The following is a 114706-nucleotide window of genomic DNA, read 5'->3' as shown; positions in this document are numbered from 1 at the left end:
ACGCTTTTCGGGGGGCAGTTCCGGCCTGTCGATCGGCCACATCTCCCCCGAGGCGGCGGAAGGCGGCATGATCGGCCTTCTCGAGGAGGGGGACATCATCGAAATCGACATTCCGGCGCGTGTCCTGCGCGCCGCCGTGGGCGATGCGGAAATGGCCGCGCGCCGCGACCGCATGGAAGAACGCGGGGACGCGGCATGGCAGCCAAAGCGTGACCGCGTCGTCTCGACCGCGCTGCAGGCCTATGCCGCGCTGACGACCAGCGCATCGCACGGCGCGGTGCGCGATGTGACCCAGCTGCGCCGCCGGGTCATTCGCTGAACCGGCATGAAAAAACGGGCAGGCCCCGCGGCCTGCCCGTCATCATCAGGATATACTGCAAAAAGACCTCCCGGTTTCCTTGTGCCATGCCCCGGGAAACGGCAGGCGGATGCGGCATCAGCCATGCAGCCGTTTCAACGGCGGGGCCTGGCAGGCAGCATGATGCCCCGCCAATGGGGGCTGCCGGGCCGGGGCCTATGCCTGTCCCTGCGGCCTGAGGCGGGAAAATCCGCCCATTTCCCCATGCGCCATGCGGCGGAATGTCTGGGCCACGCGGTTTTTCAGGGCCGCGATGTCCGGCACCACCATATTGTGCAGCGACCTGACCCGGTCATGCGTGGCATAAAAACGGCGGCTCTGGTTCTGGTCCATCTGGATCGCCGTTCCAACGAAAATTCCGTCTATTTCGATAATCTGTGAATCAAGCATGGATATCCTGCCTTATCATGGCCGGTTAAGCGAAAACCCGTAAACGGGACAGGGATGCCCGCTGTTCCGGCAAGCTTCCGAATTATGGGTTCCGGTTCATCTTTTTCATTGCCGTCACTGGTGTTGGGGCCTGTCGGCCGCGCACCACGTGATGTTCATGTCAACATGCGCGCCGCCCATCCGGGCCGCATGCATACGGACACGTCAACGCATATTGCCTATCACGCGGATGCATTCAATCGGAAAAACAATATTTTGATGTGAATTTTTAAAGTAACACCCCGGATATACTTTTGAAACATGCGTTCAGAAAGCGGGGTATTATGTCTTTTTTATGTCTTTGTTTGCTTTTTACTTAATGACGATTTCGAAACAGATCGTCATTCGAAATCATGCGCGAACCTGCGGGTGGAAATTCCTCCCCACCCGCAGGGCCTGCCTGATTACGGCGCGTCGATATCGACGACGTTGATCAGCTTCTTGTTGACGAACTCGTCGATGCCCAGACCGGAAAGTTCCCGGCCATAGCCCGACTTCTTGATGCCGCCGAACGGCAGTTCCGGGGCCGTCCATGTCGGATGGTTGATGAACACCATGCCGGTGCGCACCTGACGGGCCACTTCCACGCCGCGCTTCTCATCGCGGGTAAAGACGGAACCGCCCAGCCCGAATTCGGAATCATTCGCCAGCGCGATCGCTTCCTCATCGCTGCCCACGCGGAAGACCATGGCCACGGGGCCAAAGAATTCCTGGAAATAGGCCGGGTTGTCACGCGCCACATCCGTCAGGATGGTCGCACGGACGAACGCACCCTTTTTCGGCACCTCCGCCCCGCAATAATGCGGGCGCGCGCCATTGGCGACCGCCTGGCGAACCTGTTCGTTCAGCTCGTCCGCCGCCCCCTGGGAGGACATCGGCGGCAGGGTGGTGGCCGGATCACGCGGATCGCCCGCGACCAGCTTGTCCAGCGCCGCCTTGAACTTGGCGATGAACTCGTCGGCAATGGATTCGGCCACGATAAAGCGCTTGGACGCGACACAGCACTGGCCACCATTGTTGAGGCGTCCCCAGACGGCCCACTTGACCGTCTTGTCGAGGTCGGCGTCGTCCAGCACGATGAACGCGTCGGCCCCGCCGAGTTCCAGCGTCGTCTTCTTCAGGCTCTTGCCCGCGCGCGCGGCGACATGGCCACCCGAACGCTCACCGCCCGTCAGGCACACCGCGGCGATGCGCGGATCCTCGATCAGGTGGTTGAGCTGATCGCGCGTGGCGAACAGGTTGGTATAGGCACCGGCCGGCGCGCCGGCATCATGGAACAGCTTGTCAAACGCCGCCGCGCACTGCGGCACGATGGAGGAATGCTTCACCATGACGGTATTGCCCGCCATCAGCTGCGGCCCGGCAACGCGGGCAAGCTGGTAATACGGGAAATTCCACGGTTCCACCGCCAGCAGGACGCCAATCGGGTCGCTGACGATCATGGGGCGCATATGCTTGTTTTCCGCTTCCTTCAGCGGAACCGGGGCAAGAAAGCGCTCCGCATTGTCGGCGTAGTAGTCAAGGATGTCGGCCGACAGCCTGACCTCGCCCTGTGCTTCGCGTGCCAGCTTGCCCATTTCCAGCGTCAGCAGGGAGGCGTAATGGTCCGCCTGCTCACGCAGCAGGGATGCCGCCTTTTTCATGATGGCGCGACGCTCCGCGAAAGAGGTGCGCGACCACTTCTCAAAAGTGTCGACCGCCTGCGCGAGCAGGACCTCGACCTGGGCATCCTCCAGATCGGGAAAACGGGCGACAACTTCGTTGGTATAGGGGTTTGTGGTAATGTATGCCATGACTTCGCTTTGACACATCAAAACCGCCAAGAAAAGGGCATATGTCCCATGGTGGCGGGCATGACCCCACGGCGGACGGCGCTTTTTTGCAAAAGCCGTGGCACCGGCCGCTCCGCAGGGCTGATTTTACCTTCTGGGTGCTGGATTTTTGGATATGACGTGGCGCAACAATCGGTCACCGGGCGGTGATTCCGGGGAAAGTTTAATAAAAATTTTAATGCGGATTTGCTCGTTTCTGTTCCTATCCGAACATTCGCGGGGGCTGTCGCGGTTCCGATTCGCCACAGGTGGCGCAATCGCGATGGCGGTGGGGCTTACACTGGCGGATGCCCATGCGGCCCCCTATCCCGCGCCAATCCTGCCGCCGAATTCGATGGCGCAGGCGTGGGGCGTCACCGCGCGGATCGAACATGTGCGACAGGGCTGCACCGTGCATGCCACGATCGATCAGGCGCGTTTCATCGCGCAGATGCCCCGGATGATTTCCGCGGGAATCTTCAGCACCCGCCTGACGCCCGAACTGATCCGCAGCACGCCGCATTACCTGATGAACACGCTGCAGACCGATGTCAGCCCCGGCTTTGTCCACGCCCTGTTCACGCAGGCTGGCGCGCCCGCCAGCTGCCGCTTCGTATGGGATTACATCGCCGCCGACCCGTCGGGGGCCATGACGTCCCATCCCATGCTGTCGTTTGAATTCAGCCGGGCCGCCCATGACCACATCGACTGGCCCAACCTGAAATTCGGCGACATGGTATCCAGCGAACAGGCCGTGGCAGCGGACCGCATCTTTGACGCGCAGGTCAATCAGGAAACGCTTGATATCACCATGGCGCTGGCGCGTGAGGACATCCCGGCGAGCGGCCCGTCCTGAGGGCGGGCGCCCCCTGCGCGTTCCTATCGCGTGCCGTGAAACCAGTGTAACAGCATGTCCCCCATCGCCAGGCAGGCCAGAAGAAGCACCACGATCCTGACACCGACCTGCAGCGCGCGCTGAAGCGGGGTCAACGGTTTTTCGCGTCGCCGCATGATGACCCTGTCCGGGTCGGGGGCATGCACATACCGCGTATGCGGGGAGTCAGTCATGTCGTTCACCATCCCTTTTCTGCCGCATCCGTGATTAACAGACATGACAGGATGGCACCACTCGCCCCGCTCCACGGTCCTTGCATGAAAAGCCTTCCCTTTCGTTTCCTGTCGTTCCTGATAGTGGTCTTGGGAACGGCAGGCCCGGCATGGGCGGAACCGTGCGCCTCCATGGGGCCGGGCAATCGCCTGCCGGCCCTGACCAACGAAAAGCTGAGTGCGCAGACGCGTCTGCTGTGCAATAGCGCGTTCGTGGTCCTGTATTCGGGTGTTGCGCGCGACCCGATCTGGTCGGCCGAACACCTGACGGCCAGTGTCATACGACAGGCACAGGCCACGCCCCGGCGCGGGGAATTCCAGCCCGATGAGCGCCTGCCCGCCAATGCGCGCGCCGAACTGTCGGATTATGTCCATTCGGGATATGACCGCGGGCATATGTCCCCCTCTGGCGACATGCCGGATGACGCCACGCAGGAAGAAAGCTTTCGCCTGTCGAACGTCGTGCCGCAGACGGCCGCGCTCAACCGTGGACGGTGGGAAGAAATCGAAAGCGCCGTGCGCCGCCTGACCCTGCGCGATGGCGAAGTTTATGTCGTGACCGGCCCGGCATTCCATACGCGCCGCCTTTCCACCATCGGAAGCGACCGGGTTCTGGTTCCGACATCGACGTGGAAAGCGGTCTATGACCCGCGCCAGCAGGTGGCGGGCGTTTATGTCTGCCGCAACGCAGTGCGCACGCCCGCCTGCCATCGCGTCACGATCGCGACCCTGATCGAAACGGTGGGGGTTGATCCGTTCCCGGCACTGCCACCCGCGCTGAAACAGACCTATATCACCCTGCCCATACGGACCGTCTGGCATGGATCATCGCGGCGATCATCACGACGCCATGCGCATCGTCGCCGGACCCGGCATTACCGTCATATATGAGAAACTGTTTGAGAAAGAATGTTCCGTAATAGCCTGAAGCCATAAAAATCCCTGGCGAAGCCTGTTGCAGATGGTGTCATGAGGACATCGCCTTTTTGAAAAAAGGCGACACCCAGAAACTTCTGTCATTTTCATCAACAGAGTATTTTCAGGCAGCTTTTATGGTTCTGACACCCGAGCGTGGAGATTGCAGACATGAAACAGGCCTCACATCCGGCCATCGTTCCCTTTGCCGATGACAGCGCGTCATGCACACTTGACGGGATCACCATTGAAAACGGCACCGACAGCATCGCCTTTTATGGACAGACGGACCTGACCCGCGACAAGGCCGGGCTACGCCGGGCGCAGGACCTGCTGACGTTCCTGCAGTCCGTCGTGGACAGGCTGCAATCCACGCCGGACCTGCCCACCGCCATCAAGCCGGCGCCACGCAAGGCAGGCAAGGTGGACAACCCGTTCATGTAAAAGGCTGCCTGAACCCCGACAACACCCAAAAATCATAAAAGTTTTTGGTAAAGCTTTTTTCAAAAAGCTTTGAACACCGCTGCCACTTTAAAAAATCCCCCGGAAACTTCTGTTGTTTTTTATCAGCAGAGTGTTTTCAGACAACATCCCAAGCTGCATGCACAAGGGGCACGAACAACCTGTTCATGAAAGCCCGGCAAAGGGCCGATGCGGCAGGAGGGTATGCGTTTTCACAACTACCCGGATACCGGGTCTGGAAAATGGCCGGAAAACACGAACGGGGCGGACCGCATGCGGCCCACCCCGTCGTGATAATCGCCTGACCTTTGGCATCTTCCCGACATGTGCCGGAAAAGATGCCGCAGGATATGCAATCAGCGCTTGCTGAACTGGAAGGAACGACGTGCCTTGGCGCGGCCGTACTTCTTGCGTTCGACAACACGCGGATCGCGCGTCAGGAAGCCCGCGGCCTTCAGGATGCCACGCAGGGCCGGTTCGTAATGCGTCAGCGCACGGCTGATGCCGTGACGGACCGCACCCGCCTGACCCGACAGGCCACCGCCGGTCACGGTGCAGTAAACGTCGAACTGGTTATAGCGATCGGCAACCAGGAACGGCTGCGTGATCAGCATGCGCAGGACGGGACGGGCGAAATAGGTGCCGACCGGACGGCCGTTGACGATGATGTCGCCCTTGCCCGGCTTGATCCACACGCGTGCCGCGGCGTCCTTGCGACGACCCGTGGCATAGGAACGGCCCTGCGCGTCGCGCTTGGCTTCGTAAACGGGGGCCGCGTTCTCGGTAGATTCGATCTGACCCGACGCGACTGCTCCCTGCAGATCGGCCAGCGTGCCTGTACGTTCTTGGGTTTCAGACATGGAGATCAGGCCCCGTTCTTGTTGCTGGAAACGGAATTCTTGCGGTTCAGCGCCGCAACGTCGAGAACCTGCGGCTTCTGCCCTTCGTGGGGATGCTCGCTGCCTGCATAGACATACAGGTGCTTCATCTGCGCGCGCTGCAGCGGACCGCGGGTGATCATGCGCTCGACAGCCTTGCGCACGACATGGCCGGGGTTCTTGCCTTCGAGGCGCTGGGTGATCGTGCGCTGCTTGATACCGCCGGGATAGCCCGTGTGGTAATGGAACAGCTTCTGCGCCACCTTGTTGCCGGTCAGGCGGACCTTCTCGGCGTTGATGATGACGATGTTGTCGCCACAATCAACATGGGGGGTGAACTGCGGCTTGTGCTTGCCGCGCAGGCGCTGTGCGACGATGGCCGCCAGCCGGCCCAGGACCAGACCTTCGGCGTCGATCAGGGTCCAGCCCCGTGTCACCTCGGCAGGTTTCAGGGAAAGTGTGGTCTTCATGGATTCAGTGTTCCGTCTTGATATGAGCGGTAACGGGTGGCGCGTTATCATCCGGACGCAACACGAACGTCAAGAGGACAATGCGATTTTCCGGCGCTTTTCCGCAGAAAATCGTCATGTGGTAACATGATACCACAATATTTGACGCCAGAAGATTGCCCCGCCCCCTGTGAATGATATAGCTGACATGCAAGAGATCACTGTGGACACCGCGCTCGTGAAGAAAATATTTCCCGCCTTACCGATGGTCGCACTTGTCCTTGTGGTGGGCAGCTGGGGCCTCCATCACTTCGCCCAGCGCAGGCTGGAGGCCGGCATCGCGGACTTCCGCGCCGCCATCGGGCCGAACGCCAGCTTCAGCTACGCGACTGCGAAACCCCGCACCCTTGCGCGCGGCGCCCGCTTTACCTCCGTCACCTATCATAATCCCGTCATGACGCTGACGGCCGCCAACGTGCGGCTGGGTGGCATGAAGGGAAACAACGTCCAGGGGGAAAAGATCGGCAGCCTAATCCTGCAGAAGGTGCAGGTCATGGCATGGGGCAATACCTTCTCCCTCGACGAGGTGGACCTGTCTGACCTGACCCTGCCCAATGGCGCGCGGCCCGTCGATAACGCGCCCCAGTCGCTGGGCTTCGATTCGCTGGTGCTGGGTGAAGGGGTCTTCACCAACTTCCACCTCGCCGCCCCCGCCACGCAGACCGACATGACCGTGGCCCACATGCGCGTGGACCATTACGGGCTGGGACAGGCATCGCACCTCGACCTCGACCATCTGGCAACGCAGATCAACCTTACGCCCACGCGCCGCATCACGGTGGACCATCTTGAGCTTGATGGCCCGGATTTCGCCGGACAGGTCGCAAGCCTGATCCAGTCGGGCCATCTGGTGCATGAGACGCACCCCTACAGGGTGGACCTGAAAAAGGGCGTGATCGAAAGCTCCCACCCGCTGCTGCAGGTGGACCGCCTTGTCTCGTCGCGCACTTCGACCGAGGTCGAGGACAAGATGGATTCGCGCCTGACCAATCTTGCGATCTGGTCCACGGGAACGGACAGCATCTCGCTCCTCAATGCTTTCGGCTATGACCATTTCATGGGGAACGTGCATGTGGTGAGCGCGGGCGACCGCAGCGCGGGGCACCTGCGGCTGGAACCCATGACGGTGGAGTCGCCGGACATGGGCAACCTGACGGTGATCGCGGAACTGGACCAGATTCCCTTTGACGACATGCTGGTGGTGCCCGAAACCGCGCGCGTCGTCTCGGCGGCCATCACGTGGGAAGATCGCTCGCTGGCCAGCCATGTGATCGAAGCCCTTGCCCGCAGCCGCGAGACGCCGGTGGATGCCTACCGCCAGACGCTGCTCGCCAGCCTGTCTGCTTCCGATGACGCCTCGATGCGCGCGCTGGGCCGTTTCCTGCAATCCCCTGCGGATCATCCGCTTCAGCTGGCGCTGCGCCCGATGAAGCCGGTCAACCTGATGATGATCGGCGTCGCCCTGTCGATGGCCAGCGACCCGTCCATCGCCGCCCCGCTGGGTCTTACGATTTCAACGCCCTGATTCAACGCCCTGAGGCTTTCACATCATGATGGCGCCCTGATGTCCGTGTCCCCCGTCCCTGCCATGCAGGGGCCGGTGCATGTCATCGGGGCGTCAGGCCGCTCGGGCCGGGCGCTGTGCATGGCGCTGCATCAGGATGGCATTGCGTTTGTCCCACTGGTGCGTGATCTCGGCCGGTGGCGTGCGACGGGCCTGCCGGGACAGGCACGGCGAATCGAGCTTACCTCCACCGACGGCACGCTGGCTGCGGCACTGCGCGACGCGCGACGGATCGTTTCCACCGCGCATGCCCGTCATGTCGCGGCCATCGTGGCGGCCGCCCCGCCCGGGGCCTCGCTGGTCTGTCTGGGCAGCACGCGGATGTTCACCCGCTGGCCCGATGCGCATGGGCGTGACGTGGCGCAGGGACAGCAGGCGCTGCTGTCGTCGGGTCGCAACGGCGTCATGCTCCACCCGACCATGATTTACGGCGCGCAGGGGGAAAACAACATCCAGCGCCTGCTGGGCCTGATCCGGCGCCTGCCTGTCCTGCCGCTGCCTTCGGGCGGGCGGGCGCTGGTGCAGCCAATCTTTCAGGGGGATGTCGCGCGCGCGATCATGGCGGCGCTGGCGCGCGAATGGCGCGGGGGACATACGCTGGTGATTGCGGGCGGGCAGGCCGTTCCCTATCGCGTGCTTGCCACCCTTGTCGCGCGTCATGCCGGGCTGCGTCCGCGCCCGGTCGTCAACGTGCCGGCGCCGCTGCTGATGGGGCTGAGCCGCCTGATGCCGCCCCTGCCTGGCCTGCCCCGCGTCACCCCGGCGGAAATCCGCCGTCTGGGAGAGGACAAGGCCTTCGACATTGCCCCGATGCGCGCGGCACTCGGCTTTACGCCCCTTACGCCCGATGAAGGACTCGGCAGGTTCCTGACCGCATTGCGCGCAGAGACGCAACCCGCGCGGACATGACGGCGCGGCACCTGATTTCGATTGGGAAATTTCAGAGGGAAATGATGGGGCGAATGACGGGGCTCGAACCCGCGACATCCAAGACCACAACCTGGCGCTCTACCAACTGAGCTACATCCGCCGCAACGAGGGGTGATTTAGAGGCTCTGATGCACGACGTCAATAACCCTTTTCCCGCCGCGCGGCGTTTGGTGTCCCGCCCCCGTCCTCATCCCCTCAGATCATCCACGCGGGCCAGTCGGCTGACCGCCTCGGCAATGACTTCGGGCCGCTTGCAAAACGCAAAGCGCACGAGGGTACGCGGGCCGGGGCCGCCGTCAGGGTCATAGAAGGCGGAGACGGGAATGGCCGTCACCCGCAGCCGGCGCGTCATCGCCTCGCAGAACGCGACATCGTCGCCCGCGAATCCCAGCCCCGCGAAATCGGCAATGACGAAATAGCTGCCATCGCAGGGCAGGACCTCGAAGCCGGCACTGCGAAGCCCCCGGGTCAGCATGTCACGCGACTGCCGCATGCTTTCGGAAAGCTGGAGGAAATAGTCGCTGTCCTTTTCCAGCCCGATGGCGACGGCGCGCTGCAGGTTTGGCGCGACCGTAAAGGTCAAAAGCTGGTGCGCCTTTGCCACCAGTGCCGCCAGCGGCGCGGGCGCGGTGACATAGCCGACCTTCCAGCCCGTCATCGAAAAACTCTTTCCCGCGCTGCCGATGCGGATGGTGCGCGCCTTCATGCCCGGCAGGGACATCAGCGCGACATGGCGCACCGGGGCGAATGTCAGGTGCTCGTACACCTCGTCGCAGACGGCATAGACATCATGGCGGACCATCAGATCGGCGATGAATTCCAGTTCCGCGCGGGTAAAGACCTTGCCGGTGGGATTCATGGGGGTGTTGAGCAGGATCGCCTTGGTCTTCGGGCCGACCGCCGCCGCCAGTTCCGCGCGCGGCAGCGACCAGTGCGGCGGCAGCAGGCGCACCGGGCGCGCGACCGCGCCCAGCATGCGCAGCACCGGCAGGTAGGTGTCGTAAAGCGGTTCGAACACGACCACCTCATCCCCCGGATTGACCAGGGCCATCAGCGAGGCCGTGATCGCCTCGGTCGCGCCGCAGGTCACCACGACCTCCGTCGCGGGGTCGACCTCTATCCCGCAGAACCGCGCGTTGGCCGACGCCACCGCCATGCGCAGTTCCGGCACGCCCGTCAGCGGCGGGTACTGGTTGCGCCCGTCACGCAGGGCCGCGGCCGCCGCGTCGATCAGGTCGGCCGGCCCTTCGGTATCGGGAAATCCCTGTCCCAGATTGACGGCGTCATATTCCACCGCCAGCGCCGACATTACGGAAAAAATGGTCGTCGGCAGGGCCGACAGCATCGCATTCGCGGGTTTCATACCTGACATCCTGTCCAGGGGCGCCAATAACGCCGGGCTTGCGATTTTTGGCATATCATCCGATTGCCTGAAATCCCAACCCGTGCAAACCTGTAGCGGAAAAGAAGCTGAAACGGCATCTGCGTCCGTTCCCGCAGGAATACGATCCGGTACCGGAATGCCGCCGGTCCGCCAGACTGGAGATTGACGACGCGGCATGAAAAAGATCGAGGCCATCATCAAACCCTTCAAGCTTGATGAAGTGAAGGAAGCCCTTCATGAAATCGGCCTGATGGGCATTACCGTGACCGAAGCCAAGGGGTTCGGCCGGCAGAAGGGTCATACCGAGCTGTATCGTGGCGCCGAATACATCGTCGATTTCCTTCCCAAGGTGAAGCTTGAAATCGTGTGTTCGAACGATCTGGCCGACCGCGCGATCGAGGCCATCATCGCCGCCGCCCGCACGGGCCGCATCGGCGATGGCAAGATCTTCGTCTCCCCGGTGGAAGACGTAATCCGTATCCGTACCGGCGAACATGGCGAGGATGCCGTCTGACATGGCCTGTCCCGTCCAGCGGGACGGTACGGTCCCCTCGACACGGCCATTCCTTTTCCGTAACCGTTTCGGTATCCGCATCATCCTTGCGGGACCGTTCACCACAGGCAGGTAGAGAACAATGCCAAAAAAAGCATCGGGTACCCCTTCTTCCCCGACATCAGGGGTGTCTGCTGAAGCCATCGCCAAGGTCTTCAGCCTGATCAAGGAAAACGCCGTGGAGATGGTGGACCTGCGTTTCACCGACCCGCGCGGCAAGTGGCATCACACGACGCAGTATGTCTCCACCATCGAGGAAGACACCTTCCGCGAGGGATTCATGTTCGACGGTTCGTCCATCGCCGGGTGGAAGGCCATCAACGAAAGCGACATGATCCTGCTGCCCGACCCCGCCACGGCGGTCATGGACCCGTTCTCGGCCAAGCCGCAGCTCATCCTGATCTGCGACATCGTCGAACCCTCCACCGGGCAGTTCTACAACCGTGACCCCCGCGCCACGGCGAAGCTGGCGGAACATTACCTGAAGTCCACCGGCCTGGGCGATACGGCGTTCTTTGGCCCGGAAGCCGAATTCTTCATCTTCGACAGCGTGCGTTTCGGCACGGGTCCGAACTTCGGCAAGTACGAACTTGAAAGCATGGAAGGCCCCGGCGCCTCGCTCAAGGACTATCCCGAAGGCAACATGGGCCATCGCCCGGGCGTCAAGGGTGGCTATTTCCCGGTCCCCCCCGTCGACAGCGAAAGCGACCTGCGCGCCGAAATGCTGACCACGATGGGCGAGATGGGCCTGCCGATCGAAAAGCACCACCACGAGGTCGCGCAGTCGCAGCATGAGCTGGGCACCAAGTTCGCCACCCTGGTGCAGTCCGCCGATTTCATGCAGATTTACAAGTACTGCGTGCACAACGTCGCCCATTCCTATGGCAAGACGGCGACCTTCATGCCCAAGCCGATCTATGGCGACAACGGATCGGGCATGCATGTCCACCAGTCGATCTGGAAGGCGGGCAAGCCGACCTTTGCCGGCAATGGCTATGCCGACCTGTCGGACGAGGCGCTGTACTACATCGGCGGCATCATCAAGCACGCCAAGGCGCTGAACGCGTTCACCAACCCGTCCACCAACTCCTACAAGCGCCTGATCCCCGGATTCGAAGCGCCCGTGCTGCTCGCCTATTCCGCGCGCAACCGTTCGGCGTCGTGTCGCATCCCCTACGCCACCAGCCCGAAGGCCAAGCGCGTCGAAGTCCGCTTCCCCGACCCGACCGCGAACCCCTACCTTGCGTTCTCGGCCATGCTGATGGCGGGTCTGGACGGCATCAAGAACAAGATCCATCCGGGCGACGCGATGGACAAGGATCTGTACGACCTTCCCCCCGAAGAGCTGAAGCAGATCCCGACCGTGTGCGGATCGCTGCGTGAAGCGCTGACGGCGCTGGAAGCGGACCACGAGTTCCTGCTGGCCGGTGGCGTGTTCACCAAGGACCAGATCGAAAGCTACTGCGCGATCAAGTGGGAAGAAGTGTTCAAGTTCGAACACACCCCGCATCCCGCCGAGTTCGAGATGTACTACTCGGTCTGAGGACCGCGCGTTCCGCATTCCCTGCGGCACGACATGGCAAGGCATCGGGATCATGCGATCCCGGTGCCTTTTTTGATCTTCCGATTTTCATGCGCCGATGCCCGAACCCCGCTTCGGGCGCGACGTTGCTCAGGACGGCACCGCACGCCATGCACGCAGACATGTCATCGGGACGCCGCATGATCGGGGCATGATATTACGCCACGATGTGTTATCGACGGGGTTACGCCACCTTGCCCGGAATACCGACGAAAGGATGATCATGAACCCCACCCTGCCGGTCATGATGCAGGCCGTCACCTATGCCGATCCCGGCACCCCCGATGTCATGACCCTCAGCGACGTGCCCGTTCCCGCCCCGAAGGAGGGGGAAGTGCTGGTGCGCGTGATGGCGGCGGGCGTCAACCGCCCCGACATCATGCAGCGCCAGGGGCTGTATCCCTCGCCACCGGGGGCAAGCCCGATCCTGGGGCTGGAAATCGCGGGCGCGGTCGTCGCCCGTGGCCCCGGCATCCCTGATGATGCCTTCCCCGCCCTGGGCGCGCGTGTCTGCGCCCTGTCCAATGGCGGGGGATATGCCCAGTACTGCACCGTTCCCGCCGGGCAGTGCCTGCCGTGGCCGACGGGGTTCGATGCCCTGCACGCGGCCGCCCTGCCAGAGACGTTCTTTACTGTCTGGTCCAACATCTTCATGACCGCGTCCATGCGCGCGGGGGATCGTGTCCTGATCCATGGCGGCAGCAGCGGCATCGGCACGGTCGCGATCCAGCTGGTGCGCCAGATGGGCGGCATTGCCTATGTCACCGCCGGCACCCCCGAAAAGACCGAGCTCTGCACCGCCATCGGCGCGGACGCGGCGATCAATTACCGGACGGAGGATTTCGTCGCCCGCATTGCCGAACTGACCGATGGCAAGGGGGTGAACATCATCCTTGACATGATCGGCGGTTCCTATCTGGAGCGCAACCTGAAGTGCCTTGCGCCGGAAGGGCGGCTGGTGATCATCGCGCTGCAGGGTGGCGCGCGGGCTGAAAATGTCGGTCTGGCGCGGATCATGACGCGACGCCTGGTGGTGACCGGCACGACGCTGCGCCCACGCAGCAGCGCCTACAAGGCGGAAATCGCAAGACAGCTGGAACAGCATGTATGGCCACTTCTGGAAAAAAAGGCCGTCCGTCCGCTCATCCATGCCACCTTCCCCCTTGCGCGGGTCGTGGATGCCCATAAGCTGATGGAAAATGGGACGCATTCGGGGAAAATCCTCCTGAATCTCCAGACATCTTGAATCCAGGGACAAGGTAATCGCGGTGCTGCTGAATGTGATTGAACGGGGGCCGGAGGAAGCATCCACGCGGGATGCGGGCCGACCACCGGTTGTCCTGCTGCACGGGCTGTTCGGACGGGCACGCAACCTTGGCTTTTTCCAGCGGCGCCTGGCGCGCACGCGCCGCACGCTGGCGATCGACCTGCGCAATCATGGTGCAAGCCCGCACGGGCTGATGGATTACAACGTGATGTCCGCCGACCTTCTGGAAACGCTGGGCCATCACGACGCCCTGCCCGCGACGCTGGTGGGACATTCCATGGGCGGCAAGGTCGCGATGACGCTGGCGCTGATGCATCCGGGCATGGTGCACAGCCTGCTGGTCGCGGACATTCCGCCCGCACGTACCGGCCACGGGCAGTTCGGGCTGGGCGAACAGATGCTCCACGTGCCCTTTCCCCCTTTCCTCAACCGGGCGGGGGCCGACCTGCTGCTGCAGCATTACATTCCCAATGCCGACGTGCGCGCGCTGATGCTGCAGAACATCCGGGTGGGGGAAAACCCCGACTGGTGCATCGGCCTGCGCGAAATCGTGGAATCGATGCCCAATGTCGAAAGCTGGCCCTACATCCCCGAGGGCTACAGCTATCCGGGGCCGACGCTGTTCCTTGCGGGGGAGAATTCCCCCTATATCCGGGCGGAACATTTCACGACGATGCGCCGCCTGTTTCCCAACCACCGGCTTGAACTGATCGAAAAGGCCGGGCACTGGCTGCATGTCGAAAACCCCGACCGCTTCGCCGAACTTCTGGAACGCTTCGTCGAACGCTACTGACACAACGCTACCGACACGGGAAAAGACACGCGGCCACATGTTGTATCGCTCTTGACATCGTGACCCGTCCCCGCAGTTATGCTGGCAAGCCGGGACAGGTAATGGCACGATAGTGGCGGCAACCTGTCTTGCGATCACAGCAGCCACCCCAAGGCGGAGAAACGCGCCCTTTCATGTCGGTGACACTCAGTCCTTCTTCCCGGTACCGCCATGCCGTGGAACCCGTACTGATCCCGCGCGGGGACGAGCCGGTCCGCCCCGCGCCGCCTGTCACGCCATCGCGGTCCCATACCCGTCAGGACGAACGGCTTGAATCGCCCGACCTTGTTCCCCGTCCCCCCGGCTATCGCGGGCTGCGTCCCGTTACCTCGGGACTGATCCGTCCCGACACGCTGGAGGAACCGGGGGCCGGCAAGGCCGCCGCCATCTCCATCGCGCTGCATACCGCGCTGCTGTGCGCCATCCTCATCAGTTCCGCGCACCACAATCCCCACGGCGATCCGTCCTCCTCTTCCGAATCCCCGCAGGTGGAGATGGTATTCTCCCCCCCGTCATCCAGCGGGATGCAGGGACAGTCCTCCCCCGACATGGCCGGGGGTGCCGACGCGCCGCGCAAGGAAAGCCAGCACAGCACGACGGAAAGCACCCCGACCCCCAAGGAACAGAGCGAGGATTCCTCCCCCTCGCCCAACGTCCCGACGCCGGAAACCCCGTCATCGCCGCCGCTGACGCAGGCCCCCTCCGACCTGTCGGTGCCGCAGTCGACGGAACAGAAGCAGTTCAATCCGGGCATGCAGAGCCCCGGCCATTCGACGCATGCGGCGCAGCAGCCGCGCCATCATGCCTCCAGCCAGTCGCATTCGTCGCTGCAGTCGCCGATGGACCTGTCATTCGCGCCATCGCCGCTGCCGCACCGCAGCCGCCATGGCCGCGCGGGCGGTTCCGGCTCGCCCATCGATCTGTCCGTCGGGCCGCTGGTCAGCAACGGGAAGATCAATTCCCCCTATTCCACCAACACGCAGATTCATGGCGTCAGCGACGATTACGCCTCCGAACTGGATCAGTGGATCCGCAGCCACATGTACTACCCCGAAGAGGCCGCCCGCGCGGGCGAGGAAGGGCCGTCATCGGTGCATGTCGTGCTGGACCGCAATGGACAGGTGGCGAAGGTGCGCCTGACGGGGCAGTCGGGATCGTACTACCTTGACGCCGCGACGGTGGGGATGTTCCGCAATGCGCAGCTGCCGCCCGTGCCGCCGGACATGGCCGGGGACCATTTCGATATCGACCTTACGATCAACTATATCCTGATCCGCCACTGACCGGCCTGCCGCGCCGGTAAGGAAATCCCGGACGGGCGCGGCAGCCCCGTGCCGTGTTAGTTGATTGTTTTTTCCGCCCTCTTCATAGTTTCCCCACCAGAGCAAGGGGAAGCGCCATGACACCGACGACAAAGCGCCTGCTGGAAGAGGTCGGGACGGATTTCGAATCCTTTGACGACGCCGATGCGGCGGTGGCACGGATTACCGACCTGTACGACACGGCGGCACACCTGCTGCGCAAGGCCTTTGCGACACGCGATACGCGCCATCTGGCACAGGGGGTGTATCCCTACCTCGCGTTCGTTCAGGAAAGCGGGCTGCCTGCCGACATGCCGCGCCCCCCTTTCGACATTGTCCTTGAATCCGGATTTTACGGCACGACCCTGACGCACCCGGCGCTGTTTCGCGAGTACTGGCGCGAACAGATCGATATCCTGCTGCGCCATTACCGCCAGCCCGTGCTGGTGGGACGGTCGCGGCGGCCCATTCCGCTGTCCTATGTGATGGAAGATGCCGTCACCTCCCTGACGGAGGCGGACATGGCATGGCTGCAGCAGCATTTCGCGCTGCCGGACCTGTGGATGACCGACGATTCCATCGCCAACTGCGAACAGGTGCCACGTCCCGGCACGCCGCGCCCGCTGGCGCTGTTCACGGCGGAACGCACCGATTATTCGCTGGCGCGGCTGCATCATTACACGGGCACGGCCCCGGGGCATTTCCAGCGTTTCATCCTGCTGACGAATTACCAGCGCTATGTCGATGCCTTTCGCGAATATGGCCATGCGCAGGTCGACAAAGGCGACGAATACGATGCCTTTGTCGAACCGGGAAGCACGATCCACCGCAGGGGGGCATCCCCCCGCCCGCAGGGCAGCGCGGGCAGCCTGCCGCAGATGCCGGCCTATCACCTGTGCCGCCCGGACGGGGATGGCATCACGCTGGTCAATATCGGGGTGGGACCGGCCAACGCCAAGACGATTACCGACCACCTCGCCGTCCTGCGGCCGCACTGCTGGCTGATGGTGGGACACTGTGCCGGGCTGCGCCGGACGCAGCGGCTGGGCGATTATGTGCTGGCCCACGGGTATCTGCGCGATGACAACGTCCTGGACGAGGACCTGCCGCCATGGGTCCCGGTTCCCCCCATCGCGGAGGTGCAGACAGCCCTGCAGGAGGTGGCCGAACGGGTGACGGGACTGCATGATGCGGAGCTCAAGACCCGGCTGCGCACCGGCACGGTCATGACCACCGACAACCGCAACTGGGAACTGCGGCTGGAGGCACTGTTCACCCGCATCAACATGACCCGCGCCATCGCGGTAGACATGGAATCGGCCACCATCGCGGCCAACGGTTTCCGTTTCCGCGTCCCCTACGGCACGCTGCTGTGCGTTTCGGACAAGCCCCTGCATGGGGAGGTGAAGCTGCGTGGCATGGCCAACGCCTTTTATCGCGAACGCGTGCGCCAGCATCTGATTGTCGGGATCGAGACCATGCGCCAGCTGCGGGCGCAGGGCGTGGGCCGGCTGCATTCGCGCAAGCTGCGGGGTTTTTACGAACCGGCCTTTCGCTGATGGACGTGTCCGCAATCACCATCCGCCGTCTGGACGGGCGGAACGCCGCGTGCTTTCGCGTCCTGCGGCTGACGGCGTTTCGCACCCAGCCCCCGCGAATTCCGCTACAATGTGGATGACGAAGCCCGGCAGGACATCACCCATGTCGCCCCTGCCTGCCGCGCGCAGGGGATGGCGGACGGCTGACATCCGCGCGACAGGGCTGTCCCCACGCCATCAGAAATCGGGACGCGTCTGCGCCAGATGCCCACCCAGCCGCAACGGGGCCATGCGCATGGCAAGGCCGGTCGCGTCATCGGTTTCCACCATCATGCCCGCGATGCTGGCATCGCCTTCCGCCGGTTGCAGGCGTTCGCCCGGCATCTTGCGCACGAACCGCGCGATGGCGGCATCCTTGCCCATGCCGATCACGCTGTCATAATCGCCGCACATCCCCGCATCGGTCTGAAACGCCGTTCCATTGGGGAAGATGCGATGATCGGCGGTTGGCGTGTGGGTATGCGTCCCGATCACCAGCGACACGCGACCGTCGCAGATGTGGCCCATGGCCCATTTCTCGCTCGTCGCCTCAGCATGGATATCGACCACGATGGCCTGCACCGTCACCCCCAGCCGATGGCGCGACAGGATGTCCGACACCGCGCGGAACGGATCGTCCATCGCATCCATGAACTGCCGCCCCATGACGCTGATGACCAGCGCCCTGCGCCCGTTGACCAGTTCCACCACCACGCTGCCCTGTCCGGGCGTGCCGGGGGGATAGTTCGCGGGACGGATGATGCGGGGTTCGGCATCGATATGCCCGATCATGTCGCGCCGGTCCCAGCTGTGATTGCCCAGCGTGATGACATCGGCGCCCGCCGCGAACAGGTCACGGCCGATGGCCGGGGACAGGCCAAAGCCGTGGCTGGCATTTTCCCCGTTCACCACCACCAGATCCAGCGACAGCTCGTTACGCAATCCCGGCAGGCGGTCAATCACCGCCTCGCGGCCGACGCGGCCGACAATGTCGCCCAGAAACAGTATCCTCAAAAAACCCGACCTTCCTCTTTACCCGCGCAGGGGCGCATCACCATGACACGCGATCCGTTCGCGCTCCGTCACAACGCCCGACAGCGGCACGTCATGCGGGCCCATGGGAATGTGCGCGACCTCCTGCGTGGCGAGACCATAGCCGATCGCAATCGCATGGGGCAGCCGCGCAAGCGTGCGATCGTAATATCCCCCCCCGTATCCCAGCCGGCCGCCCCGCCTGTCAAAGGCCAGCAGCGGCACGAACACCATGTCGGGCCGGTGGGCATGCCCGTCGGGATGCCATGTCGCGAATCGGCCGTTGCACATCGTCACGTCAGGGTGCCAGTGATGGAACGACAGCGGCTGCCCCCGTGGCGGCGTAAAGGGCAGCAGGACGCGATAGCCACGGTGGTGAAGGGGCATGAAAACCGGCCGCAGGTCGATTTCCCCCGGCAATGGCCAGACCAGGGCGATCGCACTGCCAACCGGGACCTGATCCACACAGGCAAGGATGCCCGCGCGCAGGGCATGTTCCCCGGCCGCCGTGAGCGGGGTATTTTCCCGTCGTGCCCGGCATTGCCGCCGCAGTTCGGCCTTGGCCCGCGCCAGAGCGGGCGAATCGGAATCAGGGGATATCGTCATGAATTACGGAGCCACCATGACCGTTGGTCTTATCAGCCCTCCCGGACCTGCAGGTGCAGGTGGGCGCCAGGTAACGTGACCACGGTCACGACAGTGCCAGCTCCCTTAGGAAGTGCTTATCGGCCCAGGGGTTGAATGTTGCCTGACGCGTCCGGCAGCCCCGCACCTGTTATCTAGTCACGTTCGAGGGCGGCTGCAATGTTTTCCGCACGTTCCACCAGATGCGCCAGCTGATCGCGACGCCGCTCGTTCTCGACGCGGGCCTGACGGCCCTGCGCCAGCTGGTGGGCGGTGTCGGCGGACATCTTTTCCGCCGTCAGGTCATGGATCTCGTCCGCCATCAGCAGCGCCGCCAGCGCCAGCAGCCGTCCCTCGCCGCTGTGACCGCCCAGCGCGCGGATACGGTCGATTCGCCGCTCCACTTCCTGCGCCATCGCCTGCAGGTGCTGTTCCTGCCCTTCCTCGCATCCGACGGTATAGGAATATCCGTTGATGCGTACCGTCACCTGTCCCATCGTCATTCGCCCCTTACATCCGCGATCACGGCTGCCGGTTCCCCGTCATCCAGAAGATCGCGCACCCTGGCGATCAGGACATCAATATTTGCCGCCAGCGCCTGAAGGTCCACCTCCGGCGTGGAAGAAGACGGCGGCAGCGACGGCCACGTTCCCTGTTCGCGGCATTCGATGGCAAAGGCGATACGCGTCAGCGCCTGTTCCAGCCGGTCCGCCGGGTCAATCGTCCCCTCATGCGCGGATGCTTCCTGCCCCGTCTGCGTTGTGTCAGTATTGGACACGTTCATCCTTATTTCCTGCCATGGTCCCTTGCAAACTGATCGCCCGGTGGCGTCTGAACGTCAAGCATGATCGATAATCATGACATTTTTGCGCTTCCGCGTCATTTCGTCGTCATTTCCACCCCGGCGGAGATGGAAATGGTATGCACCGCGCTGAAGGCCCGGCCCGGCAGTTCCTGCGCACTGGTATCAGAACCCGATGCCGGCTGCTTCATGGGGGTCGCATGGTGGAAGGCGCTGACGGCGCGGACCGGCATGCCCGCCTTCCTTGATTGCGGCATGGCGGCGGCCCGCGCGGCCGAAGGGCTTCGTGCGGGGCTGGGGGGCGTCATTGTCGAACCCGCCTGCACACAGCACGACGCGCTGGTCCGGCTGGCACGGATGACCGGGGCGACATGCCTGCGGGGCCGTCCGGACGCGCATGTCATCGCGGGTCCCAACCCGGCAGATGCGTTGCAGCGATACCTGCGATCCCACCCCGCAGGCTGAACGGCGCATCGTCATCGTCTTCAAATGCAGGGCCTGCCACGACCGAACGCCTGCACAACATAATCCGGCCTCCCCTGCCCAAGGTCCCGGTCCTGCCGGGCACGATCATTGATGTTCCCAGATCGCCTGCGAAAAAGGGCGTTTGAAAACCACTGACTGATGAAAATTAACAAAAGTCTTCGGGTGCCGTCCCGTTCCAAAAGGCGGCGTCCGGCAAGGCTTTTATGCAGAAAACTTCGCCAGAAACTTTCCCATGACACGCACCACGGTTCGGTGACGAACTGTGAAACAGTCCCGACCCATGCGCCATGGGGACTGTTTCCGATGATGGATGTGCGTCATATGATCGACTTACCATGACCGATTGCCAGCTTTATCTTGTCACGCCCGAGTCGCTCGATCCCGACGCATTCGCGCCCCTGCTGGCGCGCGCGCTTGACGCCGGGCCGGTGGCGGCGGTGCAACTGCGGCTCAAGAACGTCCCCGACGATACGATCCGCCGCGCCATCGACGCGCTGCGTCCGGTCGCGCATGAACGCGACGTCGCCTTCATCCTCAATGACCGTCCCGACCTTGCCCGCTCCACCGGCTGCGATGGCGCGCATGTCGGCATGGATGACATGACGGTGGAAGAGGCACGGCGCATCCTTGGCGACGACCTGCAGCTTGGCGTCTCATGCTATGACAGCCGCGACATGGCGATGCGCGCGGGCGAAGGCGGAGCGGATTACGTGGCGTTCGGCGCATTCTTCCCTTCCGTATCAAAGGAAACATCCGTCCGGGCGGGAACCGACCTGCTGACATGGTGGAGCGGCATGATGGAGCTGCCGGTCGTCGCGATCGGGGGAATCACGCCAGACAACTGCGCGCCGCTGGTCCGTGCGGGGGCTGATTTCCTGGCGGTCATCAGCGCGGTATGGTCACATCCCGATGGCCCCGACGCGGGCGTGCGGGCGATGAACGCCGCGATGGACGCCGCAGCCGATTCGGTTGGCTGAACCCGGCAGGCAGCCTTTTTTCATTCCATTGGGCCCTGGAGACTGTTTGAAAAAGCAGGCCGGGTAATGCCCTGATAATTAGTAAGAGTTTTTGGTGAAGCTTTTTGCAAAAGCTTCTGATGACGTCGCCTTTTTGAAAAAAGGCGACACCCAAAAACTTTTATCAACATTTTCCAACCTTCTATTTTCAAACAATTCCTTTCATTCCGGCAGCCACAATATATCGCTGATGCGCCGTGTTCCGGCCGCCAGCATCACCAGACGGTCAAGGCCAAGCGCGATCCCCGCGCAGGGCGGCAGGGCATCCAGCGCCGCGAGAAACGCATGGTCCATCGGCCATGCCGCATCCGGGTCGTTTGCATACAGCTCCGCACGGCGGGCACGATCGGCGACGAAACGCGCCTCCTGCTCCGCCCGATCGGTCAGTTCCTCGAACGCGTTGGCCAGTTCTATCCCGTCAGCATACAGTTCGAAGCGCAATGCCACGCGCGGATCATGTGGATCACGACGGGCAAGGGCCGCCTGACTGGCGGGCCAGTGCGTCAGGAAGGTGGGACGCCGACGCCCGATATGCGGCTCGACCCGTTCCATCAGCAGGCGAAAGAACAGGTCCTCCCAGCTTTCACCCGGTCGCAGGTCACACCCGGCGGCATGCGCCAGCGCGGCCGCGTCATCGCCCGTCGCCAGCAGGTCAACGCCTGCGTACCGCCCGAATGCCTCCGCCATCGTCAGGCGCTCGAATGGCGGGGCGATTTCGACCTGCGTCCCCTGCACCACAGGCGGCAGCGTCGCGCGCAGCAGGGCCTCCGTCTCGTCCATCAGATCCGAAAGGCGGCTTCCCGGACGGTACCATTCCAGCATCGTGAATTCATGCGCGTGCAGGCGGCTGCCCTCCGCATTGCGCCACACGCGCGCCATCTGGAACACCGGCAGTCCCGTCGCCGCGACGATGCGCTTCATCGCGAATTCAGGGCTTGTGTGCAAAAACAGCGGACGCGTCTGACCATCGGGGCTGTGCTGCTCGGTGCGGAACACCTTCAGGTGCACTTCCTCCCCCGGCGTGGGCACGGCATAGGGGGTTTCGACCTCCAGATAGCCACGCGCCTCGAAAAACGCGCGTATGGCGCGGATGACCAGCCCACGCCGCCGCAACAACGCAAGGCGTTCGGCAATGCAGGCGGGGTCGTGGCCCGCATGTGCCGGTGCCGGGCCGGAAGATTCGTTTCCGGAAGATTCGTTCATGGACGCGCAACTCCGGTTGCAGGGAAAACCGGCGCGCAGTACAGCGCGGCAGGAGGATCGCAGGTCAACCCCTGCGACCCGCCGACTTCCCTTTTTGCCGTCCTGCTTCATCCCCGCGTCACGGAGGTCCCGTCATGCCAGATACCCCACGTCCCGCCGCCCGCACGCTGCGCACTGTCGGCGACCTGGTTGACGCAGGCCTGGTGCCAGAGGACGCGCGATCCGCGCTGGAGGAGGTGGCGCGACATTATGCCACCGCGATCCCACCGGCCTTTGCCGACCTGATCGAACATCCCGACGACCCGATCGGGCGGCAGGTCATCCCCGATCCGGCGGAACTCAAGGTCACGGCGGAGGAGCGTTCGGACCCGATCGGCGATGACGCGCTGTCGCCTGTGCCGGGAATTGTCCACCGCTATGCCGACCGCGCGCTGCTCAAGCCGCTGCTGGTCTGCCCGCTTTACTGCCGGTTCTGTTTCCGGCGCGAACATGTCGGTCCCGATGGCGGCGTGCTGGACGAGGCCGCCCTGGAACGCGCGCTGGACTGGCTGCGGGACCACCCGGCCATTGGCGAGGTGATCCTGACGGGCGGCGATCCGATGATGCTGTCGCCACGGCGGATGTCGCGCATCATCCGCGCGCTGGAGGCGATGCCCCACGTCCACACCATCCGCATCCACACCCGCGTGCCCGTGGCCGATCCCGCGCGCATCACCGAAGAGATGGTCGCGGCACTGGACACCACATGCAGCATGTGGGTGGTGGCGCACGTCAATCACGCCCGTGAACTGACCCCGCAGGCACGCGACGCCATCCGCCGGATACAGGCGCGCGCCATTCCCGTCATCGGGCAGTCGGTGCTGCTGCGCGGGGTCAATGACACGCCCGAAACGCTGGAGGCCCTGCTGCGCGCGCTGGTTTCGGCGCGGGTCAGGCCCTATTACCTGCATCAGCTGGACCCCGCCCCCGGCACGTCACGCTTTCGCGTGCCCATCGCGCAGGGGCAGCGCCTGCTGGCGGCGCTGCGCGGGCGGGTGACGGGGCTGGCATGGCCGACCTATGTCCTCGATATCCCCGGCGGCCATGGCAAGGTGCCGATCGGCCCCGCCTATCTGGAGACGATGGAAAACACCGTGGTCAGGGTGCGCGATCCGCAGGGCAGGACCCATCGGGTGGAAGAAGGCGGGAGCGCAAAACTTGCCCTTCCGCGCCGGGGGAGGTAGAAGCCCATCCTTCAAGACATTCCCACAAGTTCAGACAGAGACCCCTATGAAACAGCAGGCGAACCTGATCCGTGCCGGACAGGTCATCGAGCATGACGGCCGTCGCTGGACGGTCCTGAAGCAGCAGATCATCACTCCGGGCAAGGGCGGCGCCTTCATCCAGGTGGAGATGCGCGACCTCAAGACCGGCAACAAGACGAACGAACGCTGGCGCACGGCGGATACCGTCGAACGCCTGATGACCGAGGAAAAGGAATATACCTATTCCTACATGGATGGTGACAACATCGTCCTGATGGACCCGGAAACGTTTGAACAGCTGCTGCTTCCGCTGGACCTGCTGGGCGATCAGGCCCCGTTCCTGCAGGACAACATGACGCTGGTCCTCAACCTTGTCGAAGGTGACCCGGTCGGTGTCGTGCTGCCCAGCCAGGTGACGCTCGAGGTCGTGGAGGCCGATCCCGTCGTCAAGGGACAGACCGCCAGTTCGTCGTACAAGCCCGCCCGCCTGTCCAATGGCGTCAAGACCATGGTTCCCCCCTTCATCGAAGCGGGCGAAAGCATCGTGGTCCGTACCGAGGACGGCAGCTATGTCGAGCGCGCCAAGTCCTGAATGACCGACCCGCGCGGCGCCCGTCCGGGCGTCCGCGGTCATTGCGTTTTTCCATCCCGCTTCCATTCCCGTTTCACCGCCGAACCAGACAGGACCGATCACCGTGGCAATGCGACTTTCCCCTCATATGACGGTGATGCAGAACGCCGCGCAGAAAGCGGCGCGCCGTCTGCTGCGTGATTTCAATGAGGTCGAACAGCTTCAGGTCAGCATCAAGGGACCGGGCGATTTCGTGTCGCAGGCGGACCTGCGCGCCGAGACGACCCTGCGCGAGGAGCTTGGCCGCGCGCGTCCCGGCTATGCCTTCCTGATGGAGGAAAGCGGCGCGTCGGGTGGCGACGGCTGGACATGGCGCTGGATTGTCGATCCGCTGGACGGGACGACCAACTTCCTCCACGGCATCCCGCACTGGGCCATTTCCATCGGCCTGCAGCGCCGCCTGCCCGATGGCGCGATCGAAATGGTCGCCGCCCTCGTCTATAACCCCGCCGCGAACGAGATGTTCTGGGCCGAAAAGGGCATTGGCGCGTTCCTCAACGAACGCCGCCTGCGCGTCTCGGCCCGGCGCAACATGGACGAATCGCTGTTCGCGACGGGCATCCCCTTCGCCAAGGTCTCGGCCAAGAACCGCCTGTCCTTTGCCCGCACGCTGGGCGCGCTGATGCCGCAGGTCGCGGGAATCCGGCGCTTCGGGGCTGCGGCACTCGACCTCGCATGGGTGGCGGCCGGCCGTTACGAAGGATACTGGGAACTGGGCATCCGCCCGTGGGACTGTGCTGCCGGCGTGCTGCTGGTGCGCGAGGCCGGGGGCTATGCCACCGATCCGCAGGGCGTCGACCTCAACGACTTCCCGGATTCGGTGGACGCGGTGGCTGGCAACCCGCACCTGCATGGCGTCCTGCGTGAACTGGTCGCCAACAGCCTGATGCCGCGTTCCTGAGGCATTCTTCCATTGGTCCGGGCATTTCCCCGGGCCTGAGCGGGGACGGCCATCGCGGAACGCCGCTGACGGGGCCGCGATTTCGCGCCCCATGCGCACGATCATGTTGAGTGCGCCCCGCCCGTCGTCTAGCGTGTCGGTCATCATGTCACATGAACCGACCTTCACGCGCCCTTCCCTGATGTTTTCCCGGATATCGCCTGTCCCCCGCCTGTCCGCCGCCCGCCCCGTGACGGCATCCTGCGCGGGCGCGAAACTGGTGCCGGGCCTTGCGCTGGGCCTGTTCCTCGGCCTCGCGCCGTGGGGACACGATGTCCTCCATGCGCAGGTGGTCACCCATCCCGACGTGCTCAATACGCTTGGCGCGCCACCGCCCGCCCATGCGGAGGCGAAACCATCCCCCCACGCCGCCGCCAGCAATGAAATGGGGCCCCATGCCCCGGCCTCTGCCCCATCCGCCACGGACGGGACCAGCCCGGCTGCCATCGCGGCGGTACCGCAGGTTGCGACGACCCCGCCGGCCAATCCCGTCCTGCGTCCGCCCGAAGTGCATGTCCCGCTGCATCCAGCCCCGCCGCCGCCGGAGGTCAAGCCCGATCCGGCGGCCAAGGGCCACGCAATGCGCATTCCGGGCGGCACGCGGCTGTTTTTCGGAAACCAGAGCGCGGACATGAACCCGCGCATGATCGCGGCCCTGCAGACGCTGGCGGGCGTCATGCAGCACCTGCCGGACCAGCGCATCAGCATCGCGGCCTATGGCGAGGGTAATGGCGACGATGCCTCCACCCCGCGTCGCATCGCGCTGTCGCGCGGGCTTGCCGCGCGGTCCGTCCTGATTCACGCCGGGGTCGCATCGACCCGCATCTATGTCCGCGCCATCGGGCTGCCGCCTGAAAATCAGATCGGAATAACTCCGGACTGTATTGACGTGACCCGCTCTGGTGTGGTGGCGTCGAATCCTTCTCCTTCCTGAGCGAGCAGCTGCGTGACGCGACCTACGACCTATATCCTCCGGATTGTCCTGTTTCTTCTGGCCGTAGGCATTGTTGCCTCCATGCTGGGGACTACGCTGTATCAGGCGTTTTTCAACAACCCCTATCTCGACGGGCTGATCCTCGGGATCCTGATGCTGGGGATCGCATGGAACGTCTCCATGGTCCTGCGCCTGATCCCCGAGGTACGGTGGGTGGACACCATCCGCCACCCGCGCGAAGGGCTGACCACGCCGCAGCCGCCGCGCCTGCTGGCGCCCATGGCCTCCATGCTGGCGACGCGCGAACGCGGCACCCGCCTGACGCTGTCGGCCCCCGTGGCGCAGTCGCTGCTCGACAGCATTTCCTCGCGGCTTGACGAAGGGCGCGAACTTTCGCGTTACCTGACGGGGCTGCTGATTTTCCTGGGTCTGCTGGGCACGTTCTACGGGCTGCTGCTGACGGTGGGGTCCATCGCGGATGTCATCGGCGGCATGACCGTCGGATCGGGCGACATGACGGCGATGTTCGATCAGCTCAAGACCGGGCTGGCCGGGCCGCTGCACGGGATGGGCACGGCATTTTCGGGCTCCATGTTCGGTCTGGCGGGCGCGCTGGTCCTGGGGTTCCTGGACCTGACCGCCGGACAGGCGCAGAACCGCTTTTTCAACGAACTCGAGGAATGGCTGGCCAGCATCACGCGCCTGTCGGGCGGTGGCGTCGCCGCTTCGGGCGAGGAAGGGACCCTGCCGGCCTATGTGGAGGCGCTGCTGGAACATACGGCGGAAAACCTTGAAAAGCTCCAGACGCTTCTGGCCCGCAACGAGGAACATCGCGCGCAGGAACAGCACATGCTGTCCACCCTGAATGACCGTCTTGCCCATCTGGTGGATCCGCGCGGTGGGGAACATCTGCAGAATATCGAGGCCCTGCTGGCCCGTCTGGTGCAGGAATCCGAAGCGGGACGTACGCAGATTTCCAGCGAGATCCGTGGCGACCTGCGTCTTCTGGCCCGCACCATCGCCGCGGCCGCCCCGGGCGCGGGACGCCCTGCCTCCTGATTCATAGAAAGTTCCCGCCATGGCCCGCCGTTCCCGCCGCCAGTCCCGCTCCTCCGAACTGAATGCATGGCCGGGATATGTGGACGCGCTGTCCACCCTCCTGATGGTCATCATCTTCGTGCTGCTTGTTTTCGTGCTGGGACAGGCATTCCTGTCCGTGGCGCTGAACAAGCGCCAGCAGGTCCTTGACCAGCTCCAGCGCGAAGTCGCGCATCTGGGCCAGATGCTGTCGCTGGAAGAGGGACATAACCGTTCCCTGCAGCAGTCGGTCGCAACGCTCCAGAAAGAACACGCCGCCGATCAGGCCACCGCCGCGTCGCTGACGGCACAGGTCAGCCAGCAGGCTGCCGAACGCGACAGCGCGCGCCACCAGGCCGATGACCTGAACACGCAGGTCGCGCAGCTCAGCGCGCAGCTGGCAGCCGTCAGTACCGCGCTGGAGATCAGCGAAAACGAGGTCCAGGACCGCGATCGCAAGATCGACAACCTTGGCATGCAGCTTAATGTCGCGCTGGCACGCAAGGTGGAACAACTGCAGCGTTACCGCTCGGAATTCTTTGGCCGCCTGCGCGACGTGCTGAAGGATACCAAGGGCATCCAGGTGGTGGGCGACCGCTTCGTCTTCCAGAGCGAGGTCCTTTTCCCCGTTGGCAGCGCCGACCTGTCGCCCGAAGGCGTAAAGGAAATCAAGGTGCTGGGCCGTACCCTCAAACAGGTGGCGCAGCAGATCCCGCCCTCGATCCCGTGGATCCTGCGCGTGGATGGCCATGCCGACCGCCTGCCGATCCACACAGCCTTCCCCAGCAACTGGGAACTATCTTCCGCGCGTGCGATCACGGTGGTCAAGATGCTGATTTCCGACGGGATCGACCCACGCCATCTGGCGGCAACCGGCTTTGCCGATTTCCAGCCGCTGGATAACGGCACGACGGCGGAAGCCTATGCCCGTAACCGTCGCATCGAATTCCGCCTGACCGACCGGTAAGAGAAGGCAGGCTCAAAGAATACCCTGAAATCATAAAAGTTTCCGGGTGTCGCCTTTTTTCAAAAAGGCGACACCTTTCGAAGCTTTTGCAAAAAGCTTCACCAAAAACTTCTGTTATTTTTATCAGCCGGTTGTTTTCAGACAATCTTCAAGCGAATGCACACGCCGGTTGGGGCAGCCCGGCAATGGGTCACCCGATGGCTGCCTGACCGCGCAGCCGACGTCAGGAGATCATTGACGACTGTCGGTCACGCGCAGGGAAATCAGGTGGGGCGTCCGAACGCCTTGAGGCGCAGGTCCTCGGTCTGGTGGGCGGCACCGGGGAACATGGGATAGAGCGACAGGACGTGCTGCCACGCCTTCCACGCAGCGCCCCAGTCGCCACGCACGCCCTCCGCATCGCTCAGGATCTGCCATGCCAGCACGTCGCGCGGGTCATGGTGCAGCGCCACGCCAAGGTCGGCCACCGCCCCGTCGGCATTCGCCCCTGCAAGGCGCGCCTGCGCGCGCGTGCGCCACAGGATTTCCAGATCCGGCTGCAGGACCAGCGCATCATTCAGGTCGGTCTGCGCATCGCCCACGCGGTCTTCGCCAAGGTCATCCTGCGCACGACGCACCAGCAGGCGGGTCGTGGGCGAAATCTCTTTCTGGCGCAGCTGTTCGATCCGGTCCAGCAGGTCGCCCGCCGCCTGCCGTGACTTCGCATGCGCCAGTTCGTCCTGAAGCTCGGGCAGTGTCGGTTCCTTCTCCGCCCTGTCCTTGTCCTTCTGCGCCGTGGCATCCGGTTTGGCCACGGGGGCGGAATGATGGCCCGGCGGGGGCGCCGCCGGACTGCCTGCGGCGGGCGCTGCCATGGCGGCAGGCCCCGCCATTACAGGGCACAGGGACGCCAGAAGGCACAAAAGGCCGCGCAAGCGGGCAGTCTCCTGCCGGCTCACGCGACCCTGTGTCGCATCAATATGGAACCTGACGGTCAAATCCGTCCGGCAATCAGCCCTGACGGGCCTTCATGCGCGGGTTCTTCTTGTTGATGACATAGACCTTGCCACGACGACGGACCACACGGCAGTCCTTGTCACGAACCTTGGCCGACTTCAGGCTGTTTCTGATTTTCATGATCCGACCCTCACTGGCGGCTGAAACCGCAAAGAGGCGCCCGAATACCCCTGACCGCGCGATGAGTCAACTGCAACGACGCCTCCTTCCTACTTTTTATCTCCGGAAAACGGCGCCCGCGACGCCTTTCCTTCCCTTGCGGACAGATGCGGGGGAATGAAAAACGGGGCCAGCGTCCGGAAATCCCCCATCCGTGGGGAACGCGGACGCCACGCCAGCCCGATCGTGCGCCATGCCTGTCCCCCCGTCACGGGACGCGCCACGACCGCCTGATCACGCAGCAGCCCCGCCTCGACCGCCATCTGCGGCAGCAGGGCGACCCCGAGTCCCGCCGACACCATTTCCACCATGGTATGCAGGGACGTGACGGTGAACTCCTCCCCCCCTTCGGCGCGGGACCATCCGCGCACCTGGCGACACAGCGCCAGCGTCTGATCCCGCAGGCAGTGCCCGTCCTCCAGCATGATCATACGTTCGGAGACGATCCGTTCAACCGGCACCGCCGAGAGTTTCGACAGGGGATGGTTTTCGGGCATCGCCAGCATGAAGGCATCGCGCCACAGGGGCCATGTCTCGCTGTCGGCGCAGTCGCACGGCATCGCCAGCAGCACGAGGTCGAGCCGCCCCAGCGACAGCTTTTCCAGCACATGATGGGTCAGGTCCTCGTTCAGCGACAGCCGCATGCGCGCAAATCCCTGCCGCAGCCGGCGGATCAGGTCGGGCACGACAAACGGGCCGATCGTGGGGATGACCCCGATGCGCAGCAGGCCGCTCATCGGTTCATGCGACGCCGCCGCCACGTCAAGGACCGACTGCAATGCCTCCAGCGCCAGCCGGGCACGGGCGACCACCTCGTTCCCCAGCGGCGTGAACACCACCTTCTTGCCGACATTGCGGTCAAGGAGCTGCACGTTCATCTGCCGCTCAAGGGCAAGGATTCCTGCCGAAAGGGTGGACTGCGTGACGGCGCAGCTTCTGGCGGCGCGGCCGAAATGACGCAGCTCCGCCAGTGTGACGAGATAGCGGAGCTGCTGTGCGGAAGGCATGGGAAGCATCGATCAATTCGATCATGAATATATAAATTATTCACTGGTCTGATAGCAGCATCAGGGTCATAGATATAGCCCATCGGACGCGCCCATCCGGGTGGACTGCCTGACCCTCAACCGAATCAAGGGAGATTCTTCAAATGCTTACAGTCGGTGACAAGTTCCCGAGCTTCAACCTGCAGGCCGTTCCCGGCGGCCCCGAAGGACTGAAGGGCGAGTTCGTCCAGATTTCGGATGAAACCAATGAAGGCAAGTGGAAGATCGTTTTCTTCTGGCCGCTGGACTTCACGTTCGTCTGCCCCACGGAAATCGTGGCGTTCGGCAAGCTGGCCGGTGAATTCAAGGACCGCGACGCGGTGGTGTATGGCGTGTCGATCGACAGCGCGTTCGTGCACCTGAACTGGCGCCTGCATAACGAGGACCTCAAGAACCTCGAAATCCCCATGCTGTCCGACATCAAGCGGGAGCTGATCGAAGGCGTCGGCGTGATGTCGCAGGGTGCGGGCGCTGCCTATCGCGCCACGTTCATCATCGATCCGCACGGCATCATCCGCCACGTCAGCGTCAATGACCTGTCGGTCGGCCGCAACCCGCAGGAAATCCTGCGTATCCTCGACGGCCTGCAGAGCGACGAGCTGTGCCCGTGCAACTGGAAGAAGGGCGATGCCTTCATCAAGGCCTGATCGCACGATCAGACCCTGACCGGTGCAGGCGATATCCCGCGCGGCGCGTCACCGCGCGGGATGGCGTCCGCATCCCCGGCTCCCGCGCCCGCCGCCATGTTGCCCGCCGCCATGTTGCCCGCAGCCCTGTTTTCCGTTGCTCCGGCTTCCGTGGTTCCGGTTCTTATTTTCTAGCGCGCCCGCGGCATCCCGGCATGTGGACCCCGATATCCCCTTCCGCCACGGCATCCGATGACGTCCGCATGGGGCATGACATGCTTCTTCGCGGGCGGGACGCCGCATTCCCGTTTTCCTGACCTTTTCCTGATCCGCATCTGCGCGAGGCACGTCTTTCATGTCGCTCGATACGCTCAAATCCCTCCTGCCTGATTATGCCAAGGACCTGAAGCTCAACCTTGGCTCCCTCTCCCACGACGTTACCCTCACGCCGCAGCAACTGGCCGGGACGTTCGTGGCGTCGGCCATCGCGTCACGCAACCCGCTGGTCACGGACCTGCTGAGCGCGCATTTCGCCGAATCCCTGTCCGGCGCGGCACTTGACGCCGCGCGCGCCGCCGCCGCCATCATGGGCATGAACAATGTCTATTACCGTTTCGTGCATCTGGTCGGTGGCGATTACGCCAAGATGCCGGCACAGCTGCGGATGAACGTCATCGCACGCCCGGGCGTGGAAAAGGTCGATTTCGAACTCTGGTCCCTTGCGGTATCGGCCATCAACGGATGCGGCATGTGCATGGAAAGCCATGAACACCAGCTCCGCAAGGCGGGCCTCGGCGCCGAGCAGATCCAGACCGCCGTGCGCATCGCCGCGACCGTGCATGGCGTGGCCGTGACCCTTGACGGGGCCTGCCTGCCGAAAGCAGGCTGATCGGGACGGGCGGATTTTCGGCAAAAAACGGCATCACCATGAAAAAGATGCCGTTTTTTTTTCGACAGGCCGTTGCCAGAGCAGCCGAAGCCTGTTATTTGCCCATCCACCGAATGGTTCCGGGGTTTCTTCCACCCCGGCAGCCCACGCGGGTGTAGCTCAGTTGGTTAGAGCGCCGGCCTGTCACGCCGGAGGTCGCGGGTTCGAGCCCCGTCACTCGCGCCATTTCTTGGCATCTCATTTTCAGAAAATCATTTCCTGCCCGGATGATGGGATCGTTATCCCCGTCCCGCATGGGTGGCTTTCGTTGCATCGGTTTTCCATTGGCGGCAGGATGACTTCCTATTTTTCAGAGTCGCCAGAGGACCAGATGCCTGACCTCTTTACGCCCTATACCCTCAAGGGATGCACCCTTCGCAATCGCATCGCCGTGTCACCGATGTGCCAGTATGTAGCCGTCGATGGTGTCGCGGGCGCATGGCATGACGTCCATTACGCCTCCCTCGCCCGTGGGGGCAGCGGACTGGTGGTGGTGGAGGCCACGGCCGTCTCCCCCGAAGGACGCATCACGCCCGGCTGCCTGGGTCTGTGGAACGATGCGCAGGCCGATGCCCTGCGCCCGATCGCGCGCGCCATCCGCGATGCCGGGGCCGTGCCGGGCATCCAGATCGCGCATGCCGGACGCAAGGCCAGCGCGAACCGCCCGTGGGAAGGCGACGACCACATGGCGGCCGACGACCCGCGCGGGTGGGAAACCATCTCCCCCTCCGCCATCGCGTTTGGCGCCAACCTGCCCAAGGTGCCACGGGCCATGACGGGCGATGACATCACGCGGGTGCGTCAGGACTTCGTCGCCAGCGCCATCCGCGCACGCGACGCCGGATTCGGATGGCTGATGCTGCATTTCGCCCATGGCTATCTGGGGCAGAGCTTCCTTTCCCCCTACGCCAACCAGCGTACCGACCTGTATGGGGGCACCCTTGAAAACCGGGCGCGGTTCCTGCTGGAAACGCTGAGCGAGGTGCGCGCCGTCTGGCCGGAGGATCGCCCGCTCAGCGCGCGTCTGGGCGTGGTCGAGTTCGACGGCCATGATGAACAGACGCTGGAGGAGGCGATCACCCTGACGCGTCATTTCCGCACGCTGGGCCTCGACTTCCTTGACGTCAGCATCGGCTTTTCCACGCCGGAAGCGAAAATCCCGTGGGGTCCGGCCTTCATGGCGCCCATCGCCGCACGCGTGCGCAGGGAAAGCAGCCTGCCGGTCGCGACAAGCTGGTACATCAGCAGGCCGGAACAGGCCAATACGCTGATTCAGGATGAAAATCTGGATCTTGTCATGATGGGGCGGCCATTCCTTGAAAACCCGCACTGGCCCTATGCCGCGGCGCGCGCGCTGGGACGGCCGGATGCGGCGCAGGTGCTGCCCGAACCCTATGCCCACTGGCTGGCGCGCTATCGTTCGGAATGAGCATCAGGTGGGATCGCCACACAGGCCGCCCATGAAATATCCAGAAAATCGTGAAAAAGTTTTTGGTGAAGCTTTTTCCAAAAAGCTTTGAAAGACGTCGCCTTTTTGAAAAAAGGCGACACCCAAAAACTCTCATTACTTTGATCGGCAGGCGTTTTTCAGCAGACTTTCTGCTTCAGGTGCAGCGCAAGGGCTTCCGCCCCTTCGCTGACATCGCGCCATGTGATCGTGAAATCATGGGCCGTGCCGTAATAGGGATCGACCACCGCCTGTCCCTCCCGCTGCGCCACATGATCAAGCAGAAGCGCCAGTTCCGCCGTTGCGTCCTCGGGCCTCAGCAGCTTCAGATGTTCCAGATTGGCGTGATCGAGGGCAATGACATGGCTGAATTCGTGGAAATCACGCTCGGTCACGACCCGGGCGCGGTAATGGTCGATATCGATGCCATTCTGACGGGCCACGGCGCGGGCACGCCGGTCCGGCGGATCGCCCACATGCCAGTTGCCCGTCCCGGCCGAATCAATATGCACATCCAGCTCATGACGCGCCGCCGCCGCGCGAAACGCGGCCTCCGCCAGTGGGGAGCGGCAGATATTGCCCATGCACACAAACAGGACCGACAGTTTACGCGCCATGTTTCCCGATTCCTGCAGGTCCGGCGCGTCCATGAAACGCGTCATGGACGCCCGATCCGGATAAAATATCAATACTGGCGGGATTACGGATCTGGCCGGGAAAAAGACCTGCCACCACATCACACCCCCAGCTGCCTTCCCGACGGGCTGCCAGATACCCTGTTACGGCCCCGGCGTCCCGTCCGGGTTTTCCCCGGCTATCCCATCACCCTGCTCAAGGTGGGCGGGGTTATTCGGGGTAGCGTTCCTGCAATATGCCGATGGTCTTCGCGATCATGTCCGCAGGCGTTTCCTCCAGCGTGACGACCACCGGATGCTCGTCAGGGGTGGGGGGTTCCAGCGTCGCAAGCTGACTGGGCAGCAGGCTGGGGGGCATGTAGTGCCCACGGCGCCGTTCCAGCCGCGCCTTGAGGATATCGGGCGGGATTTCCAGATAGACGAACACGATCCCCGGCGCGTCCGCGCGCAGGATGTCGCGATAGGACCGTTTCAGCGCCGAGCAGGTGAGTATCCCCCCCTGCCCCGATTCCACGCGCTGTTTCAGCCAGTCATGACAGCGTTCCAGCCACGGCATGCGATCCGCGTCGGTCAGGGGGATGCCCGCCGCCATCTTTTCAACATTCGCCTTGGGATGCAGCAGGTCCCCTTCCTGATAGGGCCAGCCCAGAAGGTTGTGCAGGCCGGAGGCCAGCGTGGTCTTGCCACATCCCGATACCCCCATGATCACCAGGACAAGTGGACGGATACCCTGATCCTGAAGAACGGCAGAGGTCATGATGGCTCCAGATGTTTCAGGCCGTCATGCGCGGCCACGATGACTTCGGATGTGCGGCCGATGAACAGGCCGGTTTCAATGACGCCGACAATGGCGCGCAACCTGCGCGACAATGCCACGGAATCGGCAATCGGGCCAAAATGGCAATCAAGGATCATGTTGCCGCCGTCGGTGACAAAGACGTTCCCGCTGCGGTCCATGCGCTGCGTTATGCGCGCGCCCAGCGCCTCCAGCTGGCGGGCGGTGCTTTCCCAGCCAAAGGTCGTGACCTCCACCGGGACGGGCACATGATGGCCCAGACGTTCCACCAGTTTGCTTTCATCCACCACCACGACGAACCGGCGCGACGCGGCGGCGACGATCTTTTCACGGAACAGCGCGCCGCCCAGCCCCTTGATGAGGTTGAGCGTGCCCAGTTCCACCTCGTCCGCGCCATCGATATCTAGGTCGATCTGCGGATGGGTGGCAAACGTCACCAGCTTTATGCCATGGGCGCGTGCCTGTTCCGCCGAATGTTCGGACGTGGGAATGGCGCAGAACCGCAGTCCCTCGGCCCAGCGGCGGCCCAGCTCCTCGATCATGTAGGCCGACGTGGTACCAGATCCCAGCCCGACCACCATGCCGTCCTGCACCATGGAGGCCGCCTCGATCGCCGCCTGACGCTTGAGTTTCGCCCTGGGATCGCCACTCTGGCTTGACATACCCTATTTTCCTTCCCCGCGCGGGCCGTTTCCGCGTCCGCGCGGTGGCCCATCGTTATTGTTCTGTTCTGCGGTCACACCCGCCTGACACGCTGGATTATTGCCCGGCGGCCGCCTTGTCCAGAAGCCAGATGAGTTCACCTTCGGTGGTGATATGGCTTGCCGGTTCCGCCGGGTCGCCGGCACGCACCTTGGCAAAGGCCTCCTTCTTTCCCGCGCCCGCCAGCATGAACACGACATGGCGGCTGGAATGGATGGCGGGATAGGTCAGGGTCAGGCGCGTATGCGGCGCATCGTCCGGAACACAGGTCGAAACCCACAGCCTGCGTTCCTTCAGGACGGGCTGACGCGGGAACAGCGACGCGGTATGGCCGTTATCCCCCAGCCCCAGCATCACGACATCGAACAGGGGCCGCCCCGGCTGGAGGGTATCGGCGCCATAGACCTTCTGCAGTTCTGCCTGATACTGCGCCGCCGCCTGCACCGGATCGCCCGATGTGGGCATGCGGTGGATGTTCTGCAGGGGCACCGGCACGTGCTCAAGCATCTCCGTCTCGACCATGTTGTAATTGCTGGCCGGGTCATCGGCGGGAACAAAGCGTTCATCGCCAAAGAAAAACTGCGTGTTCGCCCACGGAAAGCGCCCGGCATATTCATCGGACGCAAGGATCTGGTACAGCCGCTTGGGCGTCGATCCGCCCGACAGGGACAGCACGAACGGCCCGTCCTTTTTCGCCAGCGCCTGCTGCGTCAGCCATTTTGCCATGTACTGGGCAATTGCTTCCCCATCGGCAAGGACGATCATCTCGCCCGTCCTGACATCATGCCCGCCCGTCATGTCATGCATCTCCCAGCACGTATTTCTCGATCCCGTTGGCGAATCCCTCCTCCTCGCACGAGGTGGAGACATAGGTCGCCTGCTTCTGGACTTCCGGGCTGGCCTGCCCCATGGCGATGGACATCCCGCTCTTGCGGAACATCAGCACGTCATTGGGCTGATCGCCCAGCGTCACCATCTGCGACGCGGGAATGCCCAGCAGCCGTTCCAGTGTCATGACCACGCCGCCCTTGTTGGCGTCGCGGTTGGTGACGTCCACGTAATAAGGCTGCGACAGCGCGGCGGAGGCGGTATCGCCAAGCGCCTGCTGCAGGTCATGTTCCAGCCGCTTCATCAGGTCGAGGTCATCGCTGACGCCGGTAATCTTGACCACCTGATCCAGTTCGTCACCGATGACACCGACCTTGGGGGGGAATTTGACCGTCCACTGTTCACGCGCGACGTGCGGCGCGTCGATTCTGGAGACGATCCAGTCATTGCCGTTATAGACCCACGGATCCGCCTTGTGATCGCGGATGATGCCGATCACCTTGCGCGCGGTATCCGCCGTCAGGGTGCGCGCCTCGATCACGGAAAAATCGGGCCGGACCATCATGCCACCGTTGAAACCCGCGATGGGCTGGTCGATCTTCAGGGGATCGATCACCATCTTCATGCCCTTGGGCGGGCGTCCGCTGGTGATGGTGAACAGGATTCCGCGTTCACGCAGGCGTTCGACCGCGCGAATCGCGCGCGGCGTCAGGATCTTGTCCTTCGTGACCAGCGTGCCATCGACGTCGGCAAGGACCAGCCGTATCTTCCCCGCCGGCGTCGCCGGCGCGGCTGTCTGTGTCCCGACTGGTTGCATAACCTTCTCCTTCTGCGTCATCTGACGTCAGGCCCGGGGCAGGACAAAGCGTTCCATCGCCCGTGCCCATCCGTCCTGCGTGTTGGTGTCCGTCACGAAATGGGCATGTCCCTGCACCTCGGCCGGGGCATTGCCCATCGCGATGGCCACCCCGGCCACATCGAGCATCGGAATATCATTATTCATGTCGCCGATGCAGGCCACTTCGTGAATATCAATGTCCATCAGGTGTGCCAGCTCGCGCGCGGCATGCCCCTTGTTCGCCAGGGGATGGGTGACATCGACCAGGCATTCCGACGAACGGTGCACGTTCGCCCGTCCCGCCAGCTGCACGCTGAGTTCGCGTTCCACCGTGCGCAGCCGTGCCTCGTCGGTGGAAACGCCCATGATCTTGCCCACGCCCTCGTAATGGCGCGACAGGTCGGGGGCCACGACGGGGGTGGTCTTCACCACCTCCTCCTCATGACGGACCAGCGGCGTGTCGCCACGGCGCACCAGCCACGCGTAATCAATGAACAGCCACGGCTCCACCTCCCGCGACAGCAGTTCCTCCACCGCTTCGCGCGTGGTCGCGGGGTCCAGCGAATGACGCGACATGATCTCTCCCCCCGCCGTGCAGATCAGCCCGCCGTTGAGGGCCGCGATCGGCTGGTCAATGCGCAGCGGCGCAAGGAAGGGCCGCATGCCCACCGGCCCACGGCTGCTGACCAGGCACAGCGCGATTCCCGCCCGGCGCAGATCCTCCGCCGCCGCCAGCGCGGCCGGGGTCAGCCGCTTGTCCGGGGTGACAAGGGTGCCATCGATATCCGAGACCACCATACGTATCCTGGCCGAAGGCGGGCGCCGAGCTGTCATGTCCGTATCATCCTGTGTGTCATGAACCTATCTTGAGCCAGTGCCGGTGATCGCGCGCCAGCAGGTCGTCGGCGGCCTTCGGTCCCTCTGACCCGGCGGGGTAGAAATGCAGGAAACCGGGATCACGTTCCCATTCCAGAACGGGCTGGACCACGCGCCATCCGGCCTCGATATTGTCGGCGCGCTGGAACAGGGTGGCATCGCCGATCATGCAGTCATAGATCAGCGTTTCATAGCCGGTGCTCGGCCCTTCCTTGAACCATTCGGAATAGTCGAATTTCATCCGCACCCCGCCCAGATGCACCGTGGGGCCGGGGATTTTCGCCGAAAACTGCATCGTCACACCCTCGGTGGGCTGGATATGCAGCAGCATGATGTTGGGGGTCAGCTTTTCGACCGGCGTATCGCGGAACAGCGCATAGGGGGCGGATTTGAAATGGATGGCGATTTCGGTCTTGCGCGCCGCCAGCCGCTTGCCCGTGCGCACGTAGAACGGCACCCCGGCCCAGCGCCAGTTATCAATCCGCAGCTTCATCGCGACATAGGTTTCGGTGCGGGACTGCGGATTGATGCCCGGCTCTTCGCGATATCCGACGACGGGCTCGCCCTTGATGGTGCCCGCGCCGTACTGGCCCCGGACCACGTCCTCGCGCCCGACGGCATGGATCGCCTTGAGCACCTTCGTCTTTTCATCACGCACCGCGTCGGCGTCGAAGGAGGTCGGGGCCTCCATCGCCGTCATCGCCAGCAGCTGCATCACATGGTTGGACACCATGTCGCGCACCGCGCCCGTGCCCTCGTAAAACTTGGCGCGCTGTTCGACGCCAACCGTCTCCGCTGCCGTGATCTGGACATGGTCGATATTGTCGCGGTTCCACAGCGGTTCAAAGAAACCGTTGGAAAACCGCAGCGCCAGGATGTTCTGGACCGTTTCCTTGCCCAAGTAATGGTCGATGCGATAGATCTGGCGTTCCCGCAGGCTTTTGAGCAGGCGGGCATTCAGCGCCACGGCAGAGGCAAGGTCGCTGCCGAAGGGCTTTTCGATGATGACGCGACGGAACATGCCGTCGGTTTCATGCGCAAGGCCGCTATGGCCCAGCTGATCGACAATCGCGCCAAAGAACCGCGCCGCCACGGCAAGGTAGAAGATGCAGTTCGTCTCACCCACTTCGTGCGCAAGCTGGGTATAGGTCGCCTCATCCTCGAACGAGCCACGGACGTAGCGGATGCGCGACTGCATCCATTCCCACACGTCCTCGCGCAGGGGGACGGATTCCGTGCCCCGGCTGCTCGTGAAATTCTTCAGCGCGTCGTGGAAATTCTGCTTCAGCTGGCCGGTGGACATATCGGTCCAGTCAACGGCCACGATAGAGAAATGGTCATCCAGCAGGTCCGCGCACGCAAGGTTGTAAATCGCGGGGATCAGCAGGCGGCGCGTCAGGTCGCCGCCGCCGCCAAAGATGACAAATGTGCCAGGGGGACTGCGACGCGGGGCATTTTCATGTCCCACGTCGCCAATCTGTGATGATGCCGATGCGACAATACTTTCCATCAGGCTGCTCCATGAAATGTTTCCATCCGGTAGAAACCCGGCCGCCAGCCTGCGGTCGTTGTGTTGCCGTCGTGATCATGGCAGCCGGGCGTGCGATCAGACGCGGCGTGCGTCAGTTGTTCGTCCCTTCGATATGACCGCCAAAGCCGAAGCGCATCGCCGACAGCAGCTTTTCGGCGTAATTGTTGCCGGTGCGCGAACGGAACCGCGTGAACAGGGCGGCGGTGATGACGGGCACGGGCACCGCTTCCTCGATCGCGGCGTCGATGGTCCAGCGTCCCTCGCCCGAATCCGCGACATCGCCCTTGTAGTTCGACAGGTCGGGGTTCGCCGCCAGCGCCTGCGCCGACAGATCCAGCAGCCACGACGAAACGACGCTGCCACGACGCCAGACCTCGGCAATGTCGGGCATGTTCAGCTCGAAACGCTGCTCGGGGGGCAGTTCGGTGGAATTCTTCGACTTCATGACGTCAAAGCCTTCGGCGAAGGCCTGCATGATCCCGTATTCGATGCCGTTATGGACCATCTTGACGAAATGGCCCGACCCGGCGGGACCGCAATGCAGGTAGCCAAGTTCCGCGCGCGGATCGAGGCCCGGCTTGTCACGGCCCGGGGTGCGCGGCACGTCGCCAAGTCCCGGCGCCAGCGCGCGCAGGATCGGGTCGATGTGGTCGGTGGCATCCTTGGTGCCGCCGTACATCATGCAGTATCCGCGCTCCAGCCCCCAGACGCCGCCGGACGTGCCGACATCGACGTAATGGATCCCCTTTTCCGCCAGCACGCCGGCGCGACGGATGTCATCCTTGTAAAAGGAGTTGCCGCCATCGATCAGGATGTCGCCCTTGCCCAGGATGCCACCAAGTTCCTCAACCGCGGCTTCGGTCACGGCACCGGCGGGCAGCATCAGCCAGATGATCTTGCGATCGGCCGTCAGCTTTGACGCCATGTCCTTCAGACCGGTGGCGGGCTTCGTCTTTCCCGCCTCCGCACGCTCGCTTACCTTGGAAATCACGGCCGGATCACGGTCGTAAAGGACCACGTCATGGCCATGACGCGTCAGGCGGACGGAGATGTTCCCCCCCATCTTACCCAGGCCGACGATACCGATTTGCATGATTGTTGATACTCCTGATGTGGAATTCCCGCTGCCCCCGCCTGCCGGGCATACGCACGTCCATCGGGCACGGGCGTCCCGGCAGGGAAAGGCAGGGCCAATGACCCCGCCATTGATCCATCAATGGCGGGGCGGCGCATTGCGGTGGATCAGACCGCGGCCTTTATGATCTGTCCCAGTTTTTCAAGCCCGGCCTTCAGCCCGCCATGAATGTGCACCCGCAGGGCACGGCGGCCGCGTTCGCCAAGGACCTCCAGGTCGCCGCGCGCCTGCGCTTCCTTGACGATGCCAAAGGTGTATTTTTCCCCCGGAACCGGCAGGTTGATCGCATCGTCGCAGGTGATCTGCAGGAACACGCCCGTGTCGGGACCGCCCTTGTAGGCCTGGCCGGTGGAATGCTGGAAACGCGGGCCGAATTCGGCCGCCGTCGCCAGCTTCAGCGCATCGCGGATCGACAGGCGCACCGTCTGGATCCATTCGCGCGTCGCCGTGTCACGTTCGATATAGGCCAGCAGGGCGACATAATCCCCGGCCTTGCCACGGGCGAAATGCGCCTTGAGGATTTCCTCCGCCGTCTTGCCGCCCTTCAGCGCGGCCGCGTTCTTCGGATCGGCATAGAACGCGAACGTTCCGTCCTTGGCGAAGGGTTCGTACGGCGGCAGCTTGCCGGTTTCGTTATAGGCGGTGGTGATCTTCTTGGTCTCGATCTTCGAGGCCTCGACATCCGGCTGGTCAAAGGCGTTGATGCCGATGATCGAGCCCGCGACCGCCGTCGCGAATTCCCAGCGGAAGAATTCCTCGACGATCTGGCGCTTTTCATGCAGCTCGATGGTCACGACCGGCTCACCCGCCGCGATCAGGGCCTTGAACGCCGCGTCCTGCTTCTCGCACGGCTTTTCCGCCAGACGCAGGTAGATGAACACGCGATCCTTGCCATAGACGGAGGCCGGACCCGCCGTTTCGTCGTCAATAGGGATCAGCCCGCGACCGTTCTTGCCCGTCGATTCCGCAAGCAGCTGCTCCAGCCACGCGCCCATGTCGTAAATCGCGGGGGAGGCAAGGATCGTCACCTTGTCACGCCCGAACGACTTTGCCGCGACCCCCAGCACGCTGCCGAGGATGACGCCGGGATTCTGCGCCGGCGGGACCGAGGCCGCGCACGACTTTTCACCCCGCAGCGCCGATTCCAGCAGAAGCCGCAGCGGCAGGCCCGCGACGGCGGCAGGCACGATGCCGAAATCGGACAGGACGGAATAACGTCCGCCGATCTGCTTTTCGCCATAGAAGGTCTTCCAGAACCCGTCGCGCTTTGCCACGGCTTCCATGTGCGACCCCGGATCGGTCACGGCGATGAAATGCGAACCGACCTTGTCGCCCAGCACCTTCTTCGCCTGGTCATAGAAATAGGCCTTCAGGATATTGGGCTCCAGCGTACCGCCCGACTTGGACGAAACGATGAACAGCGTCTTGGAAATGTCGATCTTGTCCTCGAACGCCTTGACCTGCTGCGGATCGGTGCTGTCGAGGACATACAGGTGGGGGAAGCCCTCGTGCTTGCCGAACGTCACGGACAGGACTTCCGGCCCGAGGCTCGATCCCCCCATGCCCAGCAGCAGCGCATCGCGGAAGCCGCGCGCCTTCACCTCGGCCTGGAATTCCTCGAACTTCGACAGGGCAGCCAGCTGGTCGTCAACGATCGACAGCCATTTCAGCCAGCTTGCCTCGTCCTTGCCGGTCCACAGGGTGGCGTCCCCATTCCACAGGCGGCGGACCTTGCCATCCTTGCGCCATTCCTCAAGCTCCGCCTTGACGGCCGCATCAAGCTCGGCCGGCAGGTTCAGCGTGGTGGTCGTGATCTTCTTGCCCACGAACGCCGCCTGCTTCGCCGCGACCGAACCCAGCAGTTCGTCAAACGCGTCCGCGAACGACTGCACGCCCTCGTCCACCAGCACGGTGGTCACGCCGTCAAGGTCGAGGCCAAGGCGCTTTGCCTCCGCCAGGACATGATGCGCGCCCTTGATGTCATGGGTCAGGGTCGGGGCCACCTTGCCATGGTCGCGGAAGGCGTCGAACGTCTTGGGCGGGATGGTGTTGACCGTTTCCTCGCCAATCAGGGCATCGACATACAGCACGTCGCTGAAGGACTTGTCCTTCGTGCCCGTGCTGGCCCACAGCAGGCGCTGCGGACGCGCGCCCGCCGCCGCCAGCTTCTGCCAGCGCGCGCTCTTGACCACGCCCTGCCAGTATTCATAGGCGGCCTTGGCGTTCGCGATGGCAACCTTGCCACGCAGCGCCTTCAGCGCGGCGGCATCCTTGTCGCCCGCGGCGACGCGGCGGTCGATTTCGCCATCGATCTTCACGTCAATGCGGCTGACGAAGAAGGAGGCGACGCTGGCGAGGCCGGAAATGCTCTCTCCTTTCGCCAGACGGTCCTCAAGCCCCGCGATATAGGCCTCGAGGACCTTCTTGTACGCCTCGATGGAGAAGAGGAGCGTGACGTTGACGTTGATCCCTTCGGAAATCGCGGTGCGCACGGCGGGCGCGCCCTGATCGGTGCCGGGGATCTTGATCATCAGGTTGGCGGCATCCACCGCCTTCCACAGGCGCCGGGCCTCGTTGATGGTGCCCTGCGTGTCGCGGGCAAGGTAGGGAGAGACCTCGAGGCTGACATAGCCATCGACGCCCCTGGTCTCTTCATAGACGGGGTACAGGACCTTGGCGGCGTTGCAGATATCCTCGATCGCCAGCAGTTCGTACAGCGTGCCCGCGTCAACGATCTTGTGTTCAAGGATGGAGCGGATCTGCGGATCGTAATCCGTGCCCTGCCCCATCGCCTTCTGGAAGATGGAGGGGTTGGAGGTCACGCCCTTCAGCCCGTCCTCGTCCACCAGTTTCTTCAGGCTGCCGTCGGCGGTATAGGAACGCTGGATGAAGTCCAGCCATGGCGACTGTCCATACTTCGCCAGCTGCTTTAACGGATTTTCCGCGCCGTCCCGGCCTGTTTCGTGCACACTCATCTCTGTGCATTCCCTTCTTTTCATGGGCGGGTCGATCGCGCGGCCTGTGCCGCGACAATCACCCGCCTGATCCTGACAAAACCAGAACAGGGCCACATCAGGGCCCTGTTCCGTTGTAAATGACAGTCTATGACGCCCTGGTGGCGAGCTGTTTGCGGGCTTCGGCCACCACCGCATCAACGGTAAAGCCGAACTTCACCTCCAGCTGTTCCGCCGGGGCGGAAGCGCCGAACGTGTGCATGACGATGGTCGCGCCCGTCAGCCCGACATAACGGTCCCATCCCAGCTGGGCCGCCTGCTCCACCGCCACGCGGGCCGTGACGTCGGGCGGCAGCACGCTGTCGCGATAGGATTTGGGCTGGGCCTCGAACAGGTCCCACGACGGCATCGAGACGACGCGCGCCTTTACCCCTTCGGCCTTGAGCTGTTCGTACGCCTTTACCACCAGACCGACCTCGCTGCCTGTTGCCATAAGAATGACATCGGGCTTCCCGTCGGCATCCGCAAGGACATAGGCCCCTTTTGCCAGCCCCGACGCAGGCGCATAGGTCTTGCGGCAGATGGTCGGCAGGTTCTGGCGGCTCAGCACCAGCACGGACGGGCGGTCCATCATCGGAACCAGGGTGCGCCATGCCTCGGCCACCTCGTTCGCGTCGGACGGACGGATCAGGGTGACGCCCGGCGTCGCCCGCAGCTGCGCCAGCTGCTCGATCGGCTGATGGGTCGGTCCATCCTCGCCCACGCCAATGGAGTCATGGGTGAAGATATAGACGACCGGAAGCTTCATCAGCGCCGACAGGCGGATCGGCGGCTTCATGTAGTCGGAGAAGATCAGGAAGCCCGAGCAGTAGGGCCGCAGCCCCGCCAGCGCGATGCCGTTGCAGATCGATCCCATCGCGTGTTCGCGCACACCGAAATGCAGGTTGCGTCCGCCATAGGTCGCCCCCCATTCCGGCGGCTGGAAATCGCCCGCGCCCTCGAACGTCAGGTGCGTCTTGGTGGAGGGCGAAAGGTCCGCCGACCCGCCGATCATCCACGGATAGTTGAGGGCCACCTGGTTGAGCACCTTGGCCGAGCTTGCGCGCGAGGCGATGCCCTTCGCATCGGCGGGGAAGGTCGCGATGTCCTTGTCCCACCCTTCGGGCAGGCTGCCCGCGAAGATGCTGTCGAGCTGGGCCGCGAGTTCGGGATATTCCTTGCGATAGCCCGCGAACAGTTCGTACCACGCCTTGCTCGCCGCGGCGCCGCGCGTGGCGATCCCCTGGCGGAAATGTTCCGGCACGCCGTCGGGGACATAGAAGTTCTTGTCTTCCGGCCAGCCATAGAATTTCTTGGTCTCGCGCACTTCCTCGACACCCAGCGGCGAACCGTGGGCCTCCGCCGTGCCGGCCTTGTGCGGCGAACCCCAGCCAATGATCGAATGCACGATGATCAGCGTCGGGCGCGACGTCTCGGCCTTGGCCTCTTCCAGCAGGCGGCGGAAATCGCCCGTGTCGTTGGCGTCGCGCAGTTCGAGCACGTGCCAACCATAGGCCTCGAAACGCTTGTGCACGTTCTCGGTAAAGGCGATGTGGGTGTCACCCTCGATGGAAATGCGGTTGCTGTCGTAGATCCATGTCAGGTTCCCCAGCTTGAGGTGACCGGCTACGGATGCCGCCTCGCTGGAGATGCCTTCCATGTTGTCGCCATCACCGCAGAACGTATAGATGTGATAGTCGAACAGCTTGAATTCCGGCTTGTTGAAGCGCGTCGCCAGCCATTTTTCCGCGATCGCCATGCCGACGGAATTGCCGCAGCCCTGGCCCAGCGGGCCGGTCGTGGTTTCCACGCCGCTGGTATGGCCATGTTCGGGATGGCCCGGCGTGCGGGAATCAAGCTGACGGAACTGCTCGATATCCTTGATCGTCAGCGACGGCGCGTCGATCACCTTGCCGTCCTTCAGGTCGCGGACCCCCGCGAGGTAGATCAGCGAATACAGCAGCATCGACGCGTGGCCGATCGACAGGACGAAACGGTCGCGGTTCGGCCACAGCGGGTTGGCCGGGTCATAGTTCAGGACATCGCGCCACAGGGTATAGGCCGGCGGCGCAAGCGCCATGGCCGTGCCCGGATGGCCCGAATTGGCCTTCTGCACCGCATCCATGGACAGCGTGCGGATCGTGTTGATGCACAGCGTGTCAATGTTGGCGGGCATGCTGCCGCCACCTTCTGGTGCCCTTGCGGGACAGGGAAACAATGAATGCATAAAACCACTCTCCTTCATCCTGACTGCCCCGATCCGCAACATGCCTGATGAAATCGGGACCGGCGGCAGATCCACCGGCATCCTGACACTTCGACAAAACGCACATCACGTAACAGGCGCCGGCGTCCCGGCACGCGCCCATCAGGGGCGCGGCATGGGCGCGATATGCCGGGGCCTGTCCGAAACGGTTGATGGGGCAACCGTTTTACGCACAATCTCATGACCACCTTATGGGAACAAGCCACCACATCCGGCACGACAGCCCCCGTATTGAAGGCCCGAACCGCGCGCGATGCCAGCCTTGCTGAATCACGACTGCTCGACCCCCTGATGCCTGATCGTAACGACCGCCATGGCGCAAGGCTCCCGTCACGAAGCCATGGCGCGTTCCGGGGGCCACGAAAATGACATGACCCCGTGGTCTGGACACAAAAGGAGGGCGGCCCGCTTCTTGCGAAGGGTCCCGGCATTGCGTAATCATCATGCGACGCCGCACGCACCCATGCAGGCGCGACGCGACCCGCGCGTCGCAACGGCGGCTCCGCCCCATGTTTCAACCCCGCACGCGAGGCAGGCCCATGACCAAGACAATCGCCAGCGGCGACCCCGCCGCGACCGCATCGGAACAGACCTTCACGACCACCCAGATCGCGGATCTGTTCCTGTCGGCGGCGCGTGACGGGGAAACGGACCTGGTCAGGGAATTCCTGCGGGCGGGAATCGACCCCGATGTCCGTAATGACAAGGGATATACCGCGCTGATCCTGGCCGGTTACAACGGACATGCCGATACGGTGCGCGCCCTGCTCGAAGGGGGGGCGGCGCCCGACCTTCAGGACCAGAAGGGTGCCACGGCCCTGGCGGGCGTGGCGTTCAAGGGCGACCTGCCCAGCGCGCGCACCCTGATCGCGCACGGGGCGAAAATCGACATCCCCAACGGGGTCGGCCGCACGCCGCTGATCTTCGCGGTCATGTTCAACCGCGACCCGATGGTCGCCCTGCTGCTGGAACACGGGGCCGATCCCGACCTGCGCGATGGCGAAGGGGTCAGCGCGCGCATGCTCGCCACCCGGCAGGGCAATACCGAACTGCTCGCACTGATGGGGGCCAAGGCGGCAGAGGGCTGATCCGTCCGTCCGTTTTTTCGGGTCTTTTTCCCCTTTTCATTTTCCTGTCATCCGTCAGCATGCGCCTGCATGCCGGCCCCGCATGCCGACACAGTTCGCGTTTCAGTGGAACCCCAATGCAATGAGCCGTTTCTGGAGTCCCGTCGTCCATCGCCTGACCCCCTACGTGCCGGGGGAACAGCCGCGAATGACCAACCTCATCAAGCTCAACACCAACGAATCCCCCTATGGTCCGTCCCCCCGGGCGCTGGCGGCCATCCGGGCGGCGACGGACGACACGCTGCGCCTGTATCCCGACCCGTCCGCGCTGGCCCTGCGCCAGGCGATCGGGCGCGCGCATGACGTCCCGGCTGAGCATGTCTTTGTCGGCAATGGCTCGGACGAGGTGCTGGCCCATACGTTCCAGGCGCTGCTCAGGCATGAGCGGCCGCTGCTGTTCCCCGACATTTCCTACAGCTTCTATCCCGTCTATTGCGGCCTGTATGAGATTACGGCCCAGACCGTGCCGCTGGATGACGGGATGCGCGTCAATGTGGCGGATTACATGCGCCCGTGCGGCGGCATCATCCTGCCCAACCCGAACGCCCCCACCGGCATGGCGCTGGGGCTGGCGGATATCGAGGCCCTGCTGACCCACCATCGCGACCAGGTGATCGTGGTGGACGAGGCGTATGTCGATTTCGGGGGGGAAAGCGCGATCGGCCTGACGGCGCGCCACGACAACCTGCTGGTGGTGCGCACCCTGTCCAAATCCAGCGCGCTGGCGGGGCTGCGTGTCGGTTACGCCGTGGGGCATCCCGACCTGATCGAGGCGCTGAACCGGGTCAAGGACAGTTTCAATTCCTATCCCCTCGACCGGCTGGCGCAGGCCGGGGCGATCGCCGCCATTGAAGATCGGGAATGGCTTGCCAATATACGTGCACGGGTCATAAGATCGCGCGACAGGCTGACAGACAGCCTGGGAAAGATGGGGTTCGAGGTTCTGCCCTCATGCGCGAATTTCGTATTCGCGCGCCATCCTGACCATGACGCGCTGGCTCTGGCCCAGAACCTGCGGGAACGGGCGATCATCGTGCGTCATTTCAGGACGCCCCGAATCGCCCAATGGCTCCGTATCACCATCGGGACCGAGGCCGAATGTCAGGCGCTGTGTGACGCGCTGGCTGACATCACGGCCACACACCGCGCCTGAGCCGCCCATACGCGCCATCAGGTCCGGCTGAACGGTTATCGCTGTCATGGCCCACGGGGGATGTCCCTTTGTGGGCATGGGGGCGTGCGTGCCCTTTCCATCCTGCCTGAACAGACGTCTTGTTTTCCATTCGAATGGATTATCATCATGCGTGCATTCCACGGACAGATGTCCGACAACCAGCCCATCCGCCGTTCGCTGGCGGAAAAGCAGAAGCAGCTGCGCGATCTGCGCGAAACCCTTGCGAACATGAAATCGCATACGGCGGCCTCCCTGCGCGAAAGTGTGCAGAAACGCATCCGCCAGCTTGAGGCCGAACTGGCCGCCGCCCCGGCGATGAAGGCACCCGCCAAGGGGCGTGACGCCGGCGATCGCGCGCCTTCACGTTCCCCCCGCCGTCGCCCCGAACGGGGCTGAACGGGGGGCCAGGGTCCAGAAACGTTTTCCAAGGATCCTGTTGCCATCAAATGCCGGCGGCAAACCTCAGGGCTCTGCCCTGAAACCCGCCAAAGGTCACAGACCTTTGGAAACCACCATACATCAACGAACCTGGGCGCAGGGGCCTGTCAGGTCCGGGTAGAATCCGAAACCTCCCCGTCCCTTTGAAGGGGCACATTTCAACGACTAAAGACTGCCTGAAACGACAGGCCTGATAATATCCTGAAATCATAAAAGTTTTTGGTGAAGCTTTTTTCAAAAAGCTTCAGGAAACGTCGCCTTTTTGAAAAAAGGCGACACCCAAAAACTTTTGTTGTTTTCAAGCCGTTCCCAACGCTCACCCTCACCCAACGCCATCCCATATAAAAAAGCGCGGACCTGCCAGGCGGGTCCGCGCTTTTTTATGGTCAGGACCTTCCCCGCACCGGCTGGCGCGGGGAAACCCCGGATACCTTTTAGTGATGGTCGGCGGCAGCCAGTTCCTCGGCAATGTCGCCACGGGCTGCGGCTTCGTCCATGTAACGACGCGCCTCAGGCGAAATCGTCAGCGTGATGGTCAGCAGCGCGGACAGCAGATACAGGCCGGAGAAGATCCAGATGATCCCCTCGATCCCATGCCAGGATTCGAACCACGTGACCACGGCCGGGCCAACCCATGTGCTGGCACCCGCGCCAAGGCCCAGCGCGGACAGCGCCGCCGCCTTTTCCTTGGGGCAGATCTGCGGCATCAGGCCCGACAGCGGGACGAAAGCCGCAACCGTCGCGCCATACAGCGCGCCCATGGCCGCCGCGATGGCAAAGTTGCCGGGGAACATCAGCGGCACATAGTAGAACAGCAGCACCGTGATGGCGGCACCGACACCGCCACCGATGGCGACGACCGAACGATGGCCAAGACGGTCAGCCATCATGCCCGAGACAAGGTTCACCAGGATGTTCGCCAGGAAGATGATCGACAGCAGCTGCAGCCACTGCGATAGCGAGAAGCCGATGACCTTGGTGAAGAACGCCGGCATGATGACCAGGAACGCATATTCCGACGCCGTGTCGATGATGCGCACGATCATGGCGATGAACGTCTTGGGTTCACGCCACAGGATGCTGACGGAGCTGAAGAAGATCGTGCCCGCCGCCGTGCCCGGGGGGGCAAGGCGCTTGCTGCCCGTCGGCTCACGCGTCATCAGCAGCGCAAGCAGGCCGCCGAACAGCACCAGCACCAGCGAACTCCAGAACGTCATCATTTCCCCGATCACGGGGATGGCGAAACTGGCAAACAGCGACCCCAGCGTGGGCAGCCCGCCGGAGAAGGCGAACCAGAACCAGCCTGCGGCCGAACCCAGCTGATGGCGCGGCGTGGCCGCGGCGATCCAGACAAGGAAGCCATACGTGAACAGCGGATAGCCGAAGCCACGCATCGTATAGGCCGCCAGCATGATGGAATAGCTGTTGGTCGCGACACCCATCGACAGGAACGCAACCTCGAACACGGCCCAGATCGCAAGGCCGATCCACATGACCCGCTTGGGTCCCCACAGGTCGGACAGCGGGCCCGACACCCATGAGGAGATGGAAACAGTCACTCCATAAATCGTGAAGAGCAGCGCGGTGTCACGCGACGATATGCCCTGCCCTTCAAGATACGGCGCAAGATAGCCTGCCTCCACGCCGTCACCGATCATGAAGAACAGCAGGCCGACGAACCCCCAGAACAGGGGCGTGGGTATGCCGAGCTTGTCAGCAAACGAAGTTCGTTGGGACAGAACGTCTGTCTGTTTCAAGGGGAGATACTCCTCTTTCACAGGCAGCCAACATCAGATTGAGGGGCTCCGCCTCATTGCGGAGCATCGATGCGGACTGCGTCCACGATGCCCCGGCATGCCGGGTTTCGATCGTGGAACCTCAGGTAAAAAAAGCGCGGTTACGCAAGATGCGCCCGCACGCACGGGCGGAAGAACGCCGCAAGCCGAAAGCCCCGCCACACGGATGCACCATGTCCGGGCGATTTGCGGTTCATTGCCAGCCGTTGTCATGTCGTCCATCACGGCCTGAAATACGGGTCACGATATCGGCATCAGACATGATATGTGACAGTCATCGTATTCGTCCTCACCTGTATCAGGGGCGAAAATTCGCCTTCATGAAGGGACGGATGGACCATAAATTTTTAAGATGTGCAAAATCATTACGATACCGAACGATTCTGCAGGGCCATATGTCTGTGCACCTCCCGGTTTCAGGCAACGCAATATATCGAGTGGCTGATTTTATACTCAAAAGAACATCAGAATGTAAGCAAATTTCAAATTTTTGGCGCAATTGTTATTTGTTGCTGATTCCACAAGGATTTTTTTGACATACATTGAGACATCGACACATCTTTTCCCCGTCATGCCTTGCTGGCATACTCTGGCCGCGCCCATTTCGCCGTGCCGACAGGCCGCATGCCACGGCGAAAGTCCCGTTTTTTCGAATGTCGCCACCACCCAAGGGGGCACCAGGTCATGGAACATTCCAAAGTGAGCCTCTTCACCCGTCTCGTTTTCCCCACGGTTTCCGTTCTTGCCCTCCTGCCTGCGTACCTGTCCGCGCCGGCAATGGCGGAGACGCTTGCCACCCAGAAGGTGCAGCGCGCGATGGACGTGCTGCAGTTCAAGCCGGACGCCGCAAGCAAGAGCTGCATCGAAAAACTCGAGGAACTGCACAAGATGCAGGCCGTCATCCAGAAATCGAGCGAGAGCAACACCCGCGACCCGGACATGTCACTGGCCCATGATGTGATGGAATCGGATTACGAGGACGCAACCGAAAGCTGCGTTCCCGATGCCGCAAAGCTGTGCGGTGGCAAACAGTTCCAGTCCAATGCGCGTTTTTCACAGTCATGTGAGAGTCTGGACGCCCTGATGTCCATCGACGGATCATCGGAAGGCGAGGAAATGGTCACCGCGCCAGTAGGAAACTCCCCTTCCGACGGGTCCTGATCCCCGCGCGGTTTCCCTTTCCCCCGGAAACCGCGTGAGAGACGTCCTGTGATCATAAGAAAGTTTTTGGTGAAGCTTTTTTCTTCAAAAAAGCTTCAGGGGAACGTCGCCTTTTTGAAAAAAGGCGACACCCGGAAACTTCTGTTGTTTTATCGGCAGGCTGTTTTCCGGCAGCCCTGACACGGCGTCAGCCCGTCGCCGGCAGTGCCTCAAGCAGGCGCAGTCCCTCCGCATTGCCCAGGACGGCGGCCTTTTCGCGGGGACTCAGCACGGCGCGGGCCGACTGAAGGTCGGGGGCCTCCTGCAGCTTGACCAGCCCGACCAGAAGGTTGGCGTCGATCGGATCCCCCCTGTGCCGCGGCGGCGGCAGCATGGCGCAATGCAGCGCCAGCAGCGCCGGGTGCGACCGCAACGTCGCCAGCGCGTCGGCAATGGGATGCCCAGCCATGTCACGCAGGTTGCGCACCGCGCGCACCAGCACGTCGGGGGGTGATGTCTCCTCCGGGATCAGCAGCAGTCCCATGCGGCGCAGTTCCTGACCGGCGGCGCGGTTCCCCGTCAGGATCGCCAGCGGAATGGCAAGCACCAGCCCCAGCAGCACCGGCAGCATCCACAGGAACAGCGACAGCGACACGCTCCACGCCGCAATCCCCAGCACGACGCCGAACGCGGTATAGCCCGCGTACAGGCGGGCATTCTGCATGACGGGCACGCCCCCGTCATCGCGACGCTGCGCATTCCATCCCGAATCGCGTCCCATCAGGATCGAAATGACGCCCATCGTCTGGATCAGCATCGCCACGGGCGCGACCAGACCACCCAGCACCGTTTCGACGACCATCGACAGGGCGGCGCGGACCGCGCCACCGCATCCCCGCCGCAACCGTCCGTCAAACAGCAGCGCGACATAGGCCAGCATTTTCGGCGCAAGCAGGATGCCCATCGTGCACAGGAACATGAAACGCGCCTGCACCGGATCGACATGGGGCCAGTGGGGATACAGGATCTTGGTGTCGCCAAAATATTCCGGCCGCGAAAAACGGTTCTGCAGCGACACGAGGATGCCCGCCAGTAGGAACACGAGCCACAGCGGCGACGTCACATACGACCCGATCCCCATCAGCATGTGCAGGCGGCTGATCCAGTGCAGCCCCCGGGCCGACAGGACCTTGGCATGCTGCAGGTTGCCCTGGCACCAGCGCCGGTCGCGGATGGCGATATCGGTCAGCGAGGGGGGGCTTTCCTCATACGATCCCATCAGGGCGGGCACCATGTGGATGGCCCATCCCCCACGGCGCATCAGCGCGGCCTCGACGAAATCATGGCTCATGATCGCGCCGCCAAACGGCTTGCGCCCCGGCAGGTGCGGCAGGGCGGCCTGTTCGGCAAAGGCACGGGTGCGGATGACCGCGTTATGGCCCCAGTAATTCCCCTCCGACCCATGCCACCATGCGATGCCGTGGGCGATCAGCGGGCCGTACACCCTGCCGGCGAACTGCTGCATGCGGGCAAACAGGGTCGTGCCATTGACGATCACCGGCAGGGACTGGATCAGCCCGACGCCCGGATTGGCCTCCATCGCGGCGGTCAGGCGCACGATGGTGTCGCCCGCCATCACGCTGTCGGCATCAAGCGTGATCATCTGTTCGTACGCCGCGCCGAAACGGCGGACCCATTCGGCGACATTTCCGGCCTTGCGGTCGATATTCTGCGCCCGCCGACGGTAATAGATGCGTATGCCATCGCCTGTCGCGCGGCGCAGGGCCATATACGCCCCTTCCTCCGCCACCCAGACATCGGGGTCCGTGGTGTCCGACAGGATGAACAGGTCGAACGCCGCCGCCTGACCCGTCGCGACCAGACTGTCGCAGACCGCGCGCAGGCCCGCCATCACACGGCCCGGATCCTCGTTATAGGTCGGCATCAAAAGTGCGGTGCGCGTGCGCAGCGTGGGCAATGGCCCGTCACGATGGATCCCCAGCCCCAGCCCCCCCTTCGTCATCAGGGAGCCAAACCCCGCCAGCGCCGAGGTAAAGGCCAGCGCGATCCACAGGAACAGCACCACGAACAGCACCAGCATGACGATACCGGCGATGGAGACGCTGATGGCGTTGAACACGAGGTTCATTTCATAGGTGGCCCACCCCGTCAGCGCCAGCGCGCCGCCAAGGACAAGGCACCGGCGCACCACGATACCCGACCACTGCGTAACGGGCGTGCCGGCATGTCCGCCCGGCGGCAGTTGCGACAGCGGATGGACCGGCATGTCCAGCGGGGCCGGCAGCGGCAGGGTGGCATAGGTATCCGCCGACGCGGCGGCCTGTGGCTGCGGGGTGGGCTGCACCCCGGAATGCCCCGCAGCCGCCCCGCGCGTCACGGCGTCCATCGATAGACCCAGTCCTCTGACACCGTCCCCTGATCATTCGCCAGGGAGCAGTCGAGTTCGGCGATACGGGCATCCTTCGGGTCGAATTCGAACGTGGCGCGCCAGCCATGGATGTCGGGATTGGGCTCGACCACCACGTTGCGGATCTCCCCGGCCGAAGTGCGGTTCTGCAGGTGGAATTTCGCATTTGGCGGCAGGTGTTCAAAGGGCGCGCCATCGAAATCTATGTCGAAGAAGCGGGTATGCGACCCATCGGTGGACGCCCCCACGCGCGTTGCGGCGACCCGCGCCATATGGGTGGGCCATGGCGTGTCCCATCCCCAGTACATGCGATAGGTAAAGGCATATTCATGCCCCGCCGTCATCGTATCGCGCGGCCGCCAGAACGCGACGATATTGTCGTTGACCTCGTTGGGGGTCGGAATTTCCACAAGGTCCACGCTGCCCGCGCCCCAGTCGCCGATCGGCTCGATCCACAGCGAGGGACGCTTTTCGTAGCTGAGGGACAGATCCTCGAAATCGGTAAAGGCGCGCTTGCGCTGCATCAGGCCAAAGCCATGGGGCCGGACATCGGCGAACGCCGAAAACTGCAGGTCCTGCGGATTGCGCAACGGACGCCACAGCTGCTGGCCGCCGCCGGTCCACATCGACAGTGCCTCGCTATCATGGGCGGCTGGCCGCCAGTCATCGACATGGTTGCGGTCGTTCGCATCGAAATAGAACATCCCCGTCAGCGGCGCGATGCCGGACTGGGCGATTTCCTTGCGCGGATAGAGATAGGTCTGCACATCGAAGACCGTCGTCTCGCCCGGGCGGATGGTGAACCGGAACGCCCCCGTCAGCGACGGACTGTCAAGCAGCGCATGCACGACCACGCTGTCCACGCCAGAGCGCGGCTTTTCCAGCCAGTAGGCGCGGAACAGGGCAAATTCCTCGCCCTTCGGGTCGCCCGTGCCATCGGCGAATCCCCGCGCCGACAGGCCATAATTCTGTCCCTTGGCGACGGCACGGAAATAGGACGCGCCAAGGAAGACGCAGAATTCCTCCATCACGCCGGGCGTATTGATCGGCGCGCGGATACGCAGCCCGGAAAAGCCGAGGCTGTCCTCCACCCGCAGCGCCGGGTTGCCATAGGTAAACAGGTCCGGGGAATAGGGCACCGGCGCGGCCTTGCCGTCGATGACCTCATACATCTCGATCCGGGGACGGTAGAGATAGCCGCGCGGGAAGAATTCCACGTCGAAGCCCAGGTCCTCCCCATGCCACAGCGCCTGTTCGGGGCGATAGGCGATGGAGGTGAACTGATCGAAATTCATGTCCCGTATGGCGGCGGGCAATGTTTCCTCAGGCGCGTGATAGGCCTGCTGCGACAGGCGATGCGCAAGCTGCCTTACGGTGGTGTCATCGAAAACCGTCGTGCCCGCGGGATCCGCCGCCCGTGCGCCGCGAAGCGTGCCAACGCCCCCGAACATGGAAAGAACCGACAGGCTTGCCCCGGCTTTTACAATATCACGTCGCAACACTGAAAATATTCCCCGATCATTATCATTATCGGTCCGCCGCGGGCAAATGCCGCGATGGACATCTTTATCAATCGAACCCGCGTCATTTCAGCGCGGTGGCAGTATGGTCATTCTTTCCTACACATCACGGCATGGCTTTTTCACGGCACCTCGCACATCGCCGCCATTTCCGCCAGCGGCGCCTCGACCGCCTGACGGGAAAGCCGTTCAATTTCCCTGTAAAGTGCCAGAACCCTGTGCCCGTCCTCGGACAGGCCCGCGCCGCCGCCGCCGCCCGGACGCGCAGCGACAAGCGGCCGGACGAAAACGCCATTCATCGATTCCACCAGAAGCCACGCCCGACGATAGGACATGCCCATGGCCCGCGCCGCCGCCGAGATGGAGCCTGTTTCCTCGATCTGTTCCAGCAGGCGGATCTTGCCGTGTCCCAGAAGGGGCTTGCCATTGGCATCAATACGTAACGTAAGACGCAGATCCGTCATTCTGTCATGTGCTCCTGCACCGTGGGATAGGATGGCCATTCCGGACAGAAATAACCGGTATATGACTATATCGTCCAATAAAGCCGGGAAATGTTTTATTATATGTCCCGTCTATACGCACAGTGGTGAAAATGACAGCACAATGGCGCCCCATGTACCGTTCCGACCTGTCACGGATTCAGGCGCTGGCTGGCACGATCCACCCTGCCTATCCCGAAGATGACGCCGTTTTTGCCCAGCGCCTGTGCTTATGTCCCGCGGGCTGCCTTGTGCTTGCGACGCCAGACGCGACGGCGGGGTATTTACTGAGCCACCCGTGGCGACGCGGCGCGCCACCGCGCCTGAACACCCTGCTGGACGGCCTGCCGCCACGACCGGACTGCTGGTACGTGCATGACCTTGCCATCGCGCCTGCCTGGCGGGGACAGGGTGCTGCCGGCACGGCGCTGGATCTGGTGGAACGGATCGCGCGGCAGGCGGGATTCAGGCACATGGAACTGGTCGCGACATCCGGGGCCGTACCGTTCTGGACACACCGTGGCTTCACACCCGCACCGGACGGCGCCACCCTTGCGGCTTCTTACGGGAACGGAGCACGCCTGATGGAACGCCCCGTCACATGACCGACATGACAGGGCTTAAAGTCCGGAATGGTCAATAACACCCTGAATCATAATAAAAGTTTTTGGTGAAGCTTTTTTCAAAAAGCTTCAGGGGAACGTCACCTTTTTGAAAAAAGGCGACACCCAAAAACTTCTGTCACTTTCTCAGCCGGGCTGTTTTCAGGCACTCTCCCTTGCGCCGCACCCACCAGAAGGGGATGCGGCGCAGGAACGGTCCGCTCAGTCGGGAAGGCTGGCGCGCACGCCACGGCTGCGGATGGCCTGACGCGCCGCCACGATCGCCTGCGTCAGCTGCGGCGTCTGGATATCGCGCCACCCATCGAACGCCGGCAGCGCAAGGGCGGCGGCAAGGTCAGGGTCACGGGCCAGCGCCACCTCCCCTTCGGTCAGGGTCGGCTCCAGCGGGGTATAGGTCCCCCCCTTTTCATCGACGCCACGCAGCATTTCCAGATAGGCGGCAAGGCCGAAGGCGATGCGGGACAGATCATGCCCGGACTGCAGCGACCGGCGCACCGTATCGGTCCAGAAAACCTGTGACTTCGACGCGCCATCGCTGCAGATACGCAGCAGGGTGTCCGCCACGGCGCGGTTGGAAAAGCGGCTGATGACCTTGCGGCGATAGGCGTCGGGATCCAGCCCTGCCGGCGCCTCGATCTGCGGCATGACATCCTTTTGCAGATAGGCATTGATGAAACGACGCAGGTCTTCATCCGCGATGGCGTCATGGACGTAACGATACCCCAGCAGCAGGCCCAGCGCCCCCAGCGTCACGTGCGAGGCGTTGAGCATGCGCACCTTCACCTGCTCGTATCCGGTCACGTCCCGCACGAATTCCACCCCGGCCTTTTCCAGCGGGGGGCGACCGGCGCAGAAACTGTCTTCGAGGACCCACTGGCTGAAATCCTCCGCCAGTACCGGCAGCGCGTCATCCAGCCCGCTTTCGCGGTTCAGGTTCGTGCGCGTCTGCGCATCCACGCTGGGGGTAATGCGATCGACCATGCTGCATGGAAAGGTCACGTTGGCCTCGATCCACCGCGCCAGTTCGGGATCGCGGGCGCGCGCGTATCCGACAAAGGCGGTACGGGCCACGCGGCCATTATGGCGCAAGTTGTCGCAGGACATGACCGTAAACGGTCCCGTTCCCGCCGCGCGACGCCGGCGCAGGGCCTCCACCACGAACCCGAACACGGTGGATGGGACCTCCGGATCGGCAAGGTCGGCCTGCACGCGGGGGTTATCGACGCGGAATTCGCCGGTCTCCTCGTCAATGTTGTAACCACCTTCGGTGATGGTCATACTGACGATACGGGTCGCGGGATCACATAGCCGCGCCAGCACCGCCTGCGGATCGGCCGGGGCCAGCAGGTAATCACGCAGCACACCGATCACCCTGACACTGCGTCCCCCGTCGGCATCCACCTCCGTCAGGGAATACAGCCCGTCCTGCGCGCGAAAGGTTTCGGCCTTCTTCTCGCTGCGCGCACCCGACGTCAGGCCAACGCCCACGATGCCCCATGGACCCGGATTGCCCGCATCAAGGCAGCGTTCGACGTACCATGCCTCATGAGCGCGAAAAAAATTGCCCACGCCGAAATGCACGATTCCTGGCGCAAGGGTTGCCGGATCATAGGCCGGGCCACGCACACCTTTGGGAAGATTTCCAAGAATCGCTTTATTCAGCATAATGTTTTCCAAACTCCTGACTGGCATGAACAGGCTCCCGCCATCATGCGATGACAGGGGCACGCCGTATCAACGCGCGAAAACGCCATTGGTGGCATGAAATGTGACATGAAATGTCACACCGGGCAGGGCATCGGGGCGGCCTTACGCCATCCGGCGGCCCGTGTCAGGTGGAAGTAGGGACCGTGGCGTGGGCTTCACCAAGGGTCGAGGCCCCCTCGTCCGTGCGCCCGTCGGCCCAGACATTGCGGATGACGACCGTCAGATCGGTATGCAGCAGTCCCAGGGCGAAATGCATCACCGGGGTCCAGTGCGTCCCCGGCTGGGGCAGCTGCGCCAGCACGTCTTCCACCCCATCGTCGGGAAGCGGGTGACGACGGCTGCGGCTTGCGGCCTGATCGCAGCGATCGGCAATCAGCCCCAGGACGTGCTGCAGCACTTCGCGCTCGCTGCGCAGGGGATGGCCGGTGCTCGCGGCCTCCCCTTCCACGGCGGCGCGCGCGATGAAGATCGCATCCGCGCGCAACCGGCGCAGAAGCCCCGGCAGGCGCAGCACCAGCGGGTCATGCCGCGCGAGGGACCCGGGATGCTCGACCTCCGCCTCCTTCACGCCGTCATTGAGGTCCTGCAGCAGCGCGCGGCACGCATCGTCAATCGCGGAAACCGCGTCATTGTCCGGATGCTGGTGCAGCGCCAGCTGCAAAAGGTCCGACAGTTGCCGCAGCAAAGCCGCCGAATTGCGCAGCACCTCGCGCCGCGCCCCGTTGCGCAGCACGAAGAACGACACCACGAACGACACCACCACGCCGATCATGATCGAGGCGATACGGTCAAACGGACGGGCGAACGGCGCGCCATTGCCGGGGAACAGCAGGACCACCATCAGCGTGATGACCGCCACGCGCATCTTGGGCCGCGCCGCCGCCAGAACCGCCACGGGCATCAGCATGACCCAGAACACGACATCCGTCGGCCAGTAGAGCCACTGTTCCATCGCGATGGCCGAAATCCCGGCGCTGGCCCCGATCAGGGTGCCCACCACCTGATCCTGCCCGGTCGACAGGGTCTGTGTCATGCGGCTTTGCGTAATCACGACCACGGACGTGATCAACGCCCAGACAGGTTCCTGCAGATGGACCAGATGCGCGACAATGCCCGACCCGATCAGCGAAACCAGCATGCGCACGACCTGCCGCCACGTTCCCCCGGCCAGCAGGAAGGAATCCTTGAGCGAAAGGGACGAAAGACCCGCCATCAATCGGAATGCGCACCTGCTTCGGTCAGGGGGAACGGCACCCAGCGCAGGCCGTCGCTGTTCTGCACCAGGAACAGCACGGTCCGGCGGTGCTGCCCGCGCACAAGGTCGATCTGGTGTTTCAGCTCCGCCGGAGTATTGACGGCCGTCTGCTGCACTTCGGTAATGACATCGCCATTGCGCAGCCCGCGTTCTGCGGCGGGACTGTCATCGGTGACGCCCGTCACGACAACGCCTTTCTGCCCCTCGGCCATGTTGTATTTCTGGCGCGCGATATCGTCGATCGCACCGACGGTGAAGCCAAGGCCCGCGACCGCCATGCTGCCGGTGGCGGGGGCCTTCTGGGCGGGCTTGCCATCCGCCTTGTCGGTTTTTTCCTCAGGCAGGGCGCCGATGGTGATCGTGACGTTCATCGGGTGGTCATGGCGCAGGATGCCCAGATGCGCGACGCTTCCCGCCGGAAGCTGCGCTACGAGACGGGGCAGAGCGCGCCCGTCGATATCCTTGCCATCAAGGGTCAGGATCACGTCGCCGGTCTGCAGGTGGGCGACCGCCGCCGGTCCCTTTGCCTCCACCCCGGCAATCAGGGCGCCATGCGCGCTTTTCAGGCCAAGCCCGTCGGCAATATCCTGCGTCACGTCCTGAATCCGCACGCCGATCCACCCGCGCGACACCTTACCATGCTTGCGCAGCTGTTCGATGATTCCCTGCGCCTCGGCCGAGGGAATGGCGAACCCGATCCCGATCGACCCGCCCGAAGGGGAGAAGATAGCCGTGTTGATCCCGATCACGTCGCCATGCAGGTTGAACAGCGGTCCGCCGGAATTGCCCTTGTTGATCGGGGCGTCCGTCTGGATGAAATCGTCGTACGGCCCCTGTTCGATATTACGCCCGCGCGAGGAGATGATGCCCGCCGTGACGGTGCCCGACAGGCCGAAGGGATTGCCGATCGCCAGCACCCAGTCCCCCACGCGCGCATGGTCGCTGTCGCCAAAGGGCACGGCCGGCAGCGGTTTGGGGCTGTCCACCTTCAGCACCGCAAGGTCCGTGCGGTCGTCATGGCCCAGCAGGTGCGCCTTGAGCACCGTGTTGTCCTGCAGCGTCACGGTAATCTGCTCGGCATTGCGCACGACGTGGTTGTTGGTCACGACGATGCCGGCGGGATCGATGATGAAGCCCGACCCCAGCGCCTGCATCTTGCGCGGCGGCGCGTTGGGGGAGTTCTGGCGGTTCATGAAGTCGTGGAAGAACTTCTCGAACGGGGAGCCTTCGGGGAAATTGGGGATCTGCGGGCTGCTGTCGCCCTCGTCCCCGTCGTCGTCCTCTTCGCCGGGACGGACCATCTCGGTGGTGGAGACATTGACCACCGCGGGCAGCAGCCGCGCGGCAAGGTCGGCGAAGCTGTCGGGCGTGTCATGGCCCGGCGCGGGCAGGCGCACGGGGTCGCTGACGGGGGTGACATGCGGGGCGCCCGCCGACGGGACGAAGGCTGGTGGCGCGGCAGGCGGCAGCGCATATGCCCGCGCCGTTACCATCGCCAGGAACGCGGCCCCCATCCCCATGACGGCGCTGGATCGGGAAAAAGCGGAAACGTGATCGGGCATGTGGCAGGTTGCTTCCTGATCTGGACGGGGCCTGAGGATCTACACCATTGCGGCGGACAGGGCGAATGTCACGCCCCGCCTCCCTGATAACATGACGCGACACCTCCCGGCAGCCCCGTCAGTTCAATAAGCCACGCCGCCAGCGCCTCGCCCAGCAGACGGTACCCGTGATCGTTCAGATGCAGCCCGTCTGGCGACAGATCCAGCGGGCTCAGACCCAGTTCCGTGCACCATGACTTCATCCGGACGTACCGCGTGAACAGCGGGACATGATCCTGCGCCGCGACATGATGCACCGCGTCGCGGAACGCGGGAAACGCCGGACAGGTTTCAAGGACCGGGCAATATTGCTGGTCCATCAGCACGACGTCCGCGCCCGACGCACGCATCGTCGCCAGGTCGTCGCGGGTGCGCGCGACAAAGGCCGCGACATCATCACCCTTGAGCGGATCGTTGCTGCCGGTCTGCCAGACGATCAGATCGGGACGGTCCGCCAGCATGGCGCCGACGCGCGCGTGCATCGCCTCCGCATCATCACCGCCCACCCCATGGGCCACGACCTGCACCCCGCCGGACGCAAACGGGGCCAGCACCTTTTGCATGATGGCGGGCAGGGCATGCGCGGGCGTGCTCGCCCCCACCCCTTCGATCGTGGAAGACCCGAACAGGACGATGCGCACGTCCTGCCCCCCGCGCAGCATGCGCGTCAGGCGCGGCAGCACGTCCGCCGTAATATTGTCCGTCATGACCGTTCCTCCCTCATGAACCCTGCGCGCGTGAACACGGCGCGCCTGCCCCCTGCGCATCGGCAGGGGACAGGCGGCCATTTCCATGCCCGTCCGAACGTATTTGCGATATGACGGACGTCAATCGGAAACCGTTTCGAAATCACGCGACGCCGGCAGGTTGCCTGAAAATGGCTTTGCGATGAACCGGCCACGCCCCTTCACGCCCGCCGCGCGGCCCGGGCCAGCGCACGCCTGCGGTCCAGTTCGCGCGTCATGCCCCACAGCAGCACGAACCCCACCACGTTGATCGTGACCTGCATGCCCCAGCCAACGCCAAAGTTGGTGAAGATCAGCCGCCCGTACAGGTCAAGGATGGTCCCCAGCGTGAATACCTCCAGCGAATGGCGGCCGAACATCGCCATCAGCTGCCCCGCCCGCCCCTGCGACCAGCGCGTCGCCAGCGTGGAGGACTGCACGAGGTAAAACAGGCACAGCACATCAAGCAGCCGCAATGGGGAAAGCACCATCTTGTCCGTCCATGGCGTGGCCATGGGGCGCATGTCCGGCAGGCCCCATCCCGTCCATGGGAACGATTCCACCGCCGAAAACGCAAGATAGGTCCAGCACACCACCGCCAGCGGCCGCGATAGCGGCAGGCTGCCGCCATGACGCCCGGCAAGGATGGCAGCGCATGCCCCCAGCACGAACAGGAACTGCCACGCCAGCGGGTCGAAATACCACCCGTCCGGGTCCAGCCAGTTGGGAAAATTCAGCGACGGGTCGAAATTGACCACCGCCCACAGCGCGCCACTCGCCCCCAGGACCGGCCACGGCCCCACCCGGCGCAGCACCCAGCACAGCGGCGCGAACGCCAGAAGCAGCACGATGTAGAGCGGCAGGATATTGAGGTTGCCCGGCAGCGCCTGCAGCAGCATCACCCGCCACAGCGAATCCAGCCCGTGGGCCAGTTCGGGTTCAAGGAAATCGACCGGCACGGGCCAGTAATGCCGCCATGTCCGGATGGTGAAGATCGTCACGACCGCCATCAGCGTCTGGAACACATACAGCCGCCCGCAACGCCGCAGCAGGCGTTCGACAACCTGCATCCATGGCTGGCGCGAAAAAGCCCGGCCATAGGCCAGCCACGACGCATATCCCGCCAGCAGGACGAACACCTCCGCCGCGTCGGCAAAACCGACATTGCGCATGGTAAAGCGGTTCAGCACGTCCTGGGGGATATGATCGATGCACATCATCAGCAGCGCGACCCCACGCAGGGCGTCGACGCGATGGTCACGTACCCGGGGCGCGGCCTTTCCCGCCGTCACGCCGGAACCCGCCTCCACCGCGGCGGCGCCTGTGCCCCCCACGCTGGTCGCGGGCACGACGGACCCGCATGCCTGTGCATATGATGTCATGGCAACGCACCATTTCTTCTTTTCCGGCATGTCCCCGTCCCCCCCCCGCCGGCGGCAGATGGGGGAACAGCGGATTTCACATTCCCGATACGATATGGATAAAACCCCCGCCAAGGCCAATTTATGGCGCCGGCCATTCGCATTTTGCACAAGGCGGCCTGTCCGGCCCCCTTCCGTCATTGCGCCACGCCCCCTATATCCCGGCTGCATCATTTTTTTTCAGCGCGACAGGGGCAGCATGGCACAGATAACGCAGGCGGCAATCGAACGGGTGCTGCGCGACGTCCGCGATCCTGACACGGGGGCGTGCGCGCTGGACCTCGGCACACTGGATGCCGCGACCGTGCGCGACGGCGTGGTGCATGTGGCCATCGCTACCGACCGCGACCGCGCCGAACGGATCCGCCCGCTGATCGCCGGGATCGAGGCCCGGCTGACGCGCGACCTCGACGGGGCGAAGGGCGCATCCGTCATCCTGACCTCCCACCGCGCGGCCGCCGCGCCACCGCCCCCCGCGAACGCGCCCGGCGGCGGGGGGCACCGTCCGCTGAACCTTGGCGCGAAAGCTGGCGGCGCACAGCCTGCCGGGCCCCTGCCCCCCAACGTGGGACTGGTCATCGCCGTGGCGTCGGGCAAGGGCGGGGTCGGGAAATCCACCACGGCGGTCAATCTTGCCGTAGGCCTAGGGCTGGAGGGGCTGCGTGTCGGCCTGCTGGACGCGGACGTGCATGGCCCGTCGCTGCCACGCATGATGGGCATGACCAGCCAGCCCGAAGTCCGCGAAGGCCGCCTGCAGCCCCTGCATGGCCATGGCATCACCGCGATGTCGATCGGCATGCTGGTGGAGGAAAGCAAGGCGATGATCTGGCGCGGCCCCATGGTCATGGGCGCGATCGGGCAGCTGCTGGCGGACGTGGACTGGGGCGAACTTGACGTGCTGGTGGTGGACATGCCGCCGGGCACGGGCGACGCACAACTGACGCTGGCGCAGAAGACGGCGCTGGCCGGGGCGGTCATCGTTTCCACGCCGCAGGACATCGCCCTGCTCGATGCGCGGCGCGGTGTCGCGATGTTCGAACGGATGCGGGTTCCCGTTCTGGGCATCGTGGAAAACATGTCCTATTTCTGCTGCCCCAACTGCAACCACCGCACCGAACTGTTCGGGCATGGCGGCGCGCGGGCCGAGGCGGAAAAGACCGGCGTGCCCTTCCTTGGCGAAATCCCGCTGCTGGCGGATATCCGCGCCAGCGGCGACAATGGCGCGCCCATCGTCATTTCCGCCCCCGACAGCGCGGCGGGCAAGGCGTACCGCGCGCTGGCGCATACGGTGGGCGGCGCATTGCGCAGGCTGCTGGACAAGAAACGCGGCAGTTGAACACCCCCTGCCCCACAATGGTGGGGCAGGGAATGCGTAACAGATCGCCCGAAACCAACCTATGATTTAAAAGTTTTTGGGTGCCGCCTTTTTTCAAAAAGGCGGCGTCTTCATGAAGCTTTTTTGAAAAAAGCTTCACCAAAAACCTGTTCGAGATTTGCGGGACAGGTGGTCGGGTCTTCTTTCCCCCGGAACGATCCGACAAGCGAAGACCGACCTGCACGGTGCACAACGCGAATGTGGAAACATTGCGTGCATTTCTGGAAAATCCGAAACGAAAACCCCTGACCGCGCACGGCATCAGGGCAGCAGACCGCGCCCCCTAGATCCGGCGATCGCGCTTGATGCGGTCCCATGCAGCGTTGATCTGCGCGATGCGGGCCACGGCCTGCGCCATCTGCGCCTCCGTCGCGCCACGGGCGGCAAGGATGTCGGGATGGTGTTCGCGCACCAGACGCCGCCACATGGCCCGCACCTCGTCATTGCTGGCGGTGCGCGACAGGCCCAGCACGGCATAGGCATCGACCTCGCTCACGCCGGGGCGGGCGCGTCCTTCGCTCGCGCGTTCCCACGCGCCGGGGCTCAGGCCGAACGCGCGATGCACACGACGGAGGAATTCTTCCTCCTGCGCGTTGATTTCCCCCGACGGACCGGCATCGGCACGCGCGATGACGAACAGGGAGGCAAGCCCTTCCTCCAGCATTTCGGTGCGGTTGGAAAATGCCTTGCCCAGTTCGCGGGCAAAGGCCTCGTAATCGTCGGTGCGCTGCCGGGCCATGTCGAACAGGCGCCCGACCTCCTTCATGTTTTCGGCGGGCACGTTGAACCGGCGCTTGAACGCGTCGATTTCCGCACGGTTGACCGCCCCGTCACACTTCGCCAGCTTGGCCGACAGGATGATGATGACCAGCCCGTACATCTGGTCGCGCTTGCCCATCGCGGCGGCAAGCTTGGCCGCCATGAACGTGGCCGCGCCATTGGGATCGGCATTGGGGCGGCCGCCCCAGCGATCGGTCCAGCCCCCGGCGGGCGTTTCCAGCAATGATCCGTTATCGGCGGCGTGCCCAAGGGCCGTCCCCACAAGGGCGCCAACGGGACCGCCAACCGCGAACCCCGCGACACCGCCAAACAGTTTTCCCCATATCGCCATGCGCCGAACCTAGCACGACGCGCGTGGCAACCCAACTATTCTTGCCTGTTTCCGTTCCCTGCTGGCGGCAGGGCAGGCATCCATTCCGAAAGGGCCGCGACCCGCAATGCCGAGGCCAGCGTGCGTGCCGGATCGCGACTGGCGTCGATGCGCGCGATCAGGATCGTAAGGCCGATCCCCCGCGTGCGGGCCATGCGTTCCAGGGCGTCCCAGAACTCGGGCTCCAGCGCGACGCTGGTGCGATGGCCCGACAGCATCATGCTGCGCTTGCACAGCATCGGGGTGGCCGGATCGGGGCGCGGTCCCCTCATGCAGGCAGGCGTTCCGTCGCCCAGCGCGCGGCGTCGGCCACGACGGGGGCCGCGTCGTCACACAGCCCCTGCGCTACGGGACGCAGTTCGGCGCGTCCGCTGTTGCCGATGGCGATCAGGACATTGCGCACGAAACGCGCCCGCCCGATCCGCTTGACGGGCGATCCGGAAAACAGGCGCCGGAATCCCGCATCGTCCAGCATCGCAAGGTCACGCAGCGCGGGCGCGACCAGATCCGGCCGCGCCTGCAGCTTCATCTGCCGCGTCGCGCGGGCAAAGCGGTTCCACGGGCACACGGCAAGGCAGTCGTCGCAGCCATAGATGCGGTTGCCCATCAGGGGGCGCAGTTCGTGGGGGATGGGATCGGGGTTTTCAATCGTCTGGTAGGAAATGCACCGCCGCGCGTCGATCCGTCCCGGCGCGGGAAAGGCAGCGGTCGGACAGATATCGAGACAGCGCGTGCAGGTCCCGCATCCCCCCCCCGACGGCGCGGAAGGCGGCAGGTCCAGCGTGGTATAGATTTCGCCAAGGAACAGCCAGCTGCCATGCTGGCGGGAGACGAGGTTGGTATGCTTTCCCTGCCATCCCAGCCCCGCACTGGCCGCCAACGGCTTTTCCATGACGGGGGCCGTATCGACAAACACCTTCACGCCGGGGGGCGGCATGTCGCCGCCGGCCTGCCTGCGTCCCTCGGCCACGATGAACTGCGCCACCTGCTTGAGCATCCCCTTGACCACGTCATGATAGTCGCGATGCCGGGCATAGACCGAGATATTGCCCGCCGTGGGATCGCGCAGCGTCGCCAGCGCATCGCCATCGGGGGCATAGGACAGGCCCAGCGAAATCACGCTGCGGACCTCCGGCCACAGGGCACGCGGGTCGCCCCGCCATGACATGCGCTGCGCCATCCAGTCCATCGCGCCATGGCGTCCCGTCTCCACGAACTCATGCAGGCGCAGGCGCGTGGCGTCATCCAGCGTGGCGGGCGCAAATCCCACCGCGTCGAACCCCACCGCCAGCGCGCGCTCGCAAATCAGGCGCGCGAGGGTCCCCTGCGCGCCGGGGGGATGGGTCACGGGCCGCACGCGCGCCATCGTTCAGGGCACGGGCGGGATGTCGGGAAAGGGCATCTCGTCAGGGGACCAGTCCTCCATCGCCCATTGCGCGCGCAGGTGGGCGGCATGTTCGGGCAGCGTGCCATCAACGATCGCAGCACGGATCCCGCGCATCAGCCGCTGGTAATAGGACAGGTTGTGCCATGTCAGCAGCATGGGGCCCAGGATTTCGTTCGTGCGGAACAGGTGATGCAGATAGGCGCGGCTGTGGCGCGAACAGGCGGGACAGTCGCAGTGGGGCGAGATCGGGCGGCTGTCGGTGGCATGGCGCGCGTTACGCATGTTCAGCGTCCCGCGTTCGGTATAGGCACGCGCCGTGCGCCCCGCCCGCGTGGGCATGACGCAGTCGAACATGTCCACACCGCGTTCCACGGCACCCAGCAGGTCGTCGGGCGTGCCCACCCCCATCAGGTAGCGCGGCGCGTCGTCGGGGATCAGACCGACCGTGACATCGAGGGTGGAGAACATGAGTTCCTGCCCCTCCCCCACCGCGAGGCCGCCGATGGCATATCCCTCGAACCCAATATCCGTCAGGGCGCGCACGCTTTCGGCGCGCAGCTCAGGCTCCGTCCCGCCCTGGATGATGCCGTACTGGGCATAGCCGGGACGCGGGACGAACGCCGCGCGACACCGCTCCGCCCAGCGCATGGACATGCGCATGGACCGGGCGATCGCCTCCGCCGGGGCCGGCAGAGCAGGACATTCGTCGAAACACATGCTGATGGTCGCATCCAGCGCATGCTGGATATCGGTGGAACGTTCGGGCGTCAGCCGGTGTTCCGAACCGTCGATATGCGAACGGAACGTCACGCCATCGGCGTCGAGCCTGCGCAGCGGACCCAGCGACATGACCTGGAACCCGCCCGAATCCGTCAGGATCGGCCCCGGCCAGTCCATGAACCGGTGCAGCCCGCCCAGTGCGCGGACGCGCTCCGCCCCCGGACGCAGCATCAGGTGATAGGTATTGCCCAGCACGATGCCCGCCCCGGTGGAGCGCACCGCGTCCATCGTCATCGCCTTGACCGTGCCCACGGTGCCGACCGGCATGAAGGTGGGGGTTGCGACCGTGCCATGGGCGGTGTCGAGGTATCCCGCCCGCGCGTGACCCGAACGGGCCTGCGCCCGCCAGCGAAAAGCGGTCATGCCGCACCTCCGTCATTACGATGCAGCAGACATGCGTCGCCATAGGAATAGAAGCGGTAGCCCGTGGCCATCGCATGTTCATACGCCGCGCGCATCCGGGCCCGGCCGGAAAATGCGCTGACCAGCATGAACAGGGTGGAGCGCGGGAGGTGGAAATTCGTCAGCAGCATGTCCACCGCGCGGAAACGGTATCCGGGGCGGATGAAAATCGACGTTTCCCCATGAAAGGGCCGCACGATCCCGTCCTCCCCCGTCGCGCTTTCCAGAAGGCGCAGCGACGTGGTGCCGACCGCCACCACGCGTCCCCCCGCCGCGCGCGCGTCATTGATGCGTTGCGCCGCATGGGGGGAAATCGTGCCGCGTTCGGCATGCATGCGGTGTTCGGAAATCTGTTCGCTGCGCATCGGCAGGAAGGTGCCCGCCCCCACATGCAGCGTCAGCGTCTGGCGCAGGACGCCTGCCTTCTCCAGCCCTGACAGCAGGGCGGGCGTGAAATGCAGGCCCGCCGTGGGGGCCGCCACCGCGCCGCGATGCTGGGCAAAGATGGTGCTGTAATCCCTGCGATCCTCCTCCGTCGGACCATCGGGGCGCGCGATATAGGGCGGCAGGGCAAGGTGGCCGGTGTCATGGAGGAACTGGTCGAATGCCTCGCCTTCCACGTCAAAGCGCAGGACGACACCCCCCGCCTCCTCGCACACCACGACTTCCGCCGTGACGGGACTGGGCGCGAAGGTCAGGGTATCGCCCGGACGAAGGCGGCGGGCGTTGCGCGCCAGCGCATGCCACGTGCCATCAGGCAGGATCCGGTCCAGCGTGATCCCGATACGCGCCGCCCCGCGCATGGCCGAAAGCTGCGCCGGGATGACGGCGGTGTCGTTGGCCACAAGGATATCGCCCGCCCGCAGGCATCCGGGCAGGTCGCGCACATGGCGGTCGATGAACGCGCCGTGGGCCAGGACCTCCAGCATGCGGGCGCTGTCGCGGGGACGCGCCGGGTGATCGGCGATGAGGTCCGGCGGCAGGTCGAAGTCGAAATCAGAAACGAGATCCGTCATGAGCATCCCTTTACGGAATCCATGACGGCGTTGCCAGCGCGAAGGTGCGCGACGCGGCCATTACGCGGCCCGACAGGGCCCAATGGCAAACCCGGAGGGCGCGGAATCATTCCCGGCCATGCGTGATGCGTGGACAGGAGGCTGTCATGCATGACGCGCCGGCATATGACGCACGGGCAAAGGTCGGGCAATGATTGGACACACACCGACAAGGCAGTAAAGAATACGGCCCGTGATTCGCGCGTGGGCCGGTCCCGCGCGTGCAACCTTACGCAGACATAAGGAAACTCCCGATCATGTCCTATGCCGCACTGGATGCCGCCCGCCTGGCCAAGGCCTGCAAGGCCGCGCTGATAGCGCTTGACGAAGTCACCGGCGAAAAGTCGGAGGCCCATCAGCGCAAGACCCTGATGATCCAGCGCATCGGCGCGCTGGCGCTGGCTGCCGCGGAATGCAAGCATGGAACCCCCGTCGTCACCCTGACGTCAGAGGAATTCTGGCTCATCAGCAACAACTGGTAGGATGCCACGGCGTCCGCGCAGGCAACGCGGACGGGGCGGCCACGGCAGGCCGCCTGCCCCTTTCTTTCATTCGCATGGCGCCACCCGCGATGGCGGCGCCGGCTGCAGGAAACCGGTATCATGACCTTTACACTGACCAGTCGCGCCTTTCATGAGGGCGACCGCCTGCCAGAGGCGCAGGTCTTCGACGGCATGGGCTATTGCGGGGGAAACATCTCCCCCCCGCTGGCATGGTCGGGCGCGCCCGAAGGCACCAAAAGCTTCGCCATCACGATGTACGATCCCGACGCCCCGACCGGATCGGGATGGTGGCACTGGGTCGTCATCAACATCCCCGCCAACGTGACCTCGCTGCCTGCGGGCGCGGGATCGGGGGATGCCAACCTGCCGGAACATGCCGTGATGACGCGCACCGATTTCGGGGGCAATGTCTATGGTGGCGCAGCCCCCCCGCCCGGGGCCGAGCATCATTACATCTTCACCATCCATGCCCTCGATATCGAACGCATCGACCTGCCGACCGACGCCAGCGGGGCAATGGTCGGCTTTGTCGTGGGCAAGCATAGCCTTGGCTCCGCCACGCTGACGGCCGTGTACGGCAAGAAGTAAGAGACCGCCTAAAAAGGCAGACCCAATAACACCCTGAAATAATGAAGTTTTTGGTGAAGCTTTTTTCAAAAAGCTTCAGGGGAACGCCGCCTTGCAAGAAATAAAGGCGGCGCCCAAAAACTTCGTTTCCACCAGCGGTTTATTGCCAGTCAGGTCCCAAGCCCCCGCCCGCGTCCCCTGCACAGGGGACGCAAAGGCGGGACGGATATCCCTTCGCTCAGCCCTGATAGGAAGCGATTTCGATCAGGTTTCCGTCCGGGTCCTCGCAGTAAACCGAGGTCACCGGACCCAGCGCGCCAAGGCGGGCCACCGGCCCTTCCGTCACATGCACGCCGCATTGCTGCAGGTGTTCCACCACGTCGGCGCTGCTGACGGCGGTGATGAAGCACATGTCGTTCGTGCCGGGCAGGGCGTCCTGCGCCGTGGTCCAGCCCTGCGCCCCGTGGGGACGCAGGTTTATCTTCTGTCCCCCGAATTTCAGGGCCGTGCGGTTGTTGCGGCCATACTCCTCCCGTTCCATGCCCAGGACGCGCTGATACCATGAAGACGAGATCTCCAGATCCCGCACGGTGACAACAAGATGGTCCAGTCGATCGACGGTAAAACGCATGGCGCGCAGTCTCCGGTTGTCAGCCCCAAAACGGGGCCGACGGACCGATTCCTCAGCCCGTCAGCCCATCGTAGAAATCATTACCCTTGTCGTCGATAACGATAAAGGCGGGAAAATTCTCCACCTCGATCTTCCATACCGCTTCCATGCCCAGTTCGGGATATTCCAGCACCTCGACCTTGCGGATGCAGTCCTGCGCCAGACGCGCCGCCGGGCCACCCACGGAACCGAGGTAGAAACCGCCATACTCCTTGCACGCGTCGCGCACGGTCTTGGACCGGTTGCCCTTGGCCAGCATCACGTACGATCCGCCCGCCTTCTGCAGCATGGCGACATAGCTGTCCATGCGGCCCGCCGTGGTGGGGCCGAACGACCCGGTGGGCATCCCCTCGGGCGTCTTGGCCGGCCCTGCGTAATAGACGGGATGGTCCCTGAGGTACTGGGGCAGGCCCTCGCCCTTTTCCAGCCGTTCGCGGAATTTGGCATGCGCGATGTCGCGCGCCACCACCATCGTGCCCGTCAGCGACAGGCGGGTGCGCACCGGATACTGCGACAGTTTCTTGCGGATTTCGTCCATCGGCTGGTTCAGGTCGATGGCGACTTCCTCCCCACCCAGATGCTCGTCCGTCATTTCGGGCAGGAAGCGCGCGGGATCGGTCTCCAGCTGTTCGAGGAAGACCCCGTCGGCGGTGATGCGGGCCTTCACCTGACGGTCGGCGGAGCATGATACCCCGATCCCCACAGGCAGGGACGCGCCGTGACGCGGCAGGCGCACCACGCGCACGTCATGACAGAAATACTTGCCCCCGAACTGCGCGCCGATGCCCAGACGCTGCGTCAGCTTGTGGATCTTTTCTTCCATTTCCAGATCGCGGAAGGCATGGCCCTGCGGGCTGCCCTCGGTCGGCAGGCTGTCGAGCCACTTGGTGGAGGCAAGCTTCACCGTCTCCAGCGTCTGTTCGGCCGACATGCCACCGATCACCACCGCAAGGTGATAGGGCGGACAGGCCGACGTCCCCAGCGAACGGATCTTGCCATCCAGCCACTTCAGCAGGTTTTCCTCGGTCGACAGCAGGGCGCGGGTTTCCTGGAACAGGAACGTCTTGTTGGCCGACCCGCCGCCCTTTGCGATGAACATCAGGTCCATCTGTTCGGCATGGTAATCGCCCGGCGTTGCCGAGATATGGAACTGCACCGGCAGGTTGGTGCCCGTGTTGACTTCCTGGAACATCGACAGCGGCGCCATCTGCGAATACCGCAGGCTGGTGCGGGTATAGGTATCGTACACCCCGTGGGAGAACGCCTCTTCCTCGTTCCCGTCGACCCAGACGCGCTGGCCCTTCTTGCCATAGACAATGGCGGTGCCGGTATCCTGGCACATCGGCAGCACGCCGCCCGCCGCGATGCAGGCGTTCTTCAGCAGGTCGAGCGCCACGAAACGGTCATTATCCGATGCCTCGGGATCCTTGAGGATCTTGGCCAGCTGCGCCAGATGGCCCGGACGCAGCAGGTGGGCCACGTCGTTGAAGGCACGCGCGGCAAGTTCACGCAGCGCCTCGGGACGGACATGCACGACGGTGCGTCCGCCCAGGACGGATGTGGTGATCCCCTCGATCTCCAGCTTCTTCCATGGCGTGTCATCGTCATGAAGCGGGAAAAGCGGCCCATAGACAAAGGGCTTGAGGGCCGGTTTCGCGGCCTTGGTCGATGTAACGGTGTTCAACGGACGGTCTCCTGCCTTAATGGATGCCCCCAGATTGATTCCAGGTGACTGTTTTATGGCAAAGGCGCCCGGTCCCACCCGGGCGCCCGGATGAAATCAGGGCTCAGCCCGGCTCTGTGCCCCGCTTGCGAAAGGCGGCCAGGCTTACGACCTGCGGCGAGGACGCCGGCGCGTCTTCGCCGGCGGGCACATCACCCTCGCCGGCATGGCCGTCCCCGGCGTCCTTTTCGGAATCGCGGGCGCGGGTTGCATGCACCTGCGGAACGACGCTGTGGATTTCGGCCGACGGGGCGGGCTGCGGCGGCTGTTCGGGCACATGGAACGCAAGGTGCAGCTTGATATGCGGATCGGCGAACGCGGATATCGCCGCCACCGGGATCACGAGGGTCGCGGGAATGCCGCCAAAAGCAAGCTGGACCGAAATCGTTCCCGCCGCGCGATCGACCTTCAGCCCATGGAACTGGTGCTGCAGGACGATGGTGATTTCATGCGGGTACTGCGCACGCAGCCGGGCCGGCATTTCAACGCCCGGCCAGTCGGTCCGGAATGTCAGATAGAAATGATGACCACCCGGCAGCCCGCCTGCGGCCACGACGTGTTCAAAGGCACGCAGCATGACGTCGCGATATGCCTCCTGAAGCCAGGTATCATAGGGCAGGAGACTGTCGGGGATACTGGCGTCAAAACCATTTTCCTCGTCGTGATCATCGGACATTTCGGGCTTCTCCGTAACGGCGGCACCGGATTCGCGGGCCGACCTTATCAGACATGCGGGTTCAGACCACGCCGTGCCACAGCATGAAGCTGTGCGTCAAACCCTGCCGCAAGACAAGGGAACATCCGGCCTGCCCGCCTTCACGAAGCAGATAGGCAGGACGACGGAACCGATATCACGGGGATCTGGGCAAGTGAGGGGGCTTCTGTTGCCCGGTGCCCCCTCGAACCGCGCTTATCGCTTATGCAGCGACAGCGAGCACCTCAGAGTTATCGTTGGCACTTGTAAGTTTAGCCCGATAACGGCGGTACAATGCCGGGCAAAAGGCGGGTCTTTACCATGCGTGTCGAGCCTGTTTCGTTCCCATCTTTCGGATGTGGCGGAAGCCTGTTCCGTCCATCGCGAAAAAACTGGTGGAAACGCCGGGTACCGCCCCCGGGTCCACAACACTTATTCCACGCGCCGTTTATCGCCATAGCCAAGGGGCAGAGCCCCTCCGGCACCAACAGATATAGGGACGATGGATGACGGGCGCAAGGTGATGCGGATGATCCGGCCATGATGAAATCCGAAACTGGCACGAATGGTGCCGGGCATGGTATTGCGCGGCAACGCTCGAACCCCCAACACGAATGGTGGCCCATGTTTTCCAACGACCAGAAATCGGCAATCGACGCGGCGCGCGCCGCATGGACCCCAACCCGCCGCATGGTCGTCCCCGCAGTGGAAGAGGCGATGTACGAGCCCATTCCCGTACTCGACACGGGATTCGTGCGGCTGGTCGATTACATGGGGGGCGACGATGGCATCGTGCAGGGCGCGCGCGTGTCATATGGCAAGGGCACGAAAAGCACGTCGGACGACCGTGGCCTGATCCGCTACCTGATGCGCAACCGCCATACCAGCCCGTTCGAACTGGCGGTCATCAAGCTGCATGTCCGCGCGCCGATTTTCGTCACCCGGCAGTGGTTCCGCCACCGCACCGCCAGCATCAACGAATATTCGGCCCGTTATTCCGTGCTGGAGAAAGAATTCTATTTCCCCCGCCCCGAGGACATCGCTATCCAGTCCGCCAGCAACAAGCAGGGACGTGGCACCACCCTCCCGCCCGAGCAGGCGCAGCAGGTGCTCGATATCCTGCGCGACGACGCGGCGCGGTGCTATGACCATTATCTCGACCTGCTCAACGAGGACGCGACCGGCGCGCCGGTTGACCCCGCCCGCCCGTCGATCGCGCGCGAACTGGCGCGCATGAACCTGCCGGTCAACATCATGACCCAGTTCTACTGGCAGATTAACCTGTGGAACCTGCTGCATTTCCTGCGCCTGCGCGCCGACAGCCACGCCCAGTACGAAATCCGCGCCTATGCCGATGCCATCCTGGGACTCGTGGAAAAATGGGTGCCGCTGACGTTCGGGGCCTTCCGTGATTACATGCGCGACGCGGTGCTGCTGTCGGGACCGGCGCTGCGGGTGTTGCGCGCCGTCATGGCGGGACAGCAGGTCGATCCGAAGGCGGAAGGCCTGTCGCGGCGTGAAATCACGGAACTGGCGAACATGTTCCCCGAAATCGCGCCCCGCATCACCGCGGGCTGACATCGGGGCCTCAACATCGCGTGACCCGGATTCCCGTCCCCGCCCCGATCGGCGTGCCAGAGGCGGCGGACGGCCCGGATCGGGTGAAAGATGTGGATTCCCCGCCACACCTGAGGCATCAATCACATGATATGATGTCATTGCATGTCGATGTGAAAACCCGGTTTACTCCCATGCCGTCATTGCAATGCAGGCACAATATCCGTCCGATCCCCCGCTTGCGGATTGCACAACGGTCATCCCATGCTAGAGAGGGACGCAAGCGGGCATGGCCCATACAAGGTTTTATAAATACATAGCCTCCGGCGTTCTTCCGCCGGAACCTAGAAGACAGAGGGAAGCGGAAACGAGCATGCGCGCAGAGACAGGATCGAATTCTTCGTCGCCCCGCCCGTCCCCGCTTTCCTGTCGTCCGGCGCTGCGTCTGGCTGGTGCGTTCATGGGGCTGCTGGCGCTGGCGGGCTGTGCGACGCCGCCGCCCAAGGATCCCGACGCGCTGGCGGAATACAAGGAAGCCAACGACCGGTACGAAAAGCTGAACCGCAAGGCGTTCGGCATTACCATGTGGGCCAACAAATATACGCTGCGTCCCGTCGCAAAGGCCTATATCTGGGCCGTGCCGCGCCCGCTGCGCAATTCGTTCGGCAGCCTGTACCAGACGATGAACGAACCCGTCGTCTTCTTCAACGATGTCGGGGCGGGCAAGCCGCGCCGCGCTGGCGATGCGTTCGTGCGGTGGTGCATCAACATGACGGTCGGGCTTGGCGGCCTGATCGATGTGGCCAACTACGCAGGTTACAAGCATCATGACAATGATGCCGGCCTGACGCTGGCGACATGGGGCGTCCCGTCGGGCCCCTACCTGTTCCTGCCGGCGCTGGGTCCGTCATCCTTCCGCGATGGCCTCGGCTATGGCATCGATGTGGGCCTGTCGCCGTGGAACTACGTGCCGCGCGGCTATGGCCTGCTGACATTCAACTGGGCCTACAACATCATGGGCACCATCAACGGGATGGCGACCAATGTCGATGCGCTCGATCAGGTGATGAAGGATTCGCTTGATCCCTACGCGACGATCCGCAGTGCCTACCAGCAGCAGCGCAAGGCACAGGCCGCGGCCATCAAGGCGGACCACCGGGCTACGGTTCCGGACTGGTACAGCAACAGATAAGAACAAACAGGGACACAGCGATGCAGACATCCTTCACCCGTCGCCATGCACTGGGTCTTCTCACCATAGTCGGCACCCTGTCGGTGACAGCCCCCGTCCACGCCGTCGACAGCGGTGCGCAGGCCCGTACGTTCGTGCATGAATTCGGGAACAAGCTGGTCGCGATCGTCAACAACGATATCTCCCTCTCCCAGAAGAAGCAGCAGATCGAACCGCTGCTTGACCAGAACGTGGATGTCGATGCCATCGGCCGGTACTGCATCGGACGGTACTGGCGCGTCGCCACCCCCGAACAGCAGACCCATTACCTGCAGCTGTTCCATCAGGTGCTGGTCAACGCCATTACCGACAAGATCGGGGATTATCGTGGCGTTTCCTTCACCGTGGGGCAGAGCGCGCCGTCGGGCGACGATATCGCGGTGTCCACCGTCATCAACCGTCCGGGACAGCCGCCCGCCAATACGGAATGGGTCATCAGCAATTCCACCGGATCGCCCAAGGTCGTCGATGTCGTGGGCGAGGGCGCGAGCCTGCGCCTGACGCAGCGACAGGATTACAGCTCCTACATCGCGCGCAATGGCGGCAATGTCGATGCGCTGCTCCACGCCCTGACGCGGCAGCTTGCCAACCATCACTGATGGTGGCTGTCTGAAAAACAGGGAAAAGTTTTCAGGCGTCGCCTTTTTCCACAAAGGCGACGTCTTTCAAAGATTCACCAGAAGCTTTCATGGTTTCAGGGCATTAACTGGACCTGCCTTTTCAGGCGGTCCCAGAACCGGCGACACAATATCTGCGGGCGGGACCAAAAGGGTCCCGCCTTTTTTATCGCCAGCTCCCGCCCCTCAGTGCAGGGTGCCTGCCGGCACTCCGCCGGGCACCCGCACGCTGTGATAAAGCAGCATCGACCGCCCGTCTGGCGCGGCATAACGCTGGCAGACGGCCATGCCACTGCCGCCGATGATCTTGCGCCCGACGATATCCGCGTCCTGCACATGGGCGACAATGCGCCGTACCCCGACATCATGGGCGAACGCCAGCGCGGCGCCCGCCGCCTCCCGCGTCAGGCCGCGACCGGCGCGGGAGGGGAAAAGGGCATAGTCGAATTCGTATGTCCCATCCTTCCCCACGGGCCAGACGCCCGCCATGCCGACAAAGCGCCCCCCCTCGCGCACCGCGAAGATGCCGACGCCGTCGCGACCCCAGCTGAAGATGTGCGCGGCCATGTCCGCCTCGCTCTGCCCGCGGGAGCGTACGCCCCCACCACGCAGGCCCATCGCGCCTGCATTGGCCTTCAGCCGCGCGACATCGTCGATGTCCCGCCAGGACACGGGCTCCAGTTCCAGCCGTCCAGTGCGAATACGATGTTCCATACGTAACCTCACCTCTGCCAGGCATCCCGTTGTGACCGCTTCCGCGTGGGTATCCATGATGACGCGATCCCCGCCGGACCGGTTCCCGAAGACGCAGGTCGATCCGGTTTGATGATATCTGTTATGGAAACGGTTTGTCCCATTTTTTCATCATGCCATGAAAATCCGGATGATATCAGGCAACTGGCGTCATGGCTCCGACAAACGCACCATGCGCATCGGCATGCCGCATGGGTCGTATGTGCACAGGCCCGGCGCCACGCCGATATTCCATTTGACACGTCGGCGAAGGATGGTCGATTTTACTGCATATCATGACCGGCCCAATAATCTCTGACGATCAGCAGGCTACGGTTCATATGTTCCCCCTCAAGCGCATGCTTTCGATGCCTGAGGCCGCTGAACATATCGGAATCACTCCCTTTCGCCTGCGCTGTCTGCGTCTGGTGCGGGCCGGACCCCATGTCGCCGTGAAGAATGCGCGCGAACTCCTCTACCGAATCGAGGATCTGGATTCCTACGTCCTGTCCCTGTACGAACGGGTCAACATCTCCACCACCGAACAGCTGCGCCACCGCAATGAATGGCGTGGACGGATCGCGGGCCTGCCGGATACGCAGCGCGGCCGGATATCCGATCCCTTCATGCAGGTCCTGACGCGCGACGAACTGCTGGAGGCCGGGGCCAATCGCGGGTTCCGCGTCGCGTTCCTCGGGGGACTGTTCCTGATTTTCCTTTCGCATACCCCCCTGCTGTGGCGCCTGTGACACGGCCGTGACGGGTCGGTCGCGCCCGACAGGGCCCGCCTGTTCCTGCCGGTGTGGCCACAGGTTTCGCCGGACAGGTTTTTTATGGGGGCGGGGCTGTTAATTCGCCATATGATCCGCTACCCAAAGACATTCGATGGCGGAACAATCATGGAAATGGATTATGACAGCTAAGCGCAATGCCGGGCTTGCCCCGACCCGTCAGCGGGCCGGGTTCGGACGATGGGTCACGCTGGCGCTGGCGATGACCCTGACGCCGGTCGCGGCAATGGCGCAAGGTGCTGCCACTGGCGCCGCACCGCAGCAGCCCCCGGTCCTGCCGATGCCGGCGGTGCCGGAATTCAAGCCGCTTCCCCCCGGCACACGTCCCGCAGCCCCGGTGATCGGCGTGTTCAACACGCAGATGATCATGTCGCAGTCGGTGGCGGTACAGAAAATCGAAAAGGAACTCGGCACCCGCCGGGAGGCCCTGGTCAGCGACGTGCGGGCCGAGGAAACGCAGCTGCAGGGCATCCGCCAGACCATCCTCAAGAGCGGCAAGGCCCCCACCCCCGCGCAGCAGCAGGACCTTCAGAAGCGGGTGATGGCGGACCGGACCAAGTTCGGAAACCGCAGCCGCATCCTTGAGGAAGACGCGCAGGTCGGGCTGAATCAGGTCCAGCGCGAAATCCAGCAGATCGTCTCCGCCATTGCGCGGGCGCGTGGCATGACGATGGTCCTTCAGGCCGGGACCGCGGCCCTGCATGACAATACGCTCGATATCAGCAGCGAAGTGGTCACCCACCTCAATTCGACGCTGCCGTCGGTCTATATCCCCGGACCGAACGAAGATCCGGAAGAAATCGCCAAGACGGGCAAATATCCTGTCGCGCCGTTCCAGATGAACGATCAGGGCGGCGATCAGTAAGTCGCCTTTCCTTCTCTTTCCCCCGCCCCTCCTGACGGATGGCGCGGGGAAGAATCCCGATCAGGACAGCAGATCGGCGGGGAACGCCCCCGACGCCTGCATGGCATCCGCAGGCGTCAGGCGCACCAGCAGGCCACGCCTGCCCCCGTTGATGACCATATAGGGTTCGGCCTGTGCTTCCTGCGCCATGGCGGTGGGGACCTTTTTCTTCTGCCCGAAGGGGCTGATGCCCCCCACCCTGAACCCCGTGGCGCGTTCGGCATTGGTCGGCTTCATCATCTGCGCCGATTTCCCGCCAAAGGCCGCCGCGACCTTCTTCATGCTGATATTGCGCGCGACCGGCACCACGACACAGGCCGGGCGACCGTCAACCTCCACCATCAGGGTCTTGAAAACCCGTTCCGGCGGCTCCCCGATCGCCTCGGCAGCATGATTGCCGACCTGCTCGGCCGTGGAATCATATTCGTACGTAACAACGGTATAGGCGACGCCAGCCCCGTCGAGGGCAATCGTCGCGGGCGTGCTCTTGCTCATGCCGCGCAGTATATGTCCAGACATGGCTGAATGCGAAACCGTAATGCGGTTTCATGCCAGCGATCCGTCGACAGCATGCCGGATTCAGGTCGCCGGCTGCACGATCGGCCGAGCAACGATACGCTGCCCCTGCCGGTTTTCATCGGGCAGGCACAAAGGCAGGATCTGCCGCGCCACCTGATCGGGACGCGGCAGGGGTGCGAAATCCTCGCCCGGCATGGCCTGCCGCCGCATCCGCGTGGCCGCCACACCCGGATCGAACAGGTTGACACGCAGGACGCATCGAGCAGGAATCTCGCTGGCCCATGTCAGGACAAGCGCATCCTGCGCCGCGCGCGACGCCGCGACCATCCCCCAGAACGGGGCCGGTATCCGGGCATGCGGATCACTGAGGAACACGGCACGCCCATGCGGCGCCTGTTCCAGCAGGGGCGCCGCCGTGCGGATCAGGCGCCATGCCGCCGTGGTGTTCAGCGCAAGGCAGTCCTGCCACGCATCGGGGCGCATGTGGGTCACGGGGGTCAGCACGCCAAGGGTCGCGGCACAGTGGACAAGGATGTCCAGACGGCCGAAACGCGCCATGATGGAAGGGCCGAGCATATCGACTGCGGCCCCGTCCGTCAGATCCATCGGCAGCAGCGTCGCCCGCCCCGGCCCGTCATGGCGGACTGCGATCAGATCATCCGTCCGTTCCAGTCCCCCCACCGTCCGCGCCACCAGGATGCAGTGCGCCCCGGCCCCGGCCAGGGCGCAGGCCACGGCCTGCCCGATCCCCCGGCTTGCGCCGGTCACCAGTGCCACCGATCCTTCAGGCAGGCGGCGTGGCGGTTGCGGGGTCACGCCGGGGTGGTGGGATTTTCAGCGTTGTAATCGACCAGTTCGATGGGATAGTCGCCGGTGAAGCACGCATCGCAATAGCGGTTGCATGCCCCCTGCCGGTCCTTGTAGCCCAGCGCGCGGTACAGCCCGTCAAAGGAAATGAACGCCAGCGAATCCACGCCGATCAGTTCGGCCATTTCCTCAAGGTTATGCTGCGCCGCCAGCAGTTTGCTGCGTTCGGGCGTATCAATGCCATAGAAGCAGGAATGCATGGTGGGGGGCGAGGAAATGCGCATGTGCACTTCCTTCGCGCCCGCCGCGCGCACCATGTCCACGATCTTGCGCGAGGTGGTGCCACGCACGATCGAATCGTCCACCAGAACGACCCGCTTGCCATCCAGCACCGGACGGTTGGTGGAATGCTTGAGCTTTACGCCAAGGTTGCGGATCTGGTCCGTGGGTTCGATGAAGGTACGGCCCACATAATGGTTGCGGATGATCCCCAGTTCGAAAGGAATGCCGCTGGCGACGGAATACCCCATGGCCGACGGCACGCCGGAATCGGGCACCGGCACGATCACGTCGGCCTCCACCGCGCTTTCGCGGGCCAGTTCGACGCCGATCTGCTTGCGCGTGTCATACACAGCCTTGCCATCCATGACGGAATCGGGTCGCGCGAAATAGATGTACTCAAATACGCAGAACCGCGACTGCTTGGAATCAAAGGGACGGATCGAACGGATGCCCTCGTCATTGATGACGACGATCTCGCCCGGTTCGACATCGCGCACGAACTCGGCGCCGACGATATCAAGGGCGCAGGTCTCGCTCGCCAGCACCCATGTCGGGCCTTCGCCTTCCTCGCCGGGGATCTGGCCCAGGATCAGCGGACGCACGCCCAGCGGGTCGCGCACGCCCATCAGCGCATCGCGCGACAGGGCCACCAGCGAATACGCGCCCAGTACCTGCTTGAGCGCATCGATCAGACGGTCCTCCACGCTCGCATACAGCGAAATGGCGATCAGGTGGATGAACACCTCGCTGTCGGTCGTGGACTGGAAGATGCAGCCCCGGCGCACAAGCGCCTTGCGCAGGGTTTCGGCATTGGTCAGGTTGCCGTTATGCGCCACCGCAAGGCCGCCGAATTCGAAATCGGCGAACAGGGGCTGCACATTGCGGATCAGGGTCGCGCCGGTGGTGGCGTAACGGTTGTGCCCCACGGCGCTGTGGCCCGGCAGGGTCGCCATCACGTTCGCATCGCCAAAGACATCGCCCACCAGGCCCAGCCCCTTGTGCGTATGGAAACGTTCCCCGTCATAGGACACGATGCCGGTGGCTTCCTGCCCGCGATGCTGCAGCGCATGCAGCCCCAGCGCGGTCAGCGCGGACGCCCCCTTGGTGTTCCATACGCCAAAGACGCCGCATTCCTCATGCGGCTTGTCATCGTCATGCCACTGGGCGGGGACATCGTCGTTCGGCGCGCATGCCCCCGTGGGAGAACCGGACGAGGCGGAGAAGCGGATACGGGACATGGATCAGCAATCTTTCCTTGACGGACAGCGGCGGCGGAGACCGATGGAAGGTTCAGACTGGCGCGTCATGACGTGTTCGCGCCGGTTGCGCAAGGTGTGGCGTGACGGAATCGGAGGTAAAATGTGACAGGTAGGTCGTGCTGTCGCCAATGACCGGGACAATCCGGCTGTCATTCATGGCGTCGGGCCACGTGTCGCGCGGCATGAGGAAACACACCGCCAGATACAGCACAAGCAGGCAGACATACCCCCGCAGCACGCCGAACAGCAGCCCCAGCATCCTGTCGATTCCACCCAGGATGGAGCCACGCACGGCCTGACCCGACAGATGGGCGGTGGTGGTAAAGACGACAAGGAGCGCGATGAACATTATTCCCAGCGCCGCCCCCCGCGCCAGCAGCGGCGTATGGATCCACTGCGCCGCATAGGGGATGAGGAAGCCATGCCAGCTGAAGGACAGGATGCCGGCCATGAGCCACGCGGCAACGCCCAGCACCTCACGCGAGAAGCCGCGAACGGCCCCCACGACTGCCGACAGCCCGACAATGGACAGGCATGCAATGTCGATCCAGCTCATCTTTGGCCCGACACCCCGCGGGGGACCGGCCGATGCGGGATCATGCGTGCCGGGAATGTCTGCACGCTGCGGGCATGGACCCGATCCATGGATCGTGCTGTTCCTTCTGCTCCGGTGGGCGGCAGGGGCACCAGGTCACGACGACGCCCCGTCGCCGGGCCTGCTTATGCCATCTGCCCGTCATGGTTCATAGGGGGAAAACCATCAATCCCGGCCCCCGGCGTCCACATGGCACCTGCCGCATGGATCACGGCAGCTTGGTCGTGCGGATCTTCCACGGACGCCGCCGCAGCGCGGGCGCGACGCTGGCGCGTTCGGCCGTGTTCAGCGCCAGCAGCAGGTTGCCCATGCGCGTGCGGCGGTCCAGTTCGATCCAGATATCCTCCGGCTCGACACCGCAGACCACCCATGTACGCATCAGTTCCGACAGGACATCGGCGCTCTGCATCACAAGCTGGTCGTGATCCTCGCTCATCAGGGCAATCAGGCACTGTTCGGCATGGATGGTGAAACGGCGGGCGGCGGCGCGGATATGCGCCATCGCCTGCGCATCTGGCGGCTGGCCGGGATCAGGGAGGCCCCGGTTGCCCAGCCGCGCCAGCAGGCGTTCGTACAGGCGCGTCATGATCTCCGCCGCCTGCGGGCGCGGCGTCGGATCGGCACTCTCATCGGCACTGTCGCAGGGGGGTGGCTGGCGCATGACACGATGATGGGGGGCATCGCGCACCGGGTCAACAACACGCGCGGGGACCTTGCCCCGCGCGTGGCCGATCAGATGGAGAAATATTTCGCGTGGGGATTAAGGATCACCAGCGCGGAGGTCGACTGCTCCGGATGGAGCTGGAAGCCATCCGTCAGCGTCACGCCGATCTTCTCGGCATCCAGCAGCTTGAGGATCGGCTCCTGATCCTCAAGCCGAGGACAGGCGGGATAGCCGAAGGAATAGCGCGAGCCGCGATATCCCTGCTGCAGCAGCTTATTCATGTCGCGCGCATCTTCCGCCGCGAAGCCGAGTTCGGCGCGAATGCGCTTGTGGGTATATTCGGCCATCGCCTCGGCCATCTCCACCGACAGGCCATGAAGGTAGAGATAGTCCTTGTAACGGTCGGCCTCGAACCACTGGCGCGCGATATCGGACGCCTTCTGCCCCACGGTGACGACCTGCATGCCGATGACATCGCGCTGCGCATCATCGATGTCGCGCACGAAATCGGCGATGCACTCCCCATCCTCGCGCGGCTGGCGCGGCAGGGTGAAACGGGCAAGCTGGGTCGTGCCGTCGGTGTCGAAGATGACGAGGTCATTGCCCTCCCCCGCCGCCTTCCAGTAGCCATAGGACGCCTGCGGACGCAGGATGTCGTCCTGCGCGCACATCGCCAGCATGCGGCGCATGACCGGGCGCAGTTCCTGTCGCGCCCATCCCATGAAATCCTCCAGCGAGCGGCCCTGCTTTCGAAATCCCCACTGGAACTGGTACAGCGAGCGTTCATTGAGGAACGGCACCACGGCCTCCGGCGTGGCCTCCAGCACGCGCGGCCCCCAGAAGGGCGGGGTTACCGCCGGCTCGTCCCGGGTCAGGCGTTCGCGGCGCGCCCGCGCGGCGGCAATGTCCGGCGGGGCAAAGCCACGGTTTTCCGCCTGTTCCAGATCGCGCGGCCTGGCGCGCGTCGCCTTGGTGGCGCGGCGGGCCTGAATCGCGGCGAGGTAGGTGTCGAATTCCCCCTTCACCACCCTGTCCATCAGCGACAGCCCGTCGAACGCGTCGCGGGCATAGGCGACGCGCCCGTCAGTGCCATAGGCGGCGGCGCAGTCCTCCTCCACGTAATTGCGGGTCAGCGCAGCCCCCCCCAGAAGCACCGGCGTTTCGATCCCCTGCCGGTTCATTTCCTCCAGGTTTTCACGCATGATGACGGTCGATTTCACCAGCAGGCCAGACATGCCGATCGCATCGGCGGCATGTTCGCGCACGGCGGTGATCATGTCCGCCACCGGCACCTTGATGCCCAGGTTGATGACGCGATAGCCATTGTTGGTCAGGATGATATCCACAAGGTTCTTGCCGATGTCATGCACGTCGCCCTTGACCGTCGCCAGCACCATGGTGCCGCGCGTCTGTCCTTCCTTGCGCTCCATGTGCGGCTCCAGCCACGCGACGGCGGCCTTCATCGTCTCGGCGGACTGCAGCACGAAGGGCAGCTGCATCTTGCCTGCGCCGAACAGTTCGCCCACCACCTTCATCCCGTCCAGCAGGACGGTATTGATGATGTCCAGTGGCGGCATGTCGCGCATCGCCTCGGCCAGGTCATCCTCCAGCCCCTTGCGGTCGCCATCGACGATGCGGTCCTTCAGGCGTTCCGCCGCCGTTTCGGCGCGCACCTTCTTGACCGCGTCGGCGGCCTTGCGGTCGGCGAACAGTTCCAGCATGCGCTGCAGCGGGTCATAGCCTTCGGCGCGGCGGTCGAAGATCAGGTCCTCGGCCACCTTCACCTCTTCCTCGGCGATCAGGTGGAGCGGACGGATCTTGGACACATGGACGATCGCCGCCGTCATGCCCGCGCGTACCGCATGGTCAAGGAAAACGGAATTGAGCACCGCGCGCGCCGCCGGGTTCAGCCCGAAGGAAATGTTGGACAGGCCCAGCACGATCTGGATGTCGGGGAATTTCTCGTGGATCAGGCGAATGCCCTCAAGCGTCCACAGCCCCAGCTTGCGATCGTCCTCCACCCCCGTACCGATGGTGAAGGTCAGCGGGTCGATCATCAGGTCGGACTGCGGCAGGCCATGGTGGTTGCAGGCATAATCCACCAGCCGTTCGGCGATCCGCAGCTTGTCCTCGGCCGTCTTGGCCATGCCGGTTTCGTCGATCGTCAGCGCGATGACCGCAGCACCGAACTTGCGCGCCAGTTTCAGGCGGTCGTTGGCTGCGCCCTCGCCATCCTCGAAATTGATCGAATTGATGATCGGCTTGCCGCCATGCAGCTTCAGCGCGGATTCGATGACCGGGGTTTCGGTGGAATCGATCACCAGCGGCGCATTGACCGACGAGGTGAAGCGGGTGATGACCTCGTCCATCTCGCGCATTTCGTCGCGCCCGACGAAGGCGGTGCAGATATCCAGCGCGTTCGACCCTTCGGCCGCCTGTTCGCGCCCGACGGCAACGCAGCCGTCCCAGTCGCCGGCTTCCTGCAGCTGGCGCCATTTCTTCGACCCGTTGGCGTTGCAGCGTTCCCCGATGGAGAAGTAGCTGTTTTCCTGCCGCAGCGGGACCTGCGAATACAGGCTCGCGACCGAGGGGATCCACACGGGCCTGCGCGGCACGGGGGCGGGGCGGATGTTGCGCCCCGTCTCCTGCGCGCGGCGGCGCAGCATCGCGTCAAGCGCCTCGGTATGCGGGGTGGAGGTGCCGCAGCATCCGCCGATCAGGTTCAGCCCGTCCTCGACAATGAAGCGTTCCACCCATGTGGCCATGTCCTGCGGCGTCAGGGGGTAATGCGTCTTGCCATTGACCAGTTCAGGCAGGCCGGCATTGGGCTGCACCGAAATCATGCCCGGCCAGTTTTCCGACAGCCAGCGCACGTGTTCGGCCATTTCCTGCGGCCCCGTGGCACAGTTCAGCCCCATGACCGGCACATCGAGCGCATTGATCACAGTTGCCGCCGCCCCGATGTCGGGACCAACCAGCAGCGTGCCGGTGGTTTCCACCGTGACCTGCACGAAAATCGGCGTATCGGTGCCCAGTTCGGCGCGCGCGATCTTGCCCGCGTTGACCGCCGCCTTGATCTGCAGCGTATCCTGGCACGTCTCGATCAGCAGGCAGTCCACGCCCCCTTCGATCAGGCCCCGGCACTGTTCCGCAAGACCGGCCTCAAGCGTGTCGTAATCGATATTGCCCAGTGACGGCAGCTTGGTCCCCGGACCCACGGACCCCACGACATAGCGGTGCCGCCCGTCCGAAAACTGCTCCGCCGCCTCGCGGGCGAGGTGGGCGGCCGTGCGGTTGATTTCACGCGCACGATCGGCCAGCCCGAATTCGCCCAGCGTGATGGGGGAGCCGCCAAAACTGTTGGTCTCCACCATGTCGGCCCCGGCCTCGAAATAGCCGCGATGGATTTCACGCACCAGTTCTGGACGCGACAGGTTCAGGATTTCGGTACAGTTTTCCTGTCCCCAGTAATCGCGTTCCACCTCCAGATCGAGAAGCTGGACACGCGATCCCATTCCACCATCACACAGCAGAACCTGGTCACGAAGGGCGTCAAGAAGTAGCGGACGAGTGGTCATGGATATCCTGATCTGTCATATGCGCGAAACGCGTAACCGCACCGGAACCGGCCGGCATGCGAAGATGGTCCCGCCCCGGGGCATCGCAAACATGCCGGTTCATGCCCACTTAATTCCTTACCCGCACGTGCCTGTCCAGTTCCGGCTTGCGGGCGTAACGCATTTCGCGGCCATAGGTCGCCACACAGTATGACACCATGACGATCCGAAGGACCACCGCGCATGCATGAACCTGCACGACATGATGACGGACGCATCGCCCTGGAACTGTGCGCCCGCGGCACCGCGCCCGTCGCGGACGCGGACACCGTACTCGTCACCGTCGGCCAGGACATGGGGGACATCGACACGCACGCGCATTGGGGCGCCGTCGTGCCGTTCACTCCCCCGACCGGCCTCTTTTCCCATGGCGGGGGATGCGCCTGCTGCACCGGGCGCGGCCAGGGACTGGCCGGCCTGCTGGGCGATCTGTTCCGCAGGCGCGCGACAGGCGCCCTGCCGTGGTTCGGGCGGGTGGTCGTCGTGGCGGATGCAGCACGCCTTGCCACCCTGCGACAGGAAATGACGGCGGACCTTGTGGTGCGCGCCCGCTATCGCATGGATGCGTCCACGGGGATGAACACGGGGAATGAAAAGGAATAGGCGTTAAGAAACATTTTGCTTTCTGGACCTAGGTTACAGCCTTCATCTGGCCAAAGTCTTGCAAGCAGGGGATCGCCGTGGGCTATCTGGACCCGAAGACAGATCCCGCCCTTCCCCCACCGGAGGATACACGTCCCTCACCCGTTACGATACGGCTGCAGGCGGTGGTGCGGGCGGCGAAATTTCATGGGATTGACCTCGACCCGCACGATTACCGCGCGGAACCGGGCGAGGATGTTCCCTCCGTCGCGGCCCTTGCCCGCTGGCTGGAGGAAAACGGGCTGGATGCGCGTGGCATGCGCCTGCAATGGTCGACACTGGTCCACATGCGCGACGTGCCGCCCATCGTCCTGATGTTCAGTGACGGATCGGCCGGGCTGATGGTCGGGGCGGATGATGTTGACGGGGTCGTCTGGCTGATCGATCCGTTCGCCCCCGATGGCGCCCCCCCGGTCGCGGTGGACGAACTGCGCATGCAGCAGGCATGGACGGGCGATGTCCTGCTGGTGCGCGCCCATGCCGGGCGCAACCGCGGCGAACCGCCCATCGACGCCACGTGGCTGTGGAACCTCGTGCGGGGGGAACGTTCCCTGCTGCGTAACATCATCCTGGGTTCGCTGGTCATCAGCGTGCTTGCGATTTTTCCGCCCCTGATCGTCATGCAGGTGATCGACCGGGTGGTGAATTACCATTCGATGGCGACGCTGGTGTCGATCACCGGCCTGCTCATCGTCATGAGCTTCTATGAAATCGTGCTGACCTATGCGCGGCGGGAACTGACGCTGGTCATCAGCACGCGCCTCGATACCCGCATCTCGCTTGCGGTGTTCGACCGGCTCCTCGCCCTGCCGCTGGAATTCTTCGAGCGCGAGCAGACGGGCAGCGTCATCGGCCGCGTTTCCGCCATCTACAAGGTGCGGCAGTTCATGACGGGGCGGCTGCTGTCCACCTTTCTGGACCTTTTCACGCTGGTGGTGGTCATGCCGCTGCTGTTCTGGCTCAGTCCGGCGCTGGCATGGATGACGATCGCGGCGGCGGGCGCGATCGGGCTGGTCGTCGTGATCGGCATGGCGCCGATGGGGCGGCTGCTGACACGCCAGATCAATGCGGAGATGACGCGCAGTTCGACCATGTATGAAACGGTAGCGGGCATCCGGACCATCAAGACGCTGGCGCTGGAGCCCACCCGCCGCCACCTGTGGGACGAACGCACCGCCGAAGTGGTGCGTGCCACCCTGGCATCGGGACGGATGAGCAACTGGATCAGCATGATGGTAATGCCGCTGGACATGTTCATCAATCGCGGCGTCATCCTGATCGGGGCCTATCTTGCGATCACCTCGACCTCCTCGGGGCTGGAGGCGGGCGCCCTGATGGCGTTCACCATGCTGGGCGGGCGCGTGGCCGCCCCGCTGGTGGGCATGGCGCGCCTGATCGACGACATCAACGATGTCCGTGCCTCGCTGGGCGAGGCCGGATCCGTCCTGAACCGCCCGACCGAAACGCAGGCCCTGACATCGGGCATGCGGCCGCCGATCCACGGCGCGCTGTCATTCGTCGATGTTTCCTTCACCTATCCCGGCGCGCCATCGCCCGCCCTGTCGGACATCACGTTCGATGTCCCGGCCGGCACCATGCTGGGGCTGGTCGGGCGCAGCGGATCGGGCAAGTCGACGATCACCCGCCTGCTTCAGGGGGTCAGCCGTTCCTATACCGGGTTCCTGCGGCTGGACGGCATCGACCTGCGCGAAATCAACCTGACATACCTGCGCCGTTCCTGCGGCGTGGTGCTGCAGGACAATTTCCTGTTCCGTGGCACCATCCGCGACAACATCGTCGCGGGACGTCCCGGCCTTACGATGGAGGCCGTGGTCCGCGCCGCCCGCCTTGCCGGCGCGGAAGAGTTCATCGAACGCATGCCCGCAGGCTATGAAACATGGATCGAGGAAGGCTCGACCAACATTTCCGGCGGCCAGCGCCAGCGCCTGGCCATCGCGCGCGCGGTGATTTCCGACCCGCGCCTGATGATCCTCGACGAAGCCACCTCCGCCCTTGATCCCGAAAGCGAGGCACTGGTCAACGCCAACCTCCAGCGCCTCGCACACGGGCGCACGATGGTCATCGTCTCCCACCGGCTGTCGTCACTGGTGGAGTGCGACCAGATCTGCGTGATGGATCATGGGCACGTGGTCGATATCGCCCCGCACGCGATCCTGCTGGAACGCTGCGAGATCTATCGCACCCTGTGGACGCAGCAGAACCGCAACCCCTCCGCCTCCGGCAATCCCGACGCGCCGGCCGACGGCATGCTGACATCCATCGAGGAGCCCGAGGCATGAGCGAGCGCGACGTGAACCCCCATGATGGCCCCCATGATGGCAACGACAGCGGCACCCCGTCCGGCGAAACGGGCGGGAACGCGCGGCGTCAGCTCGCCCGGCTGCTTCCCTCCACCGACGGGCCGCAAACGCCCGCGCCCATGCCGCCCGGCCTGCTGGAATTCTACTCCCCCAGCGCGGCCCTGATCGACATGCCGCCACAGGACGCGGCACTGTATGTCACGTGGCTGATCGGCGGGCTTGCCCTGGCGGGGCTGCTGGTCATGATCTTCCTGCCGCTGGACCGGGTGGTGACGACGAACGGGCGGCTGGTCGCGGCCGATGGCACCATCGTGGTGCAGCCGCTGGAAACCTCGATCATCCGTTCGATCAACGTGCATGAGGGCGACGTCGTCCACAAGGGCGACATCCTGGCACAGCTCGACCCCACGATCAGCGACGCCGATGTGGAAAACATGCGTAGGCAGGCCGCCGCCTACCGCGCGGAAATCGCCCGCCTGACGGCGGAGGCCGCGGGCCATGACTACGCCCCCGACATGTCCGATCCCGCCTCGGTACAGGAGGCGGCGGATTTCATGCGGCGCAAATCCGAATATTCCGCCAAGGTCGCCAATTACGACCGCCAGATCGCGGGCCTGCAGAGCGACCTGCAGGGATATGAGGCCAGCACGGCCATGTATGCCGCCCGTGCGAAGGTCGCCACCGACGTGCGCGACATGCGCGTGCGCCTGCAGCACGAACAGGTCGGCAGCCGCCTGTCCACCCTCGCCTCGCAGGACAGCCTGATGGAAATCGTGCGCTCCCAGATCACCGCCCGTCACGACGCCGACGCGACGCGGGCGCGGCTGGACGCGATGAAGGCGCAGCGCGACGGCTATATCGGCAACTGGCAGGCGACGGTGTACCAGGACCTCAGCGCGGCGCAGCATCACCTTGCCGATGCCGACAGCAGTTACCGCAAGGCGCTCCTGCACCATACGCTGGTGCAGATGCGCGCGCCCCAGGACGCCGTGGTGCTGAGCATCGCGCGCCTGTCCACCGGATCGGTGCTTCAGGTGGCTTCCCCCCTCATGACGCTCATCCCCGTTGATGGCCGGCTGGAGGTGGAGGCGATGATGCGCGGGCTGGATGTCGGCTATGTCCGTCCGGGCGACAGGGCGCTGCTGAAATTCGCGGCCTTTCCCTACACCCAGTATGGCGGCGCGGATGCAACCGTGCGCGTCATCAGCGCGGATTCCTTTGCCGAAGGCAATGGCGGCAATAACGGCGGCATGCTGGCGCAGCAGGGCGCCAGCGCCTCGGGCGATCCGCAGGCGGCCTATTACCGGGTGCGGCTGGTGATCGACCGTTATACCCTGCATGGGGTGCCCTCCTTCTTCCACCCGCAGCCCGGCATGCCGGTCGAGGCGGATATCCATGTCGGACGGCGCACCATGATGCAGTACCTGCTCAACCGGCTGATCCCGGCGATGACAGATGGCATGCGCGAACCCTGATCCGCTGACACCATGAAAATCTCACGCCTTTTCGACCGCTTTTTCACGGGCATCGCGCCAGAGGCCGCCTATGCCCGCGCCTGCCACCTGCTGGAACGCGGCGAACACGCGCGCGGGTTCGCCATGCTGGGGCAGATGGCGCGCGATGGCATGCCACAGGCGCAGTTCCGCGTGGCCCAGGCCTATCTGGATGGCACGGGGACGCCGCTGAGCGTATCCGAAGGCGCGCGCTGGCTGCAACACGCGGCCGAGGCGGGACATGCACAGTCATGCTTCACCCTTGGCGTGCTGATGCTGCTGGACATTCCCTGCGCCGACGACCCGGCGGCGGCGGTCCTGCCGGGCGCGAACGGGCCGGGCGCAGCCCCCGCGCGCGATCCCGTCACGGCCACACGATGGGTGGGACGCGCGGCGGAAGAAGGCATGGTCGAGGCGCAGGCGCTGTATGGCTACCTGCTGGCCAATGGTCCCGAAGAGGTGCGCGACGGCGCGGCGGCCCAGCACTGGAGCAGCATGGCCGCCGGGGCGGGATGCGCGCAGGGATATCTGGGGCTGGGCCTTGCCCGGCTGGAAACGGACGCGGCGGCCGCGATGACCGCCCTGCGCCACGCGGCGCAGGAAGGGCTGGGCAGCGCGTGCTACGTGCTGGGAATGCTGCATGAAAGCGGGCGCGGCGGGGAGGTCGACCTCGTGGCGGCGGCGCGGATGTATGCCATCGCCGCCGAACAGGACATCCGCCCGGCCTGCGCGCGTTATGGCATGGCGCTGCTGCGCGGGCGCGGGGTGGCACGCGACATCATGCGCGCCGAGACATGGCTGCGCCGCGCGGGACTACGGGGAGATCTGGAAGCCGCCCTTGTGGTGGGGGACCTGCATGCCCGGGGCCTTGCCGAAATGGCAAGCGACCATGAAGCCGTGTCATGGTACCGGCGCGCGGCGATGGGGGGGCATGCCGATGGCTGCCGCATGATGGCGCTGATGTGCATGGCGGGGCGGGGCATCCCAGCGCCCGACCCGCACGCGGCGGCACACTGGCTGCGGCAGGCCGCGGCATGCGGCGACGACGCGGCGCTGACCGACCTTGCCGCCATACTGAGCCGCAACGCGGAACCCCCTGCCCCTGATGACGATGCACGGGCAGGAACGGAACAGCGCGCCCTGGCAGACGGGTTCGCCCACGCCGCCCGCAATGGCGATCCTGTCGGCGCGTTCAATTACGCCAAATGCCTTCTCGACGGATTTGGCCGCACGCCCGATCCCGCCCAGGCCGCACGATGGATGCACGAGGCAGCACGGGCGGGGGTCGTCAACGCGCAGTACTGGTACGGGCGCATGCTGTTGCGGGGACAGGGCATTCCCGCCGATCCCGCCACGGCGCGGCAGTGGATCGATGACGCCGCAAGAAGCGGAATGGCGGATGCGCAGGTCGCGGCGGCCCAGATGCGGATAACCGGACTGGGCGGACCGCGCGATCATGCGGGGGCCCTGTCGCTCTATCACCTCGCGGCGCGTCAGGACCATGTGGATGCCATGTTTTCCCTTGGCGCGATGTATGGCGGCGGCCATGACGTCCCGCCCGACCGGCAGCAGGCGCAGCAGTGGTTTGAAAAGGCCGCGGGACGGGACAACGCGCTGGCGCAACTGATGATGGGCCGCTACCTCGGCCGGGGGCTGGCTGGCGTGACCGACATCGCGGCGGCGCGCGCATGGCTGCACCGGGCGCAGGCGCAGGGCGTGACACAGGCCGGCGAAGAACTCGCCCGCCTGCCACCGGACCCAGTCGGGGCGGAAGGCATGCATGCCGCCAGATGATCCCCCCGCCGTTACGGAGGGGGATGCACATGCCGCCCTGCGCCATGCCCAGGACCTGATCGCACGCGCAGAGGACGCGATCGCACAGCCTTGGCTGGAACGGGCATGGCGCATGGCGCCACATGACGCGGACATCCAGTTCGCGCTGGCGATGGGTCGCATGGGCACCGGCGATCACGAAGGGGCCATCGACCTGCTGGCGCCATTGACCCGACGCCACGATTTCCGCGAAGGCTGGACGCTGCTTGCCCTGGCGCATATCGCCCTTGCACGGTGGGAGGCGGCGCGCGACGCCACGGCCCACGTCCTGTCCCGGCATGGCTTCGACCCCGCCATCGCCACCTGCGCCGCGCAGGTCTGCCGTGCGCTGGACCTGCCCGGATGGGTGGGGATGACGGGCGATGGCGTCCTGCACTGGGGGGGGCTTCGCGCCGGGACCCATCCGCGCGTCCTTGTGGGAAAACGGGCGCTGGACCTGCGCCGCCATCGCCTGACGGACACGACATGCGCCCTGCCGCCCGCCGCGCGACGGGCCGGAACCCTTATGGTCGCTAACGCGCATGGCGATGACCTGCTGGGCAGTCCCCTGCAGCCCGCCATCATCTGCCGCACCGTCGGGGCCGTCCGCCTTGATGACAGCGGGGTCGAGGGATGGGCATGGCATCCCGCCGACCCGCAGCATGAACCGCGCATTTTCGTCCGCGATGCGCAGGCGCGCCTGATCCTGCCCCCCGTCAGGGCGACGCAACAGCTGTTTTCCTGTCCCGGCCTGCCGCCACTGGCGCGGCCACGCCGCTTTCACATCCCACGCGCCCGCCTGCCATCGACCGGCGCCATTCACGTGCGGACATCCGACGGGCGCGACCTTGCGGGCAGTCCGCTTCCACTCGGCCCGCTGCCCGCACCACGCGCGGCGGGCACGATGCGCGCGGGGCGGCCGCGCCGTCGCATCCCGCAACGCAGCGGAACCATCCATGTCATCATTCCGGTTTATGGCGGTCGCGACCTGACGCTTGCATGTATCGAAAGTGTCCTTGGCGCCACGCCACCCGCCGCAGCCGGCCCGGCGATGTCGGTTGTCGTGGTGGATGATGCGACCCCCGATCCCCTGCTGGCGGGTGATCTGGACCATCTGGCGCGAAAGGGCGCGATCACGCTGCTGCGCCACGCAACGAACATGGGCTTTCCCCACGCGGTCAATACGGGGCTGGAACATGCGGGGGACGGCGATGTCATCCTGCTCAACAGCGATACGCTCGTCGCGCCGGGATGGCTGGAGGAACTGGCAGATGTGGCCTATGGCCGGCCCGACACCGGCACCGTCACGCCCCTGTCCAACGATGCCACCATCCTGACATGGCCCGATCCGCACGCGCATGACAGCGCCGCGTCCCCCCCGGATGCGCGGCAGGTGCGCATGCTGATGGATGCGGCCCGCACCGCCAATGCCGGACGGGCGGTGGATATCCCGACCGCGCACGGTTTTTGCATGTTCATCCGCCATGACTGCCTGAAACGGACCGGAAGGCTGCGTACCGACCTGTTCGCGCAGGGATATGGCGAGGAAAATGATTTCTGCATGCGGGCCACCCGTCTGGGATGGCGGCACATGGCCGCTCCCGGCGCGTTTGTCGGCCATGTGGGGGGCGCGTCGTTCGGGCTGGCGCGCCATACGCTGACGCAGCGCAACCTGTGGATGATCAACCGGCTTTATCCCGGTTATGACGCGTTGATCGCAGATCATGTAACGCGCGATCCACTCGCCTCCGCGCGACGGCGCATGGGGGTCGTGCTCTGGCGGCGCATGGCGCGCGCGCGGGGATTTTCACGCGCGGTCCTCCTTGCCACCCATGCCATGACCGGCGGGGTGGAACGCGTGATCGCGCAACGCGCGCGCATGTGGCGGACGCGCGGGGTGCGTCCGCTGATCCTGCGCCCCGCCCGCACGGGCACGGGCTTCCGGATCGAGGATGACAGTCCCGACCCCGATGACCCGGACCTGAAAGTTCCGCCACTGGAATTCCAGTGGCCCGTGGAACGCGGAGCGCTGGTAGCATTCCTGCACGCGGAGGGCGTGCGGAACATGGAATGGCATCATGCGCTGGGCCACGGGACGCGGCTGCGCGAACTGTGCGACGCACTTGGCATCCCTTACGACATGTTCGTGCATGATTATGCCGGGATATGCCCGCGCATCGCGCTGGTCGGGCCATCCGGCCGGTATTGCGGCGAACCCGGCCCGCAGGGCTGCGCCACCTGTGTCGCGACACTGGGCAGCCTGCTGGATCATGATGACACGACCGTAGCAGGGCTGCGCCAGCGTTTCGGGGATGACATGGCGACGGCGCGGCAGGTCATGGCGCCCTCGTCCGACGTGACGCGCCGGCTGGCGCGATATTTCCCCGCCCAGAAGCTGCATGTCCACCCGCCCGAGGATGATCGTCCCGCGCTTTCCCTGCGAAACCTGGTGGCGGCCACGCCCCTGCCCCCCGGCATTCACGTCCCGCCCCGCCCACGCACGCATCGGGTCCGGGTTCTGGTGGCCGGGGCGATCGGCCCCGAAAAGGGGTTCGACATCATTCGCGACGCCGCACGCGACGCACAGGCGCATGACCTGCCGGTGGAATATGTCATCGCGGGATACAGCAGCGATGACGCGGAACTGCTGCGCACGGGCCATGTGTTCATCACCGGGCGTTACGATGACGCGGACGCGCTGGCCCTTGTCCGCGCGCAGCAGGCGGATGTGGGGTTCGTCCCGTCCGTCTGCCCCGAAACATGGTGCTTCACGCTGGGGCTGATCTGGCGGGCGGGGCTGGCCTGCGTGTCGTTCGACATCGGGGCCGTGGCACAACGCATCCAGGCCACGCAACGCGGCGTCACCGTTCCGCTGTCGATGGGCGTTCACCAATTGAACATGTTTTTCATGTCTTATGCCCCGGTCACGCCCCCGTCCCGACCGGCGGACGTGGCCGCACGAGTACGAGACGCGACACAGCCAAGAGGGGAAATCCGGCCTTGATCCGTAATGCGGCATATGCCCGACCTTCGACATGCCCCATGGGCGACAGCCCCGCACCGCACCCCCGCCAGCGGGATCTCCACGCATGAGCGGACAGGCGGACCGGATCGTCAATGTCAGCGTCGCGGCGCACCTGATGCTGCTGGAGCCGGGAACATTCTGCGTCTTTCACGCCCCCGGCCCCGCGCATCGGAAAACCGCCGGCGGGACGGGGCTGTCGGGGGTGCGCGTCACGCGCGCGCCATCCGATCCCGACGCCGCCGTGATGATCCGCGCTCTTGATGACGATGGCTGGCTGGGTCCCGATCGCGGCGCGGCGCTGATCCGGGTGGACGGGCGGCCGGCGCGCGTGCTGGTCACGACCTATCACGATCCCGCCTGTCCCGAAACGCGGCCCAACCTGCAGGTCGCGCGGTTGTACACGCCGGCGAAACCGGCAGCCCCCTCCTTTACCGCCCCCGCGCCGGTGCCCCCGGCCGCAACCGCCGCCATCACCCCGGCCCCCGCCGCCGGCGGCGTGATCGCCCATATCCAGCGTCGGGGCGACGTGCACGTGCCCTGTGGCGCATGGATGGGCAAGGTTGGCAGCCGGGCATGGATCGAGGGATTTTCCATCCTGCCCGATGACATGATCCCCGCGGACGAGATCGAATATCAGGCCGTTCTGGGTCAGGGATGGTTTTCCCCGTGGGTGGAGGGCGGTTCCTATTGCGGCAGCCGGGGCATGGCGCTTCCGCTGCTGGGGCTGCGGGTGCACCTGCGGGGGGAAGCGGCGGAAAAATTCACCTGCCGCCTGACCGCCACCTTCGTCGATGGCAGCCGCGTGGGCCCGGTGGAAGACATCGCCGCCATGTCCGATGACCTTGCGCCGCTGGAGGCCTTCGTGGTGGAGATCACGCCGCGCGCGTCACAGCCGGAAGACACGGCCGAGGCCGTCGCGGACACGCGCGAGGTGCTGGAACTGCTGGATGCCACGGATGCCCCCGCCACGGCGAAGCCGCCGGTGGCCGAACGCCCCCGTCGCGCCCGCCGCCCCACCCGCAAGAAAACCCCGCCGCAGGCGACGGCTGCGCCAGCCACAGCGCCGGTTGACATGCCCCTCGACACGCCGCGCGAAGCCAGGGCGGCCCCACGCGGAAAAGCCGCCGCGAAGGACGGCACGCGCAAACGGGATGCCCGCGGGAACGCCGCCGCAACCGAAACGGACCCCGCGTCCCTCACGCCCGATGAAATCCATCCCGGCCGTGGCCGCAAGGCCCCCGGGTCGCGGGTGGCGCTGCTGAAGGCCCGCAGGAAGGCCACCGCCCGACGCCGGAACTAGAAAGCACGCCGTCATGCCGTTCCATCAGGCGCCGACAGGCCCGTGGCCGCGCCGCGCGGGACCATGGGCCATCCCGTGGGCCATCCGGGGGCGCGACAGGTGAAATACCTGTTCGTTCACCAGAATTTCCCCGGGCAGTTCCTTCATCTGCTGCGCCACCTGCATGCGCAGGGCGGCAATGAAATTGTCTTCATCAGCGAAACGGGACACGGCGCGATGCCGGGCGTGCGGCGCGTGGGATACCGCATGCCCCCGGCCGTGCCCATTGGCGGCCCGCCCCCCGTGGGGGAAATCGCCCGCGCGACGGAACGCGCGGCACAGGTGGCGCGGGCCGCGCGCGCGCTGCGGGATCTGGGGTTCACGCCCGATATCATTATCGGCCATCATGGCTGGGGCGAACTGCTGGATCTGGGCGATGTCTATCCGGACGTGCCGATGCTGGGATATTTCGAATTCTTCTATCACCCCTGCGGGCTGGATGTCGGATTCGACCCTGAATTCCCTTTTTCCCCGACATCCGCGCCGATGGTACGGCTTCGCAATACCCTCAACCTGCAGGCGCTTGCACTACCGGGGTGGGGACATTCCCCCACACGTTTCCAGCGCGATACCTATCCCCCATGGGCGCGCGAACGCATCACCCTGCTGCGCGAAGGGGTGGACCTGACACGCTGCCGTCCCGATCCACAGGCCAAGGGCCGTCCGTTTACGCTGGGCGATGTCCATGTTTCCGCGGATGAGAAACTGGTGACGTACGTGGCGCGCGACCTTGAACCCTATCGCGGGTTTCACGTCTTCATGCGCGCCCTGCCCCATATCCTGGCCGGCCGGCCGGATGCGCGGGTGATCGTGGTGGGTGGCGACGGCGTCAGTTACGGCACGCCCCCCGCCCATGGCTGCTGGCGCGAGCACATGCTTGGGGAGCTGGGAACATGGATCGACCCCGCCCGTGTCCATTTTGTCGGTCGGCTGCCGTATGACCTGTTCTGCGCCCTGCTGCAGCGATCGGATGCGCATGTCTATCTGACATATCCGTTCGTGGTGTCATGGTCCCTGCGTGAGGCCATGGCATGCGGGTGCGCCATTGTCGGCAGCGATACCCCGCCGGTGACGGAATTCCTCAGGGATGGAAAAACCGGCCGCCTTGTCCCCTTTCTCGAACCCCGGCGTGTCGCGCAGGGCGTTCTGGAACTGCTGGAGGACCGGAAGCTGGCGCGGCGGCTGCGCACCAATGTCCGGGCGCAGGCCGTGCGCACGCTGGACATGGGGGATTACATGACGCGCTACATGACGCTGGTGGCGCGCCTGACCGGACGGGAAATACGCGCGCGCGACATGGGCCGCGATATGGGCCGCGATATGGGCTGAGCCATGGCGCGCACGAACGGATGGGCCACGGGGCGGCGCGGGACATGCCGCGCCACCCCGTCCGGCCTCATTTCTTCTTGATGGCTTCGACGGAGTCCATGATGACCTTGCCGGCTTCTTCCTTGCCGGCCCATCCGGACACCTTCACCCACTTGCCCTTTTCAAGGTCCTTGTAGCGGGTGAAGAAATGCTCGATCTCCTTCAGGGTGATCTCGGGCAGGTCCTCAAGCTTCTCGACCTTGGAATAGTACGGATGCACCTTGTCATGGGGGACGCAGACGATCTTTTCGTCCTGACCGCTTTCGTCTTCCATCTTCAGCATGCCGATGGGACGCGCGCGCACGACGCAGCCGGGCACCACGGCGGCAGGCAGCAGCACCAGCGCGTCGGTCGGGTCGCCATCAGCGGCCAGCGTGTTGGGGATGAAACCGTATGCCGCGGGATACACCATGGGCGTGAACAGGATACGGTCCACGACGATCGCACCGCTGTCCTTGTCGATTTCGTATTTCACGCCGGATCCCTGCGGGATCTCGATGACAACGTTGATGTCGTTGGGCACGTCCTTGCCCGGGGAAATCTTGGATACGTCCACTTTATGGCTCCTGCCATGCAAAGGATTGTTCTGTTACACTCAACATCCACGCGTGCAGCGGCGGGGTATCATCCCCGCTGTTGCGCGCGTCCTGCCCTGCCCGATACCGTCAATGCGGCCCCCCGGACATGAGGCAGATCATGGACGTTACACATATGTCATCTTTGCCGTGAGGGGGTTTTGCATGAAAAAAGATGTAAATTCGGCATAACCGATGTTCGTGGCATCTTGCAAAAAGATCGCACATGCGCGAATCAGGGCCTGCCTGCGCGCCCGTAGCTCAATTGGTTAGAGCGGGCCGCTCATAACGGCTTGGTTGCGGGTTCAAGTCCTGCCGGGCGCAGGCCCATGTTGCACGAACGCGGCCCTTTGCCGTAGGGGCCATCAACCATGTTCCTTGCACATTCCTATATCCTTCAGCTTTCGGGAGCCTGACCGTCATGGCCGCCACGCAATATGTCTATGTGATGAAGGACCTGACCAAGGCGTATCCGGGTGGGCGCGAGGTCTTCAAGGGCATCACCCTGTCCTTCCTGCCCGGCGCCAAGATCGGTGTCCTTGGTGTCAACGGCGCGGGCAAGTCCACGCTGCTGAAAATCATGGCGGGCATCGAAAAGGAATTCGGTGGCGAGGCCTGGGCCGCCGAGGGCGCGACCATCGGCTATCTCGAGCAGGAACCCAAGCTCGACGAGAAGCTGACGGTGGGCGAGAACGTCGCCCAGGGCTTCGGGGAGCTGAAAAAGGCGGTTGACCGCTTCAACGAGATTTCGATGAAGTTCGCCGAGCCCATGTCCGACGAGGAGATGAACACCCTGCTCGCCGAACAGGCGGAACTGCAGGAAGTCATCGATGCGGGCGACGGGTGGGAACTCGACCGCAAGCTTGAAATCGCGCTCGAGGCGCTGCGCTGCCCGCCGGCGGACAGCCCGGTGGACAAGCTGTCGGGCGGTGAACGCCGCCGCGTCGCGCTGTGCCGCCTGCTGCTGGAAAAGCCGGACCTGCTGCTGCTTGACGAACCGACCAACCACCTTGATGCCGAAAGCGTCTCGTGGCTGGAAAAGACCCTGCGCGATTACGAAGGCACCGTCATGGTCATCACCCATGACCGTTACTTCCTCGACAACGTGACCAACTGGATCCTCGAAATCGAACGCGGCCGCGGCTATCCGTTCGAGGGCAACTATTCCTCGTGGCTGACGCAGAAGCGCAAGCGTCTGGCGCAGGAAGAAAAAGAGGAAAGCGCGCGTCAGCGCGCCCTGGCCGCCGAACAGGAATGGATCGGATCCTCCCCCAAGGCCCGCCAGGCGAAAAGCAAGTCGCGTATCGCGCGTTACGAGGAAATGCTGGCCCAGAGCGGGGAGAAGGCGACCGGCGTTGCCGACATCGTCATCCCGCCCGGCCCGCGCCTGGGCAGCACGGTGATCGAGGCGGAGCACCTGCGCAAGGGCTTTGGCAACCGCCTGCTGATCGACGACCTCAATTTCAAGCTGCCGCCGGGTGGCATCGTGGGCGTGATCGGGCCGAACGGCGCGGGCAAGTCCACGCTGTTCAAGATGATCATGGGCCAGGAACAGCCCGATGGCGGCGAACTGAAGATCGGCGATACGGTCAAGCTGGGCTATGTCGATCAGTCCCGCTTCAGCCTCGATGACAACAAGACCGTGTGGGAAGAGATTTCCGGCGGCACGGATGTCATCTATCTGGGCAAGCGCGCGGTGCCGTCACGCGCCTATGTCGGGGCCTTCAACTTCAAGGGGCCGGACCAGCAGAAGAAGGTCGGCGTCCTGTCGGGGGGTGAGCGCAACCGCGTCCACCTTGCCAAAATGCTGCGGCAGGAAAGCAACGTCATCCTGCTTGACGAACCGACCAACGACCTTGACGTCGATACGCTGCGCGCGCTTGAGGAAGCACTGGCGGAATTCGCGGGCTGCGCTGTCATCATCAGCCATGACCGCTGGTTCCTCGACCGGCTTGCGACCCATATCCTCGCCTTTGAGGGCGACAGCCATGTCGAATGGTTCGAAGGCAACTTCCAGGCCTATGAAGAGGACAAGCGCCGCCGCCTCGGGCCGGACGCCACCGAACCGGGCCGCATCAAGTACCGCCCGATCGAACGCTGATCGCCTGCGCGGCAGGGGCAGCATGTCCCTGTCGCTGGCGTCCCTTGCACGTTACCGACAAGGGGAAAACGATCAGGAACCGTCTGCAAACAGCCTGCTGATAAAAGTTTTTGGGTGTCGCCTTTTTGAAAAAAGGCGACGTCCTACGAAGCTTTTTGCAACAAGATTCACCAAAAACCTTTATGATTTCAGAATGTTATTGAACCTGCCTGTTCAATCAGCCTCCTGTCATTCCCGTCAGAGGCCGGTCCATTACCCCTTCGTCCTATCGGCAGACATGGCGATTGCCATCCGCCCCGATATAGGTCCCGGTCTGCGGGTCGAAACAGGCATTGGCCGCGCAACTGCTCCGCAAGGAGGTGATGTCGGGATGGATCGACGCACCAATGGCGTTGGCCTCCCGCGCGGCATGGCCGCATAACGGCGTGTCCGCAGGCGCGGACGGATCGTTCACCAGCACGGGTTCCGACGGGGAGGTCGCCGCCACGGGTGGCGTCGCCGGCGCCGGGTGGTGATGCGGTGCGCAGGCCGACAGCAGGCCGACGGATGCCGCACACGCCAGCATGCCCGTCAGGACACGCCCCGCCCCGCGCTGTTTCATGTTCACGCTCTTCCCCGGCACTGCTCTTTCCTTTTCTGTCACAGGTCCAGACGTCCCTGCATGCTCCGTGTATCACGCTCGGCGCGGGCGGTGACCTCCCCATCGACAAAGGTCATGATGACCTGCGCACCGGGGCGGACTTCCGCCGCCTGCGTCAGCGGCCGGCCCCCACGGTCGCGCACCAGCACATAGCCACGTTCCAGCACCGCGCGTGGCGACAGGGACTCCAGCCGTCCGCCTTCCCCCTGGACGCGGGCGCGCTGTTCACGCAGCAGCGCCAGCACGGCGGACGCGGACGGACGCAGCGAGCCGACCCGGTTGCGCCGGTCCCGCAGGTATTGCGGCCCCCCGCGTGTCAGGCCTGCAGATACCAGCATCAGGCCGGAGCGTTTCAGCGCGATGATCGTGGCGGGCGTCGGCAGGCGGTCACATGCCGCCTGAAGCCGGGCGCGCCGCCGTTCCAGCAGGGCGGGCAGCGCCATATCAAGGCGATAGCTGCGATCGTCCAGACGGATGCGCGCGGTTTCCAGCAGCGAGGGCAGGTCCGGCAGTCCCGCCGCCGCCCGTGCCAGCCGCGCACGCCCAAGCTGGAGCACGCGTTCCAGCCCGTTCGACAGGCGCGCCATGCGATGGGTCAGGTCGGCCTCCAGCTCCGCACGGACCGGCACGGCCATTTCCGCCGCCGCCGTGGGGGTCGGCGCGCGCCGGTCAGATACGAAATCCACCAGCGTCGTATCCGTTTCGTGCCCGACCGCCGAAATGACCGGAATGGTGCATGCCGCCACCGCGCGCAGCACGGATTCGTCGTTGAAGGCCATCAGGTCCTCGAGCGAGCCGCCCCCACGCGCCACGATCAGGACATCCGGCCGCGCCAGCCCCGATCGTCCATCGATCCGGTCGAATCCCGCCACCGCCTCGGCAATGCGCTGGGCCGCCCCCTCCCCCTGCACCGGCACGGGCCAGACCAGCAGGTCGCGCGGGAAACGGCGGGCAATGGTGGTGCGGATATCATGCAGCACCGCGCCCTGCGCCGATGTCACCACCCCGATGACACGCGGCAGGAAGGGCAGCGGACGCTTGCGTTCCGCATCGAACAGCCCTTCCTCCCCCAGACGCAGGCGCAGGCGTTCGATCCGCGCCAGAAGCGCGCCTTCGCCCGCATATTCCAGACGGTCGATCACCATCTGGTAGGACGAACGCTCCCCATAGGAGGAAATCTTGCCCGTGGCGATGACCTCCACCCCGTTTTCCGGCTTCAGCCCAAGGCGCGAGACGCTGCCACGCCAGACGACGGACGACAGCTTCCCCTTCTCGTCCTTGAGGGAGAAATAGAGGTGGCCGGATGAATATCGCTTGAATTCCGTGATTTCGCCGCGCACACGGATACGTCCGAAGGTATTTTCAAGCGTGCTCCGGATCGCACCCGATATTTCGGATACGGAATATTCCGCTATATTGCTGGCGCCGGGCGCGCCGGGTGGGAAGCTGGGTTCATGCATGCCCCGAAGGTATGATAGAGACGCGCATCCCGAAAGGGCGGATTGCAAACAGGAGAATTGATTCATGCGGGTGCTGCTGGTCGGATCGGGGGGGCGTGAACATGCCATGGCAGCGGCGATTGCCCGTTCACCCCTGCTGGATGCGCTGTTCATCGCGCCGGGCAACCCCGGCACCGCCGCGCTGGGCACCAATTGCAACGTCCGCGCGGACGATGTGGCGGGCCTGATCAAACTTGCGCGCGATGAACGCATCGACCTTGTGGTCCCCGGACCAGAGGCCCCGCTGGTGGCCGGGCTGGCCGATGCCTGCGCGCAGGCCGGCATCGCCTGCGCGGGGCCATCGCGCGCGGCGGCGGAGCTGGAGGGCAGCAAGACCTTCACCAAGGAAATCTGCGACGCCGCGGGCATTCCCACCGCGCGCTGGGCACGCTTCGACAATGCCGCCGACGCGCTGGCGCATGTGCGGGCCACGAGCGCGCCGATCGTGGTCAAGGCCGACGGCCTTGCGGCGGGCAAGGGCGTGATCGTCGCGCAGGACCTGGACGAAGCCGAAACCGCCATCCGTGACCTGATGACCGACGCCACGATGGGCGATGCCGGGCGCACGGTGGTGATCGAGGAATGCCTGGTGGGCGACGAGGTCTCGCTTTTCGCCTTCTGCGCGGGCGAGGACGCGGTGCTGATCGGCGCGGCGCAGGACCACAAACGGATTGGCGATGGCGATACCGGCCCCAACACCGGCGGCATGGGCGCAGTTTCCCCGCCCACCGGCTTTGACCGCACGCGGCAGGAGGCGGCGCTGGATACGATGGTGCGTCCCATGTTGCGCGAGATGGCGCGGCGCGGCACGCCGTTCCACGGCATCATCTTTGCCGGGCTGATGCTTACGCCCGCGGGTGAAAAGCTGATCGAATATAATGTGCGGCTGGGCGATCCCGAAGCACAGGCCCTGCTGATCCGCCTGCAAAGTGACCTGCTGGCCGCCCTGGCCGCCGTTGCGCACAACAGGCTGGCGGAAGCGGACATCCGCTTTTCCGACGAAGCCTCCATCAGCGTGGTCATGGCCGCGCGCGGCTATCCGGGCAGGCCGGTGACCGGGGGCGTGATCGAAGGGATCGCGACGGCGGAAGAGATGCCGGGCGTGCGGGTGTTCCTGGCGGGCACGCGCCTTGATGCCGAAGGGCGGCTGGTCGCGGCAGGCGGGCGGGTGCTGGCGGTCTGCGCCACCGGCGACACGCTGGAACAGGCACGCGAACGCGCCTATGCCGGGGTGGGCGCGATCCGCTGGCAAGACGCGATCTGGCGCCATGACATCGGCACGCGCGCGCTGGAACGCATGGCCGGCACCTGACGGGGCCTTTCCTGTTCCGCGATGCCTCAATCGCATCGCGGCTCCCCGCCACGTCCTTCCACGAACGTCCCGCTCCCGGCCCGCCGGCGCCCAGAATCCGACGCCCAGAATAGCGACATGTCATGCCCCGCGATAAAAAGATACTGATCGAAGGAGAGGGCCTGCATGGCGCGGCCCGGATACAGGCGATGTGCGCGGTCGCGCTGTCGGTCCTGCTGGCGCTGCTGGATTACGCCATCGCCAACGTGGCACTGCCGACCATCGGGGCGGACCTGCACATTTCGGCCGCGTCGGCGGTGTGGATCATCAATTCGTACCAGCTGGCCAGCGTGATCGCGCTGCTGCCCACGGCGGCGCTGGGCGCGCGGATCGGGTTCGGGCGGCTGTGCCAGATCGGGCTGGTGCTGTTCATCGTCTCCTCCCTGTTCTGCGGGCTGTCGCACTCCCTGCTGGCGCTGTCGCTGTCACGCGCGGTGCAGGGCATCGGCGGCGCATGCATCATGAGCGTCAGCATCGCGCTGATCCGTTTCATCTATCCCCATGAAATCATCGGGCGCGGCATCGCCCTGAACGGCGTCATGGTCGCCCTTGGCGTCGGGGCGGGACCGACGGTGGCGTCCATCATCCTGTCGGTGGCGACATGGCCATGGCTGTTTTACATCAATATCCCGCTGGGCCTTGCCGCGCTGGTACTGGCGCTGATGTCCCTGCCGCGCACCCCCACGCAGGAGGGGACGTTCGACGGGGCCAGCGCGATCCTCAACGCCCTCGCCTTTGGCGCGATCATCCTGGCGGGCGATTCCATAGCACACCATGCCAGTGCCCTGCAGGTCTGCGCCTTTGCCCTGACCGGCATCGTGTCGGGCTGGCTGCTGGTCCGGCGGCAGAAGGGGCAGGCCCATCCCATGTTCCCCGTCGACATGCTGCGCATCCCGCCTTTCCGCACGGGGGTCAGCATCGGGTTCCTCGCCTTTGTCTCCTCCAACCTGTTCATGGTCTCCTTCCCCTTCACGCTGCAGAACCTGTTCCATTGTCCGCCCGCGGTGGTCGGGCTGCTGATGACGCCATGGCCGGTGGGCATCATGCTGGTAGCACCCGTCATCAGCAGGCTGAGCGATCAGGTCCCGGCGACGATCCTGTCGTCGATCGGGCTGTTCACGACCTCGATGGGCTTTCTTGCGCTGTACATGCTGCCCGCCGCGCCGCACTGGTTCGACATTGTCTGGCGGGTGGGGCTGGCGGGCATGGGATTCGGCATTTTCCAGCCTCCCAACAACCGCATCATGATGGTGACGGCGCCGGCCGGACGTTCCGGCAGCGCCAGCGGCATGGTTCAGGTCTCCCGCCAGTGCGGACAGGCGACGGGGGCGATGCTGGTGGCGATGACATTTGGCCTGATCGCGTGGCAGCCATCCATGCGATGCCTGCAGTTCGCATGCGTCGTTGCCTTCCTCGGCATGCTGCTCAGCGCGTCGCGGCTGTTTTCGGGGCAGGACGAACAGGCCTGATGATGTCCTGAAATCATAAAGGTTTTTTGGTGTCGCCTTTCATCTGAAATGGCGACATCCATCGAAGCTTTTTGCAAAAAGCTTCACCAAAAAACCTTTGTTTTTTATCAACAGGCTGTTTCCAGCAGCTTCGTGCGTCACCTCATGGGCCCGTGGCGCGGGTCCAGAACCCAGCATGCGCGCGCCCGGCTTCGTCCTCCAGCACGGGACCGACGACGCTGACCTGTCGCTGTCCCCGGGCGAAGACCTCACGGCATGGCAGGGAAAAGGTCGGGTTTTCCGGGTGATCCCCCGTGCGGAGCAGAAGGCCATGTTCCGACAGGGCATAGACGACACGGCCGATCCCGGTCCAGTAAACGGCGCCCGCGCACATGCAGCAGGGCTCGGCGCTGCTGTATAACGTGCAGGCCGCCAGTTCATCGGGCGTCATCCGCCGCGCGGCGGCAGCCACCGCGACCAGTTCGGCATGACGCGTCGGATCGCCGCCTGGCGGCACGGAGTCATTGATGGCACGGGTGACAACACGCCCGTCCGCATCCGCGACCAGCGCGCCAAACGGATGCCGCCCCATGGCGCGGGCACGTTCGGACAGGGCGATCGCCTGCCGCAGCAACGCCATGTCCCGCGCGGACAGGTCGCCTGCGTTCATGAAAGCTGCTGCGCGTTGTCGGGATCGAGCTCTTCCTCCAGCGTGGGAATCCGCTCCCCGATCACCAGATTGAGGAGCACGGCCGAACAGACGCACAGGAATACCCCATTGCCCAGAAACAGCCGCGTGACGCCGCTGGTGTGGGCGAACAGGGTGGGGCACGACATCGGCAGCATGCCAAGCCCCATGGACACCGCCGCGATCATGCCGTTGCGGGTCCCGGCAAAGCGCACGTGCGACAGTTCACGGATGCCCCCCACCGCCGTCATGCCGAACATCACCAGCGCGCAGCCCCCCAGAACCGGCGCGGGCATCGCCGCGATCATCGCCCCCAGTTTGGGAAACAGGCCCAGCAGGATCAGCACGACGCCCGCGGCCGCCACGACAAAGCGGCTTTTGATATCCGTCATCGCGATCAGGCCGGTATTCTGCGTAAAGGCGTTATAGGGGAAGCTGTTGAAAATACCGCCCAGCATGGTGGACAGCCCATCGGCGCGAAAGGCGGCGATCAGCGTATCCTCGTCCACCCGGCGGTCGATGATGCGGCCCACAGCGATGCAGTTGCCCGTCGTTTCGGCAAGGATCACCAGCATCGTCAGCGTCATGATGATGATGGGCATGACGTGAAAGGTCGGCACGCCAAAGGCCATCGGCATGCTCAGGGCGAACCACGGCGCGTCATGCACGGCCTGGAAATGGCCCATCCCGCAGGCAATCGCCACGATGCTGCCCACCACCAGGCCAAGCAGCACGCTGATGTTGGAGATAAAACCCGAAAACCCGGCATAGACCGCAAGTGTCACCGCCATCGTCACGCCACCAAGCACGAGATTGGCGGGCGCACCGAACCCCGGGTCCGATGGCGTCCCGCCCCCCAGCCATACCCCCGCGACCGGGATCAGGGTCAGGCCGATGACCGTCAGCAGGCAGCCGATCGCCACCGGCGGGAAAAACCGCATCAGCCGCCCCAGCGCCGGCGCCAGCAGGAGCGTACATCCCCCCGCCCCGATGATGGCGCCAAAAATCGCGCTGTTCCCATAGGATTTTCCAATCATGATCATGGAGGCCAACGTCACGAAGGAAGATCCCTGCACGATCGGCAGACGTGAGCCGATCCTGCCGATCCCGACCGTCTGGATGATCGTGGCGATGCCCGACGTCATCAGTCCCGAATTGATCAGGGTAATCGTCTGGTTCATGTCCAGACCCAGCGTCACGCTGAAAATCAGGGGAACGGCCACGGTGCCCGAATACATCACCAGCGCGTGCTGCAGCCCGAAAGTAAACAGTATGCCCAGCGGAAGGACTTCATCAACCGGATCGGGTTTACGGTGCTGCATGGTGATCCCTGCTTTCAGCATCACGGTAAAATACGACCTGCCCGCAATGGGTGCGATGCCTGATGGACAGGATATGTCGGCTGCGGCGACATGGCTGGTACCGGCAATGTTGGTACCGGCGGTCGCCAGTCATGGAATGGCCTGCCACATCGCAGGGATGCGGCAGGTCGTCATCCTCAGAAAGAGGTCGAAATCGTTCCCGTCATGGTAAAGCGCGGCTCCACCATGAAGGAGTTGCCATTCGCGCTGCGTCCCGCGGCACCGCCGTAATAGACGTTGTATCCACCCTGGTTCCCCGCGGAATAGATCGCGCCCATCGCACCGGTGCGCACGATCGATCCCGTCAGGTTGGAGAAGTTCAGGCGGAATGTCGGGGATTTCGCATACATGAAGGGCTTGAAGTGATAGCCCAGCGACAGCGTATCGGTGACATAGCCGGGGATGCGCTCGCTGTTATCCAGCGCCACCGACTGCGGGCCGGTGTAATGCACGCTCGCATTCGCGAAGAAGCCCCGGTATTTGTACGTCAGGCCAAAGTTCGCCATGACATGCGGCGCCATGATCGCCTGCTGCCCTTTTGCCCGGATCAGGTTGCCATTGCCATCGGTCACGTTCGAATCCTGCGTCGCATGCAGGTACTCGAACGAGGCATAGGGGCTGAAGCCGTAATAGGACCGGCCCGCCACCATGACGTCAAAGCCACGCATGGTCTGGTTGCCGCCCTCGATCGGGGCGTACTGGTTCGCGCCGATATAGGTGTCAAGGATACGGTTGGTCACGTTGTAATTGAACAGCGCAAGGTCAACCATGACGTACTTGTCGTGGTAACGGTATCCCAGCTCTTCCTTGATGGAATACTGGTTCTTCAGCATCTTCGAACCCGGCGTGGTCCAGCCAAGGTCAACGGCGCTCGGCTCACGGTAATCGCCCTCGGCGTTGACATAGATCTGGTGATGCTCGTTGAACTGGTAACCGATCGACAGCTGCGGCAGCGGTTCGGTCGTGTTCGCCTCGGTCCGCGCGCCGGTATAGTTGGAGCTGTGGTTCATCCACTGCTTGTTCCATGCGTTGGACATCACGAACTTGAAGCCCGCATGGATCGTCAGCTTGTCGTTGAAATACTTCGCCGTGTCCTGAACGAACAGGGAATGAAGCTCATATCCCGCCGTCTGGCCGAACACTTCGTTGCCGTTGATCTGGTACTGCGACCAGTTGGGGCTGGGATCAGCACCGTTCGCCATCGTGGCGCTGAGCGGATAGGACTGGATGGTCTGGGCATTTTCATACCAGTAACCCAGCGACAGATGGTTATGCTGATCGACCTGGTAATTCAGCTTGGCCACCGCGCCGACCTGCCGCACCTCGTTCTGGAGGAAGTAGTTGGTCAGGTTCTGGTTGCTGGCGATCGTGCCATTTCCGTAATAGGCCGTCGAATTCCCGAACAGGGTGCTATAGGATCCATCGGCCGCGGTCGTGCCGCCGGGCGATCCGTCCCATCCCTGTCCGAAACTGAAATATGGCTGCAGGTCCAGGCTGAATCGCGACGGCAGCACCACATGGATCGGCGCGGTCAGGAATATCTGGTTCCAGTGGTCGTTATTGTTTTTCCAGTAATTGTCGCTGCTGGGATCGGAATTGCGTCCATATCCCTCGCCCGTATGCTTGTAATTGTAGAACGCGGTCGCATCGGGATAGGAATCGATCGTGAAATCCTCGTAATTCCACGACAGGAACAGGCGCGCGGTCGAACCGTTTTCCCAGTCCTTCTGCAATCCGAAATCGATATGCCTGCGCTGGTTGATGCCCGATCCCATCCATGAACGCGCATGCGTGTTGGAAAACGAGAAATAGCTGCGCAGGCCCGTCTTGCCGATATCGCCGCTTTCCAGACGGATGAACTCACGCGACATGTTGTTCGTGCCATACGAAAAATCCGTCATGCCGCCCGCCTTGTGCGACGCGATGTGCGATTTTTCATTCATGACGCCACCTGCCGCCGACATGACCGGCAGGTCCGTGCCCGCGCTGCCGGGCGTGACCTCCACACTGTCGAGGTCTTCGGAATCGATGTTTTCCGCCAGATATTTCGCCGCCGCCGCCGGCGCGCCATCCAGCATCAGGCCCATGTCCAGATCGGTCAGGCCACGCACCTGAATCTGACCGCCCTCCATCCCCTCTGCATCCGGGGTGGTCACATTCAGGCTCGGCAGGTTCTTGACCAGGTCCAGCCCCGTGCTGGTGGGGCTGCGCATTTCGATATACTGCTTGCCCACCGTCTGGACCGCATGCGGCGCGGTCTCCAGACGCATCATGCCGCCGCCACCATCGTTGGCGTCACGGGCGCGCGAAACGCGGATGACCTCAGGGGTATCGGGTATCGTCGCGGCCGGTGCCGCCGTCCTGGCGGCGGCCGGACGGGTGCCCGTTGCGCGACGGGCATGCGACGGCGCATGAGCCACGGTGCGATGCGACGTGGAAGTCGTGGTGGCGGATACAGGCGTTGCCGCATGCGCTCCCTCCAGCATCCCCGCCGATACAAGTCCCGTCCCGACAAGACACGATACCGCACACAGACGCGCGCGCAGCCCTGTTCGATATTTTTCCATAATGCCCCTGTCCCCCCTCACGCGGATGCGTAATGACCCACCATTCATCGCGATGCCACCCTGTGCAGGGGCCAGTGCCCCCGATTGCGTGACGCGGTCAGGACAACGGCCGACAACATGACTGGCTTTGGCAAGACACCGTATTTCAGCGTAATCTTCATCCGTCCCCCCGAACAACGTTACTTTCCCGAACCGGTTTGCAGGACCCGCACCTCCCCCGAGGTTTTCCATCCAGCCGGCCATCCAACGGGCATTCCCCGTTATCATGCCCCGGTACTGCGCGGGCGCCGCGCATCCGGTGACCTGACACATGATGGGATCGAATACCTGCGAACCTCTTGTTGAGGTAAAGGAAATGGGAGACAGGGGGAAAGGGTAAAAAAGGCAACAGGCTGTTCATGTACCCGCATGGTCGGCGAACCGGCGCGATACGGGACGGCGGATATTTTTCCGATCAATCCCGATCGAAAAGACAGCCCCGGAATCGGCGGATTTATAAGTCTGTTTTTACTGTGTTTGCAGGCCATGATCCTCCATGACGTGGAGAAAACCGGTCTATTTTCACCACGGGGCGGATGCGCCCTCCCATCCCATCGCAAAACAGGCAACAGCGTGTTTCTTTTTTCCTTACACGGATCGTGTCCTGAGTTTCATTCGACCATGACCGATCGGGCCGCTGACTCGTAAAAACAGCGAATACATGGCCTGCAGGAACCATATTGCGTCCGAATCTGCCAATTTAAGGTCATATGGACAGAGATCAGATTGAACGGGAAAGACGTTTCCGCACGTAAACAGAGCAGCAGGAATTGCCATCACCGACCGGAATCATCATGGAATCGGAAATATTCCCCAGATGGTCATGGACACGATCCTGTTTCGAATCGCGACCCGATATCCGTGGCCTGTTCACATTCCTGCATCCGACGCACATCCCAAAAAAAGGACGGGCCCATTTCCATAAGAGCAGACAGGCGAACATAAAGGCGACCGTGACCGTCACGCCGTTGCATGCTGCCTGTCCTGCCGCGCATCGAAACCGGCAACCGCCCGCACTTTCCCCGGCATGGGCGGGCTGAAATACCAAAACGGCCCTTCACACTGTCCGGGGACAGGTGAAAGGCCGTTTTGCAGACACGACAGTTACAGCAGCCGGATCAGGGAACCTTACTGCGCATCCATGAACTGGTCATTGCCGATGATACCCAGCTTGGTCACGCCCAGACGCTGCGCATCAGCCAGCACATGGGCCACCGTCTTGTAATTGGCCAGACGGTCGGGGTGGATATGCATTTCCGGCTGGACCGGCATGGACGCAGCCTGGGTGAAATGGGCCTGCAACGCGGCTTCGTCCGGCACCGGCTCGCCATTCCAGGTAATCGTATTGTCAAAATCGATCGCCACCGTATCAACCTCCGGGTCCGGTTCGGTGGTTGGCGGCGGATTGCCCTGCGGCAGATCCATTGAAACCGAATGGGTCTGCATCGGGATGGTGATGATCAGCATGATCAGCAGCACGAGCATGACGTCAATCAGGGGCGTGGTATTGATATCTACAATACCTTCGTCCTCTGTCGTGCTGCTGGACCCGACATTCATGCCCATGGCGCGTATTCTCCCAATAGTGGCCGGGAGATGATCCCGGCCGGGAATGGATACCGAGGATCAGCCGTGGGGCTGTTCGGTAATGAAGTCAATATGAATGATGCCCGCCTGCTGACAGGCCGCGATAACCTTGCCGACCGCCTCATACTTGGCCGCCATGTCGCCACGGATCTGGATCTGTGGCTGCGGCTTCTGCATTGCGGCATGTTCCAGATGCGATTCCAGGTCGGCATAGCTGGTAAGGGGAGTTTCCCCCCAGTATGCCTGTCCCTTCGACGTCACCGCGATCACGACGTTATCAAGCGCGGTGCGGGTCGGCTGGTTTGCATCCATCGGCAGTTTTACCGTGATGGTGTGCGTCGCGACTGGAATCGTGATCAGAAAGATGATCAGCAGCACCAGCATGACGTCGACAAGCGGTGTGGTGTTGATGGCCGACACCACCTCGTCTTCATCGCCGCCACCTCCAACTTGCATTCCCATGATCAGGCCACCCGATTGTCAATAGTCGTCGTTGTAGGAGAGTTGTCCGGACGAACCGCAATCGTGTCCTGCGGATCGGTGCCATGACGATAACCGCCCAGCAGGATGGACTGCAAGTCAGCAGCGAAGTTACGGACCTGATCCATCGCGCCCTTGTTGCGGCGGACCAGCAGGTTGTAACCCAGAACCGCCGGAACCGCGGTGCCCAGANCCGATGGCCGTCATGATCAGCGATTCACCGACCGGACCCGCGACCTTGTCGATCGACGCGTTACCCGCGATGCCGATCGCCGTCAGCGCGTGATAGATACCCCAGACCGTGCCGNAACAGACCCACGAACGGGGAGGTCGAACCCACCGTCCCGAGGAAGGCGAGGCCACCCTGCAGGCGCGTCTGGATCAGGTCAACCGAACGCTGGATCGACATCGTCGTCCACGAATGCAGGTCGATGGATTCCTGCATCGTGCCTTCATGATGTTCGGCCGCCTTCACGCCGGTTTCGGCGATATAGCGGAAGGGCGAGCTTTCGGGCAGGGCATCCGCGCCCTGACGGATCGTCGGCTTGGTCCAGAACTTCGCCGCCATGTCCTTCGCCGCGGCGAAAAGACGGGCCTGCTCAAAGAACTTCTTGATCATGATGAACCAGGTGCCGACCGACATGAACACCATGATCAGCAGAACGCCACGGGCAATGAAGTCGCCATTGGCCCACAGGGCGCCCAGACCGTACGGGTTCCCTTCGGGGGCGGGCGGTGCCTCCGGCGCGGGCGCGGGTGCTGCCGGCGCGGCATCAGGGGCCGGGGCGGCGGCGGTCGCGTCGGCAGGTGCCGCATCAGCAGGCGCCGCCGGGGC

General features: G+C 64.2%; 104 protein-coding genes, 3 tRNA genes, 2 other RNA genes and 1 pseudogene (1 of these 110 cut by a window edge). 49 read left to right on the top strand and 61 right to left on the bottom strand.

The window, feature by feature from the left end; genetic code table 11:
- Window positions 1-319, top strand: the 3' end of a protein-coding gene (gene ilvD, locus NJLHNGOC_RS05940; protein ID WP_113595549.1) for a dihydroxy-acid dehydratase. It extends 1544 nt beyond the left edge of the window; 319 of the gene's 1863 nt are visible here — the last part of the coding sequence; the start codon falls outside the window, past its left edge; the stop codon is at window positions 317-319.
- 195 nt (window positions 320-514) lie between these two features.
- Here the strand turns inward: ilvD and NJLHNGOC_RS05935 are convergent, their stop codons facing one another.
- Entirely contained in the window at window positions 515-748 is a 234-nt protein-coding gene (locus NJLHNGOC_RS05935) for a hypothetical protein (protein WP_110527799.1), read from the bottom strand.
- A gap of 54 nt (window positions 749-802) precedes the next feature.
- Here NJLHNGOC_RS05935 and NJLHNGOC_RS15610 point away from each other — a divergent pair, with 54 nt between their 5' ends.
- Window positions 803-1012 (top strand): hypothetical protein, encoded by a 210-nt coding sequence (locus NJLHNGOC_RS15610; protein ID WP_133258672.1) that lies wholly within the window; start codon window positions 803-805, stop codon window positions 1010-1012.
- Window positions 1013-1191: 179 nt separating this feature from the next.
- On the opposite strand, the gene NJLHNGOC_RS05930 is transcribed toward NJLHNGOC_RS15610, so the two are convergent.
- Window positions 1192-2580, bottom strand: coding sequence for an NAD-dependent succinate-semialdehyde dehydrogenase (locus NJLHNGOC_RS05930; RefSeq protein WP_113595612.1), 1389 nt, complete (start codon window positions 2578-2580; stop codon window positions 1192-1194).
- Window positions 2581-2881: 301 nt separating this feature from the next.
- Here NJLHNGOC_RS05930 and NJLHNGOC_RS05925 point away from each other — a divergent pair, with 301 nt between their 5' ends.
- Window positions 2882-3454, top strand: coding sequence for a hypothetical protein (locus tag NJLHNGOC_RS05925; RefSeq protein WP_113595548.1), 573 nt, complete (start codon window positions 2882-2884; stop codon window positions 3452-3454).
- Between the two features lie 23 nt (window positions 3455-3477).
- Here the strand turns inward: NJLHNGOC_RS05925 and NJLHNGOC_RS05920 are convergent, their stop codons facing one another.
- Window positions 3478-3666 (bottom strand): hypothetical protein, encoded by a 189-nt coding sequence (locus tag NJLHNGOC_RS05920; RefSeq protein WP_133258671.1) that lies wholly within the window; start codon window positions 3664-3666, stop codon window positions 3478-3480.
- Window positions 3667-3750: 84 nt separating this feature from the next.
- On the opposite strand from NJLHNGOC_RS05920, the gene NJLHNGOC_RS05915 reads away from it, so the two are divergent.
- Together NJLHNGOC_RS05915 and NJLHNGOC_RS05910 are read left to right on the top strand one after the other, a co-directional pair.
- Complete coding sequence (locus NJLHNGOC_RS05915) at window positions 3751-4596, top strand: DNA/RNA non-specific endonuclease (RefSeq protein WP_113595546.1); 846 nt, start codon at window positions 3751-3753, stop codon at window positions 4594-4596.
- 195 nt (window positions 4597-4791) lie between these two features.
- Window positions 4792-5064, top strand: a complete 273-nt coding sequence (locus NJLHNGOC_RS05910) for a hypothetical protein (RefSeq protein WP_113595611.1) — start codon at window positions 4792-4794, stop codon at window positions 5062-5064.
- Window positions 5065-5438: 374 nt separating this feature from the next.
- On the opposite strand, the gene rpsI is transcribed toward NJLHNGOC_RS05910, so the two are convergent.
- Window positions 5439-5942 carry a 30S ribosomal protein S9 gene (gene rpsI / locus NJLHNGOC_RS05905; protein WP_113595545.1) on the bottom strand — a complete coding sequence of 168 codons (504 nt, stop codon included), beginning with the start codon at window positions 5940-5942 and terminating at the stop codon, window positions 5439-5441.
- Window positions 5943-5947: 5 nt separating this feature from the next.
- On the bottom strand, window positions 5948-6430 hold the full coding sequence (gene rplM, locus NJLHNGOC_RS05900; RefSeq protein ID WP_110527817.1) for a 50S ribosomal protein L13: 483 nt from the start codon (window positions 6428-6430) through the stop codon (window positions 5948-5950).
- A gap of 187 nt (window positions 6431-6617) precedes the next feature.
- Between rplM and NJLHNGOC_RS05895 the strand changes: the two genes are divergently transcribed.
- Together NJLHNGOC_RS05895 and NJLHNGOC_RS05890 are read left to right on the top strand one after the other, a co-directional pair.
- Window positions 6618-7994, top strand: a complete 1377-nt coding sequence (locus NJLHNGOC_RS05895) for a hypothetical protein (protein WP_239021363.1) — start codon at window positions 6618-6620, stop codon at window positions 7992-7994.
- A 39-nt stretch (window positions 7995-8033) separates the two neighbouring features.
- Window positions 8034-8942 (top strand): NAD(P)H-binding protein, encoded by a 909-nt coding sequence (locus NJLHNGOC_RS05890; protein WP_239021362.1) that lies wholly within the window; start codon window positions 8034-8036, stop codon window positions 8940-8942.
- A gap of 45 nt (window positions 8943-8987) precedes the next feature.
- On the opposite strand, the gene NJLHNGOC_RS05885 is transcribed toward NJLHNGOC_RS05890, so the two are convergent.
- Both NJLHNGOC_RS05885 and NJLHNGOC_RS05880 read right to left on the bottom strand, forming a co-directional pair.
- Window positions 8988-9063, bottom strand: a tRNA-His gene (locus tag NJLHNGOC_RS05885).
- Between the two features lie 87 nt (window positions 9064-9150).
- On the bottom strand, window positions 9151-10326 hold the full coding sequence (locus NJLHNGOC_RS05880; RefSeq protein WP_113595544.1) for an aminotransferase: 1176 nt from the start codon (window positions 10324-10326) through the stop codon (window positions 9151-9153).
- Between the two features lie 196 nt (window positions 10327-10522).
- Between NJLHNGOC_RS05880 and NJLHNGOC_RS05875 the strand changes: the two genes are divergently transcribed.
- From NJLHNGOC_RS05875 to NJLHNGOC_RS05850, 6 genes are all read left to right on the top strand, one after another.
- Window positions 10523-10861 carry a P-II family nitrogen regulator gene (locus tag NJLHNGOC_RS05875; RefSeq protein ID WP_110527826.1) on the top strand — a complete coding sequence of 113 codons (339 nt, stop codon included), beginning with the start codon at window positions 10523-10525 and terminating at the stop codon, window positions 10859-10861.
- Window positions 10862-10982: 121 nt separating this feature from the next.
- Window positions 10983-12443: a type I glutamate--ammonia ligase gene (gene glnA, locus NJLHNGOC_RS05870; RefSeq protein WP_113595543.1), complete on the top strand. Its 1461-nt coding sequence runs from the start codon at window positions 10983-10985 to the stop codon at window positions 12441-12443.
- A 262-nt stretch (window positions 12444-12705) separates the two neighbouring features.
- Complete coding sequence (locus NJLHNGOC_RS05865; protein WP_206059721.1) at window positions 12706-13728, top strand: NAD(P)H-quinone oxidoreductase; 1023 nt, start codon at window positions 12706-12708, stop codon at window positions 13726-13728.
- Window positions 13729-13750: 22 nt separating this feature from the next.
- Window positions 13751-14542, top strand: a complete 792-nt coding sequence (locus tag NJLHNGOC_RS05860) for an alpha/beta fold hydrolase (protein ID WP_110560577.1) — start codon at window positions 13751-13753, stop codon at window positions 14540-14542.
- Between the two features lie 173 nt (window positions 14543-14715).
- Window positions 14716-15864: an energy transducer TonB gene (locus NJLHNGOC_RS05855; RefSeq protein WP_113595542.1), complete on the top strand. Its 1149-nt coding sequence runs from the start codon at window positions 14716-14718 to the stop codon at window positions 15862-15864.
- A gap of 116 nt (window positions 15865-15980) precedes the next feature.
- Window positions 15981-17441 (top strand): AMP nucleosidase, encoded by a 1461-nt coding sequence (locus NJLHNGOC_RS05850; RefSeq protein WP_113595541.1) that lies wholly within the window; start codon window positions 15981-15983, stop codon window positions 17439-17441.
- 216 nt (window positions 17442-17657) lie between these two features.
- On the opposite strand, the gene NJLHNGOC_RS05845 is transcribed toward NJLHNGOC_RS05850, so the two are convergent.
- The 5 genes from NJLHNGOC_RS05845 to NJLHNGOC_RS05825 form a co-directional block, all read right to left on the bottom strand.
- Window positions 17658-18473 carry a TIGR00282 family metallophosphoesterase gene (locus tag NJLHNGOC_RS05845; protein WP_113595540.1) on the bottom strand — a complete coding sequence of 272 codons (816 nt, stop codon included), beginning with the start codon at window positions 18471-18473 and terminating at the stop codon, window positions 17658-17660.
- Window positions 18474-18491: 18 nt separating this feature from the next.
- Window positions 18492-19097: a 5-formyltetrahydrofolate cyclo-ligase gene (locus NJLHNGOC_RS05840; RefSeq protein ID WP_113595539.1), complete on the bottom strand. Its 606-nt coding sequence runs from the start codon at window positions 19095-19097 to the stop codon at window positions 18492-18494.
- 4 nt (window positions 19098-19101) lie between these two features.
- Window positions 19102-19261: non-coding RNA, 6S RNA (gene ssrS / locus NJLHNGOC_RS05835), on the bottom strand.
- A gap of 9 nt (window positions 19262-19270) precedes the next feature.
- Window positions 19271-19612 (bottom strand): cell division protein ZapA, encoded by a 342-nt coding sequence (locus NJLHNGOC_RS05830; protein ID WP_113595538.1) that lies wholly within the window; start codon window positions 19610-19612, stop codon window positions 19271-19273.
- Between the two features lie 2 nt (window positions 19613-19614).
- Window positions 19615-19899, bottom strand: a complete 285-nt coding sequence (locus NJLHNGOC_RS05825) for a hypothetical protein (protein ID WP_113595537.1) — start codon at window positions 19897-19899, stop codon at window positions 19615-19617.
- A gap of 60 nt (window positions 19900-19959) precedes the next feature.
- Here NJLHNGOC_RS05825 and NJLHNGOC_RS05820 point away from each other — a divergent pair, with 60 nt between their 5' ends.
- Both NJLHNGOC_RS05820 and thiE read left to right on the top strand, forming a co-directional pair.
- The gene (locus NJLHNGOC_RS05820; RefSeq protein ID WP_113595536.1) at window positions 19960-20382 is read left to right on the top strand and encodes a hypothetical protein; all 423 of its coding nucleotides are present in this window, start codon (window positions 19960-19962) and stop codon (window positions 20380-20382) included.
- 356 nt (window positions 20383-20738) lie between these two features.
- Window positions 20739-21380, top strand: coding sequence for a thiamine phosphate synthase (gene thiE, locus NJLHNGOC_RS05815; RefSeq protein WP_113595535.1), 642 nt, complete (start codon window positions 20739-20741; stop codon window positions 21378-21380).
- Between the two features lie 201 nt (window positions 21381-21581).
- Here the strand turns inward: thiE and epmA are convergent, their stop codons facing one another.
- A complete protein-coding gene (epmA, locus tag NJLHNGOC_RS05810; protein WP_113595534.1) occupies window positions 21582-22622 on the bottom strand; it encodes an EF-P lysine aminoacylase EpmA in 1041 nt (346 codons plus the stop codon).
- A 134-nt stretch (window positions 22623-22756) separates the two neighbouring features.
- Here epmA and NJLHNGOC_RS05805 point away from each other — a divergent pair, with 134 nt between their 5' ends.
- The 6 genes from NJLHNGOC_RS05805 (at window position 22757) to NJLHNGOC_RS05780 (ending at window position 28415) form a co-directional block, all read left to right on the top strand.
- Entirely contained in the window at window positions 22757-23845 is a 1089-nt protein-coding gene (locus NJLHNGOC_RS05805; protein ID WP_113595533.1) for a lysine-2,3-aminomutase-like protein, read from the top strand.
- A gap of 46 nt (window positions 23846-23891) precedes the next feature.
- Window positions 23892-24458 carry an elongation factor P gene (gene efp, locus NJLHNGOC_RS05800; RefSeq protein WP_110527864.1) on the top strand — a complete coding sequence of 189 codons (567 nt, stop codon included), beginning with the start codon at window positions 23892-23894 and terminating at the stop codon, window positions 24456-24458.
- 109 nt (window positions 24459-24567) lie between these two features.
- Window positions 24568-25398 (top strand): inositol monophosphatase family protein, encoded by an 831-nt coding sequence (locus NJLHNGOC_RS05795; RefSeq protein ID WP_113595532.1) that lies wholly within the window; start codon window positions 24568-24570, stop codon window positions 25396-25398.
- A 145-nt stretch (window positions 25399-25543) separates the two neighbouring features.
- A complete protein-coding gene (locus tag NJLHNGOC_RS05790) occupies window positions 25544-26371 on the top strand; it encodes an OmpA family protein (protein WP_113595607.1) in 828 nt (275 codons plus the stop codon).
- A 12-nt stretch (window positions 26372-26383) separates the two neighbouring features.
- A complete protein-coding gene (locus NJLHNGOC_RS05785) occupies window positions 26384-27430 on the top strand; it encodes a flagellar motor protein MotA (RefSeq protein ID WP_113595531.1) in 1047 nt (348 codons plus the stop codon).
- Window positions 27431-27449: 19 nt separating this feature from the next.
- Window positions 27450-28415, top strand: a complete 966-nt coding sequence (locus NJLHNGOC_RS05780; RefSeq protein ID WP_113595530.1) for a peptidoglycan -binding protein — start codon at window positions 27450-27452, stop codon at window positions 28413-28415.
- Between the two features lie 263 nt (window positions 28416-28678).
- Here NJLHNGOC_RS05780 and NJLHNGOC_RS05775 read toward each other — a convergent pair whose 3' ends face one another.
- The 3 genes from NJLHNGOC_RS05775 to NJLHNGOC_RS05765 form a co-directional block, all read right to left on the bottom strand.
- Window positions 28679-29269: a tetratricopeptide repeat protein gene (locus NJLHNGOC_RS05775; RefSeq protein ID WP_239021361.1), complete on the bottom strand. Its 591-nt coding sequence runs from the start codon at window positions 29267-29269 to the stop codon at window positions 28679-28681.
- Window positions 29270-29405: 136 nt separating this feature from the next.
- A complete protein-coding gene (ykgO, locus tag NJLHNGOC_RS05770; RefSeq protein ID WP_003617324.1) occupies window positions 29406-29531 on the bottom strand; it encodes a type B 50S ribosomal protein L36 in 126 nt (41 codons plus the stop codon).
- A gap of 89 nt (window positions 29532-29620) precedes the next feature.
- Entirely contained in the window at window positions 29621-30586 is a 966-nt protein-coding gene (locus NJLHNGOC_RS05765) for a hydrogen peroxide-inducible genes activator (RefSeq protein WP_113595528.1), read from the bottom strand.
- Between the two features lie 134 nt (window positions 30587-30720).
- Here NJLHNGOC_RS05765 and NJLHNGOC_RS05760 point away from each other — a divergent pair, with 134 nt between their 5' ends.
- The 4 genes from NJLHNGOC_RS05760 (at window position 30721) to NJLHNGOC_RS05745 (ending at window position 33599) form a co-directional block, all read left to right on the top strand.
- Complete coding sequence (locus NJLHNGOC_RS05760) at window positions 30721-31263, top strand: peroxiredoxin (protein WP_113595527.1); 543 nt, start codon at window positions 30721-30723, stop codon at window positions 31261-31263.
- Between the two features lie 334 nt (window positions 31264-31597).
- The gene (locus NJLHNGOC_RS05755) at window positions 31598-32131 is read left to right on the top strand and encodes a carboxymuconolactone decarboxylase family protein (protein WP_113595526.1); all 534 of its coding nucleotides are present in this window, start codon (window positions 31598-31600) and stop codon (window positions 32129-32131) included.
- 148 nt (window positions 32132-32279) lie between these two features.
- A tRNA-Asp gene (locus NJLHNGOC_RS05750) sits at window positions 32280-32356 on the top strand.
- A 145-nt stretch (window positions 32357-32501) separates the two neighbouring features.
- The gene (locus NJLHNGOC_RS05745; RefSeq protein WP_165837853.1) at window positions 32502-33599 is read left to right on the top strand and encodes an NADH:flavin oxidoreductase/NADH oxidase; all 1098 of its coding nucleotides are present in this window, start codon (window positions 32502-32504) and stop codon (window positions 33597-33599) included.
- 158 nt (window positions 33600-33757) lie between these two features.
- Here NJLHNGOC_RS05745 and NJLHNGOC_RS05740 read toward each other — a convergent pair whose 3' ends face one another.
- From NJLHNGOC_RS05740 to tkt, 10 genes are all read right to left on the bottom strand, one after another.
- Complete coding sequence (locus NJLHNGOC_RS05740; RefSeq protein ID WP_113595606.1) at window positions 33758-34234, bottom strand: low molecular weight protein-tyrosine-phosphatase; 477 nt, start codon at window positions 34232-34234, stop codon at window positions 33758-33760.
- Between the two features lie 229 nt (window positions 34235-34463).
- Window positions 34464-35009, bottom strand: coding sequence for a gluconokinase (locus NJLHNGOC_RS05735; protein WP_110527893.1), 546 nt, complete (start codon window positions 35007-35009; stop codon window positions 34464-34466).
- On the bottom strand, window positions 35006-35710 hold the full coding sequence (rpiA, locus tag NJLHNGOC_RS05730) for a ribose-5-phosphate isomerase RpiA (protein WP_110528493.1): 705 nt from the start codon (window positions 35708-35710) through the stop codon (window positions 35006-35008). Before rpiA ends, NJLHNGOC_RS05735 begins: the two co-directional genes overlap by 4 nt.
- A gap of 97 nt (window positions 35711-35807) precedes the next feature.
- Entirely contained in the window at window positions 35808-36557 is a 750-nt protein-coding gene (gene pgl, locus NJLHNGOC_RS05725) for a 6-phosphogluconolactonase (RefSeq protein WP_113595524.1), read from the bottom strand.
- Window positions 36550-37395: a Cof-type HAD-IIB family hydrolase gene (locus NJLHNGOC_RS05720; RefSeq protein WP_113595605.1), complete on the bottom strand. Its 846-nt coding sequence runs from the start codon at window positions 37393-37395 to the stop codon at window positions 36550-36552. The genes pgl and NJLHNGOC_RS05720 overlap by 8 nt, the downstream gene beginning before the upstream one ends.
- Window positions 37396-37422: 27 nt before the next feature.
- Window positions 37423-38250 carry an HAD family hydrolase gene (locus NJLHNGOC_RS05715; protein ID WP_113595523.1) on the bottom strand — a complete coding sequence of 276 codons (828 nt, stop codon included), beginning with the start codon at window positions 38248-38250 and terminating at the stop codon, window positions 37423-37425.
- Window positions 38251-38269: 19 nt separating this feature from the next.
- Window positions 38270-39802, bottom strand: a complete 1533-nt coding sequence (gene zwf, locus NJLHNGOC_RS05710; RefSeq protein WP_113595522.1) for a glucose-6-phosphate dehydrogenase — start codon at window positions 39800-39802, stop codon at window positions 38270-38272.
- 112 nt (window positions 39803-39914) lie between these two features.
- Entirely contained in the window at window positions 39915-40916 is a 1002-nt protein-coding gene (gnd, locus tag NJLHNGOC_RS05705; RefSeq protein ID WP_110527907.1) for a phosphogluconate dehydrogenase (NAD(+)-dependent, decarboxylating), read from the bottom strand.
- Between the two features lie 149 nt (window positions 40917-41065).
- Window positions 41066-43933 carry a bifunctional transaldolase/phosoglucose isomerase gene (locus NJLHNGOC_RS05700; RefSeq protein ID WP_113595521.1) on the bottom strand — a complete coding sequence of 956 codons (2868 nt, stop codon included), beginning with the start codon at window positions 43931-43933 and terminating at the stop codon, window positions 41066-41068.
- A gap of 127 nt (window positions 43934-44060) precedes the next feature.
- A complete protein-coding gene (gene tkt, locus NJLHNGOC_RS05695) occupies window positions 44061-46127 on the bottom strand; it encodes a transketolase (protein WP_206059720.1) in 2067 nt (688 codons plus the stop codon).
- A 629-nt stretch (window positions 46128-46756) separates the two neighbouring features.
- Between tkt and NJLHNGOC_RS05690 the strand changes: the two genes are divergently transcribed.
- The 3 genes from NJLHNGOC_RS05690 to NJLHNGOC_RS05680 all read left to right on the top strand — a co-directional run bounded on the left by NJLHNGOC_RS05690 (window position 46757) and on the right by NJLHNGOC_RS05680 (window position 48914).
- A complete protein-coding gene (locus NJLHNGOC_RS05690; RefSeq protein ID WP_113595519.1) occupies window positions 46757-47305 on the top strand; it encodes an ankyrin repeat domain-containing protein in 549 nt (182 codons plus the stop codon).
- A 121-nt stretch (window positions 47306-47426) separates the two neighbouring features.
- A complete protein-coding gene (gene hisC / locus NJLHNGOC_RS05685) occupies window positions 47427-48497 on the top strand; it encodes a histidinol-phosphate transaminase (protein ID WP_113595604.1) in 1071 nt (356 codons plus the stop codon).
- A gap of 147 nt (window positions 48498-48644) precedes the next feature.
- On the top strand, window positions 48645-48914 hold the full coding sequence (locus NJLHNGOC_RS05680) for a hypothetical protein (protein WP_113595603.1): 270 nt from the start codon (window positions 48645-48647) through the stop codon (window positions 48912-48914).
- A 476-nt stretch (window positions 48915-49390) separates the two neighbouring features.
- Here NJLHNGOC_RS05680 and NJLHNGOC_RS05670 read toward each other — a convergent pair whose 3' ends face one another.
- A complete protein-coding gene (locus tag NJLHNGOC_RS05670) occupies window positions 49391-50713 on the bottom strand; it encodes an MFS transporter (protein WP_113595517.1) in 1323 nt (440 codons plus the stop codon).
- 492 nt (window positions 50714-51205) lie between these two features.
- Entirely contained in the window at window positions 51206-51445 is a 240-nt protein-coding gene (locus NJLHNGOC_RS15605; RefSeq protein ID WP_133258669.1) for a hypothetical protein, read from the bottom strand.
- A gap of 6 nt (window positions 51446-51451) precedes the next feature.
- Between NJLHNGOC_RS15605 and NJLHNGOC_RS05665 the strand changes: the two genes are divergently transcribed.
- Entirely contained in the window at window positions 51452-51913 is a 462-nt protein-coding gene (locus NJLHNGOC_RS05665) for a hypothetical protein (protein WP_239021360.1), read from the top strand.
- Window positions 51914-52100: 187 nt separating this feature from the next.
- Here the strand turns inward: NJLHNGOC_RS05665 and mdoH are convergent, their stop codons facing one another.
- The 3 genes from mdoH to NJLHNGOC_RS05650 form a co-directional block, all read right to left on the bottom strand.
- Window positions 52101-54299 (bottom strand): glucans biosynthesis glucosyltransferase MdoH, encoded by a 2199-nt coding sequence (mdoH, locus tag NJLHNGOC_RS05660; RefSeq protein WP_113595515.1) that lies wholly within the window; start codon window positions 54297-54299, stop codon window positions 52101-52103.
- The gene (locus NJLHNGOC_RS05655) at window positions 54287-55771 is read right to left on the bottom strand and encodes a glucan biosynthesis protein (RefSeq protein WP_239021366.1); all 1485 of its coding nucleotides are present in this window, start codon (window positions 55769-55771) and stop codon (window positions 54287-54289) included. Before NJLHNGOC_RS05655 ends, mdoH begins: the two co-directional genes overlap by 13 nt.
- A gap of 191 nt (window positions 55772-55962) precedes the next feature.
- A complete protein-coding gene (locus NJLHNGOC_RS05650; protein ID WP_113595513.1) occupies window positions 55963-56304 on the bottom strand; it encodes a winged helix-turn-helix domain-containing protein in 342 nt (113 codons plus the stop codon).
- A 131-nt stretch (window positions 56305-56435) separates the two neighbouring features.
- Here NJLHNGOC_RS05650 and NJLHNGOC_RS05645 point away from each other — a divergent pair, with 131 nt between their 5' ends.
- On the top strand, window positions 56436-56927 hold the full coding sequence (locus NJLHNGOC_RS05645) for a GNAT family N-acetyltransferase (protein WP_113595602.1): 492 nt from the start codon (window positions 56436-56438) through the stop codon (window positions 56925-56927).
- Between the two features lie 219 nt (window positions 56928-57146).
- On the opposite strand, the gene NJLHNGOC_RS05635 is transcribed toward NJLHNGOC_RS05645, so the two are convergent.
- The 5 genes from NJLHNGOC_RS05635 to NJLHNGOC_RS05615 form a co-directional block, all read right to left on the bottom strand.
- Window positions 57147-58610, bottom strand: coding sequence for a mannitol dehydrogenase family protein (locus NJLHNGOC_RS05635; RefSeq protein WP_113595601.1), 1464 nt, complete (start codon window positions 58608-58610; stop codon window positions 57147-57149).
- Between the two features lie 166 nt (window positions 58611-58776).
- The gene (locus NJLHNGOC_RS05630; RefSeq protein ID WP_113595511.1) at window positions 58777-59865 is read right to left on the bottom strand and encodes an FUSC family protein; all 1089 of its coding nucleotides are present in this window, start codon (window positions 59863-59865) and stop codon (window positions 58777-58779) included.
- A complete protein-coding gene (locus NJLHNGOC_RS05625) occupies window positions 59865-61469 on the bottom strand; it encodes a DegQ family serine endoprotease (RefSeq protein ID WP_113595510.1) in 1605 nt (534 codons plus the stop codon). The genes NJLHNGOC_RS05630 and NJLHNGOC_RS05625 overlap by 1 nt, the downstream gene beginning before the upstream one ends.
- A 68-nt stretch (window positions 61470-61537) precedes the next feature.
- The gene (locus NJLHNGOC_RS05620; RefSeq protein ID WP_113595509.1) at window positions 61538-62215 is read right to left on the bottom strand and encodes an SGNH/GDSL hydrolase family protein; all 678 of its coding nucleotides are present in this window, start codon (window positions 62213-62215) and stop codon (window positions 61538-61540) included.
- Window positions 62216-62415: 200 nt separating this feature from the next.
- A complete protein-coding gene (locus tag NJLHNGOC_RS05615; RefSeq protein ID WP_113595508.1) occupies window positions 62416-63615 on the bottom strand; it encodes an OpgC family protein in 1200 nt (399 codons plus the stop codon).
- 238 nt (window positions 63616-63853) lie between these two features.
- Between NJLHNGOC_RS05615 and NJLHNGOC_RS05610 the strand changes: the two genes are divergently transcribed.
- On the top strand, window positions 63854-64990 hold the full coding sequence (locus NJLHNGOC_RS05610) for an Mrp/NBP35 family ATP-binding protein (protein WP_113595600.1): 1137 nt from the start codon (window positions 63854-63856) through the stop codon (window positions 64988-64990).
- A gap of 322 nt (window positions 64991-65312) precedes the next feature.
- On the opposite strand, the gene NJLHNGOC_RS05605 is transcribed toward NJLHNGOC_RS05610, so the two are convergent.
- Genes NJLHNGOC_RS05605 through queA form a run of 5 tightly spaced genes read right to left on the bottom strand, consistent with a single transcriptional unit; the run spans window position 65313 to window position 69764 of the window.
- The gene (locus tag NJLHNGOC_RS05605; RefSeq protein WP_113595507.1) at window positions 65313-66140 is read right to left on the bottom strand and encodes a TerB family tellurite resistance protein; all 828 of its coding nucleotides are present in this window, start codon (window positions 66138-66140) and stop codon (window positions 65313-65315) included.
- A 35-nt stretch (window positions 66141-66175) separates the two neighbouring features.
- Entirely contained in the window at window positions 66176-66451 is a 276-nt protein-coding gene (locus tag NJLHNGOC_RS05600; RefSeq protein ID WP_239021359.1) for a ribbon-helix-helix domain-containing protein, read from the bottom strand.
- Entirely contained in the window at window positions 66448-67545 is a 1098-nt protein-coding gene (gene queG, locus NJLHNGOC_RS05595) for a tRNA epoxyqueuosine(34) reductase QueG (protein WP_113595505.1), read from the bottom strand. Before queG ends, NJLHNGOC_RS05600 begins: the two co-directional genes overlap by 4 nt.
- A 3-nt stretch (window positions 67546-67548) precedes the next feature.
- Entirely contained in the window at window positions 67549-68709 is a 1161-nt protein-coding gene (gene tgt, locus NJLHNGOC_RS05590) for a tRNA guanosine(34) transglycosylase Tgt (protein WP_113595504.1), read from the bottom strand.
- On the bottom strand, window positions 68706-69764 hold the full coding sequence (gene queA / locus NJLHNGOC_RS05585; protein WP_113595599.1) for a tRNA preQ1(34) S-adenosylmethionine ribosyltransferase-isomerase QueA: 1059 nt from the start codon (window positions 69762-69764) through the stop codon (window positions 68706-68708). The genes tgt and queA overlap by 4 nt, the downstream gene beginning before the upstream one ends.
- 296 nt (window positions 69765-70060) lie before the next feature.
- Here queA and NJLHNGOC_RS05580 point away from each other — a divergent pair, with 296 nt between their 5' ends.
- On the top strand, window positions 70061-70285 hold the full coding sequence (locus NJLHNGOC_RS05580) for a hypothetical protein (RefSeq protein WP_110527957.1): 225 nt from the start codon (window positions 70061-70063) through the stop codon (window positions 70283-70285).
- A gap of 120 nt (window positions 70286-70405) precedes the next feature.
- Window positions 70406-70894 (top strand): kinase inhibitor, encoded by a 489-nt coding sequence (locus tag NJLHNGOC_RS05575; RefSeq protein WP_113595503.1) that lies wholly within the window; start codon window positions 70406-70408, stop codon window positions 70892-70894.
- 217 nt (window positions 70895-71111) lie between these two features.
- On the opposite strand, the gene NJLHNGOC_RS05570 is transcribed toward NJLHNGOC_RS05575, so the two are convergent.
- From NJLHNGOC_RS05570 to ssrA, 4 genes are all read right to left on the bottom strand, one after another.
- Entirely contained in the window at window positions 71112-71504 is a 393-nt protein-coding gene (locus tag NJLHNGOC_RS05570) for a VOC family protein (RefSeq protein ID WP_113595502.1), read from the bottom strand.
- Window positions 71505-71556: 52 nt separating this feature from the next.
- Window positions 71557-73227, bottom strand: coding sequence for a fumarate hydratase (locus NJLHNGOC_RS05565; protein WP_113595501.1), 1671 nt, complete (start codon window positions 73225-73227; stop codon window positions 71557-71559).
- Window positions 73228-73330: 103 nt separating this feature from the next.
- Window positions 73331-73942, bottom strand: a complete 612-nt coding sequence (locus tag NJLHNGOC_RS05560) for an SspB family protein (protein WP_113595500.1) — start codon at window positions 73940-73942, stop codon at window positions 73331-73333.
- Between the two features lie 194 nt (window positions 73943-74136).
- Window positions 74137-74483, bottom strand: a transfer-messenger RNA (tmRNA) gene (gene ssrA, locus NJLHNGOC_RS05555).
- A gap of 101 nt (window positions 74484-74584) precedes the next feature.
- Here ssrA and thyX point away from each other — a divergent pair.
- The 3 genes from thyX to NJLHNGOC_RS05540 all read left to right on the top strand — a co-directional run bounded on the left by thyX (window position 74585) and on the right by NJLHNGOC_RS05540 (window position 77347).
- Window positions 74585-75538 carry an FAD-dependent thymidylate synthase gene (thyX, locus tag NJLHNGOC_RS05550; RefSeq protein WP_113595598.1) on the top strand — a complete coding sequence of 318 codons (954 nt, stop codon included), beginning with the start codon at window positions 74585-74587 and terminating at the stop codon, window positions 75536-75538.
- A 439-nt stretch (window positions 75539-75977) separates the two neighbouring features.
- Window positions 75978-76709, top strand: coding sequence for an MlaA family lipoprotein (locus NJLHNGOC_RS05545; protein WP_110527974.1), 732 nt, complete (start codon window positions 75978-75980; stop codon window positions 76707-76709).
- Between the two features lie 20 nt (window positions 76710-76729).
- Window positions 76730-77347, top strand: coding sequence for an MlaC/ttg2D family ABC transporter substrate-binding protein (locus tag NJLHNGOC_RS05540; protein ID WP_110527978.1), 618 nt, complete (start codon window positions 76730-76732; stop codon window positions 77345-77347).
- Window positions 77348-77551: 204 nt separating this feature from the next.
- Here NJLHNGOC_RS05540 and NJLHNGOC_RS05535 read toward each other — a convergent pair whose 3' ends face one another.
- Window positions 77552-78079: a GNAT family N-acetyltransferase gene (locus NJLHNGOC_RS05535; protein ID WP_113595499.1), complete on the bottom strand. Its 528-nt coding sequence runs from the start codon at window positions 78077-78079 to the stop codon at window positions 77552-77554.
- Between the two features lie 359 nt (window positions 78080-78438).
- Between NJLHNGOC_RS05535 and NJLHNGOC_RS05530 the strand changes: the two genes are divergently transcribed.
- Together NJLHNGOC_RS05530 and NJLHNGOC_RS05525 are read left to right on the top strand one after the other, a co-directional pair.
- The gene (locus tag NJLHNGOC_RS05530) at window positions 78439-78846 is read left to right on the top strand and encodes a DNA-binding protein (RefSeq protein WP_113595498.1); all 408 of its coding nucleotides are present in this window, start codon (window positions 78439-78441) and stop codon (window positions 78844-78846) included.
- 163 nt (window positions 78847-79009) lie between these two features.
- A complete protein-coding gene (locus NJLHNGOC_RS05525; protein ID WP_113595497.1) occupies window positions 79010-79753 on the top strand; it encodes an OmpH family outer membrane protein in 744 nt (247 codons plus the stop codon).
- Window positions 79754-79813: 60 nt separating this feature from the next.
- Here NJLHNGOC_RS05525 and ybaK read toward each other — a convergent pair whose 3' ends face one another.
- The 6 genes from ybaK to metH form a co-directional block, all read right to left on the bottom strand.
- A complete protein-coding gene (gene ybaK / locus NJLHNGOC_RS05520) occupies window positions 79814-80287 on the bottom strand; it encodes a Cys-tRNA(Pro) deacylase (RefSeq protein ID WP_113595597.1) in 474 nt (157 codons plus the stop codon).
- A gap of 84 nt (window positions 80288-80371) precedes the next feature.
- Window positions 80372-81079: an SDR family NAD(P)-dependent oxidoreductase gene (locus NJLHNGOC_RS05515; protein ID WP_239021358.1), complete on the bottom strand. Its 708-nt coding sequence runs from the start codon at window positions 81077-81079 to the stop codon at window positions 80372-80374.
- A 44-nt stretch (window positions 81080-81123) separates the two neighbouring features.
- Window positions 81124-82638, bottom strand: coding sequence for an amidophosphoribosyltransferase (gene purF, locus NJLHNGOC_RS05510; protein WP_113595496.1), 1515 nt, complete (start codon window positions 82636-82638; stop codon window positions 81124-81126).
- Between the two features lie 52 nt (window positions 82639-82690).
- The gene (locus tag NJLHNGOC_RS05505) at window positions 82691-83215 is read right to left on the bottom strand and encodes a CvpA family protein (protein ID WP_113595495.1); all 525 of its coding nucleotides are present in this window, start codon (window positions 83213-83215) and stop codon (window positions 82691-82693) included.
- Between the two features lie 247 nt (window positions 83216-83462).
- Window positions 83463-83942: a phosphoribosyl-ATP pyrophosphatase gene (locus NJLHNGOC_RS05500; protein WP_239021357.1), complete on the bottom strand. Its 480-nt coding sequence runs from the start codon at window positions 83940-83942 to the stop codon at window positions 83463-83465.
- A gap of 44 nt (window positions 83943-83986) precedes the next feature.
- Complete coding sequence (gene metH, locus NJLHNGOC_RS05495; protein WP_113595494.1) at window positions 83987-87496, bottom strand: methionine synthase; 3510 nt, start codon at window positions 87494-87496, stop codon at window positions 83987-83989.
- A gap of 222 nt (window positions 87497-87718) precedes the next feature.
- Between metH and NJLHNGOC_RS16130 the strand changes: the two genes are divergently transcribed.
- The 7 genes from NJLHNGOC_RS16130 to NJLHNGOC_RS05460 all read left to right on the top strand — a co-directional run bounded on the left by NJLHNGOC_RS16130 (window position 87719) and on the right by NJLHNGOC_RS05460 (window position 99496).
- Window positions 87719-88138, top strand: a complete 420-nt coding sequence (locus tag NJLHNGOC_RS16130; RefSeq protein WP_113595493.1) for a P-loop NTPase family protein — start codon at window positions 87719-87721, stop codon at window positions 88136-88138.
- 77 nt (window positions 88139-88215) lie between these two features.
- On the top strand, window positions 88216-90477 hold the full coding sequence (locus NJLHNGOC_RS05485; RefSeq protein WP_113595492.1) for a peptidase domain-containing ABC transporter: 2262 nt from the start codon (window positions 88216-88218) through the stop codon (window positions 90475-90477).
- Window positions 90474-91973, top strand: coding sequence for an HlyD family type I secretion periplasmic adaptor subunit (locus tag NJLHNGOC_RS05480; protein WP_113595491.1), 1500 nt, complete (start codon window positions 90474-90476; stop codon window positions 91971-91973). The genes NJLHNGOC_RS05485 and NJLHNGOC_RS05480 overlap by 4 nt, the downstream gene beginning before the upstream one ends.
- A 12-nt stretch (window positions 91974-91985) precedes the next feature.
- On the top strand, window positions 91986-93785 hold the full coding sequence (locus NJLHNGOC_RS05475; RefSeq protein ID WP_113595490.1) for a tetratricopeptide repeat protein: 1800 nt from the start codon (window positions 91986-91988) through the stop codon (window positions 93783-93785).
- Window positions 93772-96807, top strand: coding sequence for a glycosyltransferase (locus NJLHNGOC_RS05470; RefSeq protein ID WP_113595489.1), 3036 nt, complete (start codon window positions 93772-93774; stop codon window positions 96805-96807). Before NJLHNGOC_RS05475 ends, NJLHNGOC_RS05470 begins: the two co-directional genes overlap by 14 nt.
- A gap of 85 nt (window positions 96808-96892) precedes the next feature.
- Complete coding sequence (locus NJLHNGOC_RS05465) at window positions 96893-98128, top strand: hypothetical protein (protein WP_113595488.1); 1236 nt, start codon at window positions 96893-96895, stop codon at window positions 98126-98128.
- 99 nt (window positions 98129-98227) lie between these two features.
- On the top strand, window positions 98228-99496 hold the full coding sequence (locus tag NJLHNGOC_RS05460) for a glycosyltransferase family 4 protein (protein ID WP_113595594.1): 1269 nt from the start codon (window positions 98228-98230) through the stop codon (window positions 99494-99496).
- A 67-nt stretch (window positions 99497-99563) separates the two neighbouring features.
- Here the strand turns inward: NJLHNGOC_RS05460 and ppa are convergent, their stop codons facing one another.
- The gene (gene ppa, locus NJLHNGOC_RS05455; RefSeq protein ID WP_113595487.1) at window positions 99564-100091 is read right to left on the bottom strand and encodes an inorganic diphosphatase; all 528 of its coding nucleotides are present in this window, start codon (window positions 100089-100091) and stop codon (window positions 99564-99566) included.
- A gap of 269 nt (window positions 100092-100360) precedes the next feature.
- Between ppa and NJLHNGOC_RS05450 the strand changes: the two genes are divergently transcribed.
- Together NJLHNGOC_RS05450 and ettA are read left to right on the top strand one after the other, a co-directional pair.
- Window positions 100361-100434 (top strand) — tRNA-Ile (locus NJLHNGOC_RS05450).
- 97 nt (window positions 100435-100531) lie between these two features.
- Window positions 100532-102211 (top strand): energy-dependent translational throttle protein EttA, encoded by a 1680-nt coding sequence (gene ettA / locus NJLHNGOC_RS05445; RefSeq protein WP_113595486.1) that lies wholly within the window; start codon window positions 100532-100534, stop codon window positions 102209-102211.
- 265 nt (window positions 102212-102476) lie between these two features.
- Here the strand turns inward: ettA and NJLHNGOC_RS05440 are convergent, their stop codons facing one another.
- Window positions 102477-102812: a BA14K family protein gene (locus tag NJLHNGOC_RS05440; RefSeq protein ID WP_165837852.1), complete on the bottom strand. Its 336-nt coding sequence runs from the start codon at window positions 102810-102812 to the stop codon at window positions 102477-102479.
- 38 nt (window positions 102813-102850) lie between these two features.
- Window positions 102851-104311 (bottom strand): exodeoxyribonuclease VII large subunit, encoded by a 1461-nt coding sequence (gene xseA, locus NJLHNGOC_RS05435; protein ID WP_113595485.1) that lies wholly within the window; start codon window positions 104309-104311, stop codon window positions 102851-102853.
- A gap of 64 nt (window positions 104312-104375) precedes the next feature.
- Between xseA and purD the strand changes: the two genes are divergently transcribed.
- The gene (purD, locus tag NJLHNGOC_RS05430) at window positions 104376-105662 is read left to right on the top strand and encodes a phosphoribosylamine--glycine ligase (RefSeq protein ID WP_113595484.1); all 1287 of its coding nucleotides are present in this window, start codon (window positions 104376-104378) and stop codon (window positions 105660-105662) included.
- Between the two features lie 122 nt (window positions 105663-105784).
- A complete protein-coding gene (locus NJLHNGOC_RS05425; protein ID WP_113595483.1) occupies window positions 105785-107170 on the top strand; it encodes an MFS transporter in 1386 nt (461 codons plus the stop codon).
- Between the two features lie 142 nt (window positions 107171-107312).
- Here the strand turns inward: NJLHNGOC_RS05425 and NJLHNGOC_RS05420 are convergent, their stop codons facing one another.
- From NJLHNGOC_RS05420 to NJLHNGOC_RS05390, 6 genes and pseudogenes are all read right to left on the bottom strand, one after another.
- The gene (locus NJLHNGOC_RS05420; protein ID WP_113595482.1) at window positions 107313-107819 is read right to left on the bottom strand and encodes a nucleoside deaminase; all 507 of its coding nucleotides are present in this window, start codon (window positions 107817-107819) and stop codon (window positions 107313-107315) included.
- Window positions 107816-109159 (bottom strand): nucleobase:cation symporter-2 family protein, encoded by a 1344-nt coding sequence (locus NJLHNGOC_RS05415; RefSeq protein WP_113595592.1) that lies wholly within the window; start codon window positions 109157-109159, stop codon window positions 107816-107818. The genes NJLHNGOC_RS05420 and NJLHNGOC_RS05415 overlap by 4 nt, the downstream gene beginning before the upstream one ends.
- A gap of 176 nt (window positions 109160-109335) precedes the next feature.
- Window positions 109336-111765 carry a TonB-dependent receptor gene (locus NJLHNGOC_RS05410; protein WP_113595481.1) on the bottom strand — a complete coding sequence of 810 codons (2430 nt, stop codon included), beginning with the start codon at window positions 111763-111765 and terminating at the stop codon, window positions 109336-109338.
- A 1167-nt stretch (window positions 111766-112932) separates the two neighbouring features.
- The gene (locus NJLHNGOC_RS05400) at window positions 112933-113370 is read right to left on the bottom strand and encodes an ExbD/TolR family protein (protein WP_113595479.1); all 438 of its coding nucleotides are present in this window, start codon (window positions 113368-113370) and stop codon (window positions 112933-112935) included.
- Between the two features lie 60 nt (window positions 113371-113430).
- Window positions 113431-113853, bottom strand: coding sequence for an ExbD/TolR family protein (locus tag NJLHNGOC_RS05395; protein WP_113595478.1), 423 nt, complete (start codon window positions 113851-113853; stop codon window positions 113431-113433).
- A 2-nt stretch (window positions 113854-113855) separates the two neighbouring features.
- A pseudogene (locus NJLHNGOC_RS05390) lies at window positions 113856-114706 on the bottom strand (MotA/TolQ/ExbB proton channel family protein); the annotation flags it as partial.

Origin of the sequence: Novacetimonas cocois (genome assembly GCF_003311635.1) — a bacterium.
GTDB classification, from domain to species: domain Bacteria; phylum Pseudomonadota; class Alphaproteobacteria; order Acetobacterales; family Acetobacteraceae; genus Novacetimonas; species Novacetimonas cocois.
Note: the sequence above shows the minus strand (reverse complement) of the source record. Positions and strands in the feature narration are given on the sequence as shown.

Coding starts and splice junctions, on each gene's coding strand:
- NJLHNGOC_RS05680 (WP_113595603.1), top strand. CDS start 48,645: ATGCGTGCATTCCACGGACAGATGTCCGACAACCAGCCCATCCGCCGT.
- NJLHNGOC_RS05545 (WP_110527974.1), top strand. CDS start 75,978: ATGGGGCTGCTGGCGCTGGCGGGCTGTGCGACGCCGCCGCCCAAGGAT.
- NJLHNGOC_RS05580 (WP_110527957.1), top strand. CDS start 70,061: ATGTCCTATGCCGCACTGGATGCCGCCCGCCTGGCCAAGGCCTGCAAG.
- queG (WP_113595505.1), bottom strand. CDS start 67,545: ATGGCGCGCGTGCGGCCCGTGACCCATCCCCCCGGCGCGCAGGGGACC.
- NJLHNGOC_RS05480 (WP_113595491.1), top strand. CDS start 90,474: ATGAGCGAGCGCGACGTGAACCCCCATGATGGCCCCCATGATGGCAAC.
- ettA (WP_113595486.1), top strand. CDS start 100,532: ATGGCCGCCACGCAATATGTCTATGTGATGAAGGACCTGACCAAGGCG.
- purF (WP_113595496.1), bottom strand. CDS start 82,638: ATGTCCCGTATCCGCTTCTCCGCCTCGTCCGGTTCTCCCACGGGGGCA.
- NJLHNGOC_RS05505 (WP_113595495.1), bottom strand. CDS start 83,215: ATGAGCTGGATCGACATTGCATGCCTGTCCATTGTCGGGCTGTCGGCA.
- NJLHNGOC_RS05840 (WP_113595539.1), bottom strand. CDS start 19,097: ATGACGATATCCCCTGATTCCGATTCGCCCGCTCTGGCGCGGGCCAAG.
- NJLHNGOC_RS05470 (WP_113595489.1), top strand. CDS start 93,772: ATGCCGCCAGATGATCCCCCCGCCGTTACGGAGGGGGATGCACATGCC.
- NJLHNGOC_RS05395 (WP_113595478.1), bottom strand. CDS start 113,853: ATGGGAATGCAAGTTGGAGGTGGCGGCGATGAAGACGAGGTGGTGTCG.
- NJLHNGOC_RS05465 (WP_113595488.1), top strand. CDS start 96,893: ATGAGCGGACAGGCGGACCGGATCGTCAATGTCAGCGTCGCGGCGCAC.
- NJLHNGOC_RS05400 (WP_113595479.1), bottom strand. CDS start 113,370: ATGGGCATGAATGTCGGGTCCAGCAGCACGACAGAGGACGAAGGTATT.
- NJLHNGOC_RS05625 (WP_113595510.1), bottom strand. CDS start 61,469: ATGCCCGATCACGTTTCCGCTTTTTCCCGATCCAGCGCCGTCATGGGG.
- pgl (WP_113595524.1), bottom strand. CDS start 36,557: ATGCATGACATGACGGGCGGGCATGATGTCAGGACGGGCGAGATGATC.
- NJLHNGOC_RS05560 (WP_113595500.1), bottom strand. CDS start 73,942: ATGTCCGATGATCACGACGAGGAAAATGGTTTTGACGCCAGTATCCCC.
- NJLHNGOC_RS05795 (WP_113595532.1), top strand. CDS start 24,568: ATGCGACTTTCCCCTCATATGACGGTGATGCAGAACGCCGCGCAGAAA.
- NJLHNGOC_RS05645 (WP_113595602.1), top strand. CDS start 56,436: ATGACAGCACAATGGCGCCCCATGTACCGTTCCGACCTGTCACGGATT.
- NJLHNGOC_RS05540 (WP_110527978.1), top strand. CDS start 76,730: ATGCAGACATCCTTCACCCGTCGCCATGCACTGGGTCTTCTCACCATA.
- rplM (WP_110527817.1), bottom strand. CDS start 6,430: ATGAAGACCACACTTTCCCTGAAACCTGCCGAGGTGACACGGGGCTGG.
- NJLHNGOC_RS05420 (WP_113595482.1), bottom strand. CDS start 107,819: ATGAACGCAGGCGACCTGTCCGCGCGGGACATGGCGTTGCTGCGGCAG.
- ykgO (WP_003617324.1), bottom strand. CDS start 29,531: ATGAAAATCAGAAACAGCCTGAAGTCGGCCAAGGTTCGTGACAAGGAC.
- NJLHNGOC_RS05880 (WP_113595544.1), bottom strand. CDS start 10,326: ATGAAACCCGCGAATGCGATGCTGTCGGCCCTGCCGACGACCATTTTT.
- ybaK (WP_113595597.1), bottom strand. CDS start 80,287: ATGAGCAAGAGCACGCCCGCGACGATTGCCCTCGACGGGGCTGGCGTC.
- NJLHNGOC_RS05650 (WP_113595513.1), bottom strand. CDS start 56,304: ATGACGGATCTGCGTCTTACGTTACGTATTGATGCCAATGGCAAGCCC.
- NJLHNGOC_RS05630 (WP_113595511.1), bottom strand. CDS start 59,865: ATGGCGGGTCTTTCGTCCCTTTCGCTCAAGGATTCCTTCCTGCTGGCC.
- NJLHNGOC_RS05790 (WP_113595607.1), top strand. CDS start 25,544: ATGTCACATGAACCGACCTTCACGCGCCCTTCCCTGATGTTTTCCCGG.
- NJLHNGOC_RS05865 (WP_206059721.1), top strand. CDS start 12,706: ATGAACCCCACCCTGCCGGTCATGATGCAGGCCGTCACCTATGCCGAT.
- NJLHNGOC_RS05415 (WP_113595592.1), bottom strand. CDS start 109,159: ATGCAGCACCGTAAACCCGATCCGGTTGATGAAGTCCTTCCGCTGGGC.
- glnA (WP_113595543.1), top strand. CDS start 10,983: ATGCCAAAAAAAGCATCGGGTACCCCTTCTTCCCCGACATCAGGGGTG.
- NJLHNGOC_RS05615 (WP_113595508.1), bottom strand. CDS start 63,615: ATGACATCATATGCACAGGCATGCGGGTCCGTCGTGCCCGCGACCAGC.
- NJLHNGOC_RS15605 (WP_133258669.1), bottom strand. CDS start 51,445: ATGTTCCATGACCTGGTGCCCCCTTGGGTGGTGGCGACATTCGAAAAA.
- NJLHNGOC_RS05745 (WP_165837853.1), top strand. CDS start 32,502: ATGCCTGACCTCTTTACGCCCTATACCCTCAAGGGATGCACCCTTCGC.
- hisC (WP_113595604.1), top strand. CDS start 47,427: ATGAGCCGTTTCTGGAGTCCCGTCGTCCATCGCCTGACCCCCTACGTG.
- NJLHNGOC_RS05605 (WP_113595507.1), bottom strand. CDS start 66,140: ATGGCGATATGGGGAAAACTGTTTGGCGGTGTCGCGGGGTTCGCGGTT.
- NJLHNGOC_RS05600 (WP_239021359.1), bottom strand. CDS start 66,451: ATGAGGGGACCGCGCCCCGATCCGGCCACCCCGATGCTGTGCAAGCGC.
- NJLHNGOC_RS05410 (WP_113595481.1), bottom strand. CDS start 111,765: ATGGAAAAATATCGAACAGGGCTGCGCGCGCGTCTGTGTGCGGTATCG.
- NJLHNGOC_RS05930 (WP_113595612.1), bottom strand. CDS start 2,580: ATGGCATACATTACCACAAACCCCTATACCAACGAAGTTGTCGCCCGT.
- NJLHNGOC_RS05740 (WP_113595606.1), bottom strand. CDS start 34,234: ATGGCGCGTAAACTGTCGGTCCTGTTTGTGTGCATGGGCAATATCTGC.
- NJLHNGOC_RS05805 (WP_113595533.1), top strand. CDS start 22,757: ATGCCAGATACCCCACGTCCCGCCGCCCGCACGCTGCGCACTGTCGGC.
- NJLHNGOC_RS05925 (WP_113595548.1), top strand. CDS start 2,882: ATGGCGGTGGGGCTTACACTGGCGGATGCCCATGCGGCCCCCTATCCC.
- NJLHNGOC_RS05720 (WP_113595605.1), bottom strand. CDS start 37,395: ATGCAACCAGTCGGGACACAGACAGCCGCGCCGGCGACGCCGGCGGGG.
- NJLHNGOC_RS05855 (WP_113595542.1), top strand. CDS start 14,716: ATGTCGGTGACACTCAGTCCTTCTTCCCGGTACCGCCATGCCGTGGAA.
- NJLHNGOC_RS05690 (WP_113595519.1), top strand. CDS start 46,757: ATGACCAAGACAATCGCCAGCGGCGACCCCGCCGCGACCGCATCGGAA.
- NJLHNGOC_RS05700 (WP_113595521.1), bottom strand. CDS start 43,933: ATGAGTGTGCACGAAACAGGCCGGGACGGCGCGGAAAATCCGTTAAAG.
- NJLHNGOC_RS05765 (WP_113595528.1), bottom strand. CDS start 30,586: ATGCTTCCCATGCCTTCCGCACAGCAGCTCCGCTATCTCGTCACACTG.
- NJLHNGOC_RS05915 (WP_113595546.1), top strand. CDS start 3,751: ATGAAAAGCCTTCCCTTTCGTTTCCTGTCGTTCCTGATAGTGGTCTTG.
- tgt (WP_113595504.1), bottom strand. CDS start 68,709: ATGACCGCTTTTCGCTGGCGGGCGCAGGCCCGTTCGGGTCACGCGCGG.
- NJLHNGOC_RS05620 (WP_113595509.1), bottom strand. CDS start 62,215: ATGACGGACAATATTACGGCGGACGTGCTGCCGCGCCTGACGCGCATG.
- efp (WP_110527864.1), top strand. CDS start 23,892: ATGAAACAGCAGGCGAACCTGATCCGTGCCGGACAGGTCATCGAGCAT.
- NJLHNGOC_RS05425 (WP_113595483.1), top strand. CDS start 105,785: ATGCCCCGCGATAAAAAGATACTGATCGAAGGAGAGGGCCTGCATGGC.
- NJLHNGOC_RS05535 (WP_113595499.1), bottom strand. CDS start 78,079: ATGGAACATCGTATTCGCACTGGACGGCTGGAACTGGAGCCCGTGTCC.
- queA (WP_113595599.1), bottom strand. CDS start 69,764: ATGACGGATCTCGTTTCTGATTTCGACTTCGACCTGCCGCCGGACCTC.
- gnd (WP_110527907.1), bottom strand. CDS start 40,916: ATGCAAATCGGTATCGTCGGCCTGGGTAAGATGGGGGGGAACATCTCC.
- rpsI (WP_113595545.1), bottom strand. CDS start 5,942: ATGTCTGAAACCCAAGAACGTACAGGCACGCTGGCCGATCTGCAGGGA.
- NJLHNGOC_RS05610 (WP_113595600.1), top strand. CDS start 63,854: ATGGCACAGATAACGCAGGCGGCAATCGAACGGGTGCTGCGCGACGTC.
- mdoH (WP_113595515.1), bottom strand. CDS start 54,299: ATGGACGCCGTGACGCGCGGGGCGGCTGCGGGGCATTCCGGGGTGCAG.
- xseA (WP_113595485.1), bottom strand. CDS start 104,311: ATGCATGAACCCAGCTTCCCACCCGGCGCGCCCGGCGCCAGCAATATA.
- NJLHNGOC_RS05780 (WP_113595530.1), top strand. CDS start 27,450: ATGGCCCGCCGTTCCCGCCGCCAGTCCCGCTCCTCCGAACTGAATGCA.
- thyX (WP_113595598.1), top strand. CDS start 74,585: ATGTTTTCCAACGACCAGAAATCGGCAATCGACGCGGCGCGCGCCGCA.
- NJLHNGOC_RS05635 (WP_113595601.1), bottom strand. CDS start 58,610: ATGCTGAATAAAGCGATTCTTGGAAATCTTCCCAAAGGTGTGCGTGGC.
- zwf (WP_113595522.1), bottom strand. CDS start 39,802: ATGGAAAGTATTGTCGCATCGGCATCATCACAGATTGGCGACGTGGGA.
- NJLHNGOC_RS05715 (WP_113595523.1), bottom strand. CDS start 38,250: ATGACAGCTCGGCGCCCGCCTTCGGCCAGGATACGTATGGTGGTCTCG.
- NJLHNGOC_RS15610 (WP_133258672.1), top strand. CDS start 803: ATGCCCGCTGTTCCGGCAAGCTTCCGAATTATGGGTTCCGGTTCATCT.
- NJLHNGOC_RS05475 (WP_113595490.1), top strand. CDS start 91,986: ATGAAAATCTCACGCCTTTTCGACCGCTTTTTCACGGGCATCGCGCCA.
- NJLHNGOC_RS05530 (WP_113595498.1), top strand. CDS start 78,439: ATGTTCCCCCTCAAGCGCATGCTTTCGATGCCTGAGGCCGCTGAACAT.
- rpiA (WP_110528493.1), bottom strand. CDS start 35,710: ATGTCAAGCCAGAGTGGCGATCCCAGGGCGAAACTCAAGCGTCAGGCG.
- NJLHNGOC_RS05440 (WP_165837852.1), bottom strand. CDS start 102,812: ATGAAACAGCGCGGGGCGGGGCGTGTCCTGACGGGCATGCTGGCGTGT.
- NJLHNGOC_RS05820 (WP_113595536.1), top strand. CDS start 19,960: ATGATCGATAATCATGACATTTTTGCGCTTCCGCGTCATTTCGTCGTC.
- thiE (WP_113595535.1), top strand. CDS start 20,739: ATGACCGATTGCCAGCTTTATCTTGTCACGCCCGAGTCGCTCGATCCC.
- NJLHNGOC_RS05760 (WP_113595527.1), top strand. CDS start 30,721: ATGCTTACAGTCGGTGACAAGTTCCCGAGCTTCAACCTGCAGGCCGTT.
- NJLHNGOC_RS05755 (WP_113595526.1), top strand. CDS start 31,598: ATGTCGCTCGATACGCTCAAATCCCTCCTGCCTGATTATGCCAAGGAC.
- NJLHNGOC_RS05775 (WP_239021361.1), bottom strand. CDS start 29,269: ATGGCAGCGCCCGCCGCAGGCAGTCCGGCGGCGCCCCCGCCGGGCCAT.
- NJLHNGOC_RS05920 (WP_133258671.1), bottom strand. CDS start 3,666: ATGACTGACTCCCCGCATACGCGGTATGTGCATGCCCCCGACCCGGAC.
- NJLHNGOC_RS05910 (WP_113595611.1), top strand. CDS start 4,792: ATGAAACAGGCCTCACATCCGGCCATCGTTCCCTTTGCCGATGACAGC.
- NJLHNGOC_RS05655 (WP_239021366.1), bottom strand. CDS start 55,771: ATGTTCGGGGGCGTTGGCACGCTTCGCGGCGCACGGGCGGCGGATCCC.
- NJLHNGOC_RS05575 (WP_113595503.1), top strand. CDS start 70,406: ATGACCTTTACACTGACCAGTCGCGCCTTTCATGAGGGCGACCGCCTG.
- NJLHNGOC_RS05875 (WP_110527826.1), top strand. CDS start 10,523: ATGAAAAAGATCGAGGCCATCATCAAACCCTTCAAGCTTGATGAAGTG.
- NJLHNGOC_RS05830 (WP_113595538.1), bottom strand. CDS start 19,612: ATGGGACAGGTGACGGTACGCATCAACGGATATTCCTATACCGTCGGA.
- NJLHNGOC_RS16130 (WP_113595493.1), top strand. CDS start 87,719: ATGCATGAACCTGCACGACATGATGACGGACGCATCGCCCTGGAACTG.
- NJLHNGOC_RS05735 (WP_110527893.1), bottom strand. CDS start 35,009: ATGACCTCTGCCGTTCTTCAGGATCAGGGTATCCGTCCACTTGTCCTG.
- NJLHNGOC_RS05850 (WP_113595541.1), top strand. CDS start 15,981: ATGACACCGACGACAAAGCGCCTGCTGGAAGAGGTCGGGACGGATTTC.
- NJLHNGOC_RS05825 (WP_113595537.1), bottom strand. CDS start 19,899: ATGAACGTGTCCAATACTGACACAACGCAGACGGGGCAGGAAGCATCC.
- tkt (WP_206059720.1), bottom strand. CDS start 46,127: ATGCCCGCCAACATTGACACGCTGTGCATCAACACGATCCGCACGCTG.
- NJLHNGOC_RS05570 (WP_113595502.1), bottom strand. CDS start 71,504: ATGCGTTTTACCGTCGATCGACTGGACCATCTTGTTGTCACCGTGCGG.
- NJLHNGOC_RS05525 (WP_113595497.1), top strand. CDS start 79,010: ATGACAGCTAAGCGCAATGCCGGGCTTGCCCCGACCCGTCAGCGGGCC.
- NJLHNGOC_RS05935 (WP_110527799.1), bottom strand. CDS start 748: ATGCTTGATTCACAGATTATCGAAATAGACGGAATTTTCGTTGGAACG.
- epmA (WP_113595534.1), bottom strand. CDS start 22,622: ATGAACGAATCTTCCGGAAACGAATCTTCCGGCCCGGCACCGGCACAT.
- NJLHNGOC_RS05895 (WP_239021363.1), top strand. CDS start 6,618: ATGCAAGAGATCACTGTGGACACCGCGCTCGTGAAGAAAATATTTCCC.
- metH (WP_113595494.1), bottom strand. CDS start 87,496: ATGACCACTCGTCCGCTACTTCTTGACGCCCTTCGTGACCAGGTTCTG.
- purD (WP_113595484.1), top strand. CDS start 104,376: ATGCGGGTGCTGCTGGTCGGATCGGGGGGGCGTGAACATGCCATGGCA.
- NJLHNGOC_RS05890 (WP_239021362.1), top strand. CDS start 8,034: ATGTCCGTGTCCCCCGTCCCTGCCATGCAGGGGCCGGTGCATGTCATC.